Genomic DNA, 115,343 nt, shown 5'->3' with positions numbered 1-115,343 from the left:
TGATTGTCCTCCTGGACTAGTTGCTCTACTGGGCGGATCCCAGCAGGGGTTTTCTGTTTACGTTGATGCGCCCGCGTGTGGTGCCAGCGCGTTCGCTTGTGCCGGCCGGCGAATTACTCGCCGGTCGCCTTCGCGATGATTTCCTTCGCCACGTTCGCGGGAACCTCCGCGTACGAGTCGAACACCATGGAGTAGTTAGCCCGGCCCTGGGTCTTCGACCGAAGGTCTCCGATGTAGCCGAACATCTCCGACAGCGGAACCAGTGCCTTCACGACACGAGCGCCGCTGCGCTCCTCCATGGCCTGGATCTGGCCACGGCGGGAGTTCAGGTCGCCGATGACATCGCCCATGTAATCCTCGGGAGTCGTGACCTCGACGGCCATGATCGGCTCCAGGATGACCGGGTTGGCCATGCGCGCAGCCTCCTTGAGGGCCTGCGCACCGGCGATCTTGAAGGCCATTTCCGACGAGTCGACGTCGTGGTACTGACCGTCGAGCAGGGTGACCTTCAGGTTGACCAGCGGGTAACCGGCGAGGACACCGTACTGCATGGCATCCTGGGCGCCCGCATCGACCGACGGGATGTACTCGCGCGGCACGCGGCCACCGGTCACCTCGTTGGCGAACTCGTAGGTCGCACCGTCCTCGGCGTCCACGAGGGGCTCGAGCTTGATGACGACCTTCGCGAACTGGCCGGAGCCACCGGTCTGCTTCTTGTGGGTGTACTCGTGCTTCTCGACCGTCTTGCGGATGGTCTCGCGGTAGGCCACCTGCGGCTTGCCGACGTTGGCCTCGACCTTGAACTCGCGACGCATGCGGTCGACGAGGATGTCGAGGTGGAGCTCGCCCATGCCGCCGATGACGGTCTGGCCGGTCTCCTCGTCGAGCTGCACCGAGAAGGTCGGGTCCTCTTCGGCGAGCTTCTGGATCGCGGTGCTCAGCTTCTCCTGGTCCGACTTGGTCTTCGGCTCGATGGAGACGTTGATGACCGGGTCCGGGAAGGTCATGGACTCGAGCACGATCGGCGCGTTCGGATCGCACAGGGTGTCACCGGTGGTGGTGTCCTTCAGGCCGATCATCGCGTAGATGTGGCCCGCGACCGCCTCGTCGACCGGGTTCTCCTTGTTGGCATGCATCTGGAAGAGCTTGCCGACACGTTCCTTCTTGCCCTTGGTCGCGTTGAGCACCTGGGTGCCGGCGTCGATGCGCCCCGAGTACACGCGCACGAAGGTCAGCTTGCCGAAGTACGGGTGAGCCGCGATCTTGAACGCCAGGGCCGCGAACGGCTCGTCCGCGGACGGCTTGCGCGACATCTCCTGCTCTTCGTCGCCGACGGCGTGACCCTGAACCGAGGGCACGTCCAGCGGGGACGGCAGGTAGTCGATGACCGCGTCCAGCATCGGCTGGACACCCTTGTTCTTGAAGGCCGAGCCACACAGCACCGGGTAGACCTCGCGGTTCACGGTGAGCTTGCGGATGGCCGCCTTGATCTCGTCGATCGTCAGCTCTTCGCCGCCGAAGTACTTCTCCATGAGTTCTTCGGACGACTCGGCAACGGTCTCGAGGAGCTGCTCGCGGTACTCCGCGGCCTTGTCGACCAGGTCGGCCGGGATCTCCTCGATGGTCGGCTCGGCGCCGATCTCGACGGTGCCGCGCCAGGTGATGGCCTTCTGCTCGATCAGGTCGACGACGCCGTCGAAGTTGTCCTCGGCACCGATCGGGAGCTGCAGGACCAGCGGCTTGGCGCCGAGACGGTCCTTGATGGTCTGGACGGTGAAGTAGAAGTCCGCGCCCAGCTTGTCCATCTTGTTGATGAAGCAGATACGGGGGACCTCGTACTTCTCGGCCTGACGCCACACCTGCTCGGACTGCGGCTCGACGCCCTCCTTGCCGTCGAACACGGCGACCGCCCCGTCGAGGACGCGGAGGCTGCGCTCCACCTCGACGGTGAAGTCGACGTGGCCCGGGGTGTCGATGATGTTGATCTGGTTCTTGTTCCAGAAGCAGGTCACGGCCGCGGAGGTGATGGTGATACCACGCTCCTTCTCCTGCTCCATCCAGTCGGTGGTCGAGGCACCGTCGTGGGTTTCACCGATCTTGTAGTTGACACCGGTGTAGAAGAGGATTCGCTCGGTCGTGGTGGTCTTGCCGGCATCGATGTGCGCCATGATGCCGATGTTGCGCACCTTGTTCAGGTCGCTGAGCACTTCCTGTGCCACTTAATCGCCTCGCAATTTCGCTAGAGCTGTTGGGTCTGGGATTGTTCCGGCCGCGGAGACCGGGATTCTGGTCTGAACTCGACGGCCTCCGCGGCCGGCAAGTGTCACCAGCGGTAGTGCGCGAACGCCCGGTTGGCCTCGGCCATCTTGTGGGTGTCCTCGCGGCGCTTCACCGAAGCACCGAGGCCGTTCGAGGCGTCGAGGAGCTCGTTGGCCAGACGCTCGACCATGGTCTTCTCACGACGCTGACGGCTGAAGGTGACGAGCCAGCGGAGCGCGAGCGTGTTGGCGCGGCCCGGCTTGACCTCGATCGGCACCTGGTAGGTCGCGCCACCGACGCGACGGCTCTTGACCTCGAGGGTGGGCTTGACGTTGTCGAGCGCACGCTTGAGGGTCACGACCGGATCGGTGCCGGTCTTCTCGCGGGCCTGCTCGAGCGCGCCGTAGACGATGCGCTCGGCGGTCGACTTCTTACCGTCCAGCAGAACCTTGTTCACGAGCTGGGTGACCAGCGGCGAACCGTAGACGGGGTCGTTGATCAGGGGGCGCTTGGGCGCGGGTCCTTTACGTGGCATTTCTGTCAGCTCCCCTTCTTCGCGCCGTAACGGCTGCGGGCCTGCTTGCGGTCCTTGACACCCTGGGTGTCGAGCGAGCCGCGGATGATCTTGTAGCGAACACCCGGGAGGTCCTTCACACGACCACCGCGGACGAGCACCATCGAGTGCTCCTGCAGGTTGTGACCCTCACCGGGGATGTAGGCGGTGACCTCCACCGAGCTGGTCAGGCGCACGCGGGCGACCTTGCGCAGCGCGGAGTTCGGCTTCTTCGGGGTGGTGGTGTACACGCGGGTGCACACGCCGCGACGCTGCGGGCTTCCCTTGAGGGCCGCGGTCTTGGTCTTCGCGGCCTTGTCGTGACGGCCCTTGCGGACCAGCTGATTGATGGTTGGCACTAGGTTGTCATTCCCTCTTCTTGTCGGTTGTGGTTGGTGCTCCGGGCAAGTCCGTTCCGGTCCCGGCTCGTGGCCGGGTCCCTCACGGGCTTCCACAACTCGCCCCACCAGCGAGTTCACGCTGGTCAGTACAATTTCGCTACCCCGAGGTCGGGCGTGTCATACACTCGACAGCGGATTCGCTCTGTCAGCCCGCGTCGCCGCCCTGCCGTGAGACCCCGGGGGATCTCGCGGACCGGCGCGTGAACCGTCGGCCGGGCATGCGGACTGGCCCGGCATGGGCCGGGCACCGACGATCCACTCTACCGATCGGGTTTACACAGGTCAAAAAACGGATCCCGTGCGCGACCTGCAGGTGAGCAGGTCGTGTGCGCTGAGGTCCGACGACGCTGTGAACTGGCATTACCCCAACCATGCTCGCACTCCGGGGGCCGCCGCGTCGAGACTTCGGCCAAGCCGTTACCCGGACCCACCCGCGTCGGCGGTGCCACCCGCCCGGACCTGCGCGGTCAGTGCCGCATAAGGACTGTCGGGATCACACGGCAGCCCGGCCGGCGAGTACTGGCCGCCGAACCACCGGTCGACGATCGTCGCCTGCCGCTCCATGTCGAGGTCCGCCCACGGGTGGTGAGCATCACCCGTCTCCCGGAGCCGGTAGACGTCCTCGCCGAGTTCGCCGCGGACCTGCACGGCCATCGCGTCGCCGAGATAGGACGCCGCCGAGCGCGCGTGGGCCACCTGCCACGCATGGACGAGCTCGTGGACGAGGAGCTGGCCCGGAGCAGGATAGGCCGACCCTCCGGGCTCGAGCGTCGCGTCGATTCGGGCGCCGAGGTTGACATAGGTCCGGCCGTCGGCGCCGGGGACCACGAACGCCCTCCCACCGCGACCGGGCAGGTCGGTGAGGACGACGTCGTCGAACCAGTCGGCCGGGCCGAAGACCCGCTCGGCCAGGCGCCGCTCGGCGCCGGAGAGCGGCCGATGCCGTAGCCGCGACCTCGCGAGCGCCGCGGCACCGATTCCCGCCGCCGCGACGACCGCCGGACCCACGGGCCCGAGCCAGATCCCCACGAGCGCGACATGGGAGGCGACCAGCACGCCGAGGGTCGGGGCCGGCCCGGCGGGCAGGCGGGAGGCACCGAGACGGCGGGCGGCCGTCAGCACCACACCGAGGAAGAGTCCGTAGGTCTTCCCCAGACCGATCAGCACTCGCCGGCGGATCACACCGACGAGTATCCGCGACCCGAGTGGCAGCACGCCCCCTGGACCGGGCGAATCCGGCAGGGGGCGTGGTGCGACGTGAGCCGATCCGTAGAGGTCTACGGGGTGTTGAACCAGGCGACCACCGAGGGCCATGCCTTCGGGTTGGTCTCGCCGTAGCCGATGTACGCGCCGATGAACGCACCGACGCCCGCGCCGATCCAGCCGAACACGATGAACCCGACGAGGCCGCCGATCAACGTGTAGAGCGGGGTGTTGCCGCGCCAGCCCTTGTTCAGCTCCTGCCACATGATGTCGTAGCGCTGCGCCTTGGTCAGCGGCTTGGCGGCGTCCTTCTTCGCCGCGGCATCGAGCAGGGCCCGGTAGTCCGCGGGAACGGTCGGGGTCAGCGCGACCCGTGTGCGGTCGGCGCCGACGGCGGCGCGCAGCGGGATCGTGAACCCGTCCATCTGCCCCGACAGCGGCATCGAGGTGACCGTCCGACCGCGGCCGTCGAGGATCTGCAGCGCAGTGGGCGTCACCGCGACGGTCCCCCCGCGCACGTCCACGATGACGCTGGTGTTGTCGTCGGCGAGTGCCGCCGACACGGTCGGCAATGCAGTCACCGCCGGTGCTGCGTGCGCGGTCGCGACCGGCACTGCCACGAGTACTGCACCCATCATGGCCAGCGCCATGATCCCTGCCCTGAGGTGCTTCATGTTCTCTTCTCTTTCCCTGGAGGATCATTCGCCCGCCGCGCGGGCCCGGTGATCCTATCCGGGAAGAGACACCCCACCACAATCGTCCCAACAGGCGAATCGGCCCGACAGCTCGGCGAAAGAGCTTGCACCGCAGCGCATTTGACATCGAATGACGTAGATCACTCCGGGGTCTGCGGCAGCTTCACCTTCGTCGCGCCGGGTTTCGCCGGGTTCGACGGCGGCGGCACGACCGGGCCGATGTCGCCGTCGGGCGCCTCGTCGAGGTCGACGACGACCGGCGCGTGGTCGCTGGGCTTGGTGCCCTTGCGCGCCTTGCGATCGACCCACGCCGCCTGGACGCGGCCGGCCACCTGGTCGCCGGCGAGGATCAGGTCGATCCGCATGCCGAGATCCTTGTGGAACATCCCGGCGCGGTAGTCCCAGTAGGTGTAGACCCGCTCGGAGGGCCACCGCTCGCGCACGACGTCGCGCATGCCCAGGGACTCGAAGCGGGCAAGCGCGGCCCGCTCGGGCGGGGTGACGTGGGTGTGCCCGACGAAGGCCTCCGGATCGAAGACGTCGGTGTCGGCGGGGGCGATGTTCATGTCGCCGCAGAGCAGCGTCGTCGACGGATCGGCGACCGCCCGGGCGAGCGACTCGAGCCACTCGAGCTTGTAGTGGTAGTGGTCGTCGTCGGGGGTCCGGCCGTTGGGCACGTACAGCGAGTAGATGCGCAACCCGCCGCAGACCGCGGAGACCGCGCGCGCCTCCAGGGTGTCGGGGTCGGGGTAGCCGGGCATCCCGTCGAAGCCGACCTGCACGTCGTCGAGCCCGACGCGCGACAGCAGTGCCACGCCGTTCCACTGCCCCTGCCCCACATGCGCGACCTCGTAGCCGCGCTCGGCCAGGTCGGCGCCGAGCACCTCGTCGAACGCGGCGTCGGAGAGCTTGGTCTCCTGCAGACAGACCACGTCCGGACGCCGCTCGTCGAGCCAGGGCAGCAGACGCGGAATCCGCTGCTTGACCGAGTTCACATTCCAGGTCGCCACGCGCATGCGCCCACGGTAGTACGACACACCGACCGACCCGGACACCGACCGACGGCCCTTTTCTTCGCCGGTGATGTGTGCCACGTTTGTCTCATCGACACCGTCTCACTGCGCCCCGATCGGACGCCACGACGCCAGGTCATCGAGCACTCGTGGCGGCGCTCGGCCATGTCCGGCGTGCGACCAGACGACGCGGTGCCCGAGCGCGTCCACGACATCGACTCCGCCGACCCGCTGCTCGACGCGGCGCGCCCGATCCTCGACGACGCGGCCGCCCGGCTCTCCGACACCGACGTCTCGTTGTTGCTCGTCGACCACGAGTGCCGGATGGTCTCGCGCGTCGCCTTCGGGACCTCGGTCGAGCGCCGCCTCGACGCGATCGGGGTCGCGCCCGGGGTGCCGCTCGGCGAGGACGTCGTCGGCACCACTGCGCTGGGCACCCCCGCCGAGATCCGCGGCGGGGTCGTCGTCAACAGCAGCGAGCACTACTTGGAGCAGCTGCGCTCGATCAGCTGCTACGGGCGGCCGATCATCCATCCGGCGACGCGGCGGCTCGCCGGGATCATCTGCATGTCGGAGATCGCGGAGCGCATCAACCCGCTGGCGGTTCCGCTCGTCGACGGCATCGTCGCCGACATCGCCGACCGCCTCCTCGACCGGTCGAGGGCGCATCAGCGCCGGGTCCTCGACGCCTTCCAACGCGCGGCCGGCCGCCGTGACCTCGCGGTCGCCGCGATCGGCGACGACCTGCAGCTCACCAATGCCCTCGCCGCCGAACTCCTCTCCCCGACCGACATCGGGGCGTTTCGCGTCCTCGCCACCGACCCCGCGCTGCGCGCGACGACGCTCCCACTGACCCTGGTGTCGGGAGCCGAGATCGAGGTCGCGGTCGAGCCGGTGGCCGGAACCCGCGGCGCGGCCCTCTTCCGCTTCCGCCCCGTCGTCTCCCCGCCGAGCCCGCCCACGCCCGGAGTCCGGGTGCCGTCGCCGACGAGCATCGCGGTGTCGGGCGAACCCGGCACCGGACGCACCACCACGGCACGTGCTCTCGCCGCCGACGCGGCCCCCGGCGTCGGTCCGGCCCTCCTCGACGTGGCCGACGAGCTGATCGCCGGCCGCACCCCCGACGTCGCGGCCGCCGTCGCCGGCGCGCGGTCGGCCGGGGTCCCGCTGATCGTCGACGGGGTGGACCTGCTCGACGACCGGTCCCTGGCGTTGCTGACCCGGGCCACGGTCTCGGCGCCGACCTCGTCGCCGCTCATCGTCGTCAGCGGCCCACGCGCGCAGGCCACCCCCGCGGTCGCCGCGCTGCTCGGCCGGTGCGCCACCCGCGTCGACCCCTTGCCGCTGCGCCACCGGACCTCCGAGCTGGCGGCGATCGCCAGCGGCATCCTCGCCGACATCGATCCCGACCTCACGTTGTCGGGATCGGCGACCGACGCGCTCCTCAGCCAGGACTGGCCGGGCAACTTCAGCGAGCTCGTGGCGGTCCTCCGCGAGGCCGCCACCGCCTGCCGGACGCGCATGGCGCGCGTCGTCGAGACCACCGACCTCCCCGCGGACCACCGCACCACCAGCCGGGCCGCCCACCTGTCCGGGCGCGAGCAGGCCGAGCGCGCCGCGATCGTCGACGCCCTCGAGCGAGTCGGCGGCAACAAGGTCCGCGCCGCACGCGACCTCGGGATCAGCCGCACCACGCTGTATGCGCGCATCCGCGCACTGGGGATCCAGGCACCCGGGCTCTAGGTACGGGCGCGGGCCGGGCCGGACGTCAATCGACCAGCGGATCGGCGAAGGTCTGCCGCGCGAGTGCGGCGATCAGATCGGTCTGGGTGACGATGCCGACCAGTACGTCCCCGTCGAGCACCGGCACCGCGTTGCAGCCACTCTCGGCGAGCATCGGCAGAAGCGCCGCGACCGGGGCGTCGGGCGCCGCGATGGGCAGCGTGGTGTCCATGACATCCGCCGCGGTCAGGGAACTGCCGTCGCGACGGAACAGCCGTCCGAACACGCGGTCCGGCCCACGTCCGGGACCGCCTCCCCGGAGACGGGAGACCAGATGGATCTGGAACACCACGCCGAGGAAACGACCGTTTCGCGTCACCACCGGCAGCGCGGTGAAGCGGTGTGTGTCGAACATCTGCGCCAGCTCGCCGACCGTGGAGCCCGGCGCGACCGTCACGAGATCCACGGACATGAAGTCGCTTGCGACCAGCGGGCCGGCACGATGTCCGGCCGCCTGGAGTTCGGCCGCGCTGACCAGGCGAGCGAGGTCGGCGACCCCGAGGTTCAGGGACTGCTTGTACCGGTTGAGGATCTCGGTGAGTTCGCCCTCGTCGAGGCCGATCCGGGCGCCGACCGAGGGCGCGTCGTCGAACCGCCGATAAGGGTAGCGGCGTCCGGTGACGCGGGCGTACACCGCGGCGAGCGCGACGAGACCGATCGTCCCCACCGCGACGGGAGCCAGGGCGAATCGGAACCCGAGCGCGTGCACCAGCTCCGGGCTCAGGGCCGCGGTCATGGCGACGGCGCCACCGGGCGGGTGCACGGCCCGGCAGACGATCATCGCGATCACCGCAACGCCCACGGCCAACGGGACACGCACCGGCGCCGGCGACACGAGCAGGGTGACGGCGACTGCGGCCGACGCCGAGACCGTGTTCCCGACGACGGCCGGCCACGGCTGCGCGAGCGGGCTGTTGGGCGCGGCGAACAGCAGGACCGCCGTCGCCCCGAACGGCGCGATGAGAAAGAGGCAGGTTCGCGAGTCGATGCCCGACGACGCCAACACCAGTCCGATCAGACCGAGACCGACGGCGGAGCCCAGGCCGGCGCGCAGTGCCTCGCGCGCGGTGACCGCCGCGGACGACGGCCCCAGCGAGCGCAGGGCGCCTGACAGCCTGGCGGAGGACGTGGACGCGGGCCGTGCCATCGGTCACCTTTCCGCGTCCTCGGTCGGGCGGCGGACGCCGCCCGACCGAGGAGAGAGGCTAGCCCCCGCTCGGGGCGTGCCCTCCCGCACCCCGCGCTGTCCAGGTCCGGTGTTCAGTTTCTGGACATGGCGGCGCTCTCGATCGGTGAGAGAAATGGTTCAGGTCACATATGACCCAGATCACCTATGGCCCCGAGCAGGACTCCGGCGGGCCGGTGATCTCGCCACGTTCGAGATGGAGGTTCCCATGACCGCAGTCGCCACCGAGCTGCTCCCGAGAGTTCGTGACTTCATCGCCCGCGACCGTCCCATGCTGATCGACGGCGACTGGGTGCAGTCGGCGTCGGGCCGCACCTTCGAGACCATCGACCCGGCCACCGCGCGGCCGATCACCTCGGTCGCCCACGGCGACGCCACCGACGTCGACCGCGCCGTCCGGGCCGCGCGCGAGGCCTTCGACAACGGCCCGTGGACCCGGATGAAGCCGAACGAGCGCGAGCGGCTGCTGTGGCGGGTGGGCGACCTGCTCACCGAACGCGCCGCCGAGTTCGGCCAGCTCGAGGCCCTCGACAACGGCAAGGCGGCGACCATCGCGACCGCCGTCGACGTCGCCTGGTCCGCCGACATCTTCCGCTACAACGCGGGTCTGGCCACCAAGATCACCGGCACCACCGTCGACGTGTCGATGCCGTTCGTCCCGGGCGGCGAGTTCCACGCGTACACCCTGCGTGAGCCGGTCGGCGTCTGCGGACTGATCGTGCCGTGGAATTTCCCGCTGCTCATGGCGGCCTTCAAGCTCGCCCCCGCGCTGGCCGCCGGTAACACGGTGATCCTCAAGCCCGCCGAGCAGACGCCGCTCACCGCGCTGCTGCTCGGCGAGATCTTCCAAGAGGCAGGCTTCCCGCCGGGCGTGGTCAACATCGTCACCGGCTTCGGCGACGCGGGCGCGGCGCTCGCCGCCCACGACGACGTCGACAAGATCGCCTTCACCGGCTCCACCGAGGTCGGCAAGAAGATCGTCGAGGCCGCCAAGGGCAATCTCAAGAAGGTGTCGCTCGAGTTGGGCGGCAAGAGCCCGAACATCGTCTTCGCCGACGCCGACTTCGAGAAGGCGGTCGCCGGATCGGTCGCGGCGTGGATGTTCAACCACGGCCAGTGCTGCGTCGCCGGGACGCGACTGTTCGTCGAGCGCCCCATCTTCGACGAGTTCACCGCGGCCGTCGCCGAGGCCGCCTCGCAGGCGAAGATCGGGCCGGGACTCGATCCCGCCACCGAACTCGGACCGCTGGTCAGCCAGGAACAGTTCGACCGGGTGTCGGGCTATCTGGCCGCCGGTCTCGCCGACGGCGCGCGCGCCCTCACCGGCGGAAAGCGCTGGGGCGACGAGGGCTTCTTCATCGAGCCGACGGTCTTCGTCGACGTCGAGCCCGACTTCTCCATCGTCCGCGAGGAGATCTTCGGTCCGGTCGTCGCGGCCATGCCCTTCGACGCCGACGCCGGGGTCGCGGCCGCCGCCAACGACTCGATCTATGGCCTCGCCGCCGGGATCTGGACCAGCGACCTGTCCAAGGCGCACCGCACGGCCCGTCAGATCAAGGCCGGCTCGGTCTGGGTGAACCAGTACAACGGCTTCGACACCGCCATGCCCTTCGGCGGATTCAAGCAGTCCGGGTGGGGCCGCGAGCTCGGCGCCGCCGCGATCGACCTCTACACCGAGACCAAGGCCGTCAACATCGCCCTCTGACCTCCCTCCCCCGAAGCCCCCTCAAGTGCAAAGGAGCACAGCATGACACTCACCACCAAGGCCGCCGTCCTCACCGGCCCCGGCAAGCCGTTCGAGATCGTCGAACTGGATCTCGACGAGCCCCGCGAGGGTGAGGTCCTGATCAAGTACACCGCCGCCGGCCTGTGCCACTCCGACCTCCACCTCACCGACGGGGACCTCCCGCCGCGCTATCCGATCGTCGGCGGTCACGAGGGATCCGGCATCATCGAGGCCGTCGGCCCCGGTGTGACCAAGGTGAAGCCGGGCGACCACGTCGTGTGCAGCTTCATCCCCAACTGCGGCACCTGCCGCTACTGTTCGACGGGCCGCCAGAACCTGTGCGACATGGGCGCCACCATCCTCGAGGGCTCGATGCCCGACGGCACCTTCCGATTCCATTCCGGCAAGGACGATTTCGGCGCGATGTGCATGCTCGGCACGTTCGCCGAGCGCGCCACCATCTCCCAACACTCGGTGGTGAAGGTCGACGACTGGCTTCCGCTGGACAAAGCCGTCCTGGTGGGTTGCGGCGTCCCGTCGGGCTGGGGCACCTCGGTGTACGCCGGCGGCGTGCGAGCCGGTGACACCGTGGTCATCTACGGCATCGGCGGTCTCGGCATCAACGCCGTGCAGGGCGCGGTGTCGGCCGGCGCCAAGTTCATCGTGGTCGTCGACCCGGTGCAGATGAAGCGCGAGGCCGCGCTGAAATTCGGTGCGACACACGCGTTCGCGGACCCGGCCGAGGCCGCCGCGAAGGTCAACGAGCTCACCTGGGGACAGGGCGCCGACCAGGCGCTCATCCTGGTCGGCACCGTCGACGAGGAGGTCGTCTCGAACGCGACCGCCGTCATCGGCAAGGGCGGCACGGTCGTCATCACCGGCCTCGCCGACCCCGCCAAGCTCACCGTCCACGTGTCCGGCTGCGACCTGACCCTGAACCAGAAGACGATCAAGGGCAGCCTGTTCGGCTCGGCCAACCCGCAGTACGACATCGTCAAGCTGCTGCGCCTCTACGACCAGGGCCAGTTGAAGCTCGACGAGCTCGTCACCACCACCTACACCCTCGATCAGGTGAACGAGGGCTACCAGGACCTGCGCGACGGCAAGAACCTGCGCGGCGTCATCATCCACGACAGCTGACCCACCCGCTGTCTCGCAGCTGTCGCACGCCCGCCGGGAGGTCTCACCTCGCGGCGGGCGTTCTGCGTTCCCGGGCCCGCCGTCGGGGTTCGGGGACCGCCGCCGCCATCCGACGCACCGATTCGGTGACACGCTGCGCCTGGCGGACCGGATCCGGATCGGCCGGTGCGATCCCCAGCTCGGCGGGCGCTCCGCCGGTGGCGACCTCGCGGTCCGTGGCAGCCTCGCGGAGGCGGGACTCGTCGACTTCGCCGTGCTCGAGGGCCGACACGGTCGCATCGACCGCGGCCCGCAGTTCCTCCACCGGGTCGGGAGCTCCGGCTCGGCGGTGTTCCGGCACGGCGGTCCCGGCACCGGCGGCCTCCACCGCCGACCAGGCGAGGCCGCGCGCCGCCCGGGTCGTCTCGCGCAGGTGCGGCCGCACCCGGCGCAGGGTCGCGCGATGGCTTCGGCTGAGCGCGAAGACAGCCGCGGTCGCAGCACCGAGGATCGCCGACTCGGCGGCGTCGAGCGCCCGCACCGCGCCGAGCACCGCATCGGAATCGGGGACCGCCTCGGAATCGGGGACCGCCCCGCCACCGGCGCCCGGTGAGGGTCGCCCGGTCCGGCGCAAGGCCACCGACGCCAGATCCACGAGCGCGTCGAAGTAGTCGTGCAACTTGGCGGCCAGGACCGGCGAGGTTGGTGTGCTCAGCACGAAGAACGCCGCGGCCGATCCCACCAGCGCACCGCACAGGGTCTCCTCGACGCGCCACTCGAGGACGTGGCGGTTGAGGACCCCGAGCAGGTCGTAGGTGTTGGTGAGGACGATGGTGATGAACAGGATCGTCCACGTGTAGGAGACGGAACCGAGGTAGAAGGCGAAGAACACCGCGCAGACGACGATCACGTACTGCACGTTCGGGTGTTCGCCGATGAGGAGGACCAGGGCGACGCCGACCAGCAGCCCGACGACGGTGCCCTGCACTCGCTTGACGGCCTTGGTGAGAATCGCCCCGCGCGTTGCCATCCCGTTGAACACCATGAAGGCGCTGAGCACCGCCCAGTACCACCGGCTCGCGGAGATCAGATCCCCGACGATCAGTGCCGCCGAGCAGGCGACCACCACCTGCAGCGCGAAGCGCGTGGTGTCGGGCCGGGCGGGCTTCGCGGCGGGTTTCGACTCGGCCCCGGGGTTCGAGCGTGCCGTGGACTCTCCCGCGGCGGGCGGACCGGTGGGCGGCCGCGACGCCGGTGTGGGCCCGGGTGCCGGCGGAGTCTCGGGTTTCTTCCGCCGATGGATCTCGATCGCCCGGAGTTCGGCGGTCGCGGAGGCGACGACGCCGAGCGTCGCGATGGTCGGATCACCGTCGGTGAACGCCTCGTCCTGTTCGAGGACGGGCGGTCGCGTCTCGGACCGCAGGAACTCCCGGACCAGCGACACGGCCGCGGCGACGTGTCGGTCGCCGCCGCGTTCGGCGACCAGGAAGGCCGCCTGCTCGCAGGACAGATGCAGCATCGCGACGCGCCGCGACAGCGCCTCCGCGTCGGCATCGGCGTACAACGCGGTGTCGTAGTCCTTCTGCCAGTCCGCGATCTCGCTCGCGGCCGCCGACAGCCGGGTGACGGCCCCCGCCAGGCGGTCCCGGTCTTCCGCCGCGTCGGCGTGCCCTGCCTCGACCGCGACCCGGAGCAGGTCGTCGGCGCAGACACGCATGCCCCGTATCAGACTCTCGAGTTCCCGACCCGGACGGTCCGGGATGAGGACCAGCCGGACGAAGAGCGCGGTCGCCACCGCGATCACCACCAGCCCGCACAACACCGGCAGGGCGTGCAGGTCCGCCTTCATCACCACCGCGAAGAAGAAGACGAAGAACCCGAAGAAGGAGAGGGCGCTGCCGCGCGGCCCGAATCGCGTCGACCACGCGGCGAGCCCGGCGATGGCCACGAAGGCCACCGCGCGCGCCACCGTCAGGTCGCGCAGCAGGCACGCGATCAGCGCCGCCGCGAAACCGGGGATCAGCAGTGCGACGGTCGTGATGATCCGGGCACGGGAGGTGGCGTCCTTGACCGCCCCGACCGTCGCCCACAGCGACAGGAACCCCGCCGACAGTTCCGCCGCGGCCGGGACGTCGACCACCGTGCGGATCGCGACGACGAGAAGCGCGCCGATCGCCATGGCCGATGCGCCGCGGGCGGCCTTTCGCAGGCGTGCCGCCCCCGGATCGTGGGTCGTGAGCAGTGCGGTCAGCGCGAAGGGCGGGGCCATTCCGGAATTTTCGCATCAACCCCGCCGTCCGCACATGTGCGCAGGGGCGTGTTCGTGCCAGTCCGGCGAGGCGGCGTCTGCGGCGGATCACCGGGTGCTTGAATCTCGGTGTGACAGCGACCTGGTGGATCCGCATTCTCCGCATCGCCTTCGCCGCCCTCGGCACCGCGGCCCTGGTCTACCAGGTGATGGTCCGGTGGGGCGACGCCGATTTCTCGCTCGGCAACTTCTTCGGCTACTTCACGGTGCTCAGCAACATCGCGGCCGCGATCGTGCTGCTCGTCGGCGGGCTGTTCGCACCGACCTCGCCGGGCTGGGAGTGGTTCCGCGGCGCGGTCACCACCTGCATGGTGATCACCGGGATCGTGTACGCGCTGTTGCTCAGCGACGTCGACGTGGACGTCACCTACAGCTGGGTCAACGACGTCCTGCACCGCATCATCCCGCTGGTGATACTGGTGGACTGGGTCGTGGTGCGGGCACGCCGGCTGCCCCCGCGCAGCTGGCTGACGTGGCTGGCGATCCCACTCGTCTACGGCGTCTACACCCTCATCCGGGGCCCGTTCGTCGACTGGTACCCGTACCCCTTCATCGACCCGCGGGAGCAGGGCTACGTCTCGATGACGATCTCGCTGATCGTCGTCTTCGTCGGCATGGCCTTCATGTCCTTCGGCGTGTACTGGGCCGGGACGTTCGGCCGGACGCGGGAACCGGCGGGCGACTGACGGCTCGTCGGCACCGATTCACGTCGCCCGCGACACCATTCCGGATCGGCGACCCCGATTGGTGTCGCCGATCCGAAGCGGTGTCGCGGCGAACGCGGGCACCCGGACGAGTGGACGAGCGCGGGCGATCCTGTTGCCGGTCGTGGCGGTGCTCAACGGACTCGCTCGACCGTCGTGACCCTCGGGAAAGGTCACGCGGCCTCGTCCACCCCCAGGGCGACCGCGAGCTGTTCGCACCAGGTGTCGACGACCAGTGCGCGACGCGCCGAGTCGTCGGTCAGGGTGTCGGCCAGACCGAGGCCGCGCGCGAAGTCGAGGGTGGCCTGCACGAGCCGGAAGCCCTTCTCGTCGTCGGGCGACACCCCCATCGCCGCCATGGTCCGCTGGTGCGCCGCGCGGGCGAACTTCGCCTCGAGCGGCAGGATCAGCTTGCGCAGGGCGGGATCGGACGCGGCCGCCGCCCAGACCTGGAGGGCGGCCTTGAATTCCGTCCCGGTGTAGACATCCACGATCCGCCGGACCGCCGCCAGCACCCGGGCCGAGCTCATCGGCTCGTCCGGGCCGGCGATCTCGCTGTCCGACGCCGCGGTCAGGTCGTCGAAGACCTGCTCCAGGGCTGCGGTGATCAGCGCCTCCCGTGTCGGGAAATGATGCTGGGCAGCACCTCTCGAGACCCCGGCACGCTCGGCGACCGCGGCGACGGTGGCCGCGGACCAGCCGTCCGCGGCGAGCGCGTCGATCGTGGACCGCAGCAGGCGTTCGCGCGTCCGGCGTGAACGTTCCTGCTGCGGCTCACGGGAGTTCGAGGCGACTGTCACCGATGCTCCTCGATCCTGCCTCAGTACGACTTGGGCAGCCCGAGGCTGGTCTGCGCGACGAAGTTGAGGATCATCTCGCGGCTGACCGGGGCCACGCGCGCGATGCGCACGAGGCTCAGCAGCGGCGCCATGCCGTACTCGGTCGTCAGGCCGTTGCCGCCCATCGAGTGCACGGCGTGGTCGACGATGTTCTTCGCGGCCTCGGCGGCGGCGTACTTCGCCATGTTTGCCGGCTCGGCGGCGCCCCAGTCGTCGCCCGCGTCGTAGAGCGTCGCGGCCTTCTGCATCATCAGCTTGGCCATCTCGAGCTCGATCTTGCCCTGCGCCAGCGGATGTGCGATGGCCTGGTGCGCGCCGATCGGGGACTTCCACACCTGGCGGCTGTTGACGTACTCGACGGCCTTGCCCAGCGCGAAGCGCCCCATGCCGATGGCCGATGCCGCGGCCATGATCCGCTCCGGGTTCAGGCCGGCGAACAGCTGGCTCAGCGCGGCGCCCTCGTCGCCGACGAGTGCGTCGGCGGGCAGCCGGACGTCGTCGAGGAAGAGCTGGAACTGCTTCTCCGGGTTCACCAGCTCCATGTCGATCATGGTGTAGGTGAAGTTCTCCGCGTCGGTCGGCACGATGAACAGCGCCGGCTTGAGCTTGCCGGTCTTGGCGTCCTCGGTGCGGGAGACGATCAGCACGGCGTCGGCCTGGTCGACGCCGGAGATGAAGACCTTCTGGCCCGACAGCAGCCAGTCCGAGCCGTCGCGGCGGGCGGTGGTGGTGATGTTGTGCGAGTTGGAGCCGGCGTCGGGCTCGGTGATGCCGAAGGCCATCGTGATCGAGCCGTCGGCGAGACCCGGCAGCCACCGCTGCTTCTGCTCGTCGGTGCCGAAGCGCGCGATGATGTTGCCGCAGATGGCCGGCGACACGACCAGCATGAGCAGGCCGGTTCCGGTGGCGGCGAGTTCCTCCATGACGATGGAGAGCTCGTACATGCCGGCACCGCCGCCGCCGTACTCCTCGGGGAGGTTGACGCCGATGAAGCCGAGCTTGCCCGCCTCCTGCCAGAGCTCGTCGGTCTTGCGTCCCTCACGGGCACACGTCTGGAAGTAGTCCGTGCCGTACTTGGCGGCCAGGCCGGCGACCGCGGCGCGCAGTTCGGCGCGTTCCTGGGTCTCGACGAAGGGGTTGGGAGCAGTCATGAGCTGTGATGTCCTCTCGTTCGTTCTGGGGTGCGCCGGGTCAGGCCTGGTAGCCGAGTCGCTTGGCGGCGAGACCGGTGAGGATCTCGGTGGTGCCGCCGCCGATGCCGATGATCCGCATGTCGCGGTACTGGCGCTCGACCTCGGTGCCGGTCATGTAGCCGAGGCCGCCGTGCAGCTGGACGGCCTTGTTCGCGACCCACTCACCGGTCTCCACGGCGGTGTTCTTGGCGAAGCAGACCTCCGCGATGAGGTCGTCGTTCGAGGTGACCTTCCGCTCGACGACAGCACGCGTGTAGGTGCGGGCGATGTCGATGCGACGGGCCATCTCGGTGAGCGTGTCCTGCACCGACTGGCGCGCGATGATCGGCTTGCCGAAGGTGTGGCGGTCACGCGCCCACTGCAGGGTCAGGTCGAGGCAGCGCTGGGCGCTGGCGTAGGCCTGCACCGCGAGGCCGGAGCGCTCGGTGACGAAGGCCATGGCGATCTGGGCGAAGCCGGAGTTCTCCGCGCCGACGAGGTTCTTGACCGGCACGCGCGCGTCGACGAAGGACAGTTCGGCGGTGTCCGAGCAGCGCCAGCCCATCTTGTCGAGCTTGCGGGTGACGGTGAAGCCGGGGGTGTCCTTCTCGATGACGAGCAGCGAGACGCCGCCGGCGCCCGGGCCGCCGGTGCGGACGGCGGCGACGACGAAGTCGGCCCGGACACCGGAGGTGATGTAGGTCTTGGAGCCGTTGACGACGTAGTGGTCGCCGTCGCGGACGGCCTTGGTGGTCAGGTTGCCGACGTCGCTGCCGCCGCCGGGCTCGGTGATGGCGAGGGAGCCGATCTTCTCACCGGCCAGGGTCGGGCGGACCCACCGGTCGATCTGCTCGGGATCGCCCGCCGCGATCAGGTGCGGCAGGGAGATGCCATGGGTGAACAGGCCGGAGAAGATGCCGCCCGCGGCACCCGCGTAGTGCAGTTCCTCGGCGAGGATGGTGGTGTCGATCAGGTCGCCGCCGGAGCCGCCGACCTCTTCCGGGATGCCGAGGCCGAACAGGCCGAGCTTGGCGGCCTCGCGGTGGAGTTCACGCGGGATCAGACCGTCGCGCTCCCACTCGTCCTGGTACGGCAGGATGTGCTTCTCGACGAACTTCCGCACCATGGAACGCAGTTCGAGGCGTTCCGGCGTGTCCCAGACGTTCGGGCTGGCAATGGGCACCCGTGGCTCCTTTTTCTAGATCTATGTGGGTTGTGGCTGAGGGTGTGTCGCCGTGGTTCGCGGCGGTTCAGGCCCCGCGGGGTTCGCGTCCGCTGCCGGGAGGGCCGGCGAAACACTGTGCGATCCCGGACCATTCGACGGCGTCGTCGCCGATGAACTCCAGGTCGAGATCGGCCCGCGCACGACGCTGGGTGACCAGCGAGCAGAAGTCGAGCGCCGACCCGCGGACGATGTTCGACGCATCCTCGGGACCCCAGGTCCAGGTCTCTCCGGACGGCGCGGCGAGTTCGTAACGGAAGGGCTCGGCGGGCGCGGTCTTGCCGTTGACCATGTACGCGAAGTCGCGGGTGCGCACGCCGATGTGCGCGATGTGCCGCAGCCGCTCGGTCGGCAGGATCGTCACCCCGAGCGCGTCGGCGACGTCGAGTCCGTGGGCCCAGGTCTCCATGAGGCGCGCGGTGGCCATCGACGCGGCCGACATGGGCGGGCCGAACCACGGGATCTTCACCCCGTCGGCGACGTTGCGCAGGGCGCCGGCGAGCTCGCCGCGGGCCTTGCGCCAACGCGCCAGGAGCTCCTCAGCAGGCGCCCCCGCACCCGCCTCGGCGGCGTCGTCGACATAGGTCTCCGGGCTGGCGCCCTGCAGCGCCTCGGTCAGGAGCGCGGTGAACTTCTCGGCGTCGGTGGCCGCGATCGTGGCGACCTCGTCGGTCCAGGCCAGGTGCGAGATCTGGTGGGCGACGGTCCACCCCTCGGCGGGCGTGGGCGTCGCCCATCCCGCGTCGTCGAGGTCGGCTACCAGCGCGTCGAGCTGTGCGGACTCGGCTTCGAGATCGTCGACCACCTGATGGACGGCTGAGCGTGCATCGGACATGCCAGCAGAGTCACACACGCAACCAGAAAAATCAAGCACGCTTGATTGTTTTTTCCGTAGACGATCACCGCGAACGGCGATCCGCGCAGGTCAGTGGTAGTGGACGTCGAGGGTCGCGCGGCTGAGCAGCACGTCGTCGTAGGAGGTCATGGTCGCCTCGAAGGACGAGATGCGACGACCGGTCTTGATCGGCGCCACCTCGACGGTGACCTCTCCCCCGTCGACGGCCGGCGAACGATAGAAGCCGATCGCCATGTCGCCGATCGAGTGGTCCCGCCCCGGCCCCGCGTGGAGGTGCCCGGCGAACGAGCCGGCCTGGCCGACGATCGTCGCGATCACGCCGCCGTGCATGGTGCCGAACATGTTGCCCATCCACGGTTCGGTCTGGACGCGGAAGCGGACGCCCGCGTCGCGGTCGGAGGCGCCGTCGAGGATCTCGACCGTGCCGTTGAGCATCTCGGCGAGCGGGCCGGGCTCGCGCACCTTGGTGGCGATCTCCTCGACGACCTCACGACCCGTGAGATCTGCCGGGATCGGCTCGGGCAGGGCCACGGTCGCATCGCAGGTCGCCGGCGGCATGCCGATCTCGCCGGACGGGGTCTCGCCGACCGGGGCGCGGCCGACGCGGACGTTGCGGGCGGTTCCCACGCAACGCAGCTCCCCCGCACCGGTCCGGATCTCCACGGTGGTCGATCCCCATGCATCGTCGTGCATCACGACGTCGGCGCGGGCGGCGAGGGTGTCTCCGACCTGCGCGCGCCCATGGGCGGAGAGCGACAGTCGCGCCTGCAGGGTCGCGGCGGCGGGGTCGCCGTGGACCTGATGGAACGGGATGCCGCCGGCGTGATCGAAGAGCACCGCGAGCGCGGGCAGCTCGATCAGCCCTCGATGGTCGGCGAAGCGGGAGCACAGCACCTGCTCGGCCCGGACGCTCCGCTCCGAGACCTCGATACCACCCACATGGAAGGCGGAGAGCGGGTCACGGGGCTCGGCATGCTGCGTCGTCGTCATGGCTCCCCTTGTATCAGCAGGAGGCGGGAGCACTCACATTGAGGAGTTCAACATCACTACCGTAAGCTGGCTTAGACGTTTCCAGAGTGACGGGAGATACACATGGGACGCAAGACAACTGCAGTACTCGGAGCTTTCGCGGCATTCGGCGCACTGACCCTCGGCGCGGCGACCGCTTCTGCCGCGCCGGGTGAGCATCCGCTCAGCGTCGACCAGATCCCGAACGCCGGCATCACCGTGGGCTCCAACGGCATCAGCGGCGGCTTCGTCGCCTCCGTCCTGGCCTCGGGCACCGAGCCCGGGGTCACGCAGTTCTCGTTGGACACCACCCCCACCGAGGCCTGCGCGACCAACCTCAAGGGCGCCAGGGTCGGTCTCTCGTGGACCAACAAGACCACGGGCGCGTCCGGCAGCAAGGTCTTCGACGCCTGCACCGACGGCCGCCCGGCCGACGGCGCGGCGGTCGAGACCGGCGCCGGCCAGATCCAGTTCACGACCACGATCATCGGCCAGAACGACCAGTCGTTCACGGTGGTCCCCGGCAGCGGTTCGTTCACCCGCTGACCCGACTCCCGGGCCTGCCGGGGATCGTCCGACATCCTCGGCAGGCCTTGGCAGTAGACAATTTCCCAGATCTGTCCACACATCGGGTGAACGCGTTCTAGATTCGGCTCATGGCCGAGACAGTCACCCAGCTCCTGCAGGCACGCGCAGACGACGACAACCTGGCGATCACCTACAACGGCAGCACGTGGACGTGGCGTGAGTACATCCGGGAATCGGAGAAGACCGCCGCGGCGATCCTCGGTCTCGCCGACACCTCTCGTCCCATGCATGTCGGCACGCTGCTCGGCAACACCCCCGACATGCTCATCGCCCTCGCGGCCGGCGCCCTCGGCGGATACGTGACCGCCGGCATCAACAACACCCGACGCGGCGAGGGTCTCGCCGGCGACATCCTGCGCGCCGACTGCCAGATCCTCGTCACCGACGCCGAGCACCGCCCGCTCCTTCAGGGACTCGACCTCCCCGGGGTGACGATCCTCGACACCTCCACGCCGGAGTGGGCCGAGCTCATCGCGAACGCGGGTGACCTGACGCCGCATTCGGTCCCCGGCGCGATGGACACCTACATGCTGATCTTCACCTCGGGGACCAGCGGCGACCCCAAGCCGGTGCAGTTCGCGCACATGATGATCCCGTTCGCCGGACCCGTCCTCGCCGACAAGTACGACATCGGCCCGGGCGACGTCTGCTACCTGTCGATGCCGCTGTTCCACAGCGCCGCGCTCATGGGCGGATACTGCGTGGCGCTGTGCAGCGGCGCCGCGATCGCACCGGCCAAGTTCTCCGCGTCGACGTTCCTCGACGACATCCGCCGCTACAACGCCACATACATGAACTACGTCGGCAAGCCCCTCGCCTACATCCTCGCCACCGAGGAGAAGCCCGACGACGCCGACAACCCGCTGCGCGTCGCGTTCGGCAACGAGGCCACCGACCGCGACATCGAGGAGTTCTCACGACGATTCGGCTGCACCGTCTGGGACGGCTTCGGGTCCACCGAGCTCGCGATCATCATCACCCGTGAACCCGGCACGCCGCACGGCTCGATCGGCAAGGGCTTCCCGAACGTCGCGATCTACCACGAGGATCCGCTGAAGGAGTGCCCGCCGGCGCAGTTCGACGAGAACGGCGCGCTGCTCAACCCCGACGAGGCGATCGGCGAGCTGGTCAACGTCGAGGGCGGCGGGATGTTCATGGGCTACTACAACAACGAGCAGGCGACGAGAGAACGTCTGCGTCACGGGATGTACTGGTCCGGCGACCTCGCCTACAAGGACGCCGACGGGTGGATCTACCTCGCCGGGCGCACCGGCGACTGGATGCGCGTCGACGGCGAGAACCTCGCCGCCGGCCCCATCGAACGCATCCTGCAGCGCATCCCCGAGATCAACCGGGTCGCGGTCTACGCGGTGCCCGACGAACACGTCGGCGACGCCGTGATGGCGGCCGTCGTCCTGCAGGACGGGGCCGAGCTGACGCCGGAGTCGTTCGCCGAACAGCTTGCCGCACAACCGGACCTGTCGCCCAAGGCGTGGCCCAGCTACGTCCGGATCGCCGACGACCTGCCGACCACGGCGACGAACAAGATCCTCAAGCGCACGCTCAAGGAGGAGGGCCCCACCCCCGGCGGCGGCACCCTGTGGGTCCGGGAGCCGCGCTCACGCGTCTACCGCGAGGCGGTCGGCGCGAACGCCTGATCCCCACCGGTCCGACGACGTGCACCCCATGGAACGGCTCACCGAGCTCGGTTACTACGCACTCTCCCGGCACCCGGTCACCCCGCGTGAGCTCGCGGCCGAGGCGCGCTTCGCCGACGAGATCGGACTCGGTACCGCGTTCGTGTCCGAACGGTTCAACGTCAAGGACGCCGCCGCGCTGTGCGGGGCACTCGCCGGTGCCACCGAGGATCTCGGGATCGCCACCGCGGCAACCAATCACAACACCCGACACCCGATCATCACCGCGACGATGGGGGCCACGCTCCACGAACTGTCGGGCGGGCGCTTCGCCCTCGGACTCGGACGCGGGATCGCACCGCAGTGGCAGATCCTCGGGCTCGACCTCGTCACCGGGGCCGGCCTGCGCGACGTCACCGGGCTCCTCCGCAGGCTCTGGGCGGGCGAGATGGTGATCGGGCACGACGGACCGGCCGGGTCGTATCCCCTGCTGAACCTCGGTGTGTCTCTCGATCCACCGCCGCCGGTCATGCTCGTCACGATGAGCCCCCGGACGCTGGAGCTGGCGGGCGAGATCGCCGACGGCGTCGTGCTGCACACGTACTTCGGCACCGAGGCCACGCGCCGGGCCGTCGACTGCGTCCGGCGTGGAGCCGAGCGCGCGGATCGCGATCCCGCGTCGGTCCGGATCTGGTCGGTGGTCGCGACCGTCCCCGACGACCTCGACCCCGCCGACCGGCTGCGCCGACTGTACGGCCGCCTGGCCACCTACCTGCAGGGTTACCCGGATCAGCTCATGCGCGCCAACGACTGGGACCCCGCCGATCTCGAACGCATCCGCGCCACCGCGGCATTCGGCGGCGCGCGCGGGCCGATCGACGCCACCGCCACCGCCGACGAACTGGCCGAACTCGCCGAGGCCATTCCCGACGCCTGGGTCGCCGACTCCGCGACCGGTTCGCCCGCCGAGTGCGCGGCGACCGTCGCCGGACAGTTCGACCTCGGCGTGGACTCGGTGATCCTGCACGGGGCCACCCCCACCGAACTCGCCCCGGTCGTCGAGGCGTACCGGGACATCCGTCCCGCCGCGGCCGCCGGGCTGCCGGTCAACCCCGGAAGGATGGCGTAAGTGACCGAGACCGTCGAGATCCCCACCAGCGTCGACCAACTCACGCCGCAGTGGCTGTCGGGGTTCCTCGCCGACAACGGCCGCGAGGCGAAGGTCACCTCCGTCACGGCCGAGCCCGTGGGCACCGGGCAGATGGCGGGGTCCTATCGGCTGCGCCTGGAGTACGACGACGCGGCGGGGCTGCCGCCGACGATGGTCGCCAAGCTCGCGACGGGCGCACCCGAACAGCGCGAATTCGGGTCGGGGGTCTTCCGCAACGAGGTCCGCTTCTACCGCGACCTGGCCGACCGGTTCACCGTGCCCAAACCCGACTGCTACGCGGCCACGATCTCCGACGCGGCCACCGAGTTCGTCCTGCTCCTCGAGGACATGGGCGATGCGGTCCAAGGCGACCAGATCACCGGATGCACGCCGGCGCAGGCGGAAGCGGTCGCCGTCGCGGCGGCCGGTCTGCATGCCCCGGGATGGAACGACCCCGGCCTGCTCGCCGACATGCCGCTGCCCGGGGAACCCGAGCGCGAGATGATGGAGTCGATCCTGGCCCCGATGGCCGACGTCTACCGAGATCGGTTCTCCCCCGACTCCCGGGGATCGGCGGCGATCGACTGGCTCGTCCGCAATGCCGGTGACTGGCTCGTCGCGCCCCTGGACAACGCCGCGCTCATCCACGGCGACCTCCGCGTCGACAACGTGCTGTTCGGTCCCCGCGGCGAGGTGACGGTGATCGACTGGCAGACCATCACCACCGGGAATCCGCTGCGCGACATCGCCTTCCTGCTGAGCACCAGCCTCACCGTCGAGGACCGGCGCAAGCACGAGCGCGGCATCGTCGCGTCGTATCACCGGGCGCTGGTGACCGCGGGGGTCACCGGCTACACCCTCGACCAGTGCTGGGAGGACTACGTCGGCAACCTGATCCAGGCTCCGCTGATCATCGTCTTCGGTTCGGCGGCGGCGCAGCCCACCGAACGCGGCGATGCGATGTTCGACGCCATGCTGTCCCGCAGCGCCGCCGCGATCGACGACCTGGCGCCCGGCGGTCTCGGGTCGTGAAACTCGTCATCGGCGGCAACGGCTTCCTCGGGTCGAGGGTGGTCCGGCAGCTCGTCGACGCCGGTGAACGGGTCCGCGTCCTGACCCGTCCCACCAGCAACCTGCGGACGCTCGACGGCCTCGACCACGAGCACGTCACCGGCGACCTCTTCGACGCCGGGTCCGTGCGGGCCGCCATGGACGGGTGCGACGTGGTCTTCCACTGCGCCGTCGACACCCGTGCGTGGCTGCGTGATCCCGCGCCCCTGTACCGCACGAACGTCGACGGTCTGCGGGCGGTGCTCGACGTCGCCGCCGGGATGCGGTTGCGCAGGTTCGTGTTCACCAGCACCGCCGCCACCATCGGGCGGCCGACAGGGCGCCGGGCCACCGAGGACGATGCGTTCGACTGGGACGGCGCCCCGGCATATGTCAGGAGTCGCGTCGCCGCGGAGGACCTGTTGCTGGCCCGGGCCCGTGCGGGTTCGGTCCCCGGTGTCGCGATGTGTGTGGCCAACACCTACGGTCCCGGCGACCTGCAACCGACGCCGCACGGGTCGTTCGTCGCCGGTGCGGCGCTCGGGAAGTTGCCGTTCACGGTCCGCGGCTGGTGCGCCGAGTCGGTGGGGATCGACGACGCCGCACGGGCCCTGATCCTCGCCGCCGACCGCGGCACGGTGGGCGAACGGTACATCGTGTCCGACCGGTCGATCGACATGTCCGAGATCACCGCGATCGCCGCGCGCGAGGCCGGGCGACGGCCCCCGCGTCTCGCACTGAATTCGCCCGTCCTCCACGCCGTCGGCGCCATCGGATCGGCGCGCGCCGTCGTCACCCGCAAGCCGGTTCAGCTGGCCCTGCCGTCGGTGAGGCTCATGTTCTTCATGCCCGAGATGGATCATTCCAAGGCCGAACGAGACCTGGGCTGGATGCCGCGTCCCGTCGAGGAGGCCGTCGCCGAGGGTGCCCGGTTCTGGTTGCGGCGCGCGGCGGCGCGTCGCGCGCAGCACGCCGGCTGAACGGGTTCGAGCGGTCCGACGACGGGTGCTCCGCGAGCGCTGTCGTCCCATCGTCGCCCGACCGCGGTCGCCCGCGACATCACGCCCCAGCGGCGACCTCGGACGAGGTCGCCGATCCTGATCGAGGTCACGCGACATCACTCCGGCCCAGCAAAGGCTGACGCCCACAGGACGATCCACCAGTGAGGGTGGAGTCTCACCCCAACAACTCCGCCAGCTCCTCGAGGCTGTACGGCTCGGCGTCGGTGTGGTCGCGATAGGCGACGAGGCCCGGCTGCTGGGCGTCGAACCTGCCGATGAAGCCGCCGGCCGCGCTGAAGATCTGTCCGTTGATGTGCTTCGCGGCATCGCTTGCGAGGTAGACGTACAGCGGTGCGACGTACTCCGGGGGCGCCGGATCGAGCGCGGCGTCGCGGGTGAGGTCGTCGAGGATGCCCCGGCGGTGCAGTCGGTCGATGTGGGCGACGTAGTCGTCGCCGGTCGACAGCCTCGACCTCGCCCCGGGCATGACCACGTTGACGCGGACGCCGTGTTCGGCGAGGTCCGCGGCGGTCGCGAGCGCCAGCGCGTTGACCCCGCCCTTGGCCGCCGGATAGCCGCTGCCGCCGAACATGCCGAGCGAGGCCGCCGAGCCGGTCAGAACGATCGATCCCGCCCGCTGGCCGACGAACACCCGCCCGGCCGCCTGCACGAGGTGGAACGCGCTCATCAGGTGGGCGTCGATCTGCTCGCGGAACTCATCGGGCGTGATGGTCAGGACCGACGACCCGGGCGGCTCGGCGATGCCGGCGCAGTTGATCGCGACGTCGAGTGCGCCGAACTCGCGCAGAGCGGCATCGACCATCTGCTCGGCCACTCCCGCGTCACCGGCCGATCCGCACACTCCGACCGCGCGGCCACCGCGGCCGCGGATCTGCTCGACCGTGTCGTCGACGGCGCTCCCGTCACGGCCGTTGACGACCACGCCGGCACCGTGCTGTGCCAGCGCCTCCGCGACCGCGCGGCCGATGCCCCGCGTCCCGCCGGCGACGACCGCGACCGGGCCGTCGGGAACAACGACACCGGGTGACCGGTCGCCGCCCGCCGTCACGCCGAGCTACCCACCGGGGTGATCGGAATCGAGCGACCGCGGTCGGTGAACTCCCAGCTCGCTCCGCCGCTGAAGCGGGCGATCGCGACCTCGCCGCTCTCCTTCCGCGCGGTGTCGGTGGTGACGATCCTGATCTCGAGCGCGCCGTCTGTCTCGTGCGCTCCCTCGACACCCAGGTACGGGCTCACCGCGGTGGCGATCGCCTGCAGCGGTTCGAGGTGGTCCGGCGTGATGATCGACATCCACCCGTCGTCGGTCATGGCCGCCGACTCGCGCGGCAGCCGCACCACGACGGTGTCGTCGTCCGCGGTCGCGGTGAGGCCGGTGTACTGGGCGGGCCCGAAGCACGGATGGACGGCCAGCACCCGGGCGAGGCCGCTCGCGTCGGCGGGGAGGTCGAGCGCGGCTCGGATCCGGTCCGCCGCCAGACCGGCGACGCCGGTCAGCTGCTTGCGGCAGATCTCGACGACCTGCAGCTCGTTCTCCGCGTGCCGACGCAGGCTCAGCTGGAAACCCAGGGCCAGCAACTGGTGTTGCAGCGCAACCTCTTCGGCGACACGCACCAGTGCCGACCTCGACCACTCGGCGAACTGCAGGTCCGCCACCAGCGGACCGCGGTAGTCCACCCAGCCATCGGTCGCGGAGGCGTCGATGGGTGACAGCTCGAGCCGGCCGGCCTCCGTGCCGAACATCGTCTCGGCGTCCGGCGGGAGCGGGAGCTCCTCGCGGTCGGGTTCGATGGTGACCGTCCACTCGCAGTGCGGCGTCCGGTCGGCCGGGCGACGCGGTGGACGGTGCACCGGCCGGATACGCGCCCGCCGGTTGGTGGCGATGGCCGTCGCGTCGAACGTCGGATCCTCGATGTCGTGGCACATCGTCGTGACGTACTCGTCGCCGAGCGGCTCGACGTCGAGCAGGGCTCCGCAGTGGTCGAGGACGAACGAGCCGTGGTGGGCGTCGTCGACGCGGAAGCGGAAGTCCATGAACTGCGGCGGCGCGCCGATGTCGAGCTGGAGACACTTGAACATGTCCTCGACGCCGTCGCCGTCGATGCCGAGCGCACTTCGCATCCTGCTGGTGTAGACGGGGCTGGCCGCCATCCACTCCTCGATGGCGATCGCGCCCATCACCTCGCGTCCGAACTCCGAGATGAGATGGGCCATCCCGCTGCGGTCGATCATCTGACCGGAGAGCAGGAGCTCGGGCACCAGGGTCGCCAGCTGCTCCTGGCTCAGGCCTGAGTAGGGCGGGGCGGTGTGGGTCATCGGCTCACCAGAACTCGACGGGTGCCTTGCCGAGGTCGTACCACCCCGGCAGGTTTCCGGGCGCGGCCTTCTCCACGCGCTTGAGCATGCCCTCGCTCATCGCGTTGTCCTGCATCATCTCGATGAAGAGCGCGGACACGTTGCCGTAGTCGAAGAAGTCGCGCTGCCAACGGAATCGGAAGTTGCCACCGTATTTGAACCAGCTGCCCTGGATGCCCTCGAGGGCGTAGTGGCTGCCGTCGGCGCGGGTCCCCTCATAGACCTGCTTCCAGAAGCCGATCATGTCGCCGGTGGTGTCGTCGATGACCCAGGCCTGGTAAGGGTAGGTCCAGCCCTCGAGGCCCTCCATCTCCTGGCCGAGCGCGAGCTCGCGGATCTCGTCGCGGCCGACGGCCATGAAATCCTTCTTGGGACCGTAATTCCAGCCGTAGGTGGCGTCCTCGGTGTAGAATTCGGCCAGTGGCTTCCAGTCACCCGCCTTCTCCGCCTCGATGTTGGCGGCGAGCCACCGCTGCTTCATCTCTTCCAGTTCGGCACGGTCAAAAGACATGTGTCCCACTCTCTCCGGTCGTCAGGGTTGGTCGTCTTCGATGATCCGCAGGGCCTGCGTCGGGCAGTACTGCACGGCTGCCTCCACCTCGGCGCGGCGCGACTCGTCGGGTTCGGGTTCGAGGATCTCCACGTGGTCCCTGCGCGCCTCGAAGATCCCGGGGGCCTCCATCTCGCACATTCCGTGGCCCTGGCACAGGTCCAGGTCGACCTCGATGCGCATCAGCGGTCCTTCCGCCGACGGTAGGCGACGCGGCACGGCTGCTGCAGCTGGACGACCATCTTGGAGTGGTCGTTCCGGTAGCTCTCCGACGGCTGCAGCATCTCGAACTCGTAGTTCTGGAACAGCACCGAGAAGATCGCCTTGAGCTGCATGATGGCGAACTGCGCCCCGACGCAGCGATGCCGGCCCGCCCCGAACGGAATCCACGTCCAGCGGTTGACCAGATCCTCCTGCCGCGGTTTGTCGTAGCGGTCGGGATCGAAGGCATCCGGGTTCGGGAAGTCCTCGGGCAGGCGGTTGGACACCGCCGGCGAGACCGCGATCGACTGCCCCGCGGAGATCTCGTAGCCCTCGACGTGGAAATCCTTCTGCACCACGCGCATCAGGATGATCAGCGGCGGATGGAGGCGCAGCGCCTCCTTGAGCGCGTTCTCCAGCTGCGGCATCTGCCGGGTGTGGGCGAAGGTGTACTCCGGACGCTGCCCGGGCGGGGTGTCGCCGTAGATCTCGTCGAGCTCGTCGTAGACCCGCGCCATGTAGTCCGGGTTGCGCAGCAGCTCGATGAGGGTCCACGCGGCCGTGCCCGAGGTGGTGTGGTGACCGGCGAACATCATCGAGATGAACATGCCGGTGATCGTGTTGGCGTCGAAGCCGACCTGGACGAGGACGTCCATGAGGTCGCGATCCTCTTTGTCCTCGGTGGGATTCGCGATCCGCTCGTTCATCACGCCCTGGATGAACTCCACGAGTTCGGCACGGGCCTCGTCGCGCTTGCGGAAGCTCTCGATGTCGGCGTGGTAGTCGACGTAGGCGATCGGGTCGGTGCCCTTCTCCAGGTCGTGGAAGAGGTGTGCGATGCGCCCGCTGAGCTGCTCGCGGAACTTGCGTCCGATGAGGCACGACGACGAGGTGTAGAGGGTCAGCTCGGAGAAGAAGTCGAGCAGGTCGATCTCACCGGAGTCGCCCCACTCGGCGATGATGCGCTCCACCTCGTTGGGGATCGTCACGGCGTGCTGCTTCATGTGCGTGGCCTTGAGCGCGGAGTTGTGGATCGCCTTGGAGCGTTCCTCCGGGCTCGCGTCGAACACCACGCCCTCGCCGAACACCGGGGTCATGAACGGGTAGGCCGCCGCCTGGTCGAGATCCTCCTCGGGAGCCCGGAAGAACTCCTCGTTGGCCGCGGCCCCCGACACCAGCACCACCTCGCGGTCGGCGAGCTGGAACATGCCGACGTCGCCGCATTCCTCGCGCACCCTCCAGAACAACGAGATCGGGTCGGTGGCGAGCTCGTCGAGGTGTCCGTGCTCGGCCTCCCCGCCGGAGACGCGGTGCGGCTTCTTCAGGCCTGATTCGGTGGTGGCGGTCATCAGTCCGTCTCCTCGTTGGTGTCCGACTGTCGCTGGTCTGTCATGTCCTGCTTCGCGATCCGGTCCCGTGAGATCGCCCCCTCGGCCTCGACCTCCACCGCGCGCATGTGTGCGCCGCGGGGCATCGTGACCATGGCGTGGACGGCCTGGGCGATGTGTTCGGGCGACAGGAAGTTCCCGTGCCGCGCCAGACCGTGCTTGATCCAGTCGTTGAGCATGTTCTCGGTCGTCTTCTGATCGAGGTTCATGCCCATGCCGGTGAGTGTCTGGCCCGGGCGCACGACTCCGGCGCGCACTCCGGTGCCCTCGAGTTCGAGCTGGATCGTGGCGACCAGCCCGTCGATGCCCGACTTGGCGGCGACGTAGGCCGACGACCAGGGACGCGGATGGAGCGCCACGTCGGAACCGATGAACACGAAATCGCCTCGGCCGCGGTCGATCATGCCGTTGATGACGGCACGATAGATCCGGTAGGCGCCGGTGAGGTGGATGTTTATCTGGTCGGCGAACAGCTCGGTGCCGGTCTCGTAGGAGAGTCCGACGGCGAGATCGCCCGCACCGGCCACGACGATCTCGAGGTCGCCGAGGGCGGCCTGCGCCTTCGCGACGCAGTCGATCACGGACTGTTCGTCGGTCACGTCGAGCGGGACCGCGACGGCCTCGCCGCCCCCGGCGACGATCTTGTCGGCCAGTTCTTGCAGCCTGGCGACCCGGCGCGCCGCGAGGGCGACCGGATGCCCTGCCGCGGCGAGGTATTCGGCGGTCGCGGCACCGATGCCCGACGAGGCACCGGCCACCAGGACCGGCCGGCGTTCGGGATGAGGGAGGAAGGCCATCAGCGCACCGTCACTTTCACGGGGAGTTCGGCGAAGCCGCGGACGTTGACCGAGTGCACGCGCACGGCGTTGTCGGCGTCGATGTCGACCGAGCGGATCGAGCGGATCACCTCGCCGAGGCCGATGTTCGCCTCCAGCCGGGCCAGGTGCGCGCCGAGGCAGAAGTGTGCGCCGAGGCCGAAGCTCATCAGCGCCTGCCCGTTGTCGCGGCCGATCAGGTACCGGTCGGCGTCGGGCCCGAAGACCTCTTCGTCGCGGTTGGCCGATCCGACGAGGAGCAGGACGCGATCCCCGGCGGGGATCACCTTGTCGCCGTATGGCGCATCCTCGACGACTCGTCGCACGACGATCTGCGTGGAGTTGTCGTAGCGGAGCGTCTCCTCGGTCCACTGCGGCACGGCGAGCTCGGGGTCGGCGAACACCTTGGCCAGCTCGTCGGGGTTGCGCCAGCCCCAGTACAGGGCGTTGGCGAGCAGCTTGGTGGTGGTCTCGTTGCCGGCGACCACCATCAGCACCATGAAGCCGACGATCTCGTCCTCGGTGAGCTTGGTCTTCTCCCCGGTCACGTCGTCGTCGATCTCGGCCTCGATGAGCGCCGAGACCAGGTCCTCACCGGGGTTCTTGCGACGGTCGGCGATCAGCTCCGAGTAGTACTTGTGCAGGTCGAGATAGGCGTAGATGGCCGCCTCGGGGATGTCGAGGACGCCGTCCTCGCGGTGCAGCAGCAGATCCGACAGGCGACGCAGCTCGGCGCGGTCGGCCTGCGGGACGTCGAGCAGTTCGGAGACGACGTCCATCGGCAGCAGCGCGGCGAACTCGGCGACGTAGTCGAACTCGCCCAGGTCGAGGCAGCGGCTCCAGTGCTGGTGCGTCAGCGCGGTGATCCGGCCGGCGAGGTCGTTGACGCGACGCGGCGTGAACCCCTTGCTCACCAGCTTGCGGATCCGCATGTGCTTGGGATCGTCCATCGCGAGGAACGACATCGACTTGTGCGCGTCGGGCCCGTAGGCCGACGGGTCCATCGACACGCCCCAGCTGTTCGAGAACCGCTGCACGTCACGGAATCCGGCGCGGACGTCGGCGTGCGAGGCGAGCGCCCAGAAGTCCATCGCGGAGTTGTAGTACACCGGCGCCTCGGCACGCAGGCGCGCGTAGGTCGGATACGGGTCCTCGTGGAAGTCATAGGCATAGGGATCGAAGGGAATCCGATCCTCCATGCCGCGAACCGATGTGGTTTCGGTCATCACTTCTCCATCAGTAGATGTGCTGCGGCGACGAGCCGTTCGGAGGTCTCCTCGTAGGTCATGTGCCCCATCCCGGCGTGAACGAGCCCGCCGGCGTAGATCATCTCCAGCGCGTCGAGCAGCGGGCTCGGGTTCTCCGGGTCGTCCTCCAGCGCCTCGGCGAGACGGCGGCGGATGAAGACGCCGATCCGGATACGCAGGTGCTCGACGTCAGGGTAGGTGCCGAGCAGCGCCACGGTCACGGCCCCGCCGAGCTGCCCCTCGCCCGCGACGACCAGCGCGACCTCGCGCAGGACCTGCGCGACCCGTTCGGCCTTCGAGGCGGTCGGGTCCGGCTGGGACACCCCGGCGGAGAGCCGGCGCCAGAACACCTCGGCGACCAGATGCGACTTGGACGAGAAGTAGGTGTAGGCCGTCGCCGGCGCGACGCCCGCGAGCTTGGCGACCGACCGCACGGTGAGCCCTTCGAACCCCTCGGCGTTCAGGACCTCGACGGCCGCGTCGGTGAGCCTGGCCACCGTCTCCGCCTGCTGCCGGGTCAACCGGCGGCGAGTGGATTCCTGCGATACCGGGCTGGACATGTGAGGCACGTTACACTAGCTTTGAACTCGAGTCCAGACACCTGTCCAGATGGAGTTCCAGCTCATGCCCCTTCGCCCCGAATCCGCGTCGGACCTGTTGATCGACGGCAAACTCACCCCCGGCAGCGGCGGTGTCTTCGACGTCGTGAACCCGGCGACAGAGGAGGTCATCGGACAGGCGGCCGAGGCCACCGCCGCGGACATGGACGCCGCGATCGCCGCCGCCCGCACGGCATTCGACACCACCGACTGGTCTCGCGACCACGCATTCCGCGCGAAATGCCTACGCCAACTACGCGATGCGCTGCTCGCCCACGCCGACGAGTTCCGCGAGCTCACCATCGCCGAGGTCGGCTGCCCGTCGTTCCTGACCCACGGCCCGCAGTTCGAGGGCCCGGTCACCGATCTCGGCTACTTCGCCGACCTCGCCGAGAGCTACGAATGGACCCGCGATCTCGGCGAGGCGAAGCCCATGGGCATCAAGAACCATCGCGAGATCCGCTCGGAGGCCGTGGGCGTGGTCGGCGCGATCACGCCGTGGAACTTCCCCCACCAGATCAACTTCGCCAAGATCGGCCCGGCGCTGGCGGCCGGATGCACCGTCGTCCTCAAGCCCGCGCCGGACACCCCGTGGTGTGCGGCGCTGGTCGGCAAGGTCGTCGCCGAGGAGACCGACCTCCCGGCGGGCGTGCTGAACATCGTCACCTCCACCGACCACCAGCTCGGCGCCCAGCTGGCCACCGACCCGCGCGTCGACCTCGTCTCCTTCACCGGGTCCACCGCGACCGGCAAGAAGGTGATGGCCGCGGCGTCGGAGTCGCTGAAGAAGGTGTTCCTCGAGCTCGGCGGCAAGTCCGCGTTCATCGTCCTCGACGACGCCGACGTCGCCTCCGCCTGCTCGATGGCCGCGTTCAACGTCGTCACCCATGCCGGCCAGGGCTGTGCGATCACCACGCGCCTGCTCGTCCCGCGCACCAGGCTCGACGAGGCGATCACCGCCACCCGCGACGCCCTGGCGGGCCTGCCCGCCGGCGACCCGACCGACCCCGGGACGATCTGCGGCCCGCTGATCTCCGAGCGCCAGCGACAGCGCGTCGAGTCCTACATCGAGCTGGCCAGGCAGGAGGGCGGCACCATCGAGATCGGCGGCGGCCGCCCCGCCGACAAGGAGCGCGGCTACTTCGTCGAGCCGACGCTCATCTCCGGGCTGGACAACTCCGCGCGCGTCGCGCAGGAGGAGATCTTCGGCCCGGTCCTCGTGATCATCCCGCACGACGGCGACGACGACGCGGTGCGCATCGCCAACGACTCCCCCTACGGCCTGTCGGGAATGGTGTACGGCTCCGACGAGAAGCGGATCGACAAGGTGGTCAACGGGGTTCGCACCGGCACCATGGGGATCAACGGCGGCATCTGGTACTCCGCAGACGTCCCGTTCGGCGGATACAAGCAGTCCGGCATCGGCCGCGAGATGGGCGTCGCCGGCTTCGAGGAGTACCTGGAGACCAAGGCCGTCGCCCGACCCGCCTGACCCGCCCACGACCCGCGAGATCGCACCCGGCGGGCGCGTCGCACCAGCCCGACCGGGAACCCACACAGAAAGCAGGACGATGAGTTCCAAGCGTTTCGAGAACAAGACCGTGATCGTGACCGGCGCGGCCGGCGGCATCGGCGAGGCCTACGCCCGGGCGCTGGCCGGCGAGGGCGCCAACGTCGTGGTCGCCGACGTCAACGACGAGCAGGGCAAGCAGGTCGCCGCCGACATCGGCGGCCTCTACGTCCACGCCGACGTCGCCGACGTGGACTCCGCACAAGCGCTGGCCACCGCGGCCGTCGACGCCCACGGCTCGATCGACGGCCTGGTCAACAACGCCGCCATCTACGGCGGGATGAGGCTCGACTTCCTCATCACGGTGCCGTGGGACTACTACAAGAAGTTCATGAGCGTCAATCTCGACGGCGCCCTCAACGTGACCCGGGCGGTCTACCCGCACATGACGAACGGCGGGTCCATCGTCAACCAGTCCTCCACCGCCGCATGGCTCTACAGCGGCTTCTACGGTCTGGCCAAGGTCGGGGTCAACGGACTCACCCAGCAGCTCGCGACCGAGCTCGGCGGCCAGAACATCCGGGTCAACGCCATCGCCCCCGGCCCGATCGACACCGAGGCGACCCGCACCACCACGCCCGGCGAGATGGTCCAGGACATCGTGAACCGGTTGCCGCTCAAGCGGTTCGGCAAGCCCGAGGACCTCATCGGGATGTGCCTGTTCCTGCTCTCCGACGAGGCGAGCTGGATCACCGGGCAGATCTTCAACGTCGACGGCGGACAGGTCATCCGCTCATGACCGACGCCCCACCGACCGCACGGCCCCGCCTCGGCTTCGTCGGCCTCGGCAACATCGGCGGACCGATGGCCGGGAGCCTGGCGGTCTGGCCGGGCGGGCTCTCGGTGTTCGACCTGTCCGGCGACGCGGTCGCGAAGGTCGTGGAGAAGGGCGCCGACGCGGCCGACTCCCTCGCGGGCCTGGCCGAGAAGTCCGACATCATCGGCATCTGCGTGCTCGACGACGACCAGGTCCGGTCGGTGGTGACCGGAGCCGACGGCCTGCTGTCCACGGCCCGGCCGGGAACGATCATCACCGTCCACTCGACGATCGGCCCGGACACCGCGGTCGATCTGGCCGAACAGTGCGCCGCGCGGGAGGTGACCCTGCTCGACGCCCCGATCTCCGGTGGCTCGATGGGTGCGGCGTCCGGCCGGCTTGCCATCATGGTCGGAGGGCCCCGCGAGGCCTACCAGAAGCTCAAGGAACCGTTCGCGCTGACGGCCGACATGATCGTCCACGCCGGCGATGTGGGAGCGGGCACCAAGATGAAACTCGCTCGCAATCTCCTGCACTTCATCTCGTTCACCGCCACCACCGAGGCGGCCCGGCTCGCCGAGGCGGCAGGTCTCGACATCGGCAAATTGGGCAAGGTGGTCCGCCACTCCGACGCCGTCACCGGCGGCCCGGGCGCGATCATGTTGCGGGACACCACCGCACCCGTCGACACCGACGACCCCTGGTACGGCATCCTCACCGGCGTCCGCACCCTGGGCGAGAAGGACCTGTCGCTGGCGCTCGCCCTCGCCGACGAACTCGACGTCGACCTGCCACTCGGCCGTATCGCTCTGCGCGACCTGGCCGCGGGACTCGGCGTCCCCCATGCCGAAGGAGACAACACATGACCCGATCCCACATGTCCGACGAGGCACCGGAGGAGATCCGCAAGCGCGGCCTGCGGCGCATGTCCGAGGTCTACGGCTGGGAGGTCAGCGACGGCCCCGGCGACTACTTCGCGCACACCGCCGACCAGGTCTTCGGCAACGTGTGGGCCCGCGAGGGACTCACCGACCGCGACCGGCGCCTTCTCCTCCTCGGCGCCCTCGCCGCGAGCAACAACATCGACGTCGCCGAGATCCAGGCCGGCGCCGCACTGGCCAACGGCGAGCTGACCCCCGAACAGCTCGAGGAGATCGGGCTGTTCCTCTGCTATTACGTCGGCTGGCCGCAGGGCACCAAGATGCACTTCATGTTCGGCGAGGCCATCAAGAAGCACAGGAAGAACACGTGAACGCCTCCATCACCTTCCGGCCGCTCGACGGCGGCAAGGGCTCCTCGCTCCTCAGCGCCTCGCCGGTGCCGGACCTGAGCGCAGCCGGATTCACCGACACCGAGTACGCCGCCTCCGGCGTCGCCGAACGCCTCGTCGGCGACACCCCGACCCCGCCTGCGGAGTTCACCACGCGCGTCGTGGTCCGCCGGCCCGCCCAGCCGGGCAACTTCAGCGGACGCCTCGTGGTCGAGTGGCTCAACGTCAGCAGCGGCAGCGACGCGGCGCCCGAATATTCCTATCTCGCCGCCGAACTCGTGCGCAGCGGCCACGCCTACGTCGGCGTCTCGGCGCAGTACGTCGGTATCGAGGGAGGCACCGGCTCGGTCGGCGTGAGCACGGGCGCGCCGCAGGGTCTCGCCGACAAGGACCCGGAACGCTATGCCGGCCTGCATCATCCGGGCGACGCGTACTGCTACGACATCTTCGCCTCCATCGGCCGCGCGCTCCGGGACACCGACGCCGACGGGCATCCGCTGTCGGGGCTCGAGGTGTCCACGGTCCTCGCCGTCGGCGAATCCCAGTCGGCGATGGCGTTGACGACCTTCGTCAACGAGGTCCCCGCCGATGACGTCTTCGACGGGTACCTCATCCACAGCCGGGCCGCCGCCGGACTCCCGGCCGGCGAGGTGGGCACCGGCGTCGACGTGACGACGGTGTTCTCCGGTGAGCCGACCCGACTGCGCACCGATCGTGATTCCCCGATCTTCGTCCTGCAGACCGAGACCGACATCCTCACCAATTTCCGCTACTTCTCGGTGCGGCAGCCCGACGACGACCGCCTGCGGGTGTGGGAGATGGCCGGGACGTCCCACGCGGATCTGCACCAGGTGGGCGCGTTCGAGGAGTACCTGGGCTGCCCCGACCCGGTGAACCGGGGACAGCAGCGCTTCGTCCTGCGCGCCGCGCTGCGGCACCTGACGAGGTGGACCGAGGGCGGCGCTCCCCCGCCGTCCGCCGAGCCCCTGCGGTTGCGCGGAATCCACACGCCCGAGCCCGAGTTCGAGGTCGACGACCTCGGCAACGTCCTCGGCGGGGTGCGCACGCCGAGCGTCGACGCCCCGACACAGGTGCTCAGCGGCATCGTCCCGGACCCGGTGTCGCGGATCTGCCTCCTGTTCGGCACGACCCACCCGATCCCGGAACACCTGCTCGCCGATCGCTACGGCACGCGCGAGGAGTACGAGATGTGTTACGCGAACGCCACCGACGCCGCGATCGAGGCGGGATTCGTCCTCGCCGACGACCGCGAGGAACTGCTCGCCGACGCCAATCCGGAGTTGGTGCCCGAGTAGGTCAGGGCCTCGGACCGAGACATATCGCCCGCGACACCAGACTGGTGTCGCGGGCGATATGGGTTCGGGAAGGACGCACCTGGCCGGCCCGTTCGTTCGGTGCAGGTCGTCGCCGGAGGCGCCCGCACCGAATGGTCAGTTCACCGCCCGCCTGTTCTCGCCTGCCGGCCCCGCGGGCCTGACGGGCTCGCTCAGGAACCCGTCGGTGGCGTGCCGGATGCCGGGCGACATCGCATGCCCCACGTGACTGCCGTTGTACCAGTGGATACGTCCGCCCCAGTGCTGGTGCAGTCTTTGCGCGGCGGACACCCAGGTGACCCGGTCGTTCAACGCCGCGACGACCATCCGCCGGTCCGGCGCGGGCAGCGGCTCGACCGACAGCGGACTGATCACCTTGGACACCTCGCGGACCTCGTCGCTGCGCATCAGTTCGGCCAGGCGACGCCCCTTCGAGCCACCGCGGGCCATGTGGTGGGCCAACGTCGCGTGCATGTCGAGCATCGGCACCACCGCGAGGACCGAGGAGATCCGCGGGTCCATCGACGCGACCATCGCGGCGATCGGACCGCCGAGAGACGTTCCGGCGATGGTGATGTCGGCCGGATCCTGGGCGGCGATCCAGGACACGAGGGAGCGGATCTCGGCGATCGCACGGATCGTGATGAGGGTGTTCACGAGCGGGTCGAAGCCCGGATAGGCGACCTTGCTGATACGCCGTGGCCCGTGCGCGGGCAGCACCGGGAAGACGACGTCGTACCCCAGTTTCTTGTGCAGGTGCGCGGCCCGGAAGGCGTACAGGTCGTCGGCGCGGCCCTGGGCGGCGCCGTGCACCCAGATCAGCCAGCGTGCGCCCGGACGCCGCCTCGTCATCACCCGCACCGAGGCCAGGCCGTCGGCGTGCGGGTCGAGGTTCGCGACCGAGTCGGGCAGCCGGGTCTCGGTCGAGTAGTCGATGTGCTCGAAGGCCGTGGTCCCGAAGATCTTGCGATCGCGGGACAGGATGCGCGGCGCCCCGGGGTCGCGGTAGACCTCGGAGGGGTCGAGTCGGGCGAACTCGTCGGCGACGTCGCCGCAGCGCGCCACCCACGCCTCGACCTGCTCCATCGGCGGGATCTCGCGGATCACCGAGCTGACCGCGATGAACAATTCGTCGATCGCGGTCTCTCCCACCAGTCGGGGTCCGAATCCTGCTGCGGGGATACCGGTCTCGGGGTTGCCGCGGCGAGCTTCTGCCGAACTCCCGATGGCCCGCGGCAACACGCCCGCGAAGAGCCCCACGCGGGCGAGCTCGGTTTCCCAGTCGATCAACTGGCCTCCTGCGCCATGGACCTGATGCCCAGTGCATCGGCCGCCTCGTCCACCGCGGCGGACACGCGCCGCAGGAATCCCGCGGGGTCGGGCATCGACTCGGGCGTCGCGATGAGGCCCATGCTGAGGCGTCCCGCGTAGCTGTAGGTCGTGAGGTTGACGTCGGCGGGCGCGATGGCCAGCGCGAACGATATCCAGTCGACCACCTCGACGTCGCCTGCCCACCGCGTCGTGCGCGGGCCCGGGAGGTTCGCGGTGGTGATGTTGTTCATCACCACCGGCATCAGGTCGGCGGCGACGCTGCGGAAGAACGGCCCCAGCCGGCCCGTGTAGGTCGACAGCTTCTCGGTGAGCTCGAAGCCCACCTCGCGGCGGCACGCCACGGCCGCCGCGCAGCTCTCGCCGGTCGCGACGATGCGCTCCACCGGATCGGCCAGATCGGAGCGCAGGTAGGCCGACGAGGTGGCGATCTCGTTGCCGTACGTGCGCGACGAGGTGAGGTCCTTGCACACCCCGAAGATCGTGACCGAGGCGCCGGGCTCCTCGCCGCGGGCGATCAGCTCCTCCCGGATGGCGCCGGCGATGATGCCGTGCAGGGCGCCGTTGACGGTGGTGTTCGCGGCCAGGGCGATCTGCTGCACCGCATACAGGGGGATGTCGGCGGACGCGCACACCCGCGTGGCGCCGCTGCGGGAGTTGAAGCTGGTCCGGCGGGCGGTGAGCGGCTTGGGAATCCGGTCCGCGTTCTCGACCTTGCGCCGCTGGGCGACCGATCGGCGCACGGCCTTGACGAGGGCGGGCAGTTCCCGGGCCAGCCGTCGCGACTCCGCGCGTGCAGACCTGCTCAGCGCCCGGGTGTCGACGTCGTCGGCCGGTACTGCGACCGGCGCGGGCTCGACGGCGTGGCCGGGCTCGGCCGTGGCGGCCATGAAGGTGTTCAGCACGGCGAGCCCGTCGGCCACCGCATGATGGACGCGCACGACGATCGCCTGGCGGCCGCCTTCGAGACCGTGGACGAGGGTGAGCGCCCACAGCGGGTGGTCGCGATCGAGTTGTTCGACGGCCAGGTCGGAGAGCACGGCGTCGAGGTCGGCGCGACGGCCGGGCGCGGACACCCGGCGCTCGTCGAGGTGGCGTGTGACGTCGAAGTCGGTGTCGGGCACCCAGTACGGGCGCGCCGAACATCCGCGCACCCACTGGATGCGCTGGGTCGCGCGGGGGAACTTCCCGAGGTACTGCGGCAGCAGGGCGGCGAGCTCGGCGAGTTCGACGGGCCTGCCGCGCCGGGAGGTGTCGAGCACCGCCACCTTCAGCGTGTGCATGGGGTTCGACGCCGACTCCATGTTCAGCATCAGCGCGTCGGGGCCGGTCATCCGTTCGGCCGCCTCGGGCAGCGCTTCCCAGGACACCGCCCGGAGCCGGGCGTCGCGGGTCATGTTCTGCGAGTTCATCGTTCAGCTGACCTTCCGCTCGGGAACCGCGGCCTGCAGCTCGCGCTTGAGGATCTTGCCGGTCGCGTTGCGCGGCAGCTCGTCGAGGAAGTGGACGTCGCGGGGCACCTTGAAGCCGGCCAGCTGCTCGCGGACGTGCTGCTGGATCTGTTCGGCGCCGATCAGGGTCTGCGGCGCCCGCACGACGTAGGCGGCGAGGCGCTGGCCGAACTTCTCGTCGTCGACCCCGATGACGGCGACCTCGTGGACGGCGTCGAGGGCCGCGATGACCTGCTCGACCTCGAGCGGGTAGACGTTCTCGCCGCCCGAGACGATCATCTCGTCGTCCCGGCCGACCACGAACAGGCGACCGTTCTCGTCGATCCGCCCGACGTCGCCGGACACCATGTGCCCGTCGGCGAACGCCTTGCTGTCGGAGCTGGTGTAGCCGTCGAAGCCGGAGTTGTTGGCGACGACGATGCGGCCGATCTCCCCGACCGGCAGGACCCGGTCCTCGTCGTCGAGGATGCGGACGCTGGTGCCGACCAGCGGCCGGCCGGCGGTCTCGGGGGCCGCGCGCAGGTCCTCGGGCGTCGCGGTGCTGATCAGCCCGGCCTCGGTCGCGTTGTAGCTGTTGTAGACGATGTCGCCGAAGCGGTCCATGAACGCGATGAGTGCGTCGGTGCGCATCCGCGAGCCGCTGGCTGTGACGAAGCGCAGGCTCGGCATCGGGCGCGCGTCGAGCACGTCGTCGGGCAGGTCGATGATGCGTTCGAGCATCACCGGCACGACGGCCAGGCCGGTGGCCTCGTGCTCGCGGACGAGATCGAGCGTGGCCACCGGGTCGAACCGGCGCCGCATGATCATCGTGCAGGTCATGGTCGCGGAGATGGCGACCTGGCCGAAGCCCCAGGCGTGGAAGATCGGTGCGGCGATGACCGTCGATTCCCCTGCCCGCCAGGGAATCCGGTCGAGCATCGCGGCCAGCGAGGCGACGTCGGTGCTGCCGCCGCGCCGGGCGCCCTTGGGAGTGCCGGTGGTGCCCGACGTCAGCAGCACGATGCGCCCGGCCCGCGCCGGCCGCTCGGGACGGCGGCCGAGGTTCGCGGCGATGAGCGCGTCGACGGTGTGCCCGCCGACCGGTCCGGAATCGGTCCAGGCGTGGACCCGACGCAGGCGCGGAAGGCGTTCGGCGGCAGGGGCGATGACGGCATCGAACTCATCGTCGGCGATGAGGATGTCGGCGCCTTCGCGCTCGAGGACGTCGGCGAGCTGCGGCCCGGCGAAGCCGGTGTTGAGGAGCACCGCGTCGGCGCCGAGGCGCGACGTGGCGGCCAGTGCCTCGATGAGCCCGCGGTGATTGCGGCACAGGATGGCGACGGTGGCGGGACGGCCGCCGGGCAGGTCTCGAAGTCCCACGGCGAGGGCGTCGCACCGGGCGTCGAGTTCGCCCCAGGTGAGTTGTCCGGCCTCGTCGATGAGGGCCAGTCCCTTCGGGGACCTCGCCGCGGCCAGGCCGATGCCGCTGACCGGGGACGCCCCGCCGTGACGTCGCAGGTTGAGTCCCATCCGGATGTAGCGGTCGAGGCGCAGCGAGCCGAGGAATCCGCTGCGGACGAGGGTCCGCACGAGCCAGGTGTAGGTGGCGAGTCGTTCTCGAAGTGTGGTGAGCATGGGGGTTCTCCTTCCGGTCAGCCGAGAACCGGGAACCGGCGTTCGCGGGCGAGACCGTCGAGGGCGTGCTGCATCCGCTTGCGGATCATCTGGTCCACCTCGTCGTGGTCCGGGTCGGTGCCGAACTCGGCGGTGATGTCGATCGGGTCGAGCACCTCCGTGACGAGCTTCGACGGCAGCGGGATGTTGGGCGGGAAGTGCGCGTTGAAACCGAACGGGAACCCGAAGGCGAACGGGGCGCTGTCGATGCGCAGCAGCTTGTCCAGCCGCAGCAGCTTGGCGAGGGTGTCTCCGCGGTTGAGGAAGAGCTGTGTCTCCTGGCCGCCGATGGTCACGATCGGGACGATCGGCACCCCGGCCTCGAGGGCCGTCCGGACGTATCCGGTCCGGCCGTGGAAGTCGATGACTGCCGATTGGCTGGTGGGCCGCAGCACCTCCCACTCGCCGCCGGGGAACACGATGGTGGCCGCACCGGCCTTCAGCGCCGCGACGGCGTTCTTGGGATGCGCGGGGAGGAATCCGAACTTGCCGAAGACGTCCTTGCCGGCGCCGGTGAAGATGAGGTCGTGGGCCAGGGTGTAGAGCGGCCGGTCGGCGCCGAACTCGTCGGCGAAGGCGACGCTGATCACCGGGACGTCGAACGCCATGAGTCCGCCCGAGTGGTTCGACACGAGCAGGACGCCCCCGTCGGGCACCTTGTCCATGCCGCGTACCTCGGAACGGAAGTAGGTCTTCACCACGAGTTTCAGCACAGGCAGGACACGCTTGACCCAGGTCTCGTCGCGCGCGGTGAGGTCGAAGGTCGGGGCGGTCATCGTCCACCTCTCACTGATCGGGAAAACACCAGAAACTAGAACACGTTCTAGTGTTGAATTAGAACACGTTCTATTTCGGGTCGCCACCTGGAGTAACCCATCCCACAGTCCAAGTGATCGGAGTCACATGGAGTTCATCCTCGAGGACATCTCCGAGGCCGAGGTCGCACGTCGGCGCGGCGTCTACACGCCGCTCACCGACACCGTCCGCGACCTCGTCGACGCCGTCATCCGCACCGAGGTCTCCGAGGACGCCCTCGACGACGCCCGCCGCCGGATCGCCGAGGTCGTCGCGGACCTGCGCAGCAAGCAGATGGACGGCCCGTACGGGGTCCGGCACACCCGCCAGAACACCGGCATGGCCTGGGGCAACGCCGTCATCGGGGTGCGCAATGCCTTGGCTCCGCCGCTGGACGTCGTCCACGTCGACGACGGGGTGCGCTCCGACTTCACCCTCGGCGCCGCCTACGAGGGCCCGCCCGGCTGCGTGCACGGAGGCGTCTGCGCGATGCTCCTCGACCATCTGCTCGGCAACGCCGCGAGCACCGAGGGCCCCTGCTACACCGGCACCATCACCATCCGCTACCTGCGTCCCACGCGCCTCGGCGCACTCAGTGCACGCGCCTGGGTGACCGAGCGGACCGGTCGCAAGCTGTACGCGAAGGGCACCATCTCCGACGCCGAGGGCGTGACCTGCGAGGCCGAGGGCGTCTTCATCGTGCCGAGGTCGGCGGTCGACACCCCGGCCGTGCGCTGGTCGCAGGGCTGAGCCCGATGCGTGCCGCCGTCACCACCGGCCGGGCCGGTGCCGATGCCTTCGAGGTCACCGAACTGCCCGACCCCACACCCGGCCCCGGTGACCTCGTATTGCGAGTGGCCGCGAACGGGATCTGCGGGTCCGACCTGTCCACGGCGCCGTTCCTGCCGCCCGGCGTGGTGATGGGGCACGAGTTCGCCGGCGAGGTGGTGGCGATCGGTCCGCGCTCGGGCCCCGGCGGCGACACCGACTTCCGGGTGGGCGATCTGGTCGCATCGATGCCGGTGCGCGGCTGCCATCGGTGCCGGGCCTGCCTGGCCGGCGACATCGCCCGCTGCCCTTCGGCGCAGACGCTCGGCCTCGGCGTGCTCCCGGGAGCCTTGGCGGAGTTCGTCGTGGTGGGTGCCGCCGAGAGCGTCCGGGTCGAGGGCGTCGATCCCGTCGAGGGCGCGCTGGTCGAGCCGCTCGCGGTCGGCCTCCATGCGGTCACGCGCGCGGCGATCGCCCCCGACGACCGGGTCCTGGTCCTCGGCGCCGGGCCCGTGGGGACGGCGGCCCTCCATTGGCTGTCGCGCGGCGTCGCGGGCGAGGTGATCTGCTCCGACCCCTCCCCGGGCAGGCGCGCCGCGGCACTCGATGCCGGCGCGTCGGCGGTCTGCGTGCCCGAGGAGGTGCCCGGCCACGTCCGGGACGGGTTCGACGTGGTGATCGAATGCGTCGGCAAGCCCGGCATGGTCGCGAGCGCGCTCGACGCCGTCGCGACACACGGCCGGATCGTCGTGGCGGGCGTGTGCCTGTCCGAGGACCGTTTCATGCCGGTCGCGGGAGTGGTGAAAGAGGTGTCGATCCACTTCGTCTCGTACTACACGCGCGCCGAGTTCGCGACCGCCGCAGCGGAGTTGAGCAGCGGCGCGGTCGGGTCGTCGACGCTGGTGAGCGCGATCGTCGGGCTCGACGCGGTCGGCCGGGTGTTCACCGAGCTGTCGGAGCCCAACGACCACCGGAAGGTTCTCGTGGCACCCGCCGTCGGGTGAGGAAGTCTTCGCCCGAGACCCGTCCCGGCGTAACGTCGGACGGGTGAGCAACGGCGTTCCCGATTCCCCGACCACCGGACATCCCGCACCCTTCAGCCCGGACGAGGCCGAGCGCGTCCGGGCGATCTGGACCGGACTGCGACTGCCCGGTCTCATCGACGTGCACACGCACTTCATGCCGCGGTCGGTGATGGACAAGGTGTGGGCCTACTTCGATTCCGCCGGCCCCCTGGTCGGCCGCGAGTGGCCGATCGCCTACCGCGCCGACGAGGACGTCCGCGTGGAGACGCTGCGCGCCTTCGGCATCCGCGCCTACTCGTCGCTGGTCTATCCACACAAACCCGACATGGCGGAGTGGCTCAACGGATGGGCGCAGGACTTCGCCACGAACCATCCCGACTGCCTGCACACGGCGACCTTCTATCCGGAGGAGTCGGCCGCCGTGTACGTCTCCCGCGCGATCCAGTCCGGCACACAGGTCTTCAAGTCGCACATCCAGGTCGGCGACTACTCGCCGACGGACCCGTTGCTCGACGGGGTCTGGTCGCAGATCGCCGATTCGCAGGTGCCGGTCATCATCCACTGCGGGTCGGGTCCGGCACCGGGCGCGCACACCGGCCCGGAGCCCGTCCACGCTCTGCTGCAGCGATTTCCGTCGCTGCCGCTGATCATCGCGCACATGGGCATGCCGGAGTACGAGGCCTTCCTCGACCTAGCCCTCGAGTATCCGAACGTCCACCTCGACACGACGATGGCCTTCACCGACTTCGCCGAGGAGGACGCCCCGTTCCCCGACGACCTGCGGGCACGACTGGCGGAGGCCGGCGACAAGGTGCTCTTCGGCAGCGACTTCCCCAACATCCCCTACGGCTACACCCACGCGCTCGAGGCGGTCACCGCGCTGGGCATGGGCGACGAGTGGGTGGCAAAAGTGCTCTACCACAATGCTTCCCGACTGTTCGGGGTGAGTGGGTCCTGATGCCGACGCCCGGCTGTCGTCGCGTTCCGGTCCCCCGGCCGCGCGACACCCGATCGTCCGGGGAGGTTTACGGGCTGCTTCCTCGGCACCATCTGCCGTGGAAACCGAGTGCCGGGGTACGCCTCACGATCTGACAGGAATCCCCGGACGTGCGACCCTTGGTGGTGCCCGTTCGATCACGGCATGGCGCCCTCGATGCCGGCGGCTTGGTCGAGACATCGCGAGCAGGCACACCGAGGTTCATTCGTCCGTACGAATATCCGGCAGAACCACTCGACTCCCCACTACAGTGCAACCGACCCGTGGCTTTCGTCATGACGCCCCAGACGGAAGACGAGCGAGCGAGAAAGGGCCGAGGATGACACGCGAACTGGCCCGCACCGGCATCCCGATCATCTACGACCCCGACGCGATGAGGTCGCCGGCGCGGTCGGGAGAGTCCGCGCGTGCGCCGAAGGCGTCCGAGACCACCGCGGCGATGATCGTCTCCGACATCGTCTCTCTCGGCCTGAGTCGCGGCGATCGCCTCCCGGCGGAGAACGCCATGCTCGCTGACTATTCGGTGAGCCGAGAGACCCTGCGCGAGGCACTGCGCATCCTCGAGGTCCAGGGACTGATCACCCTCAAACGCGGTCCGGGTGGCGGGCCGTTCGTGGGAGCGCTGAACGCGTCGTACCTGGCACGCACCGCTTCGCTGTATTTCCATCTCGCCGGCGCAACCTACGACGAGGTCTTCGACACGTGGATGGTCCTCGAGCCGCCGCTGTCGGCGAAGGTGGCGCGTATCGAGGACCGTGCGATGAAGGAAGCGGCGTTCTCCCGGTTCCTCGACTACGACGCCGCCGACCACCAATCGAACGAGATCGTCGGCGATTTCACCAATTTCCACACCGTCATCGCCGAGTTGAGCGGCAACCGCGTGCTCACGCTCCTGACCCAGGCGATCGACCACATCGTCGTCGAGCATGTACTCGACGCCGCACGAGGCACCCTCGGCGAGGACGACTCGATGAGCCACGATCACACCGAGATCGCCCGGGCGATCATCGCCGGACGTCCGCGCAAGGCCGAGACGCTGATGCACGAACACATCAACGACGTGGTCGAGCGCTTCCGGGCACGTCACCCCGACCGCGCGAGCGAACTCGTGCAGTGGATGTGATCCGGCCGCGCGGGTGACCCCGCGTGGCGTCAGAGCACCTGGGACAAGAAGGTGCGCAGCCGATCCGATTTCGCGTCGTCGAAGATCTCGTCGGGCGCACCGGTTTCCACCACCACGCCGTGGTCCATGAAGAGCACGTTGTCGCTGACATTGCGCGCAAAGCCCATCTCGTGGGTGACCACCACCATGGTCATCCCCTCTGTCGCGAGATCGGCCATGAGGGCGAGCACACCCTTGACCAGTTCGGGGTCGAGCGCCGAGGTCGCCTCGTCGAAGAACATGACCTCCGGCGCCATCGCGAGTGCCCGCGCGATCGCCACGCGCTGCTGTTGACCGCCCGACAGGCGGGCGGGCCGGACGTCGGCCTTGTTCGTCAGCCCGACGATCTCGAGCTGGCGCAACGCGACCTCGCGGGCCTCGTCCTTGCTCAGGCCCTTGAGCTTTCGGGGTCCGAGGGCGACGTTCTCGACGACTGTCTTGTGCGGGAACAGGTTGAAGTGCTGGAACACCATTCCGATCCGGCGCCGCAACTCGTCGGGGTTGTCCTTCAGGACCGACCGGCCGTCGAGCAGGATGTCGCCGGAATCGGGTTCGTACAGGCGGTTGAGCACGCGCAGCAGTGTCGACTTGCCCGAGCCCGACGGCCCGATGACGGTGGTCGTCGTGCCGGCGTCGACCTGGATGTCGACACCCTGCAGGACGTGGTGCTTGCCGAAGGACAGGTGCAGTCCGGTGCCGGTCAGCGACACCGCTTTTCGTGTGGTGGTGGCGGACATGTGCCTATCCCTTCTCGACGGCGGTGACGGGCAGCGGATCGTCCTGGACGTCGGCGGGTCGTCCGGTCCGCAGGCGACGGTCGATGTGGTTGACCAGATGGGTCAGCGGGATCGTCAGGATGAGGTACATGATGCCCGCGGCCACCAGCGGTGACAGGTTCCCGGTCTGCGCATTGAGGTCACGGCCCACGGCGAACAGCTCGCGCTGGCTCGCGAGGAGCCCGAGGAAGTAGACGAGCGAGCTGTCCTTGATGAGGCTGATGAACTGGTTCATGAGCGCGGGCAGGACCCGTCGCACACCCTGGGGCACGACGACCAGTCGCATCGACTGGCGGTAGCTGAAACCGATGGCGCGGGAGGCCTCGAGCTGCCCCTCGTCGACGCTCTGGATGCCCGACCGGAAGATCTCGCCGATGTAGGCCGCGGCGAGGAGCGCCAGCGCGACCGCGCCGAGCCAGTACGGGTTGTTACCGGTGATCCCCTTGACGACGGGACCGATGCCCAGACCGACGATGAGGATGACGACCACGGCGGGGAGCCCCCGGAAGATGTCGGTGTAAACGCGTGCGGGCCAGCGCAACCAGCGGGATCGCGAGATGCCGCAGACCGCGAGGATCATGCCGAGGATGGTGCCCAGGACGCCGGAGACCACCGACAGGATGAGGGTGTTGACCAGACCGGTCTTGATCAGCTCGGGGAAGGACTTCTGGTAGAGCTCCCAGTTGAAGAAGGTGTCGCCGAGCTGCTGAAGCGTGCTCTTGGGCTTGGTGGCCTCGCTGGGGACGTTCTTCTCCGCGTTCGCGGCGGCGACCGCGGCGATGTCCTGCAGGTCGGGTTCCGGTGCGGCCTTGCTGCCCGGCTTCCAGCCCTCGGGCAGTTCCCGGGGCACCCAGTCCTCGTAGAGCTTGGCGTACGTGCCGTCGGCGATGACGGCGTCGAGTCCGGAGTTCAGCGCCGCGACGAGATTCGGCTTGTTCTTGCCGACCGCCCAGGCGATGAAGTTGTTGACGCTGAAGGTGTTCTCGACGATCGAGGTGCCGTCGCCATCCCGGACGGCACCCTCCGCCTGCTGCGACGGCGCGACCCAGGCGTCGACCTGCCCGCTCTTGAGGTTGGCGTACGCGGTCGCGTAGTCGGGGAACTTCACCGGGTCGAGGCCCAGCGTGTTGACGACGTAGTCGTCCTGGACGGTGCCCTGCACGACGGCGACGCGGGTGGCGGCCGAGAGGTCGCCGAACGACTTGACGGGGCCGCCGTTCGGGGCGACGAGCGCGAAGTACCCGAAGTCGTAGCCGTTGGTGAAGTCGACGGTCTTGCGGCGGTCGTCGGTGGTGGTGATCGACGACGACCCGACGTCGAAACGGTTGTTGGCGACCTGCGAGAGCAGCCCTGCGAACTCGGTGCCGTTGAACTCGATCTGCAGGCCGAGCTTCTCGGCGACCGCCTTGAGGAGCTCGTTGTCGAAGCCGGTGAACACGCCCTTGCTGTTCACGCAGATGCTGGGGCCCGCGTCGGACAGGGTGCCGACGGAGAGCTTGCCGGGCACCAGCAGTTCGAGCGCGCCGACGTCGATCGAGTCCACCGGCGCCGTGGTGGGCGTGGTGTACCTGTCCTCCCCGCCCTGTTCCGCGGCGGCGAGGTTGACCGGTGCCGCCGACGCGGACTCCAGACCCGCCGGCGCACAGCTGTCTTGTGGTGCCGCCTGGGCACTCGGCGCCGGCAGTCCGAGGACTGCGAGGACACCGACGAGTGCTGCCGTCAGCGCGAGTGCGAACAGACGGACCGCGCGCGGAACGGCTCGATGAGCACGGTGGGAACTGTGGTTGGACACCACTCCGAGGCTATCCGCGGCGAGTCCCCAGGTCACAATTTTTTGCTCGCCGGTGAGCCTAACCCCGGTGAACTGGGGTTTGTCCGGATTGCCGGGCTGGGTTCGGCACGGATTTCGAGGACGGGTTCCGCAGCAGGTATCGCTGAGCGTCACCTACTGCGGAACGCGAGACACTACCCCCGCGCCGCGATCCGCGCCTGCACCTCGGGGCGTCGCAACGGCGGGACGGTCTTGGGCGGTTGCCGACGCTCGGGCAGGGCGTCGAGCAGGGTGCGGGTCGCGGCGGTGACGGCGACGACCGCGGCCTCGAAGGCCTCGGCGTTGGCCGGCGACGGCTGCCGGATGCCGCTCACCTTGCGAACGTACTGCCGGGCGGCCGCCTCGATCTCCTCTCCGGTGGCCGGCGGTTCCAGACCGCGGAGTTCGGTGATGTTGCGGCACATGGCGATTCCCTTCGCAGGCGGCGTCCTCGGGCGGTCGTCGCCGGCCGACGGGACCCGAGAGGGTCTCAGTCGCCGATCTTCACGACCGCCTTACCCAGAATCCGCCCTTCGGCCAGGTCGGTCAACGCCTCGGGCAGCTGCTCCAGTGTGTAGGTCTTGTTGACCTGGGGCGTCATGCCGTCGGCGATCATCTGCGTCAGCTCCTCGTGCAGAACCGCCGGGAGATCGGGATGGGTGCGGATGTACTCGCCCCAGGCCGCGCCGACGACGGCGATGTTGCGGAAGAGGACGCGGTTGAGCTTCACGGTCGGGATGCCGCCGGCGGCGAAGCCGACGACCACGTAACGACCGTCGGGCGCGACCTGCCGCAGCGCCTCGTCGAACACCTCGCCGCCGGACGGGTCGATCATGACGTCGACGCCCTTCGGGGCGATCTTCTTGAGTTCGGCGCCCCAGCCCTCTTCGAGCTGGACGATCTCGTCGGCGCCCGCACCGCGGAGCAACTCCTCGGCGCCCTTGCGGTGCACGATGGCGATGACCTTCGCGCCCAGGGCCTTGGCGACCATGATGGACGCGGTACCCACGCCGCCGGCGGCGCCCAGCACGCCGACGACCTCACCCGGCTGCGTGTGCGCTCGGGTCTTCAGCGCGAAGAGCGCGGTCTGGTAGTTGATGCCCATCGCCGAGCCCTGCTCGAAGGACAGCCCCTCCGGCAGCGGCAACAGTTGTTCGGGTGCCGCGGCGACCTGCTCGGCGAAGCCACCGACGATCGAGGCGACGAGGACCTTGTCCCCCACCTTCACCGACGAGCCCTCCGGGGCCGACCGCACCACGCCCGCGACCTCGGTGCCGGGGGTGAACGGCACCGGGACGCGGAGCTGGTACTTGCCCTGGCTCATCAGGAGGTCGGGGAAGCAGATGCCGCAGGACTTGACGTCGACGACCACCTGGCCGTCGGCCGGAGTGGGATCGGGGACGTCCTTCAACTCGAGTCCGGACGGGCCTGTCTCTGCAGTGAGTACCTGAGCTTTCATAGGCCTCACCCTACGCGGCGCCCCTCACACACCCGTTAGGATCTGCCCTATGTCACAGTCCGCGGCGACCCCGCCGAATGTCGTGCCGAACGCTCCGTCCGCCGAACGTCTCCGAGTCGCCGACGAGGCGCCCGGCTTCATGCCGCTCGACGAGGCGCAGACGCTGTACGAGATCGCGGCGGAGTATCTCTCCCAACCGGATTCGACGAAGGTCGGCGTGGAGATCGGTACCTACTGCGGAAAGTCGACGGTCTTCCTCGGTTCCGCCGCCGAGGCCCTCGGCGCCGTCATCGTCACCGTCGACCATCACCGGGGCTCCGAAGAGCACCAGCCGGGCTGGGAGTACCACGACGAATCGCTCGTCGACCCCCACTCGGGCAAGCTCGACACCTCGGCCCGCTTCCGCCGCACCATGTTCGACGCCGGGCTCGAGCGCACCGTCGTCGGGCTCCTGGCCCCGTCGACCGTCGCCGCCCGGATCTGGGGCAAGCCCGCCGACTTCGTCTTCATCGACGGCGGCCACAGCATGGAGGCCGCACAGAACGACCTCGACGGTTGGGCGCCGTGGGTGCGGGTGGGCGGCGCGCTGCTGATCCACGACGTCTTCCCCGACCCGGCCGACGGCGGACGCCCGCCCTACGAGATCTACTGCCAGGCACTGGCGACCGGACAGTTCACCGAGGTCCGCGCCGAGGGATCGCTGCGGGTTCTCCGACGCGACTCCGGCGAGGTGGGGCTCCGCTGACGAAGGCGTGACGCCCGACGGGAACAGGCCGGAACCCTGACCGGTACGCGCGTACCGGTCAGGCCTGTCCCATGAGCGCCCGGACCTTTCCGAGCACGTCCGGATAACGCTTGAGGTGTGCGCCGCCGTTGACGTCGAAGGCCGAGCCGGTGATCCACCGCGCCTTGTCCGAGGCGAGGAACACCACGGTGTCGGCGATCTCGGACGGCTCCCCGCTGCGGCCGAGCGGAGTGTTCTCGATGTACTCGTCGGTGAGCCCGGGGATCATCCCGATGCCCTCGGTGAGCGGCGTCGACACCAGGCCGGGAGAGACCGCGTTGACGCGCACGCCGCGTCCCGCCAGTTCGAGCGCCGCGACCTCGACGAGCATCAGGACTCCCGCCTTCGACGCGCAGTAGGCGCCCATCCCGCTACCGGGTTGCCGGCCGTTGAGCGAGGCGATGCAGGTGATCGAGCCGCCGTCGGCGATCCGTTGCCCGGCATGCTTGATGACCAGGAACGTCCCGGTGAGACATACGTCGACGGTGTGCCGCCACGCGCTGAGTTCGAGTTCGGTGAGCGCGCCCGGATCGGAGAGCCCGGCGCAGTTGACCATCGTGTCGAACTCGCCGACGGCGTCGAAACCCGCGGCGACCGAGTCCTCGTCGGTGACGTCGAGGCGCAGCGCGCTCACGGTGTCGCCGCGTTCGGCGGCGACCTGCTCGGCGGCGTCGCCGTTCACGTCGGCCACGACGACTTCGACGCCCTCCGCGATGAGCGCGTCGACGGTGGCCAGCCCGATGCCCGACGCCCCGCCGATGACGACCGCCCGCCTCATCGAACGCCCGCGGTCTGTGCGGTCAGATGACGCGACAGGAACGAGACCTCGTGGTCGACGCAGGGTTCGAAGAAGTCGTTGCCCTCGAAGACCCCGAAGTGATCGCACGGGTAGTGCCGAACCTCGGCGCGCGCCTTGAACGCCGCCTTGGCCGCGGCGTGCGGCGGTGCGGCCGAGTCGAAGTCGGCGATCTGAACCAGGACCGGGGCGTTGATCCGGTCGACGTGCTTGTCGGCGCGGAACCCGCCGATCTCGAGTCCGACCGAGGCATCGACCTCGTTGCGCCACGACGGCCCGGCGATCGCGAGGTAGCTCTCCAGGAATCCGGGGGCGGTCAGCGCTGCGCCCTGGTCGCCGGGTTTGCCGACGACCCGCATCATCTTCGGCCGTCCGCCGAGCTTCTGCGCCACCGAGCTGGCCACCGCGGTGGCCGTCGACCGCGCCATCGCCGCCCCGCCGGCCTGGCTGTACGCGACACGGCCGGCCGCGAGGCCGTTGACCAACGGCACCACCGCGACGACCGCCGCGATGTCGGCGCGGTCGGCGGCGACGGTCAGCGCGTGCCCGCCCGACTGCGACACGCCCCAGAGGATGATCCGATTGGGATCGACGCCCGGTTGCCGTTTGGCCGCGACGATCGCGGCCCGGTAGTCGTCGGCCTGACGTTCCAGCGAGATCTGCTGGCGCGGTTCGCCTCCCGATAACCCGAAGCCCCGGTAGTCGAAGGCGAGCACCGCGAGTCCGGCGTCGGCGAGACGCAGGGCGAACGGCGCCAGGCCCGAGTCCTTGGTGCCGGCGAACCCGTGTGCCATGACCACCACGGGCCGCTTGCCGTCGACCTCGAACGGCGAGGACGCCGTGCCGGGGAAGAACCAGGCGTCGCACTCGACTCCCGCCGACGGGAAGCGGACGGTTTCTGCTCCGGTGGGGACGCTCATGCCGAGGCCTCCGATCCCGCGGTCACGCCGGCCGAGACGGTGTCGGCGACCCCGGCCCAGCGCACCGGTCCGAGTTCCTGCGCGCGCCTGCGACCTTCGGGCAATTCCTTGGTCCGGATGTTGTGCTCGTACAGGTAGTGGTCGAGCTGCTGGGTGTGTCGCGCGCTCTTCACCATGTGGCCGGTGAAGAACTCGGTGTCGGCCTTGATGGTCTCCCTCATCTCCGGGACCGACGGCGGCCGGTAGTTGCCGGTCGCATATGCCCCGATCACCCGCGCCTGGCACTCGACGAACGGGAACAGCGTCGGGACCGCCTGCGCGAAGCCCGCGAAGACGAGGTCGTCGATGCCCGGGTAGAACATGCGCTTGTAGAGGTCGATGTGGTTGTCCGGCGCACTGATGAACTCGGGATCGAAGAACGGGAAGGTGATGTTGTATCCCGTTGCGTAGATGATGATGTCGAAGTCGTCGGACGTGCCGTCCTCGAAGTGTACGGTCGAGCCGTCGAGCCGGCTGACGTTGGGCTTGGCGACGACGTCGCCGGAGCCGAGTCGGAGCGGCAGCTCCACCGACTGGGTCGGATGCGCCTCGAAGAACTTGTGATTCGGCGTCGGCAGCCCGTAGTCCTCGGGGTGGCCGGCGGTCAGCGGCTGCATGACCTGCATGAACTTCCGCTGCCACGACATCGGGATGTAGGGCGAGGTGCGGTAGTACTTGTCGGCGGGCTTGCCGCCGAAGTACTTCGGCACGATCCACGCGCCGGACCGGGTGGACAGCGTCAGCTTGTTGTCCAGCGCCTTCGACGACAGCTCGACGGCGATGTCGGCGGCGCTGTTGCCGAGGCCGACGACGAGAATCCGCTTGCCGCTGAAGTCATGCGGGGTCCGGGGGTCGATGTAGTGATGCGCGTGCATCTCGATGCCGTCGAACTCGCCGGGGAAGCCCGGGTAGCGCGGGTCCCAGTGGTGGCCGTTGGCGACGATGAGCAGGTCGAACCGGCGGCGTTCACCGCGCTGCGTCTCCAGCTCCCAGCCGCCGCCGTCGAGCCTGCGCGCGTGCTCGACGCCGTTGGTGAACTCGATGCTCGGCAGCAGGTCGAACGCCTCGGCGTAGGCGTCGAGGTAGGCCTTGATCTGGGTGTGGTGGGGGAAGTCCGGGTACTCCTCGGGCATCGGGAAGTCCCGGAACGACAGCTGGTGCTTCGAGGTGTCGATGTGCAGAGACCGGTACGCGCTGCTGTGGCCGTTCGGGTTGCCGAAGGCCCAGTTGCCGCCGATTCGGTCGGAACTCTCGAAACACGTGTACGGGACGCCGTAGTCGGTGAGCATTTTGCCCGCCGTCAGGCCGCTGATCCCGGCACCGATGATCGCGGTGGTTGGTAAAGGCACGCTGCCCCCTCGAGACGAGTCGGGTGTAGACACAATCTGATTTGTGTCTACACGATGACCGGGCGCGCGGTGTACGGATTCCACGATCTGTCCACCCCTTGTTAGTCTTCGGCCAGTGAGTCGCCCGTCCCACCGGGCGACCGCACCCGAGCACCGCCGGAGAACCAGGGAGGGCCGTGACCGAGGCAACCACGTCGGTGACCGAACGCCTCCTCGATGCCACCGAGAAACTGCTGGCGGAGAAGGGCATCCGCGCGACGACGATGCAGCAGGTCGCCGAGTCGGCCGGGGTCTCCCGCGCGTGGCTCTACCGGCACTACCCCGACAAGCCGTCGATGATCGGGGCGACGATCGTCCGGCTCACCGAGTCGTTCTGGCGCGAGGCCCGTGCCGAACTCGACACCATCGACGGCTTCGCGGGTCAGCTCACCGCGGGCGTCCGGATCGGACGCGGGGCATACGACGACCCGGGCACCCTGCTGATGCGGCTGCGCACCGAGGAACCGCACGAGTTCGCCGAGTGCGCCGGGATCGGCGTGGTGAGGCTCGTCCCCGACCTCGCGGCGTTCTGGCTCCCCTACGTCGAGGCGGCAGCACGCCGCGGGGAGATCCATCCCGGCCACGACCTGCGCGAGGTCTCCGAATGGGTTGCGCGCGTGCTGATCAGCCTCGGCACATCGCCGGGCGAGACCATCGACATCGACGACGCCGCACAGGTCCGCCGCCACGTCGAGCGGTACGTGATGCCGGGCCTGCGAGCACACCCCGACGCCTGAGTCGGCCCCGACATCACCCCGGCCCGGCGACTTCGACGGGAGTCGCCGACACCGAACGACGTCGCAGGCGGCGTCGACCGAGGATGCGGCACGCTCGTTAGGACGACTGCCGGCAGAACGTGCACGCAACCCCTGCACCAGGGCCCGACGGCGGCGGGCACGCCGACTACACGGCCGCGGGCGCGAGGTCGAGCTTTCCGGCCAGTTTGGCGAGGTAGCCGCTCGCCCGCTCGACCGAGTCGTCGGGCAGGCCGTAGAGCACGGTGGTCACCCCGATCTCGCGCCACTTCTCCAGCTTCTCGGGAACCGGCTTGAAGTCGAGCACCACGACCTGCGGATCACCTTCACGACCGGCGTCGGTCCAGATCCGCTTGAGCAGGGCGACCGATCCCTCGATGTCCTCTTCGCCCGGCGTGGTGATCCACCCGTCGGCGCTTCGTGCGATCCACTTGAAGTTCTTCTCGTTGCCCGCCGCGCCGACCTGCACCGGGATGTGGGACTGAGGCGGCTTCGGCCATGCCCAACTGGGACCGAATCGCACGAATTCCCCGTCGAATTCGGCCTCCTCCTGCGTCCACAACACGTTCATCGCCTCGAGGTACTCGCGGAGCATGGTCCGACGACGCTTCGGCGGAACGTTGTGGTCGGCCAATTCGTCCAGGTTCCAACCGAATCCGACGCCGAGCGTGACCCGGCCGTCGGAGATGTGGTCGAGGGTGGCGATCGTCTTGGCGAGCGTGATCGGGTCGGACTGGACGGGCAGGGCCACGGCGGTGGCCAGGCGGATGCGCTCGGTGACCGCCGCCGCCGAGGCCAGCGACGTCCACGGGTCGAGCGTCCGCATGTAGCGCTCGTCGGGCAGCGTCTCGTCACCGGTCCGCGGGTGCGCGGCCTCCCGCTTCGTCGGGATGTGACCGTGCTCGGGCACGTAGTACGACGCGAACCCCGCCTTCTCGATCAGCGGCGCCAGCACATGCGGCTTGAGCCCCCGATCGCTGGTGAACTGGACGATCCCGAAATCCATGGCGCCTCCCCTGGCGGCGTTGCTCTGCCGTCCGTCGACTAACCGGACGCATGACTGGACACCAGTCTAGGTGATGGGCGCCACAGAGAACAGGGAGTTGGTCACTTCGATCCCGAGGCCTCCGGGTCGGTTCTCCGGACCTGGTCGCCCTCAGAGAACCGTCGCGGGTTCCTCGTCGCGAGGGGTCACGACGAGGCTCTGGCGCACGTCCCGGAAGATCCCGTTGGCGACGCTGGTGCGGCTGACCGCGTCGGCGGCCAGCACCACGGCCGCCGAGGTCCAGCAGCTCTTCTCCACCGGCCAGCGCTTGCCGTCGGCGAAGACCAGCCCGGTCCAGTACGACCCGTCCGGGTCACGCAGGTGCTGGATCGAGGCGATCAGCTCGATCGCGTCCGCGGTGTCCCCCAGGGAGTCGAGGGCCAGGGCGAGCTCGCAGGTCTCGGCCCCGGTCACCCACGGCCGGTGATCGACGCAGCGCACACCCTTGCCCGGGACGACGAACTCGTCCCATCGGCGCGCGATCAGCTCCTGGCCGACCTTCCCGCGCACCGCACCGCCGAGGATCGGGTAATACCAGTCCATCGAGTGCTCCGACGGGGGTGTGAAGATCTCCCACTCCTCACGCTCGATGTCGGCGCGGATCGCGGCACCGAGCTTCGCGTGCGCGGCGATCCAGTCCTCGTCGGGCTGATCGACCTCGGCGGCGATGCGGATCGCACAGTCGAGGGCCTGGAAGATGCTGGAGTTGCCGGTGATGAGGGCCTCGCCGAACATCGCCCCGGTGCGGTGATCGCCACCCCAGCGGAAGGCGCCGTCAGGCCGCTGGAACCGCAGCACGCAGTCGATCGCCGACCAGACGACCGGCCACATCCGTTGCAGGAACGCGTCATCGGCGGTGATCAGATAGTGATGCCAGACGCCGACCGCGATGTAGGCGCAGAAGTTCGAGTCGGTGCCCGCGTCCTCGACCGTGCCGCACACGGTTCGGATCGGCCACGACCCGTCGTGACGCTGCTTGCGTCTCGACCACTCGTACGCGGCCTCCGCCTCCGCGTGGAAACCGGTGACCGACAAGGCCATCGCGGACTCGATGTGGTCCCAGGGATCGGTTTGCCCGCCGGGGAACCAGGGCAGGGCCCCGGATTCCTCCTGCATACCGGCGATCGCCGCGCCCGTCGCGCGGATCTGATCGGCGGTGACAACTCCCGGGATCTCCGGGATCGCCGTCATGAAGAGGCGGCGGTCTCGGGCTTGCGCAGGTACAGGGCGACGGACTTGCCGATGATCGGGTTGAGGGCCTGCTCGCCCACCCGGGTCAGCCACGGCTTGCTCATCATGTCCCAGACCAGCAGCTTGTGGTACGCCTTCACCAGCGGGTTGTCGTTGTTCTCCACGCCGACAGCGCATTTCAGCCACCAGTAGGGCGCATGCAGCGCGTGCTGATGGTCGGTTCCGGTCACCTCGAGGCCGGCACGGCGCAGCTTGTCGGCCAACTCGGAGGCCTTGTAGATGCGGACGTGTCCGCCCTCGACCTCGTGGTACTCGTCCGACAGCGCCCAGCAGACCTTCTCCGGCCAGTACCGGGGCACGGTCACCGCGGCGACACCGCCCGGCTTGAGGACGCGGACCATCTCGCTGATCGCACCCTCGTCGGCCGGGATGTGCTCGAGGATCTCGGACATGAGCACGACGTCGAAGCTGTTGTCCGCGTACGGTAGGCGCAACGCGTCGCCGACCTCGGCGCGCGCCTTGGCCGATGCCGGCACCTGCCCCTCGGCGGTCATCGCGTCGAACATCTCGGCCACGTCGGCCATGTCCTTCTCGGACATGTCGAAGGCGATCACGTCGGCACCCCGGCGGAACATCTCGAAGGAGTGGCGCCCCTGCCCCGCCCCGATGTCGATCGCCTTGGTGCCGGGCCCCACGCCCAGCCGGTCGAAATCAACTGTCAGCACTCGATGTCCCTTCTGTGGCTTACCGGTGACCGGCCAGCACGGTTTCGTAGTGAGCCGCCGTCTTGGCGGCCACCGCTGCCCAGCTGTAGTTCTCCTCGGCGCGGCGGCGTCCGCCCGAGCCGAGTTCGACGCGCAACCCCGCGTCGTCGAGGAGTCGTCCGATCGCCTGGGCGAGTCGGCCCGAATCGCGCGGCGGCACCAGGAGCGCGGCCTGCTCGTCGGTGCCGACCACCTCGGGGATGGCGCCTGCACGGGTCGCCACGAGGGGCGTCCCGCAGCTCATCGCCTCGACCGCCGGCAGCGAGAAACCCTCGTACAGCGACGGGACGCAGGCGACCTCCGCGGAGGCGAGCAGCTCCGCCATCTCCTCGTCCTCGAGGCCCGAGACGACGCTCACCCGATCGGAGATCGCGAGATCCTCGATCATCTTGGCAGAAGGGCCATTCGGGTCCAACTTGGACACCAGTACCAGTTTTACGTCGTCGCGCTCGGCAGCGAGCTTCGCGACCGCCTCGAGCAGGTACGACACCCCCTTGAGCGGGGCGTCGGCACTCGCGACGCACACGATCCGCCCGGGCACACGCTCCGGCCCCGGCCGGAATACCTCGGTGTCGACGCCGAGCGGGATCGTGGTGATCCGGCCCGCCGGGATGTCGAAGGCCTTGCGGATGTCGACCTCGCTGCTGCGCGACACGGTCAGCAACTCCGGGATGCGCCGGGAGACCCGGCCCTGCATCCGCAGGAACGAGTGCCAGCGCCATGCGGTGATCTTCCGCCAACCCTTGGCCGCGCGCACGGCGAGCGTGCGGTCGCGGGTGATCGGGTGATGGATCGTCGCGATGAGCGGGAACCCGGCCTTCTGGATCCGCAGCAGGCCGTATCCGAGGCACTGGTTGTCGTGGACGATGTCGAAATCGTCTCGACGCTCCTCGAGCAGCCGGGCGACGCGGAGGCTGAAGGTCAGCGGCTCGCCGAAGCTCGCCGTCCACATCGAGCCGACCTCGAGGAAATCGATCCAGTCGCGGTACTCGCCGAGTTTGGGCGTGCGGAACGGGTCCGGCTCGTCGTAGAGCCCGAGGCTGGGCACCTTGGTGACGGTGACCCCCGCGTCGATCGCGACCTGGTCGAGCTCCGGGTACGGCTGCCCGGAGAAGATCTCGACCTGGTGGCCGAGCAGCGCCAGCTCGCGGGACAGATGACGGACGTAGACCCCTTGCCCACCGCAGTGTGGCTTGCTGCGGTAGGACAGCAATGCGATGCGCACGGTTACTGCGCTCCGGCGGCTGCGGCCGCCTCGAACTCGGGGATGCTGACGAACTTCGTCCGCGGACGGTGTGCCGCCTTGCCCGCCGCCTTCTCGGCCGCGTCGATGGCCTTCCAACCCGCGAGGTCGATCCGGTGGGCGCCGCGATCGGCGACGATCGCCGCGACGTCGTCCCGCGGGGTCGACGGGTCGGCCAGCGTCTCGGCGATGAAGTCGTCGATCACCGCGCGGGCGGTCTCCTGCCCGCACACGCGGTTCATGCCGATCCCGCCGCTCGCGCCGCGCTTGATCCAGCCGGCGACATACAGGCCGGGCATGACATCACCCCCTGCTGTTGCCTGCACACGTCCGCTTTCGTTGGGGACCACGCCGCGACTCTCGTCGAAGGGCAGGTCGGTGACTGGGACACCGCGATAGCCGATGGCCCGCAGGACCAGTCCGGCGTCGATGTCGAAACGTTCTTCCGTGGGTGCCACGGCCACCCGGCCGGAGGCATCGTCGACGTACGCGTTGCGCGCGCAGGTGACGCCGGCGACCTCGCCGTCGCCGGTGATCTCCACCGGCGAGACCAGGAAGCGGAACACGATGCGCTTGTTGCCCGGGGTCTGCGGCCGCTCGGAGAACTCGCGGGCCAGCCGGATCTTGGTGGCGATCGTCGAGTCGAGCGTGTCGTCGGCGAGCGCGGCCTCCGACGCCGGGTCGAGGACGAGTTCGGCCGGATCGATGACCACGTCCACGCCCTCGACGTCGCCGAGGGCCAGGAACTCGCTGTTGGTGTAGGCCGCCTGCGCGATGCCGCGGCGGCCGAGCAGCACCACTTCCTTGATGTTCGACTCGCGCAGCTTGGCCAGCGCATGGTCGGCGATGTCGGTCTTGGCGAGCTCGTCGGGATCGGTCACGAGGATGCGCGCCACGTCGAGGGCGACGTTGCCGTTGCCGACGACCACCGCGCGCTCGGCCGAGAGGTCGACGTCGAGGTCGACGTAGTCGGGGTGGCCGTTGTACCAGGCGACGAACTGGGTGGCGGCCACCGAGTTGCGCAGGTCCTCGCCCTCGATGCCCAGGCGCTTGTCCGTGGCGGCGCCCACGGCGTAGATCACCGCGTGGTAGCGGGCGACGAGCTCGTCGTGGCTGATGTGCTTGCCGACCTCGACGTTGAGGAAGTAGTCGAAGTTCTTCTTCGCCGCGACCGAGGCGAAGGTCCGCTCCACGCCCTTCGTGGCGGCGTGGTCCGGGGCGACGCCCGCGCGGACCAGACCATAGGGGGTGGGCAGGCGGTCGAACATGTCGACCTTGATGGTGGGCTTGCGCACCAGCTCCTCGGCGGCGTAGAAGGCCGCGGGGCCGGCGCCGACGATCGCGACGTGCAACTCCTTGTCGGCGGGCAGCTGCGGCGCCTTGCGCGGCGGGACCAGGCCGCCCTCGACGTCGTGGTCCTTGTAGTAGTCGGCGTTGATCTGCAGGTAGGGCTCGTCCTTCTCGGTGAGCTGATCGTCGGGGACGATCGCCTCCACCGGGCATTCATCGATACAGGCGCCGCAGTCGATACACGTCTCCGGGTCGATGTAGAGGGCCTCCGCCGTGAGGAACTCCGGCTCGTCGGGCGTGGGGTGGATGCAGTTCACCGGACACACGCTCACGCAACTGGCATCGTTGCAACATGGGCGGGTAATCACATGCGCCATCTGCTGTTTCCTCGTCATCCAACACGTAGAACGTGTTCTAGTTTCGGCGTTGACTGTATCTTATCCGCAAAGATACCTGCGACCCAGCGAAGGGACTCGAGTGAGCCAGGTTACTGCAGGACAGAGACGCACCTCACTACCCGACCGCAAGGAGGGCGCACGCTTCTTCCAGGCCGACTACCGGGTGCGCACCGGTGACGTGGACCAGGAGATGCGGGTCCGTCTCGACGCGGTGGCCCGCTACCTGCAGGACGTCGCCAACGACAACATCGAGGCGACGGAGTTGCACGCGACCGACCCCTTCTGGATCGTGCGGCGGACCGTCATCGACGTCGTCCGCCCGATCACCTGGCCGGCGACGGTGACGGCGCAGCGGTGGTGCGGCGCGCTGTCGACCCGCTGGACCAACATGCGGGTGCGCCTGACCGCGAAGCACGACACCAATCGGTTCAACCCGAACCCGCGCCCCGACGGCCTCATCGAGACCGAGGCGTTCTGGATCAACGTCAACGAGCAGGGCATGCCGTCGCGCTTGTCCGACGAGGCGTTCGAGATGTTGTCGTCGATGACCGACGAGCACCGTCTGCGCTGGAAGCCGATGAACCCGGAGAAGGCGCCCGAACAGACTCCCCTGCCCGACCGCGAGCACGTGCTGCGGATCACCGACTTCGACCCCTTCAAGCACCTCAACAACGCGGCGTATCTGGAAGCCGTGGAGGACGAGCTCGTCGACCACCCCGATCTCGTCGACGTCCCGCATCGGGTCGTCATCGAGTACCTGCGCCCGATCGTCCCGGGCACGCGGATCACCCTGCGTCGCATCCGTGAGGGCGACCGACTGAGCGTGTGGCTCCTCGTCCCCGGCGGCGCTAAGGGCGACGAGCAGGTGGTGGCGGCCACCGTCGTGGTGAGCCCGCTGCCGGTCGCCGAGGCCTAGGACCCGGCGGTGCGGCCTACTGGCCGCCTCGCAGCAACAGTTCCATCAGCTTGATCGGGGCCGCGCAGGGATCACCGGGCGGAGCGGAGCGCGGCTCGACGAACCAGGTGAAGACCCCCCGGCTCGGGGCGCGTGCGGTCACGCCGCACAGTCCCGGCCGGTCGGGACTGCGCTGGGTGAACGCGGATTGACTGGCGATCTTGATGTTCTCGGTGGTGAACCCGAGCTTCTTGGCCGTCTCCTTCTCGACGTTGATGCTGCCCCACTCGAACCAGTTGAACGTCACGCTGACGGTGTCGTTGCCGGAGACCAGCCACCGGCAGATCGCACCGCTGAAGGACTGCTCGGCGAAACCGCCGCCGGCCACGACATCGGCGATCGTCTCGTCGGGCAGCACCTCGCACTCGAGAAGGAGCCGGTCGAACTGGTCGGTGTCGACGTCGCTGGTGCCGGATTGCCCCGCCGCACCCACCGGCAGCGGCTCACCGTCGACGGTGCGCGCGCACCCGGCGAAGACGGCGAGTCCGAGCACGACGGCGGCCAGGAGTGCGAGGGTGCGCCTCATGACGCGCGCTCGATCGACATCGTCGCCAATTCGCGCGCGGCGTTGCAGATCTCGTCGATGGGCCTCGGGTTGCGGGCGTCGCCGCGGATCGACCACTCGAAGAAGTCGGCGCCGAAGTCGATGCCGACCTCGCAGATCTGACCGGACTGGCTCCAGCCGATGAACCCCGTGTGGCCCTTGATCTCGAGCTTGTTGGTCTCGTCGCGCGAGAGTTTCACGTTGGCCTCTTCCCGGCCGATCGGCGAGCCGCGGTACCAGTTGAACGACGCCACCGCACCGGTCCGCGAACCGGTGGTGTCCCACTCGCAGACCGAGGTGTTGTCGACCGTCGCACTGAGCCCGGTGAATCCGGTGACGCGGACGACCTCCTCGAGGGTCACCCCTCCGCAGCGTCCGAAGAACGGCCCGGACCCGGCCTGGGCCGGTGCCTCCGGAGTGTTGGGACGGTTCGGGTCCGAGGGGGTGTCATCCGACGAGCACGCGCCCAGCGCGAGCGCGAGGACGGCGACCAACGAGATCAGGAATCCGCTGCTGCGAAGACGATCGAGTTGCCGCCGTTCCCGTTTCGTGGGGCGGCCGGCACCGCGGTCGCGACGCGGCTGGCCGGCGATGATCTCCTTCGGCGGCGGTGGCGGCGACTTGTCGATGTAGCACTCGGCGGCGGCGGGGGCCGACACGCGCTTGCTGATCGTCTTGGTGACCTCGACGATGCGCTCGCGGCCGTTCACCCAGACCCGGATCTCGTCGCCCGGCACGATCGGCTGGGCGGGCTTGGCGGTGGCGCCGTTGACGCGGACGTGACCGCCCCGGCAGGCGGCGCCCGCCGCCGACCGGGTCTTGGTCAACCGGATCGCCCAGATGTAGGCGTCGACGCGCGTGGACATGCTCTACCGACCCGCCCTGCAGGCCTCCGGACCGCGATCACGATCCGAATCGACGATCATGCGCACGCACTCCCTTCGCCCCGCGTTGCCGCCACGCCCGGCGTGGCTGTCGTGTTGGCCCCACTGTAGCCGCGCCGACGAGGTCATCGGCTCGGCCACGCGGCAGGACCCTCAGCGTTTGCGGGTGAGCAGGTACAGCCCGCCACCCACGGCCAGGATCGCGAACAGGATCGCCAGGAAGGTCTGGTCCAGCAGCAGCAGGACGACGAAGACGGCGATGCCGGGCGACACCGCGATCAGGCTCATCACCGGGTGCTGGCGGACGACCTCCGCCACGGCCTTGCTTCTGTTCGGATCGATCGCCATCGCGGCCCTCCTGGTCGAATCCGTCGTGTCCGTCCAGCGTAGTCACCGCTCCCGGGTCCGGCGTGGGTTGTCTCGACGAGGTCGTCTCGCCGACGTCGGGTTCGGTGGCGGGAGAAATGGTTCGGCGCCCCGGCACGGATCTGGTCCAGGTGCCGGGGCGCCGGTCTGTGGGCGGTCGGGTCCTAGTCGCCGGAGTCCGACCCGCCGCCGGAGTTCGAGCCGCCACCCGAACCCGAGCCGCTGCCCGACCCGGAACCGCTGTCGGAGCCGCTGTCGGAGCCGCCGTCCGACTTCGACCCGCCGCCGGAGCCGCTACCGGAGTCCGAGCCGCTGCCCGAACCCGAACCGCCGCCGGAGTCCGAACCGCTGCCCGAACCCGAGTCACCACCGGAACCCGAACCCAAGCCGCTACCGGAGTCCGAACCGCTGCCCGAACCCGATCCACTACCCGAACCCGAGTCGGACGTCGATCCGCTGTCGGAGCCGGCACCGCCATCGGACGAGGTGTCTCCCGATCGGTCCTCGAGGCGATGCTTGCCGTGGTACTGCTCGCGGTGCTTGCCGACGTACTCCTCGCCACCGTCGGACGTGTCGGCAGCGCTCAGCGAGGCATCGCCGGCGGCCGGCGCCCATTCCTGCGGCGCGTCGGTGGCGAGCGGAGCCGGCGGGGCCTCGGTGACGTCGTCGGCGACGAAGGCCGACCGGGCCGCGACGGGAGTCGCACCGGAAGTCGCGGACGCGTTCGTCGGGGTGCCGCCGAGGGTGGTGCCGTCCAGGGTCGGCAGCAGGAACGGCAGCTCGTAGTCGGGGATGTGGATGACCGGGACGATCTGCCCGGTGTCGAGCTGACCGAAGGAGATGACCGGCACGCCGAGGTAGTTGGGGCGCTCCTTGCCGTTGACCTCCACCATCGGGTACAGCGTGACCTTCTGACCCATCCACTCGATCTCGATCGGCTTCGTGAAGCCGTATTCACTGGTCAAGCGAACGAAATTGCCGCTGAACAGGCCGTGATCACCGGCCAGCGACAGGCGTGAGAAGTCCTTGGACAGCGACATCCAGTCGCCGTCGAAGTCGATCCCTTCCTTGCTGAGGATCCCCTTGAGCAATCCCTCCAGCACTTCCTGCCCGGCGCCACCGAGGACGCCGAGCGGGTCCGTGAGCAGCGCGGTCGGATCCGTGAGTGCGAACTGCACCTCGCCGTTGGTGGCCTGATACCGGAAGTCGAAGGTTGCACCGACGTTGGCACAGGCACCCACCCCGTCGGCATAGGCGGCAGTGATGCCTCCGTAGCACCCGACGCCCTTGATGCCGGGCACCTGGACGAGCGGGAGATCTTGGCCGAGGACGCTGATCTTGGTCGGGTCGGCATTCCATGCGTGCGCGATGCCGATCAGCGCGAACGACTTCGCGGTGCGACCGTCGGTGGCTCCCGCGGTCGCGATGCTGATCGGGAGGAAGGAAATGGCCGTCGCGTCGCCGTCGCGGGAGGCGACGGCCAGCTGGAAGCCGTTTCCGATGACAGTCGCCGAGCCACGCGTTCGCGGGCCTTCGGTCATCGTCTTCGGCACGTCGAGTCCGATCCACCGGGCGATGTCACCCAGGATCGATGACGACAGGGTGTCGTAGGTCTTCTTCACCGGGTCGTAGATCGCAACCGGCACGACCTCGATCTTGTCGGGCAGGACGACGGCGACCCCCAGACCGCCGAACTCGGTGCTCGACTGCGTGCAATCGGCCCCGCCATTGGGTGCCGACGCGCCGGACACGCACGACTGGATGCGCCACTCGCCCGCGATGTCCGCCAGGGCACCGTTACCGATGCCGGAGATCAGGCCGCCGAGCGGGTTGCCCGAGTTGAAGCTTTTCGACCACGTTTCCAGCTTCTCGATCGGCTCCGGAAGCGGAACGATCGCCGCCTCGGCCGCCGCCGGCTCCATGGCCTGGCCGGCCCCCACCGCCGCGACCGTTGCGAGTGCCGCCGCGCCTGCCGCCACGCGGTGCTTGCGCTTCTTGCGCTCCGCACGCCGCGCGACCTTCTCCGAACGTTGAATCCCGTTCCGCCCCATACTGGTCAACCGTCCAATTTCCTTCTCCCCGACCCTTATGCGCGAGTAATTGAAACATCAAGGATCGAAAATCGGTAACGCAGGGGTGTGAAAGACGGACACAGCGACGACCTGGACGTTTGTCCAGATCGTCGCTTATGCCGCTTGGCTGCCGGGCTACCAGCGGTCGCGGTCGAGTTCCGTTCCTGCCGCGCCCGCGTCCGCGGCACATCCGAAGCCGACGATCCACCGCGACGATCCGGTGTCGTCGGCGATCTCGACCCGGCCGAGCATCATCGGCTCGGGAAGCGCCGCGAGGAACTCGCCGAGCGCCGCGGGCGACACCCGCCAGACCTCGCCCCGGATCGCCCGGCCGGCCTCCGGGTCCCGGATCAGACCGGGCTTGGGCGGTGTGGTGTCGAGCGCGACCAGCCGGTAGGCCGGCACGGTCACGACCTCGCCCGCCCACCGAGCGCCGCGTTCGGTGAGTTCGTGCGTCAACGGGCCGCCGCGCATGTGGGCGCCGAAGACCGCGAGCTCGACCGAATTCTCACCCTCCACCCACGACGCGCCCACCCCGGCGTCGCCGAGGAACCGTGCCGCGAGGTCGACGAGCACCGCGTCCTCGTGCGCCCGTCCGAGGAACGTGACACCGAATTGCGCTTCGGTGCCGTCGTTTTCGGCGACCGTCCCACCCGGGACGGCAAGGCCGCACAGGTCGAAGAGGTTGCAGAAGTTCGTGTAGGTCCCCATCCGCGAGTTGACGCCGACCGGGTCCGCGTCGACGTCGGCGATCGTCGGGTGTCCCGGCGCGGTCGGGACCATGAGCGCGGTGGCCTCACCCCACTGCCGCATCGCCTCGGCGCGCAGGTCTGCGAGCCTCGCCTGCGCGCGCAGCAGGTCGACTGCGGAGAAGCGCGACGCCGCACCGATGATCCCGGCCACGGTGGGGTCCAGGCCCGCATCGGCCCCGGATGCCGTTGCCGTGTCGATGAATTCCCCGACGGCGGCATGGCGCTCGGCGACGAGGGCGTCCTCGTAGAGCAGCCTCGCGGCATCGAGGAAGGGCGTCGGGTCGATCGTCTTGATCACCATCCCCGCGGCCTCGGCCCGCAGGACCGCTTCGGCGAATGCGGCCTGCCAGGCGTCGTCGAGCTCCGGCAGGTCGGCCGGAACGGCGATCACGGGTCGTTCCGGGGCGGCGAGCGGCGCCGCCGGACCGAACGGCCTGGACCCCAAGGCCTTCGACATCGCCGCCGTCGCCGTGTTCGCGAGCGCGAGGGCGGGGGCGAAGATCGTGACCACGTCGTAGCTCCTGCACGCGGGCACGACGCCCTCGGTGGAGATCACCCCGAGGGTCGGCTTGATCCCGATGATGCCCTGCAGGCCGGCCGGCACCCGACCCGAACCCGCGGTGTCGGTGCCGATCGCGATGTCGGCGAACCCGAGTGCCACGGCCACCGCCGAACCCGAGCTGGACCCGCCGGAGATGCGGTCGGGGCGGCGGGAGTCCCGCACCGCGCCGTAGGGACTGCGTGTTCCGACGAGTCCGGTGGCGAACTGGTCGAGATTGGTCTTGCCGATGACGACCGCACCGGCGGCCCGCAACGCCGCGACGGCGGGCGCGTCGGTCTTCGGCGTGTACGCATACCCGGGGCACGCGGCGGTGGTGGGCAGTCCGGCGACGTCGACGTTGTCCTTGACGGCGAGGAGCCTTCCGGCGAGCGGACCGCCTGCCGCCCGGGATACCTCGACCTCGGCGGCGACCTCCGCCATCGGCCGCAGGGTGATGAAGACCTCGGGGCGGTCGGCGATGCGCGCGTAGATGTCGTCGATGTCCGTCATGCCACCCGCTCCTCGCTGTCGATTCCCAGGCCATGATCCGCCGCCGCCGCCGTCGTCGCCGAGTCAGCGGCGAACTCGCCTCGTGCGGACCACCGCCGGCGCTCCTCCGCGCGGGCGGCCTCCATGGCAGCGCGCCTGGCGGCGATGTCCTCGGCGTTGGCGTCGAGGAATCGCTGATGCTCGGCCAGCGAGAAGACCCCGTCGACGATCCTCGTGCTGTCGCCGCGGCCGGCGGCCACGTCGGCGCGCATGTCCAGCAACTCCTCCGCGCTCACCGGGTACCACTGGATCCGGTCGAAGAAGCGCAGCAGCCACGGGTGTTCGGGATCGAAACCGGGTGTCGGCTGCGGGTGACGGTGGTTCCACACCTGGGTGGTGCGGCCGACGAACTGGTAGCCGCCGGGCCCTTCCATCCCGTAGATGCACAGGTAGGCGCCGCCGATGCCGACGGCGTTCTCCGGGGTCCAGGTCCGGGCCGGGTTGTACTTGGTGGTGACGAGGCGGTGCCGCGGGTCGAGCGGAACAGCCACCGGCGCACCGAGATACACGTCGCCCAGGCCGAGCACGAGGTAGCTGGCGTCGAAGACGGTGCGGTACACGTCGTCGACGGAGTCCAGTCCGTTCATGCGGCGGATGAACTCGATGTTCCACGGGCACCAGGGCGCGTCGGACCGCACGCCGAGCATGTAGCGCTCGATGGCCTCGCGCGTCGACGGGTCGTCCCACGACAGCGGCAGGTGCACTGTCCGGCTGGGAACCACGAGTTCCTCCGCGGCCGGCAGCTGACTCTCGCATTCGACGAGCCACTCGAGCATCTGCTTCTGCGACCACACGTCCGGATCGGCCTTGACCTGCAGGGAGCGGATGCCCGGCGTGAGATCGACGAGCCCGCGCGGCTTCTCGGCCGCGATCCGCTCGCTCAGCGCGTGGACCCGCGCCCGCAGCGCGAGATCGAGTCGCATGTCGCCGTATTCGACGAGGATGTTGTCGTCGCCGGACCGGCGGTAGGTCACCGCGGTGGTGCCGTCTGCGGTGGTGGTCGTCCCGAGGATGCCGTTGTCGGCGTCGCCGCCGGCCGACAGCACCTCGACGAGGCCGGCGCGCCGTGCCGGGCCGATCTCCTTGGGAGATGCGGTCTCCTCGCTGCGCACCGGGACGAACCGGATCGTGTCGCCGGGCTTGAGCTGCCCGAGCTTCCACCGCTGCGCGGTCACCACGGTCACCGGGCACACGAACCCGCCGAGGCTGGGCCCGTCCGGGCCGAGCAGGATCGGGGTGTCGCCGGTGAAGTCGAGCGCGCCGACCGAGTACGCGGTGTCGTGGATGTTGGACGGGTGCAGGCCCGCCTCCCCGCCGTCGTTTCGCGCCCACCGCGGTTTGGGACCGATGAGCCGGATGCCGGTGCGGTCGGAGTTGAAGTGGACCTCGTAGGCGGTGCCGAGGAGGTCGGCGATGTCCGTCTCGGTGAAGAACTCGGGCGCCCCGTGCGGACCGACCGTGACCGCCAACTGCCAGGTGTTGGTGAACGCCGGCTGTTCCTCGTTGAGGATTCGGCGCGGCGCGGTGGTCTCCCCGCCGAGCAGCGCGAGACGGTCCCCGGTGGCCAGCGGACGCCCGTCGAGCCCGCCGAACCGGCCCATGGTGAACGTCGAGCGACTGCCGAGGTACTCCTCGGCGTCGAGGCCGCCGCCGATCGCCATGTAGACGCGCATGCCCAGCGTCCCGACCGCGCCGACGTCGAGAACGTCGCCCGCCGACAGGTGCACCGGAACCCACTGGGGCACAGTGCTTCCGTTCACCGTCACGGTGACCGGCGCGCCGGTGACGGCCACCACGGCGGGCTCGTCGAACCGCAGTGCCGGTCCCATGAGCGTCACCTCCAGGCCGGCCGCGGTCTCCGGGTTGCCGACGGCGAGGTTGGCCAGACGGAAGGACAGATCGTCCATGGGCCCCGACGGCGGGACGCCGACCTTCCAGTAGCCGACACGACCCGGCCAGTCCTGGATCGTGGTGAGCGGGCCGGACCGCAGGACGGTGACGGGGGCCGGCTTTCCGGTGGGAGCGGTCATGATGAGTTCCTCGGGAGTTCGGGTCGACCAGGGATTCGGATCTCAGACGCCGGGCCGGGTCACGATGACGCGGACCGCGGTCGGGTCGAATCCGTTGCAGGGGTTGTTGATCTGCGGACAGTTGGAGATCAGGACCAGGGTGTCGACCTCGGCCCGCAGGGCCAGGCGCTTGCCCGGCGCGGACAGGCCGTCGACGATGCCGAGCGAGCCGTCGGGGTCGACCGGCACGTTCATGAAGAAGTTGACGTTGCCGACGAGGTCGGCCTTGCCCAGCCCGTGCCGACTGCCCTCGATGAGGAAGTTCTCCACGCAGGCGTGCTGATGCCTGGTGTGGTGGCCGTAGCGCAGGGTGTTCGACTCCTGCGAGCAGGCGCCGCCGACGGTGTCGTGGTTGCCGACCTCGTCGGCGACGATCGTCATCAGCGGGTCGCCCTCCTGATCCCGGATGACGGTGCCCGTGGTGAGGAAGATGTTGCCCTGTGCGGCGATCGTGGCCTGGGCGGAGTAGCGCTTGGCGTGGTCGCCGGCGCCGTAGAACAGCGTGTCGACGGCCTGGTTGCCGTACAGGTCGACGATGGTGAGCACGTCGCCGGCCGCGACGACACCCGACCAGGGGCCGCGCTCGCCGATCACCTCGTCGAGGACTACGGTGCCGGGGACGAGTGCCAGATCGGTTGCGGGAGCGGCGGCGAAGTCGATGGCGGTGGTCATGATGATGCGTTCCTCTCGGATCGGGTGCGCTCAGGAGAGAGCGGCCCAGACGTCTTCGGAGTTGGCAACGGCGCGTTGGTATTCGGGTTCGGTGTCGGCGACGCCGGCCAGCAGGGCATCCAGATCGGCGGTCGCCCGCCAGGCGAGCACCTCGACCGAGGTGGTGTCGAAGGTGGGCGACGGGTCGACCGGGTGGGCGGTGTTCGCGATCGCGACGACGCAGGGCAGGTGCAGGATCAGATCGACCGACTTGCCCGGACCGGCCGAACCGGTCGAGCGCAGCGAACCGTCCTCTTCGACCCGGACACCGTGGAAGAACGACACCGACGGCGGGACGTCGGCGGGGGTCAGTCCGTGCTTGGCCGCGGCCAGGACGAACATCTCACGCCCGGCGGGACTGGACGAATGCACGTGCCCGTCACCGTATTTCGCGGTGTTGCCGGCGAGTGTGGTGGTTCCGCACAGCGCGTCGTGACGGCCGGAGTCGTCGGCGACGACGGTGGCCAGGACGCGACCCTGATCGCTCAGCAGCGGATGGCCGGCACCGAGGTACGCCTGCCACGGCACCTTGACGGTGTCGGCGACGTTGAGGCGCTCCCAGGGCGCGTCGGCGCGCCACAGCAGGACGTGCGCGCAGGCGGCGCCGTCGACGTCGTGCAGGCGCAGGCGGGTGCCGCGTGCGAGCACCTTGCTGGTGTACCGGCCGCCGGGCACGGTCTCGGCCCAGGTCAGTGCGGCCGGATCGACGTCGGCAGGCGGGTTCGGCCAGTTCGACGCCGGGACGACGGGCATCGAGTCGGTGATCTGCCCGGCCTGCGCACGGGCGTGCTCCCGGGCGCCGGCGGTGGTTCCGGTGTCGGCGATGGTGGTGGTCATGACGGTTGATCTCCTCGAAGTGGGTCGTGGTGGACGGGCGATGATCGAGCCGGTCGGTCAGGCGGCGGGGTCGACCGGGTTCGGGTGCTGCTTGCCGCGGGGGAAGCAGGCGATGCCGACCAGGACGGTGACGGCGATGACGATCGGTCCGGCCCAGCGCAGGACCGGCAGGTCGCCGGCGGGGTCGAAGACCTCGGCCCGGGGCCAGGCCAGGTTGACCACCATCAGGGCGCCGTAGACGACGGCCAGGATGTTCACCGGGATGCCGAACCGGCCGAGGCCGAACAGCTTTCGCCCTCCCGCGCCGACGCCGCCGGTGCCCGGCCAGCCCTTCAGTCGGCGGTAGAGCATGGGCGCGGTGACCGCGAGGTAGGCGAGGTAGATCAGGATGATGCACACGCTGGCGAGCGTCGCGAAGATCGCCGAGTTCCCCACGTTGACCACGAGCACGCCGATGCAGAGGACGCCGATCAGGATCGACGGCGCGATCGGGGTCCCGGTCCGCGAGTTGACGCGGGAGAGCGTGGCCGAGAACGGGAGCCGGCCGTCGCGCGCCATCGAGAACATCAGCCGCGAGCAGGCGGTCTGGATGGCGAGGGTGCAGATGAAGATGGCGACCGCGACGTCGCAGAGCAAGACCTTGCCCCAGAAGCTGCCGAGCACCGAGTCCAGGACGTAGGGCAGACCGCCGATCGCGAGCTCCTCGCCGAGCGTAGGGGCGGCCATGAGCGCGCCGATCAGCATCAGGCCGCCACCGATGGCAGAGACCGTCAGTGCCATGCGGATGGTGCGCGGGGCGACGCGGCGGGGGTCGCGGGTCTCCTCGGCCAGCTCGCCGGCCGAGCCGAAGCCGACCATCACGTAGGCCGCCATGAGTCCGGAGACGATGAACGCCCAGATGTAGCCGGGCTGCGTGCCGGGGACGCCGGTGTCGAAGACGACGTCCGGGCCGCGCCGGGCATGGGTGAACAGCGCCAGGATCACGGCGGTGACGCCGACGAGTTCGCAGATCACGCCGATGTTGTTGACACGGCTCATCCAGGAGACGCCGACGCAGTTGATGGCGGTGACGATCACCAGCAGGATCGAGCCGAGCAGGACCGCATTCGACGCACCACTGGTGCTGGTGAGCGTCGGATCGTCGCCGATGATCTGGAAGCCCGACCACACGCTCGGGAGAACGACCTGGAGGGCGATGGCCGCCGCGGAGGCGGTGACGACCTGGGCGATCATCATGAACCAGCCGCCGAACCAGCCGATGACCTCACCGCCCATGCGCCGCGACCACTGGTAGATCGCACCCGATATCGGGTAACGCGCGGCGATCTCGGCGAAGCAGAGCGCCACCAGGAACTGGCCGGCGTAGACGATCGGCCACGTCCAGAAGAAGGCCGGGCCGCCGAAGCCGAATCCGAGGCCGAAGAACTGGAAGACCGTGGTCAGGATCGAGACGAAGGAGAAGCCCGCCGCGAAGGAGGCGAACTTGCCGAGTGAGCGGTGGAGTTGCTGGTCGTACCCGAACTCGGAGAGGTCGTCGGCGTCGAGATCGCCGGCCGGGCCTGCGGGACGGGTGTGAGCGGAACCGAGGGCGGTGGGCGCGGCCACCGTCTTGTCCGGGGTGAGAGTCATGGTGAGCAACGTCTTTCCGTGTCGAGGTGCTCCCCGTTGAGCGCGAAATCTGTCGAGTGACAGATAATCGAACGGACATTTCTGTCGATTGACAGGAATGTTCCGGGCGCGCAAACCGCCGTAAAGACTGCGTTAACCGGCGCAGGTCACGTGATCGCACTGCTGACCGGGACGTCCGAGACGTGGTCGACTGTGTCCGAAGCGGTCAGCTCTACGTAGGAGGAATCATGGCCACCGGCACGAGTCCGGCCCCCGCGACCGGCGGACCCGGCCGCCCTCGTCTGGTACCGGCGCGACGCCGGGGCGAGACGGCACGCGAGGAGATCCTCGACGCCGCAGCCGAGCTGTTCACCAGGCACGGCTACACCGGGACGTCCACCCGGATGATCGCCGAGGCTGTCGGCATCCGCCAGGCCTCGATGTACCACTACTTCGCGACCAAGGACGACATCCTGGCCAACCTGCTCGAGACCACCGTCGTCGGATCACTCGAGCGGGCGCGCGAACTCCTCGACGCCGACGGTCCGCCCCTCGACCGGCTCCTCGAACTGGCCCGCTTCGACGTCGGCCAGCTCGCCGGATCGCGCTGGAACCTCGGCGCGCTGTATCTCCTGCCCGAGGTGGGCGAACCCCGGTTCGCCGACTTCCGCACGCATCGGCAGGAATTGGCGAGGGCCTACGCGACACTTGCCGCGCAGGCCCTCGACGACCCCGACGACCGGCGCAGTCTCCTGCCGTTCCGGCTCGCGGAGTCGGTGATCATGATGCGCGCCGACGAACAGCGCGGCGAGCTCGGCGGCCACACGGCCGAGGGACTCGTCGACACCGTCGTCGGCGCCATCGCGATGCTCATCGAGCATCGGCCCGGGTGAGACCCCGGGGGTCAGCAACTGCCGATCGGGCCTCCCTTCAGGACCACCTCGACCATCCGGCCCGGTGAGCAACTGCCCGGAGCCTGAGCCGGATTCGCCTGGGCGACGGCCGGCGTCGGTGCCGGCGGTGCCGGGAGCGGCGGCAGCTCCGGCAGCTTGATCTGCGGCAGCGGGAGCTCCGGCAGGCCGACGGCCTCCTTGACCGCCTGCACCGGCGCGAACCCGGCCGGCGGGTTGACCGGCGCGGGCTCCGCGGCGGGCGGCGCCGTCCGTGCCACCGGCTGCGGGGCGATGCCGTGGTCGACCGGAGCCGAGGCGGCCTGCGGATGATGGTGCCCGTCGCCCTCGTGATGCCGATCCTCCAGGCGATGCTTGGCCTTCGGCGCGTCGAGCGGGACCGTCCATCCCTTCTGGTATCCGTGTACCGCTCCGGCGACGACGCCGGCGGTCACCGCCGGCAGGGCGACGAGACCGGCGACGAGTGCGGTGCCGACGACCGGGCCGACCACCAGACCCGTGGGCAGGAACGGGATTCCGAAGAGGAACCCGATCACGCCGCCGGTGGGTGCGCCGATCGCGAGCCCCAGGGGCAGGGCGACCGCGCCCCCGATCACCCCGCCGACCGCGGCATCGCCGACCATCTGTTCGGCGACCTTGTCGGCCCTGGCATCGGGCACGCCGTTGCCGCGCAACACATCCGAGATGCCGCGGACGATGTCCTCGGCTCCGGCGGTGATCTGCCGGGCGGCCTGCGGCGAGATCGACCCCGGACGGCGGAAGTCGATGTTGCCTATTTTGATGTGCTCGCCGGCGGCGTGTTCGGCAACCGGGCGCGGGGCGGGGAGCACCCTCTCGACCCCGCCACCTGCCCGGTGGACCGGTGCGGCATGCCGCGGCCCGTCGGTCGGGTTCAGCTGCTGCGCAACCGGTTGCGGCACCACCACCTGGTATGCGGTGCGCTGCGACCGCAGGGCGACCGGTATCGGCACCGGCGGCGCCGCGTCGGCGGTCACGGCCGGCAGCATGCCGTCCGGATGTGTCGGCGGCGAGTACGCCGGCGACGACGCTCCGGCGTACGCCGGTGCCGTCACCGCGAACGACGCGGCCATCGCGCACCCCAGCAGCGCGGCGGCGGGGCGGCGAACGCGGTCACCCTGGATGTGCGATCGGTTGGTTCGGGACGTCCTTGACCTGCTCATGGACAACCTCATCTTTCGGGTGGTGAATCTCCCAATTGTTGGAATCGTTCGACCCGGAGGCGTTCTCGCGAACCCCTGTCCCGGGTCATCACTCGGTCGAGAACCTCTGCGACCGTGCCGATCGCTTCGTCCTCGGTCATACCCAGGTGGTGTACGTCGACATCGACGTTCGTGATGTCGCCCTGGAGGAACGACGACCACCCGTGGTGCCCCACCGCGTCCTCGCGTCGGTCGCGAACCGCGGTGAAGTATGTGAGATCGGCGTCGACGACCGGCGGATGCCAGTCCCCGATCGCACGGATCAGCATGTTGTAGGTCTCGGTGAGGCGTTCGATGGCCTCCGCATCGATCCCCGTCCCGTCGGACCCGAACATCGCGCCGGCGAAGTCCGCCCCGAGGTGCTCGACGATCTGCTCCGCCGCCTCCTCGGCACTGGCCTCGGGACTCACGAAGTCGATCCCGAGGACCGGCCCCAGGTTGCTGATCAGCTCGCCGGGGGTGATGTCGCGGATCTCGGTGGTCTCGACCGCGTCGACCTCGGTGTCGAGCATCGCCAGCAACGCGACCTCCTCGCCGGCGTCCCTCATCTGCGCGGCCACCGCGTGTGCGATGACGCCGCCGAGCGACCAGCCGAGCAGGTGGTACGGCCCGTGCGGTTGCACGGTCCGGATCTCCTCGAAGTACCGCCGCGCGAGGCCCGCGACCGTTGTGGGACCGGGTGTCTCGCCTCCCAGCTGAGGAGCCTGCAGGCCGTACACCGGCCGTCCGGGCGCGAGGTTGCGGCCGAGTGTGTGATAGCACCATGACAGGCCGGACGCCGGATGGATGCAGAACAGCGGCGGCTCGTCGCCCATCGGGCGGATGGGCAGCAGCACGTCGGATCCGAGCGGCGCCAGGGCGTCGAACTCCATCGACTCGTCGAGGTCCTCGCCCATCTCCAGCCGGTCGGAGATGCGCCGCGCGAGGTCGGCCGGACTCGAGGCGGACAGCATCAGACGGACCGGGATGTCCACGTGCAGTTCGTGCTTCAGCTCGTTGACCACCTGCACCGAGCGCAGCGAGTTGCCGCCGAGTCGGAAGAAGTCGTCGTCGACGCCGACCCTCGACACCCCGAGCACGTGCTCGAAGGTGTGGACGATCTCGCTCTCCAGCCAGTTCGACGGCGCCCGGTAGTCCGTGGTCGCGAGCGTGGGCCGGGGCAGTCGCTTGCGGTCGAGCTTGCCCGAGGAGGTGAACGGGATCTCCTCGAGCACCGTCACCGCGGTCGGCATCATGTAGCCGGGCAGCGACTCCGAGGCGAAGGACAGCACGTCGTCGGTGTCGATGCTGTCGACGGACTCCCCGGTGGCCGGGACGAGGTGGACGACGAGGAACTCCGCGGCGCCCCTCGACCCGCCCGGATCGGCGTCTGCCGTCTCCTCGGGGGTGGTGACCACGGCAACCGCGCGGGCGACGGCGGGATGGGCCGCGAACACCGCCTCGATCTCGCCGAGCTCGATCCGCAGGCCGCGCAGCTTCACCTGGAAGTCGCTGCGGCCCAGGTATTCCAGCTCGCCGGTCCGTCGGCGCCGCACCAGATCGCCGGTGCGGTACATCCGCTCCCCCGGCACGAACGGATCGGCCACGAAGCGCTCGGCCGTCAGGCCGGGCCGGCCGTGATAACCGCGGGCGACCTGCGCACCCGCCAGGTACAGGTCGCCGGTCACCCCCATCGGCACCGGCTGCAGCCGCGAATCCAGGACGTAGGCGCGGGCGTTCCACACGGGGTGGCCCATCGGGACCGGTCCGGTGTCCTCCGGCCGGGCCTCGTACGCCGTCGCGTGGACCGTGAACTCGGTCGGGCCGTACAGGTTGTGCAGTTCGACGCCGGGCAACATCCGGCGGGCCGCGGCCAGGACCTCGGGACCGAACGCCTCGCCGGCGACGAGCAGCGCGCGCAGGGAGTCGAGCGATCCCGCGGGTGCGGCGTCGGCGAACACCGCCAGCATGGACGGCACGAACGAGGTGATCGTGACGCGCTCGGCCGCGATGACCTCGGCCAGGCGGTCCGGGTCGGTGTGCGCGTACGGCTCGGCGATCACCAGCCGTGCGCCCACCGCGAGCGTGCCGAACAGCTCCCAGACCGAGACGTCGAAGGTGGCCGGGGTCTTCTGGAGCACGACGTCGTCGGGGCCCAGCGAGTACTCGTCGCAGATCCACCGGACCTGGTTGACCACCGACCGGTGGGTGATGGAGACACCCTTGGGACGTCCCGTCGACCCGGAGGTGAACAGCACGTAGGCGAGGTTGTCCGGGCGCAGCGGCGCGATGCGCTCGGCGTCGGTCAGCGGCGAGTCGTCGAACGCCGACAGGTCGATGCCGTCCAGCGAGGTCAGTTCGACGACCGGCCCGGCGGTCTCCATCATGTGGGCGATGCGCTCGGCCGGGTGGTCGGGGTCGAGCGGGACGTAGGCCCCGCCGGCCGCGTGCACCGCGTACATCGCGGTGACCTGGTCGAGCGAGCGCCGCATCCGCAGCGCCACCCGCGCATCCGGTCCGACGCCGTGGGCGACGAGCCAGCGCGCCAGTCGGTTGACCCGCCGCGCGAACCCCGCGTAGGTGAGAGTGCCCTCGGCGACCGTGATCGCCGGGCGTTCGGCGAACCGCTCCGCCGACGCGGTGAAGAGCGAGGCATGGGTCTCGTCCGGTTCGAGGTCGCGTGCGGTGGCGTTGCACCGCAGCAACACCTCGTCGCGTTCGGCCTCGTCGAGCAGGTCGACGCCGTGCACCGGTTGCCGCGGGTCGGCGGCGAGCGCCCGCAACATGGTCACCAGGCGGTCGGCGAAGCCGATGACCGTCGAGGCGTCGAAGAGGTCGGTGGCGAAGGTGATCCCGCCGCTGATCCCCGCCGGCCGCCCGTGCTCGTCGTACGAGTCGGCGACGGTGACCTGCAGGTCGAACATCGACATCCCGGTGTCGGGTTCGACCGCCGTCACCGAGAGGTCGGGCAGTTGGATGTCGGCGGCCGCCATGTTCTGGAAGGCCAGCATGACCTGGAACAACGGGTTGTAGGCGTCGGAGCGGACCGGGTTGAGCTCCTGCACGAGCCGCTCGAACGGCACGTCGGCGTGTCCGAACGCCGCGAGATCGGTGTCGCGGACGTCGTCGAGCAGTTCGCGGAACGACATCCCCGGACGCAGCCTCGTGCGCAGCACCAGGGTGTTGACGAACATGCCGATCAGATCGTCGAGTTCGCGTTCCCCGCGGCCGGAGTACGGCGTGCCGATGGTGACGTCGTCGGTGGCCGCCAACCGCGCGAGCAGGGCGGCGAGTGCCGCGTGGAACACCATGAAGAGGGTGGTGTTGTGGGCACGGGCGACCTGCTGGAGCGCGGCGTGCAGGTCGGCGTCGATCCGCAGCCCGACGGTGTCGCCGGCGTAGGACTGCTCCGGTGGCCGCGGCCGGTCGGTGGGCAGTTCGAGCAGTGCCGGGGCGTCTGCGAGTTGCCTTGTCCAGAAGTCGATCTGGGCACGCAGCAGCGAGTGCTCGTCGTCGGGGGAACCGAGGACCTCCCGCTGCCAGATCGCGTAGTCCGCATACTGCACCGGCAGCGGCTCCCACTGCGGCGCCTGCCCGTTGGCACGGGCCTCGTAGGCCGTCATCAGATCCCGTGCCAGGGGCGGCAACGAGGACCCGTCGGCGGCGATGTGGTGGAGCACCACCGCGAGGACCCGGTCGTCGCCGCCGAGATCGAACAACCGGACCCGCATGGGGATCTCGGCGGTGACGTCGAAGGGTTGGGCCACCAGCCGGGAGATCGCCTCGTCGAGGGCGTCGGCCGGGATCTTCTCGGCGACCACCGCGACCTGCCCGGGCTCCGGCGGCAGGACCACCTGCACCGGTTCGGAATCCAGGTACGGGTACACCGTGCGCAGGATCTCGTGCCGGGCGACGACGTCGTCGACCGCCGCATGGAGTGCCTCGACGTCGAGGCGGCCCGACAGGCGCACCACGATCGGGATCGAGTACGCGGCCGAGTCCGGCTCGATCCGGCTGAGGAACCACATCCGCTGCTGGGCGTAGGACAGCGGAACCCGGTCGGGCCGCTCACCGGCGGTCAACGGGGTCCGCCCGGTGGCCGTGTGGGATTCGGCGCGGGCCGCGAGCTTCGCGACCGTGGGCGCCTCGAAGATCATCGACACCGGCACCTCGGTGTCGAGTGCCGCCCCGATGCGCGACACCACCCGGGTGGCGGCGAGGCTGTTGCCGCCGAGGTCGAAGAAGTCGTCGTCGGCCCCGACGCCGCCCGCGACGCCGAGGACGTCGGCGAAGACGCCGGCGACGATCTCCTCCACGGGTGTGGACGGCGCGCGGTACCCGCGCGAGGTGATCACCGGGGCGGGCAGCGCCTTGCGGTCGAGCTTGCCGCTCGGCGTCAGCGGGATCTCGTCGAGGACGACGACCGCGGCCGGCACCATGTACGGCGGCAGCACGTCGGCCAGCAGGCCGCGCAGCTTCTCCCCCGAGATCACCGCCCCGGGCGCCGGCACCACATAGGAGACCAACCGGGTGCCGACGGCGTTGTCGCGACGCGGCACGGTTGCCGCGAACGCCACCTCGGCGCGCTCGCCGAGCGCGGCGTCGATCTCCCCGAGTTCGACGCGGAACCCGTGGATCTTGACCTGGAAGTCGTTGCGTCCCAGGAATTCGAGGTTCCCGGACCGGTTCCACCGGACGACGTCGCCGGTCCGGTACATCCGTTCGCCGGGGCGTCCGTGCGGGTTGGCCACGTACCTCGACGCCGTGACGCCGGGCCGGTTCAAGTAGCCGCGGGCGAGCGCCGGACCGGCCAGGTAGAGCTCGCCGGCGACGCCGACCGGCACCGGTTGCATCCGCGGATCGAGGACCAGCGCCTGCATCCCGGCCACCGGGGTGCCGATGGTGGATCGCTCCCCCGCCGGGATCGGTTCGGTGGCCGTGGCCACGATCGTCGCCTCGGTCGGGCCGTACAGCACCCGGAACCGGCGCGCCCGTGCGGGATCGTCACCCACCCACCGGCTGATCAGGTCGGTCGGCACCTCGTCGCCGCCGGACATCACCACCCGCAGGTCGTCGAGGTGTTCCGGCTCCACCGAGGCGAGTGCGGCCGGGGTGACGAAGGCGTGTGTGATGCGCTGCTCGCGAAGGAAATCGGCGAGTTCCGCACCGCCGCGGACCGCCGTCGGCGCGACCACGAGCGCCGCTGCCGAGCTGATCGCGTAGAGGATCTCGAGCAGGGACGCGTCGAACGACGGGGATGCGAAGTGCAGGACCCGCGCCCCCTCGCGGTCGGCGTCGTCGACGTGCAGCGTGGCGAGGTAGTCGGCGATGCCGGTGTGGGTGACCGCGACCCCCTTGGGCACACCCGTGGACCCCGAGGTGAACACCACCCAGGCGGTGTTCTCCGGGCGCACCGGCCGCAGGAGCTCGTCGGAGGCGATCTCGGCATCGTCGGTCGACGCCATCCGCGCGGCCTCGTCGGGATCGTCGAGGACCACCCAGGTCACGTGGCCGGGCAGCGCCGAGTGCGCCGACCGCGTCGTGACGCCCAGCGCCGCACCGGAATCGGTGACCATCTGGGTGATGCGGGCGATCGGGTAGTTCGGGTCCACCGGCACGTAGGCGGCGCCCGTCTTGACGATGGACCACCACGCGACGACGGACTCCGCGGACCGTTCCACGGCCATCACGACCCGCGCCTCCGGCCCCGCCCCCGCCGCGATGAGACGACGTGCGAGACGGTTCGAACGACGGTCGAGTTCGGCATAGGACAGCTCGACGCCGTGGGCGATCACCGCCGGGGCGTCGGGGTCGCGACGCACCGCCGCGGCGAACACCTCCGGCAGCAGGACCGGCGCCGGGAGCGGGTCGAGGCCCGGTCGCGGCACGCCGACCCGGGACAGCAGGTCCGCGCGCTCGTCCGCCGACAGCAACTCGACGTCGCCGATCGGCGTCGCCGGGTCCTCGACGACGGCCTCGAGCACCCGGTTCAGGCGGGCCACGAAGCCGGCGACCGTCTCCTCGTCGAAGAGGTCGCGGGCGAACATCATCGCGCCCGAGACGCCCTGCGGCGTCCCGTCGGTGCCGTAGGAGTCGGAGACGACCAGCTGCAGGTCGAACTGGCAGACCCCGGTGTCGGCCTGCTCGCGCGACACCGTCACGTCGGGCAGCTCCACCCGGGCCCTGGACAGGTTCTGGAAGGCCAGCGCCAACTGGAAGATCGGGTGGTGGGCGGTGGAGCGCTGCGGATTGAGTTCCTCGACGATGCGCTCGAACGGCACGTCGCCGTGCTCGAAGGCACGCAGATCGACCTCGCGGACCCGGTTCAACAGCGCCGCGAAGGAATCCCGTCCGTCGACCTCGGTGCGCAGGGCGAGCGTGTTGACGAACATGCCGACGAGGTTCTCGAGTCCGGGCTCGCCCCGGCCGGCGACCGGGGTGCCGATCACGATGTCGTCCCCGCCGCTCAGGCGGCTCAGCACCGCGGCCAGTGCCGCGTGGACGACCATGAACAGCGAGGTGTGGTGTGCGCGCGCGAGTTCCGTCAGGCGGCCGTGCAGTTCGGGTTCGATGTGCACCGGCACATGACCGCCGGACAGGCTCGCCACCGGCGGGCGGGGCCGGTCGGTCGGCAGATCGAGCACGTCGGGGATCTCCGCGAGTTCCGACCGCCAGAACTCGAGCTGCGCGTTCATGAGCGACTGCGGGTCGTCCCCCTCGCCGAGGACCTGGCGCTGCCAGAGCGCGTAGTCGGCGTACTGCACCTCGAGCGGTTCCCAGTCCGGGGCGGTCCCGCTGCGGCGTGCGGCGTAGGCCGTCATCACGTCCCGCGCGAGCGGAGCCATCGACTGCCCGTCGCCGGCGATGTGGTGGACGACGACGACCAGGAGGTATTCCCCGCTGCCGTCGACGTTCTCGGCCGCCACCGCGTCGGCGAGGCGGAGGAGCGCCACGCGCATCGGGGCGCGCGTGGTGACGTCGAAGCCGCGCCGGACGAACTCGGCGATCACCTCGCCGGCCGCGGACTCGGCCACCTCGCGCAGCTCGACGGTCGCGGCCACGCGGTCGAGCACGAGCTGGTACGGCTCGCCGTCGACCTCCGGGTAGATCGTCCGCAGCACCTCGTGGCGGCAGATCACATCGGCGAGCGCAGCCTCGAGGGCCTCGATGTCGAGGCGGCCGGACAGCCGCAGGATCACCGGGATGTTGTAGGCGGGCGAGTCCGGCTCCATCCGGTTGAGGAACCACATCCGTTGCTGCGCCAGCGACAACGGGATGCGCTCGGGACGCTGCATCCGCGCGAGCGGGACGCGCACGCCCTTCTGCAGCGAGCCGACCAGCTCCGCCAGGGACGCGACGGTCGGCGCCTCGAACAGCGCCCGGACCGGGATGCGCACCCCCAGTGCGGAACCCGCGCGCGCGGCCACCACCGATGCGCTCAACGAATCGCCGCCGAGGGCGAAGAAGTCGTCGTCGGCGCCGACCCGGTCGACCTCGAGCACCTGAGCGAAGACATCGGCCAGCAACGCTTCCACCGGCGTCGACGGGGCCCGGTACTCCTTGGCCGCGAAGACCGGCTCGGGCAGCGCACGGCGATCGAGCTTGCCGGTCGGGGTGCGCGGGATCTCGTCGAGCACGACGACCGCCGCGGGCACCATGTAGGCGGGCAGCTTCTCCGCCAGCGCCTCCCGCAGCTCGTCGCCGGACACCTCGGCCCCCGGAGCGGCGACCACGTAGGACACCAGCATCTGCGGCGAGCCGTCGAGGCTGCGCGCGATGGTCACCGCATAGGCGATGTCGTCGCGCGAACCCAGCACCGCGTCGATCTCGCCGACCTCGATGCGGGTGCCGCGGATCTTCACCTGGAAGTCGTTGCGTCCCAGATACTCCAGCTCTCCGTCGGCGGTGCGGCGCACGAGGTCGCCGGTGCGGTACATCCGCTCGCCCGCGCCACCGAACGGGGACGCGACGAAGCGGGCCGCCGTCGTGTCCGGCCGGCCGACATAACCGGCGGCCAGTCCCGGGCCGAACAGGTACAGCTCACCGACCACCCCGTCGGGCACCGGACGCATCCAGGTGTCGAGGACGACCGCGCCCACGGAGGCCACCGCGTGACCGATCGTCACCGGACGTCCGGGGGCGAGTTCGGCCGCGGTCGCCCAGATGGTGCCCTCGGTGGGTCCGTACAGGTTCACCATGCGACGGCCCGGCGCCCACCGTGCGATCAGTTCCGGCCCGACCGCCTCGCCCGCCGTGCCGAGGACACGCAGGCAGTCGAGTCCGTCGTCGGGAACGGTGGCGATCGCCGACGGGGTGAGCACCGCGTGCGTGACCCCTTCGCGGCGGATCAGTTCCGCCAGTTCGGGACCGCCGTAGACGTCCGGCGGCGAGACCACCAGCCGACCACCCCCGCCGTGTCCGATGAGCAGTTCGAACACCGACGCGTCGAAGCTCGGCGACGAGACCTGCAGCACGCTCGCACCCGGGTGGACGTCGAGCACCTCGTGCTCGGCCTCGACGATCGCCGAGAGCCCACGGTGAGTGATCTGCACGCCCTTCGGGGTGCCGGTGGAGCCGGAGGTGTAGATGACATAGGCGATCTGGTCGCACAGGATCGACGCACCGCGCTCGGCGTCGGTGACGGGCTCGGTGGACCGGGCATCGAGGCGACCGAGGGTCTCCTCGTCGTCGAGTACCAGCCATTCGATGTCGGTGGGCACGCCGGGACCGTCCAGGGTAGCGATCCCGGCGTGCGTGAGACCCAGCCTGACCTGACCGTCGGAGAGCAGGTATCCGATTCGGTCGGCAGGCAGGGTCGGGTCCACCGGCAGGAACGCCGCGCCGGTCTTGGCTATCGACCACACGGCGACGACTGCGTCGAGCGACCGCGGCAGCACACAGGCGACGACGTCGCCGCGGCCGATCCCGCGGCTGAGGAGGAGGCGGGCCAACTGGTTCGACCGTTCGTCGAGTCGGCCGTAGGACACCGACACCCCGCCGCTGGTCACCGCGATCGCCTCGGGATCGCGACGGACGTTGGCGGCCAGGATGTCCGGGAGGGTCATCGGGTGCGGGTCGCGAACCGGCGAGGGGACGTCGAGTTCCCCGCCGCCCTGGGTGAGCATGCCGACCCGGGTCTCCGGGTCGTCGGCGATGCGCGCCAGGCACTCGACGAACAGGTCGATGATCTCGCGCGCCCGTGCGGGATCGAACTCGTCCCGCCGGTACCTCATCGTGATCGACAGCCCGCCGTCGTCGTCGACGACGTTCTTCGGCGCGACGACGACGCTCAGCGGGTACGGGGTGGCGTCGACGCCGGAGATCCCCTCGACGCCCACACCCGCGGACGCGACCAGTTCGGCGAGCATCGACTCCCGCAGCGGGAAGGACTGATATGCCAGCGCGGTGTCGAACAGGTCCGTGTGACCGACCGCCCGCTGGATCGCCGGCAGCCCCACGAAGTGGTGGTCGAGCAGTCGCGCGTTGTCGTCCTGGGCGCGGATCAGCGTCTGGCGCAACGACAACCCCGGGTCGAGCCGGACGCGCACCGGGACGGTGCTCAGGAACATGCCCAGCGTCCGGTCGACCTCGGGCAGCTCCGGCGGGCGTCCGGCGACCGCGGCCCCGTGGATGACGTCGGTCTCGCCGGTGAGGACCCGCAGGACCAGCGCCCATGCCGTGGACAGTGCCGTCGAGACGGTGACCGCGGAATCCGCGACGACGGTTCGCAACCGCGAGAACTCCTCCGCCGGGAGTTCGGCGGTCAGCTCGGCGGCGAGGTCGCCGGTCATCGCGGAGTCGCTGCGGCTGACCTTCGTCCCCGCCTCTACGTCTGCGTAGGCCTGCGCCCACGTGGCGACGGAGGCCTCGTGGTCCTGCCCGGCGAGCCAGGCGAGGTAGTCGCGGTAGCACGGCGCCGGCCCGGCCACGGCGATCCCCGCCGGGTCCCCGTAGAACTCGAGGAGCTCGGCGATGAGCAGCGGCATCGACCAGCCGTCCAGGATGACGTGGTGGTTGGTGATGTGCAGCTCGTGCGCATCGGGACCGAGGTGGACGAGGGTGAACCGGATGAGCGACGGGACCGCGAGGTCGAATCCGGCCGCGTCGTCGGCGGCCGCGATCCGGGCGGCCTCGGCCGCTGCCGCCCCGGCCTCCGCGCCGCTCAGGTCGATCTCGCGGAACGCCACCTCGGCGTGGCGCACCACGACCTGACGGGGGCCGCGCGAGGTCTCGGCGAAGGCGGCACGCAGGATGTCGTGCCGGTCGACGAGCGCCTGCGCCGCGCGACGCAGCCGCTCGGCGTCCACCTCTCCGGACAGCCTGATGGTCGACCGGACCGTGTAGGTGTCCACCGCATCGGGGTCGAGTGTGGAGTGGAAGTGGATGCCCGCCTGGGTCGGCGACAGCGGCCACACGTCGACGAGGTCCGGGTGGCGGTGGCCGAGGTTCTCCAGATCGGTCTCCCCCAGGCCGGCGAGATCGACCGTGGACTCCGGCGCTTCGCCGTCACGGGTGGCGGCCGTCGCCGCGCCGGGCACGGCGAGAGCTGCCAGCGCGGCGACCGTCTTGGCCTCGAAGACCTGGCGGCCGGTGATCGTCAGCCCGGCGTCGCGGGCCGCGGCGACGAGCCGCATCGACACGATGCTGTCGCCGCCGAGGGCGAAGAAGTTGTCGTCGGCGCCGACCTCGTCGACCCCGAGCACCTCGGCGAACAGCTGTGCGATCAGTCGCTCCACGGGTGTCGACGGCGCGCGCCCGCCGGCGGACTCGGCACGGAAATCCCAGACCGGCAACGCCTTCCGGTCGACCTTGCCGGTGCGGGTCACCGGCATCGACTCGAGTTCGACGATCGCCGACGGGACCATGTAGTGCGGCAGCGACCGCGCGAGATCCGCACGCAGCGCGTCGACGTCGAGCCGCTGCCCCGGGGTCCCGACCACGAACGACACGATGCGCGGCTGATCTGCGCGACCCGTCTGGATCACGGTGGCGGCCTGGGAGACCGCGGGGTTGCGTGCGAGACGCGCGTCGATGTCGCCGGTCTCGATCCGCAGGCCGTGGATCTTCACCTGCTGGTCGTTGCGGCCGAGGTAGTCCAGTTCCAGTCCGTCGTCCCCGCGGACCCACCGGACCTGGTCGCCGGTGCGGTACAGCCGCTCCCCCGTCGTCGACCGCGGATCGGCGACGAACCGGGCGGCGGTGAGCCCCGGCCGGTCGTGGTAGGCCCGCGCCAGACCCGGCCCGCCCAGGTACAACTCGCCCGCCACCCCGACCGGCACGGGCCGCAGCCACGGGTCGAGCACCAGGGCCGAAACCCCTTGGATCGGTTGCCCGATGGTGACCGGCCGGCCGGGCCGCAGATCGTCGGCGCCGGTGGCCCAGATGGTGCACTCGGTCGGCCCGTAGTGATTCATCAGCCGACGGCCGGGCGCCCACCGGTTGACGATGTCGGCGCCGGTCGCCTCGCCGACGACCGCGATCGTCGTCAGCGACGGAACCTGTGCCGGGTCCATGGTGTTGAGCGCCGTCGGGGTGATGATCGCGTGGGACACCTGCTCGGCGTCGATGAGCTCGGCGAGCTCGGCGCCGCCGTAGACGTCCTGGGGCGCGATGACCAGGCAGGCGCCGCTGCCGTGGGCGAGCAATGCCTCGGACACGCAGGCGTCGAACCCCGGCGACGCCACCTGCAGGACCCGCGCACCGGGTCCGGTGCGGAACCACTCCGCCTCGGCCTGCACGCGATCGGCGATCCCGCGGTTGCCCACCTCGACCGCCTTCGGGCGGCCCGTCGACCCGGAGGTGAAGATCAGGTAGGCGGCGGTGTCGGGGTGCACGACCCGCGGACGCACCGGCGCCACCGGCTTCTCCGGGCGGTCGAGGAGGCGGTCGAGTGCCAGCCAGGAGACCGTCTCCGGGAGCTTCGACAGAACCGGCCCGACCGTCACGCCGAGGGTGCAGCGCGCGTCGCCGATCAGTTCGGCGAGCCGGTACACCGGGTTCCCGGGATCGAGGGCGACGAAGGCCGCGCCGGTCTTGGCGATCCCCCACATCGCGACGACGAGTTCGACCGACCGCGGCACGGCCAGCGCGACGAACAGTTCCGGGCCGGCACCCTGGGCCACGAGCTCCGTGGCGATCTGGTCGGCGAGACGGTCGAGCTCGCGGTAGGTGAGCGCCCGCCCCTCGTGCCGGACGGCGACCTCGTCGGGATACCTCCGGGCGGTGTCCGACCAGATGTCGCCCAGGGCACGGGGATTCGTCGACGCCGGACCGTCGACGCGGAGGAGCTCCGCGAGTTCGGCGTCCCGGCACGACGACACCTCCGCGACCCGGCGGCCGGGGTCGCCGGCGATCTGGCGCAGCAGCATCGCGAACCGCTCGAGCAGCAGTTGCGCCGACTCGGCATCCAGACGGCCGGTCGCGTACTTGAGGATCACCTCGTACCGGCCCGGATCGTGTTCCCCCCGAGAGGTACTCGGCCGGGGCGGGGTGACCTGCAGGCTGACCGGGTACGGCGTCGCATCGCGGGCGACGCGACCCTTCCACCGCAGGCCCGCCTGGGACAGGACCCGGTTGACGCCGTCGATGTCGAGCGGATAGGACTCCAGCACCGTCGCGGTGTCGAAGATGTCGGCCATCCCCGCGGCTCGCTGGATCTCGGCGAGCCCGATGTTGCGGTGGTCGAGCATCGTGGCCTGCTCGGCCTGGACTCGCATGAGCAGGTCGGTGACCGTCTCGTGCGGGTTCAGGCGCACCCGCACCGGCAGGGTGTTGATGAACAGGCCGATCATCCTGTCCACGCCCGCGATGTGCGCGGGACGATCGGTGACCGTGTTGCCGAAGACGACGTCGGTGCGGCCCGTCATCGCCGACAGCAGGAGCGCCCACGCGACCTGGATCGCCGTGTTCGGGGTGACGCCGTGGGCTCGTCCGAGGCCGGCGATGGCATCGGTGACGGCCGGATCGAGGTCGACCTCGACCTGGGCGACGCCGCCGGCGGTGCCGCGGTCGCCGCCACCGGTCAGATGGGTCGGGCTCTCGATGTCGGCGAGCATCTCCTGCCAGGCCTCGACCGTTGCGTCGTGGTCCTGGGACACCAGCCACTGCAGGTAATCCCGGAACGACCGCGGTTGCGGCAGCCCCGCGGTGTCGCCGTCGGCGATGTAGAGCATCAGCAGGTCGTGGATGAGCAGCGGTGTCGACCAGCCGTCGAGGACGATGTGGTGGTTGGTGAGCACCAGCGTGTAGTCGTCGTCGTCGACCCGGACGAGATGGAACCGGATCAGCGGCGGGCGGGCGAGGTCGAACGGCGCGTTCGCCGCGTCGACGAGCCGCCGCAGTTCCCGCCGCCGCTCGTCGGGGTCGGCGATGCCGGTGAGATCGGTATCCGTCCAGTCGAGGGCGACCTCGTCGAGCAGCAGTTGCCCCGGCCCTGCCGGGGTCTCGACGAAGGCGACGCGCAGACTGTCGTGGCGATCGATGAGTTGTTGTGCGGCCCTGCGCATCCGCTCGGCCTGCAACGACCCGCCGAAGTTCAGCTCGGCCTGGACCACGTAGCCGTCGGTCGAGTCGCGATCGGCCCCGTCGGCGTCGGCCCCACCGCCCAGGCCCCGCTCGAAGGTCGCGTGGAACAGCAGGCCGGACTGCAGTGCGGTCAGCGGCCACACGTCGGCCAGCGACGGGTATTCCCGGCTCCAGCGGTCGATCTCGTCCTGGGTGGTCTCCACGAGTGGGAAGTCCGACGGGGTGAAGCCGCCGGCGCCCTCGTCCCGTACATGGCGCGCGATGGCCCCGAGCGCGGCGATCCAGAGGCGCGCGAGTTCCTCGACGTCGGCGCGCTCGAGGATCTTCGAGGCGAACTCCCAAGTGGCGTCGAGTTCGATGCCGTTCGGTCCGGGCTCGGCGATCGCGTTGATGTCGAGCACCGCGGGCAACGCCATCAGGGGATCTGCGGTGCCGGCCAGCGCGTCGAACTCGCGCGACGGCGCCCACGGACCCGAGTGGCCGCGGGTGCCTGCGCGCCCGAGGTAGTTGAAGCTGATCTGCGGCTCGGGCCGATGCCCGAGCACGCCGCGGCCAACGGGGTCGAGGTGGCGCACCATGCCGTAGCCGATGCCGTTGTCGGGCACGGCGCGCAGCGACTCCTTCACCGCCTTGATCGCCGCGCCCACGGCTTCACCCCCGGCGAAGGCGTCGTCGAGGTCGACACCGCCGACATCGAGTCGGACCGGGTAGCGCGAGGTGAACCAGCCGACCGTGGAGGTGAGGTCGGCACCGGGGACCGCCGCATCCTCGCGGCCGTGGCCCTCGAGCGCGATCAGCTCGGTGTCGGGGTCCGCCCCGCGACGGGATCGCCAGCGCGCGAGTGCGAGGACGAGCGCTGCCAGCAGCGAGTCGTTCGGGCTGCCGTGGAAGCGGCCTGGGGCAGTGGTGATCACGGCCTCGGTGACCTCGGCGGGGATGCGCAGCCGAATGCGCCCGGCGGTGCGGCCGACGTCGACCCGGGGGTCCAGCGGACGGCGGCCCAGGGGCCTCTCACCGGGGTCGAGCGTGCGTGTCCAGTGCTCGAGCTCGGTGGCGGTGCGGCCCGAGGCCCGCTCGACCAGACCGTGGACCCAGCGCCGCACCGATGTGGTCGGCGTGCTCAGCTGCGGCGCCATGCCCGAGGTGACCTGGTGCCAGGCGAGCGCGAGATCGGCGAGCAGGATCCGCCAGGACACCCCGTCGACGGCGATGTGGTGGACGACCAACCACAGCAGGTCCGGCCGGCCGGCGTGCGGCGTGGACATCCACACGAAGCGGGTCAGAACGCCGGCCCGGGGATCGAGTTCGTCGGCCGCCGCCTGCAGGTGCTGGTCCACCTCGTCGGCGTCACGGCGGTCGAGGGCCACCTCGACGAGCGAGTCGGAGGCGTCGACCGTCCCGCGGTCGCGGACCTCGACGAAGCCCTCCCCCGGGTGCTCCTCGCGGAGCACCGCGCGCAGGATGTCGTGCCGGTCGACGAGGGCCTGCAGCGCGCGCACGAGATCCGCACGACCCACCCCGTCGGGCAGTTCGACCAGCGCGGCCTGCCCGAAGCGGTCGAAGTGCCCGCGTTCGAGCATGTCGTGCATGATCGGCGCGAGCGGGAAGGAGCCGACGCCGCCGCCGGGCAACTCGTGCAGCGCGGCGTCGGCGACGGCCTTCGCGCGCATCGCGAGCTCCGCCACCGTCTTGCACTCGAAGACGTCCTGGGTGGTGAACGCCAGACCCGCGGCCTTGGCCCTGGCGACGAGCTCGATCGAGGAGATGCTGTCGCCGCCGAGAACGAAGAAGCTGTCCTCTGCTCCCACCGACCTGACGCCCAGCACCTCGGAGAACAACTGCGCGAGCTGATATTCCGTCGGCGTCGACGGCGGCCGCCCGGTCCGGGCGGAGGCGAAGACCGGGGCCGGCAGGGCCTTGCGGTCGACCTTGCCGAACGCGTTGAGCGGCAACGACTCCAGCGGCGTGATCACCGCCGGGACCAGGTGCGGCGGCAGCGTTTCCCGGGCATGCCGGATGATCTCGCCGACCTCGATCCGGCGTCCCTCCGCGGGGACCACGTACGACGCCAGCACGGTCGCGCCGGCGTTGTTGCGGACCGGGACGGTGACCGACGCCTCCACGTCGTCGTGCCCGACGAGCGCCGCGTCGATCTCGCCCGGCTCGATCCGGTAGCCGCGGATCTTGACCTGGAAGTCGGTGCGGCCCAGCAGTTCCAGCGACAGGCCGTCGTCGCGGGAGACCCAGCGGGCGAGGTCGCCGGTGCGGTACATCCGCTCGCCGGGCGCGCCGTGCGGGTCCGCCACGAACCGGGCGGCGGTCTGCGCGAACAGGTGGCAGTAGCCGCGCGCCAGGCCCGGCCCGGCGATGTAGAGCTCGCCGGCCGTGCCGACCGGCACCGGCTGCAGCGCGGGATCGAGGATCATCATCGACGCCCCGCGAACGGGCAGGCCGACGGTGAGGTCGCCGCCGGGCTCGATGACGCCGCTCGCCGCGGTGATCGTCGCCTCCGTGGGGCCGTACTCGTTGAGCATCCGGGCCCGCCGCGTCCAGCGCTCGACGATGTTCGGCGCGGTCTTGTCGCCGCCGACGACAACCACGCGGAGCTCGGTCAGCGGTTCCGGGTCGATCCCGGCGAGCATCGACGGGGTCAGGGTGAGATGTGTGACGCGCTCGTCGGCGAGCAGCGTCGTGAGCCGGTCTCCGCCGATCACCGACGGTGGCACGACGACCAGCGCCGCGCCGTTCGCGAAGCAGGTCAGGAACTGCTCCATCGAGGCGTCGAAGCTCGGAGACAGCGCGTACGACACCCGCGACGCCTCGTCGAGGCCGTAGACGGCGGTGCGATCGGCGATCAGGTTCGCCAGGCCACGGTGGGTGACCTGCACGCCCTTCGGGACACCGGTCGAGCCGGAGGTGTAGGTCATGTACGCCACGTTGTCGGGACGCAACGGACGAATCCGGTCGGCGTCACCGATCGGTTCGGCCTCCCCGGGCGCGACGGACCCGTCGTCGAGCGGGTCGGCGCCGTCGTCGAGGAGGATCGTGGTGACCGATTCCGGCAGACGGTCGGCGAACTCGCCGGTCGTCACGGCGACATCGGCGCCGCTGTCGGCGACGATGTGCTCGATACGCTTGCGTGGGTAGTCCGGGCCCACCTGGACGATGGCGGCCCCGGACTTCGCAACCGCCCACGCGACGGCGACGGTCCACCCGGACCGTCTGAGGAGTATCGCCACCGAGGTGTCCGGCCCGCAGCCCGCGGCGATCAGGCGGCGCGCCAGGCGCGAGGAGATGGCGTAGAGTTCGGCGTAGGTCCACCGGTGGTCCTCCGCGACGACCGCTGGCCGATCGGCGTGACGCCGGGCCGAAGCGGCGAGGATGTCCGGAAGCAGTTGCGGTGGAACACCTTCTGCGCCGCGCACCGGCAGCAGCTCGGCGCGCTCCTCTTCGGTGAGCAGGGCGAGGAGGCCGACCTGGGAGTCGGGGGACCCGTCGAGGAACTCGTGGAGGAACCGCAGGAACCGACGGTGGTGCCCGGCCAGCTCGTCGCGGGTGTAGATGTTCGGATTGCCCTGGAAGTCGATATGGGTGCTGTCCGGACCGGCGCCCGGGTAGATGTTGACGAACAGGTCCGAGGTGGGACCGGACGTGAGGACGTGCAGCCGCCCGGCGACGTCGCCGAAGACGACCTCGCTGTCGACCAGCATGAGGTTCACCGCGGGCCCGAACGACGACGCCTCGTCGCGGGAGATCCCCATGTCGCGGAAGATGTCCTCCTGGCGGTACCGCTGCCGGCGGAGCGCGCTGAGCAGTTCGCCCTTGGTCGCGGTGACCACCTCGTCGAGGGTGCGGCCGGCCACCGGGATGCGCAGCGGGACGACGTTGGCGACCATGCCGCCCGAGCGCCGCAGCACCGCCGAGTGCCGGCCGGAGACCGGCAGGCTCAGCAGCACCTCGCCGCTGCCGGTCATCCGCGCCAGGTATGCCGCGAACGCGGCGACGATGACCGGGGTGACCCCGCCGTCGTGCGACGCCTCCTCCAGCAGCCGGGCGGTCTCCTCGGGGAGCGGGGTGCCGACCAGGATCGGGTGCAGTGTCGGCTTCCCCATGCGACCCGCGAGGCTCACGACCGGGGGCGCGTCCTCGAGGTGTTCGCTCCAGTACCTGCGGTCGTTCTCGTAGCGAGCCGACCCCGGGTACGAGGTGTCCTGCGCGATGATGTCGGCGAGATCGCTTGCGCGGCAAGGAGGTGCCTCCTCCCCGCGGACGCCGGCGTTGTACAGCTCGGTGATCCGCCGCACCATCGTCACCGCGCCGAAGCCGTCGAGTGCGATGTGGTGGGCGCGCAGATACCAGAACCAGCGTTCGTCTCCGACCCGGTAGACGATGCTCACCATCAGGTCGTCGTCGAGGAGATCCAGCGGCCGGGTGTAGTCCTCGGTCATCAGACGGTGTGCGGTGGCGACCGGATCGTCGTGGTGGCGTAGGTCCACGGTGGCCACCGGCGCGCTCAGCGTGGGGTCGACGTACTGCCGCGGCTCACCGTCCACGACGACGAGCCGTAGGTAACCGGAGCCGAATTCGAGACCTGTCGTGCGCGCCGCCTCCTCGAGCATCTCGGTGTCGAGGGGACCGTCGATCTCGACGTACTGCGCCACCGAGATCGGCAGGTCGCCGGCGACGTGCTGGGCGAACCAGATGCCGCGCTGCGCGGCAGAGAGGGGGAGGGTGTCTTCTCGAGTTCGGACACCCTGCGACCCCTGGTCGAAAGACGTCACGAAATTCTTCTCGGAAATGGTCACGTGGCCTCCCATGCGTCCTGAGTGACGGCATCCCGCCGGAACTGGGGGCTGGCCCCGACGGATCCTCTCCACAACCACAGAGATGCCACTTCCTCGTCGACGGAAGAATGGGCTCGTGCCCCCCTGGATACTTCTGATGCCGTCGACAAGAACGGACCCTACTCCCGCGAATATTTCCGCCACAAGGATTTTGAACAGCACACCGCCGCAATTCGAACCGCCACCGTCGATCTCACCGGAAGTCGACCGTGAATGAATTAAATCGTTCGGACCACATGGCGATTAGTAGTCATTTCTGACCATGTTTCACCATACGCAACGACCTCCCCCGACAGAGTCGCCGCCACACCCGCCGACCGAACGATGGAACGGCCGATTACCGCTGCGCTGCTTGCTGTTCCAGACACGTCGCACCATCCGCAACAACTCGGACATACCCTCCATTCGGCGCGGATCAACCAAACCGCCGGCCGTCGCCGCTAATCGTCGTTTCAGATCGCCGAAATCGATCGTGATCATTCCTATACAGGAGCTATACAGAACGGTGAGGCGCCCCAGAATCACACAGGACTGCGAATGTCGTTCCACCGGAGGACACCGAAGAATCGTTCACGAAGCGACGTAGATCGCTCACAATTCGAGCACTTTCAACACCAGTCACATCCGTTTCTCTTGTGTCCTTCCGGCCGACGACGCGCACCGGTCACAGACCGCCGATCGGTAAGCGGCCGATGCCAGAGGAGAGCGGGCCGGCGCAGTCGCAGAGTGGTCGACCCGCCCACTGCGAATCGCGCCCGTCCGCACCAGCACCGCCCCTGGCGCGTCGCCGGTCGACCACGGCGCACTCACACTAGGGTTGTCTGCATGGCAGGGCGCAGCATGGACTTCGACCCCATCGCCGAGGCCCGGGAGAACTGGATCGCGGCCGGCTGGGAGGACGTCGCCGACGGCATGGTGGCGGTCACCTCGGTGATGCGGGCGCATCAGATCCTGCTGGCCCGTGTGGAGGCCGCACTGCGTCCGTTCGACCTCACCTTCTCGCGCTTCGAGTTGCTACGACTCCTCGCGTTCTCGCGGCAGGGAGCGCTGCCGATCACCAAGGCGAGCGCCCGACTGCAGGTCCACGTCACGAGCGTCACGCACGCGATCCGCCGTCTCGAGGAGAGCGGGCTGGTGCGCCGGGTCCCCCACCCCACCGACGGTCGCACCACCCTCGTGCAGATCACCGACCTCGGCCGATCCACCGTCGAGGAGGCCACCACGGTGCTCAACGAGAAGGTCTTCGCCGACGTCGGCATGTCCGCCGAGGAGATGGCCGGGCTCGTGAAGGCCATCCAGTCGCTGCGAAAGCACAACGGGGATTTCTGAGCGTATGACGTTGTGCCCGCTTTCCGGGCACGACGTCATACGGAAGAGGTCGAGCCCGGAGCCGGAACCGCCTCGAGGACGGGGCACGATCGGAGCCGAGCGCCTGGCCGTCGGACTACTTCGTGACGCCGGCATCAGCGGCTGGGCCGCCGACGTCGAGGTGTGCGGGCATCTCCTCGACGTCGTGTCCGACGCCCCACGGCCGGCCGTGGAGACCGTCGGATTCGCCTGTCACCGGGACGTGGCGATTTTCCGACGCGACCGCACCAAGCGAGACGCACCCATCGGCCGGGGGACGGTCCTCGACTTCACCTGGGCCGACCTGACCGAGCATCGGCCGAGTTCGTCGAACAGGTCAAGGGCGCTCTACGACGGCTGGCCGGCCGAAAAGAGTATGACGTTGTGCCCGGAAACCGGGCACAACGTCATACAGATCCAGCGAGTGGCCGCTAGTGCAGCGTCTTGATGATCGCGCTGAAATCGAGGTCGCCGTGCTGCTCGGCGAACGCGCGGTAGAGCTGCGCGGCATGGGTGCCGAGCGGCGCCCGCGAACCGGTGCTGGCGATGGCATCCATCGCCAGGCCCAGGTCCTTGTTCATCAGCGCGGTGGCGAAGCCCGGCTTGTAGTCGTTGTTCGCCGGCGAGGTCGGGACCGGGCCCGGGACCGGGCAGTTGGTCTCGATGGCCCAGCAGTTGCCGGTCGCGCCGGTGACCACGTCGTAGAGCGCCTGGTCGGACAGGCCGAGCTTCTCGGCGAGGACGAACGCCTCGCCGACCGCGATCTGCTGGACGGCGAGCAGCATGTTGTTGCACACCTTCGCCGCCTGGCCCGCCCCGGGGCCGCCGCAGTGGATGATCTTGCCCGCCATCGGGTCGAGCGGGCCGCGAGCGGCCGAGAAGGCCTCCTCCTCACCGCCGACCATGAAGGCCAGCGTGCCCGCGGTGGCGCCCTTGACACCGCCCGAGACCGGGGCGTCGACCTGCGCGAAGCCGTGCTCGACGGCCTTGCGGTGGATCTCCCGCGCATCGTCGACCGAGATGGTCGACGAGTCGATGAAGAGCGCACCGGTCTGCGCCGCCGGCAGGACCTCGTCGTAGACCTTCTTCACGATGCCGCCGTTGGGCAGCATGGTGATCACGACCTCGGCGCCGGAGACGGCCTCGAGCGCCGCCGGGAAGGTCTCGACCCCGTTGGCCTTGGCGGCCTCGATCGCCTGGGGGACCAGGTCGAAGCCGCGCACGGTGTGTCCGGCCTTGACCAGGTTGGCCGCCATCGGGCCGCCCATGTTGCCCAGGCCGATGAAAGCAATCGTCGTCATTGTCTTTGCTCCCTAAGTGTTTGCCTGCGAAAGCCGTTGCGCCAGAGATCTGGTCGCGTCAGCTCTCCCGGTACCGCGCTGCGATCGAGCGACCGAGAACGACCCGCATGATCTCGTTGGTCCCCTCCAGGATGCGGTGCACGCGGAGGTCGCGGACGATTTTCTCGATTCCGTACTCGTTCAGGTAGCCGTAGCCGCCGTGCAGCTGCAGCGCCTTGTCGGCGACGTCGAAGCAGCTGTCGGTGACGAACCGCTTGGCCATCGCGCACTGGTCGACCTTGTCCGGGGCGTCCTCGTCGAGGGCGGTCGCGGCGTGCCACAGCATCAGTCGCGAGGTCTGCAGCGCGGTCGCCATGTCGGCGAGGGTGAAGCGGATCGTCGACTCGTCGATGAGCGCGTTGCCGAAGGCCCGACGGCTGGCGACATAGGCGGCCGCCTTGTCGAAGGCCGCCTGGGCGCCGCCGAGCGACGACGCCGCGATGTTGAGACGGCCGCCGTTGAGGCCGTTCATCGCGATGCCGAAGCCGATCCCCTCCTTCTGTGCCAGCAGGTTCTCCGCCGGCACCCGCACCTCGTCGAGGATGACCTGCGCGGTGGGCTGTGCGTTCCAGCCCATCTTGCGTTCCTGCGCACCGAAACTCAGGCCCGGCGAGTCCTTCTCCACCAGGAAGGTCGAGATGCCCTTGGGGCCGGCGTCGCCGGTGCGGGCCATGATCACGTAGAGGTCCGACGACCCCGCACCGGAGATGAACTGCTTGACGCCGGTGAGCACGTACTCGTCGCCCTGGCGCTCGGCGCGGGTCGCGAGCGCCGCCGCATCCGACCCGGCGCCAGGCTCGGTGAGGCAGTAGCTCGCGATGGTCTCCATGGTGGCCAGTCGCGGCACCCACTTGTTGCGCTGCTCGTCGGTGCCGTAGGCGTCGACCATCCAGGCGCACATGTTGTGGATGGACAGGAACGACGCCACGGCCGGATCGGCGTAGGCCAGCTGCTCGAAGATGCGGACGCCGTCGAGGCGACGCAGCCCGCTGCCGCCGACCTCGTCGGAGCAGTAGATCGCACCCATCCCCAGCTCGGCCGCCTCACGCAGCTCGTCGACCGGGAAGTGTTTGGCCGCATCCCATTCCAGCGCGTAAGGCGCCAGCTTCTTGGCCGCGAAGGCCGCCGCGGTCTCGACGATGACGCGCTCGTCACCGTCGAGCCGGGCGACCGCGGCCTCGGCAAGTGTGGTCATATCCGGCGCACTCAGTCCATGGTCGGGATGACGAACTCGGCGCCGTCCTTGATGCCGGACGGCCAGCGCGTCGTCACCGTCTTGGTCTTGGTGTAGAACTGGATCGACGCCGGGCCGTGCTGGTTGAGGTCACCGAAGCCCGAGCGCTTCCAGCCGCCGAAGGTGTAGTACGCCACCGGAACCGGGATCGGCACGTTCACGCCGACCATGCCGACGTCGACGCGCGAGGTGAAGTCGCGGGCCGCGTCGCCGTCCTGGGTGAAGATCGCGACGCCGTTGCCGTACTGGTGATCCGACGCCAGGGCGAGGGCCTCTTCGTAGTCGCCGGCGCGCACGATCGACAGGACCGGGCCGAAGATCTCGTCGGTGTAGATCGACATGTCCTTGGTGACGTGGTCGAACAGGGTCGGGCCGATGAAGAAGCCCTTCGAGATGTCCTCGTCGCCGAAGGTCTGCTCGTCGCTGGTGCGCTCGCGGCCGTCGATGACCAGCTCGGCGCCTTCCTCGACGCCCTTGCCGATGTAGCCGCGGACGCGCTCGAGGGCGGCGGCCGTGACCAGCGGGCCGTAGTCCGCCTTCGGGTCCAGGCTGTGACCGACGCGCAGGGCGTTGACACGGTCGATCAGCTTGGCGCGCAGGCGATCCGCGGTCTGCTCACCGACCGGCACCGCCACCGAGATCGCCATGCAGCGCTCACCCGCCGAGCCGTAACCTGCGCCGATGAGCGCATCGACGACCTGGTCGAGGTTGGCGTCCGGCATGATGATCATGTGGTTCTTCGCGCCGCCGAAGCACTGCGAACGCTTGCCGTGGGCGGCCGCGGTCGAGTAGATGTACTGCGCGATGTCGGAGCTGCCGACGAACCCGAGGGCCTTGACGTCCGGGTGGGTCAGCAGCGCGTCGACGGCCTCCTTGTCGCCGTGGACGACCTGGAAGACGCCATCGGGAAGCCCTGCCTCGGAGAACAATTCGGCCAGGCGGACCGGGACCGAGGGGTCGCGCTCGCTGGGCTTGAGGATGAAGGCGTTGCCGCAGGCGAGGGCCGGGCCGGCCTTCCACAGCGGGATCATGGCCGGGAAGTTGAACGGCGTGATGCCGGCGACCACACCGAGCGGCTGGCGGATCGAGTGCACGTCGATGCCGCTGCCGGCGCCCTCGGTGAACTCGCCCTTGATCAGGTGCGGGATGCCGACGGCGAACTCGATGACCTCGATGCCGCGCTGGATATCGCCGAGGGCGTCGGCGTGGGTCTTGCCGTGCTCGAGCGACAGGGTGGTGGCCAGCTCATCGGCGTTCTTGTTGACCAGGTCGATGAACCGCATCAGGACACGGGCACGACGCTGCGGGTTCCATGCGGCCCACTCCTGCTGCGCCTTCTTGGCGGTCTCGACGGCGGCGGCGACCTCGTCGGTCGAGGCCAGCGGGACCTGCGCCTGCACGGCGCCGGTGCTCGGGTTGAAGACGTCGGCGAAGCGGCCGCCCTCGGCGGGGACGCGCTTGCCGTTCAGGTAGTGCGGGATGGACGGGACAGCAGGAGCGGACACTTCAGATCACCTTTGATTCATATCGGGGGTTGTGCAGGTCTTCACAGGTCATGAGTCGAGGTCGTCGACGTCTGTAGGGGCGGCCGGGCCACCTCTCGCCGGATGCCGCGGGCGAAAGAGAGCTCCCCCTGCTCACGCCGTGACGCGGTATGGCCTCTGTCACCACATAGTAGGACATCCAAGTATTTCTTCCAACCCCTGCCCACCTGCGATTTCACGGCGGTGCGGCGGTTAGGCTAGCCTTTCGGGCGAAAAGCCGACGTCGAGAGGAGTTCTGCACATGTCGGTCGTCATCCTCTACGGAACCGAGACCGGAACGGGCGAGCTCGTCGCCGACTCGATCGCAGACGCGCTGAACCAGCACGACCCGTCGATCTACGACATGAGCGAGTTCGCCGTCGAGGACCTCGACCCGGCCGACTTCCTCGTGGTGGTCTGCTCGACCTACGGCGAGGGCGAACTGCCGACCGGCGCCGTCCCGTTCGCCGAGGAGCTCGACGCGGTCGATCCGGACCTGGCCGGCCTGCGCTTCGCCGTCTTCGGGCTCGGCGACACCGTCTACGGAGAGACCTACAACCGCGGCGGCGAGATCATCGCCGAGATGCTGACCAAGCGCGGTGCGACCCAGGTCGGCGAGCACGGCCGCCACGACGGCTCGTCGGCGGTCAAGCCGACCGCCCAGGCCGAGGAGTGGGCCGAGGGCCTCGCGGAGCTGCTCGAGAGCTAGTCTCACCAGCGACACCGCCCTGCATGCAGGGCCAAGCGTTTCAGGCCGCCGGACGTCCGGCGGCCTGATCCGTCTGTGCGGCCTCCGCGGCCACCGCCTTTTCCTCCCCGCGCACCGCGGACAGTTTCGCCAGTTCGCTGACCGCCCGGATCATGACCGCGAGCACGACCCCGAGGAACAGTGCCGTCGGGACCGAGACCTTCAGGTTCTCCCCCAGCAGCAGGACGCCCAGCACCATCGCGACCGCCGGTTCGGCAACCGTCATCGAGGGGAACGAGGTCTGCAGGTCCCCGGCCGCGAAACCCAGCTGCTGGGCCACGACGGCACCGACGACGACCAGCACGAACAGATAGATCGCGGGCTGGACGAAAGTGTGCAGGAACTCGTGGGTGACCTGATAGACGATCGCCTTCACCAGCAGCGCCGACACCCCGAAGAGGATGCCCGCCACCAGGCCGTAGAACAGGGCCTTGTAATGCGGGCTGGAGCGTTGGGCGAGCAGGACCAGCGCGATCACGAGCGCGGCGACCGAGCCGACGGTCGACCACATGAGCAGGGCGTCGGGCCGCCGCATGGACGGCTCGGGGCGCGCGACGGTCAGGAACGTCGCGACGCAGACCACCAGCACCCCGCCCCACGCCCATTCGATCCGCGCCGGATGCCGGTTATCGGCCCAGGCCTCCAACGGCAGGGCGAACAGCACCGCCAGCACGATGAGCGGCTGGACCAGCAGGATCGAGCCCAGTCCGAGCGCCGCGGCCTGCAGGGCGAAGCCGCAGAGCGCGATCGCCGCGCCGAGCCACCAGCCCCGGGTGATCGCGCCGTTGACCCTGCTCGCGCGCTGGCGGAGCACGGTCCCGGCCGCGATCAACAGCGCGGCCAGCACCGCCAGCAACGCGGGAACCCAGGTGTGCACGTCCACAAGAGTAGGGGTGTGCGGGCGGCCCCGCCGAGATGAGTGCCGGGGCGAGCGAAACGCCCGGGGGGTCTCCCGGCACTGCCGGCGGACGCACTCGTCGTACATTCGGGGTATGCGTTATCGGTCGGATCTGGAACGTCTGGCGACACTCGACGCCGCGGCGATCGAGGCGGTCTGCACCGACTGCACGACCATCGACGAGTACATCGCCTGCGCCGTCGACAAGTCGATCGAGCACGATGCCCTCGCCGACGAGTTCGAGGCGTTCGACGAGCCCGAGGAGGCCGCCTTCCTGCGGCAGGAGGCCGCGGCCTGGCGCGCGACCGCGCGGCTGCTGCGGACCGTCGCCGCCGACCCCGAGGCGCACACCGGCGAATCGGGGCGGGACCGCACGCACGGGGTCGCATGACCGGCGCCCGGACGCTCGTCCTCATGCGTCACGGCAAGTCGGGCTATCCGCCGGCCACCCGCGACCACGATCGCCCGCTCGCCGAGCGCGGCCGGCGCCAGGCCGCGCTCGCCGGCCGGTGGATGACCGACGAGGGGCTCGCCGTCGACGCGGTGCTCTGCTCGACGGCCACCCGCACCAGGCAGACCCTCGAACGCACGGGCATCGACGCGCCGGTCACCTACGTCGAGGACATCTACGGCGGTGACGCCGACGACGTCCTCGAGGCGATCCGCATCCACGCCCCGGCCGATGCGCGGACCCTGCTCGTCGTCGGCCACGAGCCCGGCATGCCGCTGACCGCGCTGGCGCTCGACCCCGACGGGACCGTCGAACGCTTCCCGACGTCGGCCTATGCGGTGGTCACCGTGTCGCAGCCCTGGGACGAGCTCGGGCTCGCCCCTGACCCGGATGCATGTCTCGTCGGCGTCCGGGTACCCCGCGAGGACTGACCACATCGGCGCCGGCGTCCCGGTGCAGAACGGAGCGCCATGCGCGAGCAGCAGCGGATCATCATCGACGCCCTCGGGGTCGTGCCGGCGATCGACCCGGAAGCCGAGATCGAGCGACGGGCGGGCTTCCTCGCCGACTACCTTCACCACACCGGAACGCGCGGATACGTCCTCGGACTGTCGGGCGGGGTGGACTCGACGCTCGCCGGGCGCCTGGCCCAGCTCGCCGTCGAGCGGGTCCGCGCCGACGGCGGCGACGCCGTGTTCGTCGGGATGCGACTCCCCTACCGCGTGCAACACGACGAGCACGACGCGCAGGCGGCCGCCGACTTCGTGTCCGCCGACGAGCTGCTGACCGTGAACATCGCCCCCGGGGTCGATGCGCTCGACGACGAGATCGCCCGGGCGACCGGCACGACCCTGACCGACTTCACCAAGGGCAACGCGAAGGCACGCCACCGGATGGTCGCGCAGTACGCGGTGGCCGGCGACCGCGGGCTGCTCGTCGTCGGCGCCGACCACGCCGCGGAGAACGTGACCGGCTTCTTCACCAAGTACGGCGACGGCGCCGCCGACGTCCTGCCGCTGGCCGGACTCACCAAACGGCAGGGCCGGGCGCTGCTGCGACATCTCGGAGCCCCCCGACAGCTGTGGGAGAAGGTGCCCACCGCCGACCTGCTCGACGAGAAGCAGGGTCAGACCGACGAGGAGGAACTCGGACTGGGCTACGACCACATCGACGACTACCTCGAGGGCCGCGAGGTGCCCGACGAGGTGGCCGAACGGATCGAGGCGGCGTGGCACCGCAACCGGCACAAGCGGACCACTCCCGTCGAGGTCGACGACACCTGGTGGCGCCCCTGAGGGCATCCCGCCACATGGCGCGGGCACTAATGTGGTCGGCGTGTCTGTCTACGCCAACGGCTTCGCCCGGGTTGCCGGTGCGGTACCGGTGCTGTCCCTCGCCGATCCGGCCGCCAATGCCGAACGCACGATCTCGATGATGCGTCGAGCCGCCGACGAGGGCGCCTGCCTGGTCGTCTTCCCCGAGATGGGGTTGTGCGGTTACAGCGCCGACGACCTCTTCCACCAGGACGCCCTGCTCGACGGCTGCCGCACCGCGCTCGCCGAGATCACCGCGGCGAGTAGAGGTCTCACGCCGCTGGTCGTCGTCGGGCTGCCGCTGCTGGTCGGGGACGGACTGTTCAACTGCGCCGCGGTGATCCGGGACGGGTCGGTCCTCGGCGTCGTCCCGAAGTCGTACCTGCCGAACTACCGCGAGTTCTACGAGCAGCGGTTCTTCTCCGCCGCTCGGGACGCGGTGCCCGACACGGTCACCATCGACGGTGAGACCGTCCCGTTCGGCAACGACCTGGTCTTCGAGGCCGACGACCTGCCGGGCTTCGCCCTGCACGTGGAGATCTGCGAGGACGGCTGGGTGGCCATCCCGCCGAGCACGTGGGCCGCGCTCGGCGGGGCCACCGTGCTGGCCAACCTGTCGGGCAGCCCGGTCACGATCGGCAAGGAGGCCTACCGCAAGAGCCTGTGCACCTCGCATTCCGCCCGCACCATCTCGGCCCACGTCTACGTCGCCGCGGGTTACGGCGAGTCGACCACCGATCTCGCCTGGGACGGCGACGCGCTCATCACCGAGAACGGGTCGCTGCTGGCGCGCAGCGAGCAGTTCGCCACCGACGACCAGATGATCTCCGCCGACATCGATCTCGACCGCCTGCGTCAGGAACGCATGCGGATGATCAGCCTGCGCGACCAGGCCGGCGACCACGCCGAGCGTCTGAAGTCGTTGCGGCGCATCAGGTTCGCGTTCGGCGACCTCCGCGTCGACGACGACGTGCTGCGCAGGGTCGTGCCCCGGTTCCCGTTCGTCCCGGCCGATTCCGCCGATCTCGACGAGCGTTGCGCCGAGGTCCGGCACATCCAGGTGCAGGGCCTGGCCCAGCGCCTTCGCTCCACCGGCATCGAGAAGATCGTCATCGGCGTGTCCGGCGGTCTCGACTCGACGCTGGCGCTGCTCGTCGCGGTCGACACCTTCGACCGGCTCGGGCTGCCGCGCGCCAACATCCTGGCCTACACCATGCCCGGTTTCGCGACCGGCGGCGCGACGCTGCGCCGGGCGCACGTGCTGATGGACTCGCTCGGGGTGAGCGGCAAGGAGATCGACATCCGTCCGTCGTGCGAGCAGATGCTCGCCGACCTGGACCACCCGTACGCGCGCGGGGAGAAGGTCTACGACGTCACCTTCGAGAACGTGCAGGCCGGGGAACGCACGTCGCACCTGTTCCGGCTCGCCAACCACCACGGCGCGCTCGTGCTGGGCACCGGTGACCTCTCCGAACTCGCGCTCGGCTGGTGCACCTACGGGGTCGGCGACCAGATGTCGCACTACAACGTCAACGGCTCGGTGCCGAAGACCCTCATCCAGCACCTCATCCGGTGGATGATCCGCAACTCCCACCACTCGCAGGAGACCACCGACGTGCTCGCCGAGATCCTCGACGACGTGATCTCCCCGGAGCTCGTCCCCGCCGGGGAGGACGGCAAGATCCAGTCCACCGAGGACACGGTCGGCCCGTACGAGTTGCACGACTTCTTCCTGTACCACGTGACCCGGTTCGGCTACCGGCCGTCGAAGGTCGCCTATCTCGCCCGGCAGGCGTGGGGCGACCGTTCCCGCGGCCCATGGTCGGAGCTGCTCGCCGAGGACAAGCGCAACGAGTACGACGCCGAGACGATCGAACATTGGCTCGGAGTCTTCCTCCGGCGCTTCATGAACAACCAGTTCAAGCGCACCGCGATGCCCAACGGCCCCAAGATCGGTTCCGGCGGCTCGCTGTCGCCGCGCGGCGACTGGCGTGCGCCGTCGGACGCGTCGGCACGGGTGTGGCTCGACGAGCTGGCCGGCGGGAGCGCCTGAGCGACACCCGCCCGCCCGGCGCCGCGGTCAGTCGCAGGCGGCGAGCAGCTGCTTGAGCTGGTCGTCGAAGGCGTTGGCGATCTTCCACGGGTCGGGTGTCTGGTCGGTGCACGCCAGGATGCCGACGTTGAGGTGCCCGTCGGCGGAGAACACGGTGATGTTCAGTCCGAGGCCCTGGAAGATCGGTCCCAGCGGGTAGACCGCGGTCACCCGAGAACCCAGGAAATACAGCGGGAAGTTCGGTCCCGCGACGTTGGAGACGAGCACGTTGAAGATCGGCGGGTGCGCCGACGCCAGCTTGCGGTCGCCGTAGAACTTCATCACCGTCGACAGCGTCGTGCCCGGCGCGAATTGCGCCCAGGACCGCAGGATGTTCGCGTCGATCTCGGCGTGGTGTTCCTTCGACGTCCGGCTGAACTCGGCCTGCTTCTCCAGGCGGATCACCGGGTCGTCGACGTCGGTGGACAGCAGCGTGAACATGCCGGTCACCTTGTTGGTCCCCTCGACGACGAGGTCGGACTCGTCGGCGCCGTGCACCGACACCGGCACCATCCCGACGATCGGGCGGTCGGGAAGTTCGTCGTGCTCGATCAGGTAGGTGCGCAACGCGCCGCCGACCAGGGAGAGGACGACGTCGTTGATCTTCACGCCGAAGTGGTTCTTCACCCGCTTCACGTCGTCGAGCGACAACTGCGCCAGGGCGATGCTGCGGTGCGGGGTGATCGGCCCGTTGAAGCGGGTCCGCGGTGCCATGAACGGCGCCGGCATCGCCGACTGCTGCTGGGCGCGACGCAACCAGCCCACCGGCACGCTGAGGGTGCGCGGGAGCAGCTTCGCCATCGCGATCGGGCGCGCGACGAAGTAGTTGAGCGCGCCGGTGGCGGCGATCGTCGCCCGCGACGGCGGGCCGGCCGACTCGCGGATCTTCTTCGGGTCCAGTTCCGGCGGATCCGGTGTGAGCGTGCACATCTGGGCCAGCATCTCCGCGCTGGTGACGCCGTCGGTGCCGGCGTGGTGCATGCGCAGCATCGCGCAGATACGGCCGGTGGACAGGCCCTCGATGATCCACAGCTCCCACAGCGGCTTGCCGCGGTCGAGCGTCTGGCCGGCGAGGTGGCCGCACAACTCGGCGACCTCGCGCTCGCCGCCGGGTGCGGGCACCGCGACGCGGTGCACGTGACGCTGGATGTCGAAGTCCTCGTCCTCGACCCACACCGGATGGTCGATGTTGAGCACCGAGTCGGCGAGCTTGCGGCGGAAGGCCGGGATCGCGGCGACGCGACGCTCCATCTCGTCTCGCAGCTTGGTGAACTCGTAGCCGCCCGGCATCGTGCTCGGATCGATCTCGACGAGGCCGATCACGTGCATCAGTTGGCTTCGCGTCTCCAGGTAGAGAAACGACGCATCGAGACCACTCAACCGCTGCATTGCACCAACCTCTCTTCCCCCGGCCGGAACCGCGGAAACCCCACGGCCATCATGCCGCACGCGGGTGGGTCCGGCGGTGCGATCGTCCCAGTCACACGTCCGGGTCGTCCCCGGATCTGCGGAAACGGCTCAGATCGGCATCGAATCGACCGTTCGGAGGACGTCCTGGGCCGGCGTCCGGAGCACGACGATCATCGCCAGCTCCCGCGCCGGGTCGTCGGTGATCTTGAATACCCCGCGACCGTTCTCGTCGATGAGACCGGTGCCGTGTCGCCACCGGACGGGGCGCGAGGTCGCCGAGGACCGCGAGTACTCGGCGTTGAGGGCATCCTTGGAGGCGAACCAGAAGACGCCGAACGGGCGGTCGACCGCACCGGCCGTGCATCGGACGACGAACACGGTGCGCACCCGACCGTTGCCCGTCTCCGACGGCCCGACCTCGTCGCGGCCGCCGGAGTACCGGCGCACGCAGCGGGCGTCGTTCCACGCGGCCACGGCGTCGGGGGCCTGTGGAAGCAGTTCGGGGAACTGCGCCACCAAGGGCGCGTACACGCCCCAACCGTTGCCGGTCCGGACCGACTTCGGTTCGCTCGGCGGCGAACTCGCGTCGCCGCGCAGGGCCACCACCCGATAGGTGTGCTCGCCGGCGGGGACGGCGACGTCCACGGCCTCGGTCTCGTCGCCGCGGTAGACGACCAGGCCGTCGTCGCGCACGAGCTGGTAACCCGACGCCCCGGACACCGGTTCCCACGACGCCACGAGCCGTCCCGACCGCTCGTCGAGCCGCAGGCCGCGTGGAGCATCCGGCACGTCCACACCGGTGAGGGCGCGCACCGAGAGGAAGGCACCGGCACCCACCAGCAGGGCTGCCACCACGACCAGCGCGACCGCCCATACCGGGACGACACGGCGCCGCGGGGCGGAGATGCCCGGGACCCTGGTCGCCATCAGATCGGCAGCCTCTTCATGAGATCGGCGGCCGCGGCCGCCGGCCGGCCGGGTACCGCGACCCAGACGACCGACCGCGCGCGGTCACCGGTGTCCTGCGCGAGGATCGCCCTCCCCTGGCCACCGGTCTCGGACAGGTACAGGGTGCCGGTATGCCCCTGAGCCGTGGTGTGCGCGGCGCCCCGGGGGTTGCGGGCCGTCAGCTCGGCGGTGGCCCGGGCCTCTTCCGGGGTGTCGTACACGTCGACGACGACCTGGTAGGCCGTCTCCCGGTCCTCCTCGTCTGCATACCGGGTGCACCAGATGGTGCGCTTGGAGGAACCGAGGGCCAGGTCGCCGTCCTCGCCCCAGCACCGCATGCCGTCGAACCCGTTGGTGGACAACGGCGTCGCGGGGATGAGGTCGTGGTAGGCGTCGGCGATCGGCTGCAGCTCGCCCCAGGTCATGAAGACGTCGACGGCCCCGGAGTTCCCGGAGAAGTCGGAGGTGCGTCCGTCCGGGGCCTGCGCCGCCACCTGATACGTGTACGTGCCCGGGATGGGCCGGGGCGCGGAGAACCTCGTGTCCGGGCCGGAGTAGATCACCTGGTCGTTCTGGGTGACGACGTAATTGGTGGCCTCGTCGACACGCCCCCACGACAGCTCGACCGCGGAGGTGGTGACCTCGGCGTCCGGCGGGTTCGGCGTCTCCAGCCCCTCCGTCGAGGTGCGCAGGACCCCCGCGCCGGCCCCGATGACCGCGGCGAGCACCACCGCGGCGACCCCGGCGGCCATCATCTTCCCCGCGCGCCGTCGCACCGGCACCGTGGTCTCCGCGGCGTCGACCGGTGTCCATCCGTGCAGGGTCTCGGGGGAGGTGCCCACGGCTCCGGGTGCGGGCGACGGCCAGGCCACCGGATCGGAGGGAGTCGCGGTGTCCCGGGCCCCGAACCCATCCTGGTCCGGCACGGACCCGGCGAGCGTCTGCCGGTTGTCGAAGGCGTCCTCGAGCGCGCGGGCGAACTCCCCGGCGCTCGGGTACCGGTCGTCGGGGTCCTTGGCCAGCGCCCTGGCCAGCACCGCGTCGACCCCCGGCGGCAGGGCCCCGTTGCGGCTCGTGGCCGCCGGCGGGTCCTCGCGGAGGTGCGCGGTCATCAGCCCGTGCAACGAGGTTGCCTCGAACGGCGGTGCGCCGGTGAGCAGTTCGAAGGCCGTCGCACCCAACGAGTAGATGTCGCTGCGGGCGTCCACCCGGCGTCCCTCGATCTGCTCGGGCGACGCGTAGTGCATCGTGCCGATCGTGATGCCGTCGCCGGTCAGGTTGGTCACCTCGTCGATCACCTGCGCGATGCCGAAGTCGGTGACCTTCACCGCGTCGGGGACGAAGAACCCGCTCGGCGCCGCGGCATCGGCGGCGCCCGGGGTGACGAGGATGTTCGCCGGTTTGATGTCGCGATGCATGATGCCGCGGCGGTGCGCGGCGTCGAGACCGGCGGCCGCGCCCGAGACGATCAGGCAGGCCAGATGCGGCTCGAGCGGGGCGTCGGCGGCCAGCATCCGGGCGGCGTCGGTGCCGGGGACGTACTCCATCGCGATCCACAGCTGGTCGTCGAACACACCGCGGTCGTACACCGCGACGACATTGGGGTGGTTCAACGGCGCGACGACGTCGGCCTCCCGCTCGAAACGGGCCCGGAACACCGGGTCGGTCGCATGGGCCGACCGCAGGACCTTGAGCGCGTCGGCGCGCGGCAGCCGCGGATGGGCCGCCTTGTACACGTCCCCCATGCCCCCGCGCCCGAGCACGTCGAGAACCCGGTAGCCCGCGATCAGGTCTCCTACCTGGTACATGACGTCCTCACCGATATCCCCGGGTGTTATTTGCCGGTGCGGCAGTTGCGTAGGCCGCAAATGCTACCGAGTCCGCCGAAAACCGGACGAGGACACCGGTCCGGTCCATAGGATCGGCCCCGATGGAATCCACCGAGAATCAGCAGACGTTCACCGCCGCCGAGCTCGACGAGGCGTTCGCCCGGTTCCAGCGCACGGTGGCCGAGGTCGCCGAGACCGGCGACTGGGACCGCTACGCCGACCTGTTCACGGTCGATGCCGACTTCGTCGAGCATGCGCTGGGAACCCTCAAGGGTCGCGAGGAGATCCGCGCCTGGGCGTGGAAGACGATGACCGCGTTCCCCGGCAGCCACATGACGGGTTTCCCGTCGTTGTGGCACGTGGTCGACGCCCCGACCGGCCGCGTGATCTGCGAGGTCGACAACCCCATGCGCGACCCCGGGGACGGCAGCGTGATCACCGCCACCAACATCACGATCCTCACCTATGCCGGGGACGGGCTGTGGAGCCGCGAGGAGGACGTCTACAACCCGCTGGAGTTCGGGCGGGCGGCGATGCGGTGGTGTGAGAAGGCCCGCGAACACGGTCGGCTCGACGAGGCCGCCGCCGCGTGGATGGAGACCACCGGCGCGATGTTCGCCCGTCGCCGCTGACCTGCACGCGCCCCGGTCCCCCGACGCCGCGGCCGCCAGGACCTCCCTGGTCGGACCGCCCGCAGGACGTGACGCAGGCCACTGAGAGCGGCAGTAACATCGGGACTGCGCGGGCGCGACAGCCATGCCGACGGACTTGGGACAGAACCTTCGGTGCCGTAGGCTAGAGCTTTGACCAGTGGCGTCAGATTCGGCCTGGCAAGGTCCGGCGCCCCACGGTTCGCCGAGTCGGGACCGCACGTCCCGACGACGTCGGGGCTCTCTCCGCACGTCGGCGACGCCGCGACCGTGGAGACACATTGACGAGACACGTACGACATACGCGGACACCGTTCGGAGGACATCTATGGCACGGCTGCTGACGCAACTCGAGCTTCTCAAGGAGCTCGAGCCCGTCGCGGAGGAGAACGTCAACCGTCACCTCAAGATCGCGAAGGACTGGAACCCGCACGACTACGTCCCGTGGGACGAGGGCCGCAACTTCGCCGCCCTCGGCGGCGTCGACTACGACCCCGAGCAGTCGGAGCTCTCCGACGTGGCCAAGGCCGCGATGATCACGAACCTGCTGACCGAGGACAACCTGCCCTCGTACCACCGGGTCATCGCCGACAACTTCTCGATGGACTCCGCCTGGGGCCACTGGGTGGGTCGCTGGACGGCCGAGGAGAACCGCCACGGCATCGTCATGCGCGACTACCTCGTCGTCACCCGCGGCGTCGATCCGGTCGCCCTCGAAGAGGCGCGGATGATCCACATGACCAACGGCTACGACCCGATGCTCGCCGCCGCCGGACGCGTCGACGAACTCGAGGAGCACGCCGACGACCTCGGTCTGCTGCACTCGGTCGCGTACGTGACCTTCCAGGAGCTCGCCACCCGCGTCAGCCACCGCAACACGGGCAAGGCCTGCAACGATCCGGTCGCCGACAAGATGCTGCAGCGCATCGCCGCCGACGAGAACCTGCACATGATCTTCTACCGCAACATCTGCGGTGCGGGCTTCGACATCGCGCCCGACCAGACGCTGCGCGCGGTCACCGACATCGTCACCAACTTCCAGATGCCCGGCGCCGGCATGCCGAACTTCCGCCGCCACGGCGTCCTCATGGCCAAGCACGGGATCTACGACCTGCGCCAGCACCTCGAAGAGGTCGTCATGCCGGTCCTGCGCAAGTGGAAGGTCTTCGAGCGCGACGACTTCACCTCCGAGGGCGAGAAGACCCGAGAGGAGCTCGCCGCCTTCCTCGAGCAGCTCGAGAAGGACACGATCCGCTTCGAGGAGATGCGCGACCGTTCGCTCGCCCGCGAGGCCAAGAAGCGGGAGCAGCAGGCATCCTGAGCACGACCGTCTCCAGCCGACCGGCGCCTTCGGACTCCGAGGGCGCCGGTTCGCTGCATCCCACCGAAACCCCGGCCACCGGCGCCATCACCACCGAGAAGCTGCGCATCGGGTCGATCGAACTGGCCAGTCCCGTGGTGCTCGCGCCGATGGCCGGCGTCACCAACGTCGCGTTCCGCACCCTGTGCCGTGAACTCGAACTCGCGCGCACCGGCACCGTGTCGGGCCTGTACGTCTGCGAGATGGTGACCGCGCGGGCCCTGGTGGAGCGCCACCCGGTGACGATGCACATGACCACCTTCGGCCCGGACGAGAACCCGCGGTCGATGCAGCTGTACACGGTCGATCCCAAGTGGACCTACGAGGCGGCCAAGATGATCGTCGAGGAGAACCTCGCCGATCACATCGACATGAACTTCGGCTGCCCGGTCCCGAAGGTCACCCGCAAGGGCGGCGGCTCGGCCATCCCCTACAAGCGGACCCTCTTCCGCAAGATCGTCGCCGCCGCGGTGCGGGCGACGGAGGGCACCGACATCCCGGTGACGGTCAAGTTCCGCATCGGCATCGACGACGAACACCGCACCCATCTCGACGCGGGCCGGATCGCCGCCGAGGAGGGCGCAGCCGCGGTCGCGCTGCATGCGCGCACCGCCTCGCAGCGGTACTCGGGGCAGGCCGACTGGGACGAGATCGCCAGGCTGAAGGAGCACGTGACCTCGGTGCCGGTGCTCGGCAACGGCGACATCTTCGAACCCGCCGACGCGGTGGCGATGATGAGGCAGACCGGATGCGACGGCGTCGTCGTCGGCCGCGGCTGCCTCGGCCGGCCGTGGCTGTTCGCCGAGCTGGCCGCCGAGCTGAACGGCCTCGCCGCCCCTGAGCCCCCGAATCTCGGCGAGGTCGCCGAGATCATGGTCCGGCACTGCGAGCTCCTCGTCGAGCACCACGGCGAGGACAAGGGCTGCCGCGAGATCCGCAAGCACGTCGCGTGGTACCTGCGCGGCTTCCCCGCCGGCTCGGAGGTCCGCCGCCGGATGGCGCTGGTCAAGAGCGTCGACGAACTGCGCGAACTGCTCGCCGAACTCCCCGCCGACGCCCCGTTCCCCCGGGACGGGCACGGCCCGCGCGGCCGCCAGGGTTCCCCGGCCAAGGTCGCGCTGCCCGAGGGCTGGCTCGACGACCCGTACGAGGACGTCGTTCCCGCCGGCGCCGAGGTCATGCACTCCGGCGGCTGAAACGATCTGCGAAAACCGTCACAACGCGCATCTGGCTGAGGCCTCTTCTCAGGTGTGATCAGTAGTATGGCGCGGAGGTCCCGGCCACCGGGTCCACGCAGTCCTGCGCCCGCCGCCACGCACAGCCCCGACGTGCGGTGACGCGCCATCGAGCCTCGGGGCATGAGGAACGTGCATTGAGTCGTTGGACATCGGGACCGGACGAACCGGACGCGGCCGACGGGACCAACAGGTCTCGGCGAGGCCGTCGTGCCGCACGTCCGAGTGATGGCAACGACCGCCGTCCCCGGATCGACCCGAACGCCCAGGGCACCGGCACCCAGACGCCCGGCGCAAGTGCGCATGCGAGCCTGCGCGAGCCCCGGTCCACCGACCGCTTCGTCCGCGGCCGCACCCGTCTGACCGTCCGCGAGCTGATGGAGCAGATGGAGGCCGAGGGAGCCGCCCAGGCCGGCGACGCAGGCGCCCCGCGCGCAACCGAGCGCCCACGCCGTCCCAATGTCCCGAACCCCCCGGTCACGCGCGGGCGCTCGCGGCGCTTCACCCCGTCGGCGTCCGGCCCCGGCGACCGTCCGACCCCGCGTCGCGACCCCCGCCAGCCCGCCGCCGACGACCGGCCCACCGAGGTCCACCGCTTCGACAACGAGGTCACCCAGAAGATCCCGACGATCTCCTCGTCCGGTGAGACCCCGCCCGATCTGTCCGACCGCGCGACCGCGCAGCGCGCCATCGAGGAGTCCCGCGCGCAGGACGCGCCGATCCCGGCCGAACCGGTCCCGTCCGGAACCACCCCCACGCCGCCCGCACCGAAGGTCCCGCGCGAACCGCTGGAGCCCACCCCGGACCTGACGGGCCCGCTGAACCTGCGGTCAGGGCCGCGGCGCCTCGACCCCCCGCGCGAGGACCGCAAGCGTTCGCTCCTCCGCAAGACCACCGCCACCGGCCGGGTCCTGGTGGCGCTCGCCTGCGTCACCGCGCTGGTCGGCACCGGTTTCGTCTGGGGCTACCTGAAGTCGTGGAACGGCAACTGGCGCAACGTCACCGCCGTCGACCCCGAGGACAAGAACATCCGCAACAAGGATGCGCAGACCGGCGACGAGACCTATCTGATCGTCGGCACCGACACACGCGGCGGCCAGAACTCGAAGGTCGGCGCGGGCACCACCGCCGACGCCGAGGGCGCCCGGTCGGACACCGTCATCCTGGTGAACGTGCCGGCCAACCGCGAGCGCGTCGTGGCGGTCTCGTTCCCGCGCGACCTGCAGGTGGATCGTCCCGAGTGCAACTCGTGGGACAACGAGACCGGCAAGTACGGCGAGGAGATGCCGGCCGAGGACAACGTCAAGCTCAACAGCGTCTACTTCTACGGCGGGCCGCAGTGCCTGGTCCGCGTGATCACGCAGATGAGCGGCCTGAACATCAACCACTTCATCGGGATGGACTTCTACGGGTTCGAGAAGGTGGTCCGTGCCATCGGCGGCGTGGAGGTCTGCTCGCCCGTTCCGCTGTACGACTACGAGATCGGGCACATCCTGCGCAAGCCCGGCAAGCAGAAGCTGACCGGACGCCGCGCGCTCAACTACGTCCGCGCCCGCAACATCGCCACCGAGGGCAACGGCGACTACGGCCGCATCAAGCGCCAGCAGCTGTTCATGTCGTCGCTGCTGCGGTCGACGCTGTCGGGCGACGTGCTCAAGAACCCGAACAAGCTCAACAGCATCGTCAACACCTTCATCGAGTACAGCTACGTCGACGGCGTGGACACGCAGTCGCTGATCGATCTCGCCGAGTCGATGCAGGGCATCGACGCCGGGCGGGTCACCTTCCTGACCATCCCGACCTCCGGCACCTCGGAGGACGGGCAGAACAACGAGATCCCGCGCACCGACGACATCGACGCCATCTTCAACGCGATCATCGACGACCTGCCGCTGCCGGGTGAGAAGAAGGCCGAGAAGACCCCGCCGTCCAAGGCACCGTCGTCGAAGGCCACCACGTCGAAGGCCCCGGCCGGCCCGTCGCGCAAGAGCTCGACCGACACCGTCGGCCAGATCACCGCGACCGCGCAGAACCCTGCGAATGTGGGCGTCCGGGTGCTCAACGGCACCTCGACCGCCGGCCTCGCCTCCGAGGTCTCCGACCGTCTGACGCCCTACGGCTTCGACGTGCGCGGCGTCGCCGATGCGTCGGAGAACCGCGACGACACCGTCGTCCGTTACGGCGTCGGCCAGCAGGCGGCGGCCGCGACGCTGGCCAAGATGTTCCCGGGCGCCGAGATCCAGTTCGACCGGACGGTGAAGTCTGGTGTCGAGGTGATCCTCGGCTCGGACTTCGGCGGCGATCTGGGCGCGGTTCCCGACACCGGCGCGACGATCAACGTCGAACAGCTCGCACCGGCGGAGAACACCGGCGACCTGCCCAACGACCTCGCGGTCACCAACGCCGGCGACACGACCTGCACCTAGCGGCAGGCGCCGTCTCGACTCCGGCCGCGTGATGTCGATCCGCGGGCACCGGACGTTCATCCCGCGTTCATCGAGGTCACGTATCCTGAGCGTCATGCGTACCGCCTACCAAGAGCAACTCGAAGCGCTGACCGCCGTCCTAGGCGAGATGTGCGAGCTCGCAGGGGTCGCGATGGCGCGTGCCACGCAGGCGCTGCTCCAGGCCGATCTCACCATCGCCGAGGAGGTGATCAGCGACAGCGAGCGTATGACGCAGCTGTCGGCGCGCGCCGAGGAACAGTCCTTCGCCCTGCTCGCCCTGCAGGCGCCGGTCGCGGGCGATCTGCGCGGGGTGGTCAGCGGTTTCCAGATCGTCGCCGACGCCGACCGCATGGGTGCGCTGGCGCTGCACGTCGCGAAGGTCGCACGACGCCGGCACCCGGCGAAGGCACTTCCCGAAGAGGTCAACGGCTACTTCGCCGAGATGGGTCGACTGGCCGTCGCACTCGCCAAGAGCGCCCACGAGGTGTTGGTCACCCGCGACCCGCAGGCGGCGCTGCGGCTGCAGGAGGACGATGATGCGATGGACGACCTGCATCGCCACCTGTTCACCGTCCTGATGGACCGCGAGTGGCAGCACGGGGTCGCGGCCGCGGTCGACGTGACCCTGCTCGGCCGCTACTACGAGCGTTTCGCCGACCACGCCGTCCTCATCGGGCGGCGCGTGGTCTTCACGGCGACGGGCAAGACCCCCGAGCAGTGCCGCGGCATCGGCTAGAC

89 protein-coding genes are annotated in these 115,343 nt (G+C 69.8%); 33 read left to right on the top strand and 56 right to left on the bottom strand.

Annotated features, from left to right (window positions below):
- Positions 1 to 113: 113 nt before the first annotated feature.
- The 6 genes from fusA to GP2_RS04680 form a co-directional block, all read right to left on the bottom strand.
- A complete protein-coding gene (fusA, locus tag GP2_RS04705; RefSeq protein WP_006899327.1) occupies positions 114 to 2,219 on the bottom strand; it encodes an elongation factor G in 2,106 nt (701 codons plus the stop codon).
- A gap of 104 nt (positions 2,220 to 2,323) precedes the next feature.
- Entirely contained in the window at positions 2,324 to 2,794 is a 471-nt protein-coding gene (rpsG, locus tag GP2_RS04700; protein ID WP_006899326.1) for a 30S ribosomal protein S7, read from the bottom strand.
- 5 nt (positions 2,795 to 2,799) lie between these two features.
- Positions 2,800 to 3,171 (bottom strand): 30S ribosomal protein S12, encoded by a 372-nt coding sequence (rpsL, locus tag GP2_RS04695; protein ID WP_006899325.1) that lies wholly within the window; start codon positions 3,169 to 3,171, stop codon positions 2,800 to 2,802.
- Between the two features lie 459 nt (positions 3,172 to 3,630).
- Positions 3,631 to 4,395 (bottom strand): hypothetical protein, encoded by a 765-nt coding sequence (locus GP2_RS04690; protein ID WP_230824839.1) that lies wholly within the window; start codon positions 4,393 to 4,395, stop codon positions 3,631 to 3,633.
- 95 nt (positions 4,396 to 4,490) lie between these two features.
- Positions 4,491 to 5,090 carry a DUF8020 domain-containing protein gene (locus GP2_RS04685; RefSeq protein ID WP_006899323.1) on the bottom strand — a complete coding sequence of 200 codons (600 nt, stop codon included), beginning with the start codon at positions 5,088 to 5,090 and terminating at the stop codon, positions 4,491 to 4,493.
- 161 nt (positions 5,091 to 5,251) lie between these two features.
- The gene (locus GP2_RS04680; protein WP_040526400.1) at positions 5,252 to 6,127 is read right to left on the bottom strand and encodes an exodeoxyribonuclease III; all 876 of its coding nucleotides are present in this window, start codon (positions 6,125 to 6,127) and stop codon (positions 5,252 to 5,254) included.
- Positions 6,128 to 6,196: 69 nt separating this feature from the next.
- Between GP2_RS04680 and GP2_RS04675 the strand changes: the two genes are divergently transcribed.
- Positions 6,197 to 7,867 carry a sigma-54-dependent Fis family transcriptional regulator gene (locus GP2_RS04675; RefSeq protein WP_006899321.1) on the top strand — a complete coding sequence of 557 codons (1,671 nt, stop codon included), beginning with the start codon at positions 6,197 to 6,199 and terminating at the stop codon, positions 7,865 to 7,867.
- A gap of 25 nt (positions 7,868 to 7,892) precedes the next feature.
- On the opposite strand, the gene GP2_RS04670 is transcribed toward GP2_RS04675, so the two are convergent.
- On the bottom strand, positions 7,893 to 9,053 hold the full coding sequence (locus GP2_RS04670; protein ID WP_006899320.1) for an HPP family protein: 1,161 nt from the start codon (positions 9,051 to 9,053) through the stop codon (positions 7,893 to 7,895).
- Between the two features lie 247 nt (positions 9,054 to 9,300).
- Between GP2_RS04670 and GP2_RS04665 the strand changes: the two genes are divergently transcribed.
- Entirely contained in the window at positions 9,301 to 10,797 is a 1,497-nt protein-coding gene (locus GP2_RS04665; protein WP_006899319.1) for an aldehyde dehydrogenase family protein, read from the top strand.
- A 42-nt stretch (positions 10,798 to 10,839) separates the two neighbouring features.
- Entirely contained in the window at positions 10,840 to 11,958 is a 1,119-nt protein-coding gene (locus tag GP2_RS04660; RefSeq protein WP_006899318.1) for an NDMA-dependent alcohol dehydrogenase, read from the top strand.
- Positions 11,959 to 12,001: 43 nt separating this feature from the next.
- On the opposite strand, the gene GP2_RS04655 is transcribed toward GP2_RS04660, so the two are convergent.
- The gene (locus GP2_RS04655) at positions 12,002 to 14,206 is read right to left on the bottom strand and encodes an FUSC family protein (protein ID WP_006899317.1); all 2,205 of its coding nucleotides are present in this window, start codon (positions 14,204 to 14,206) and stop codon (positions 12,002 to 12,004) included.
- Between the two features lie 110 nt (positions 14,207 to 14,316).
- Between GP2_RS04655 and GP2_RS04650 the strand changes: the two genes are divergently transcribed.
- Complete coding sequence (locus tag GP2_RS04650; protein WP_040526398.1) at positions 14,317 to 14,931, top strand: Pr6Pr family membrane protein; 615 nt, start codon at positions 14,317 to 14,319, stop codon at positions 14,929 to 14,931.
- Positions 14,932 to 15,122: 191 nt separating this feature from the next.
- On the opposite strand, the gene GP2_RS04645 is transcribed toward GP2_RS04650, so the two are convergent.
- From GP2_RS04645 to GP2_RS04625, 5 genes are all read right to left on the bottom strand, one after another.
- Entirely contained in the window at positions 15,123 to 15,749 is a 627-nt protein-coding gene (locus tag GP2_RS04645; RefSeq protein WP_006899315.1) for a TetR/AcrR family transcriptional regulator, read from the bottom strand.
- Between the two features lie 20 nt (positions 15,750 to 15,769).
- Positions 15,770 to 16,939 (bottom strand): acyl-CoA dehydrogenase family protein, encoded by a 1,170-nt coding sequence (locus GP2_RS04640; RefSeq protein WP_006899314.1) that lies wholly within the window; start codon positions 16,937 to 16,939, stop codon positions 15,770 to 15,772.
- A 40-nt stretch (positions 16,940 to 16,979) separates the two neighbouring features.
- Positions 16,980 to 18,143: an acyl-CoA dehydrogenase family protein gene (locus tag GP2_RS04635; protein ID WP_006899313.1), complete on the bottom strand. Its 1,164-nt coding sequence runs from the start codon at positions 18,141 to 18,143 to the stop codon at positions 16,980 to 16,982.
- A gap of 67 nt (positions 18,144 to 18,210) precedes the next feature.
- Positions 18,211 to 19,017, bottom strand: coding sequence for a TIGR03084 family metal-binding protein (locus GP2_RS04630; RefSeq protein WP_006899312.1), 807 nt, complete (start codon positions 19,015 to 19,017; stop codon positions 18,211 to 18,213).
- A 90-nt stretch (positions 19,018 to 19,107) separates the two neighbouring features.
- Positions 19,108 to 20,028 (bottom strand): PaaI family thioesterase, encoded by a 921-nt coding sequence (locus tag GP2_RS04625; RefSeq protein ID WP_006899311.1) that lies wholly within the window; start codon positions 20,026 to 20,028, stop codon positions 19,108 to 19,110.
- 102 nt (positions 20,029 to 20,130) lie between these two features.
- Between GP2_RS04625 and GP2_RS04620 the strand changes: the two genes are divergently transcribed.
- The 5 genes from GP2_RS04620 (at position 20,131) to GP2_RS04600 (ending at position 25,451) form a co-directional block, all read left to right on the top strand.
- Positions 20,131 to 20,592 carry a hypothetical protein gene (locus GP2_RS04620; RefSeq protein WP_006899310.1) on the top strand — a complete coding sequence of 154 codons (462 nt, stop codon included), beginning with the start codon at positions 20,131 to 20,133 and terminating at the stop codon, positions 20,590 to 20,592.
- 110 nt (positions 20,593 to 20,702) lie between these two features.
- On the top strand, positions 20,703 to 22,292 hold the full coding sequence (fadD1, locus tag GP2_RS04615) for a fatty-acid--CoA ligase FadD1 (protein ID WP_006899309.1): 1,590 nt from the start codon (positions 20,703 to 20,705) through the stop codon (positions 22,290 to 22,292).
- 28 nt (positions 22,293 to 22,320) lie between these two features.
- Positions 22,321 to 23,400: a TIGR03857 family LLM class F420-dependent oxidoreductase gene (locus GP2_RS04610; RefSeq protein WP_006899308.1), complete on the top strand. Its 1,080-nt coding sequence runs from the start codon at positions 22,321 to 22,323 to the stop codon at positions 23,398 to 23,400.
- Positions 23,401 to 24,453, top strand: coding sequence for a phosphotransferase (locus tag GP2_RS04605; protein WP_006899307.1), 1,053 nt, complete (start codon positions 23,401 to 23,403; stop codon positions 24,451 to 24,453). It abuts the gene before it with no gap.
- Positions 24,450 to 25,451 carry an NAD-dependent epimerase/dehydratase family protein gene (locus GP2_RS04600; protein ID WP_006899306.1) on the top strand — a complete coding sequence of 334 codons (1,002 nt, stop codon included), beginning with the start codon at positions 24,450 to 24,452 and terminating at the stop codon, positions 25,449 to 25,451. Before GP2_RS04605 ends, GP2_RS04600 begins: the two co-directional genes overlap by 4 nt.
- A 196-nt stretch (positions 25,452 to 25,647) precedes the next feature.
- Here the strand turns inward: GP2_RS04600 and GP2_RS04595 are convergent, their stop codons facing one another.
- The 8 genes from GP2_RS04595 to GP2_RS04560 are packed head-to-tail and all read right to left on the bottom strand — an operon-like array spanning position 25,648 to position 32,606.
- A complete protein-coding gene (locus GP2_RS04595) occupies positions 25,648 to 26,541 on the bottom strand; it encodes an SDR family NAD(P)-dependent oxidoreductase (protein WP_006899305.1) in 894 nt (297 codons plus the stop codon).
- Positions 26,538 to 27,806 (bottom strand): hypothetical protein, encoded by a 1,269-nt coding sequence (locus GP2_RS04590; protein WP_006899304.1) that lies wholly within the window; start codon positions 27,804 to 27,806, stop codon positions 26,538 to 26,540. Before GP2_RS04590 ends, GP2_RS04595 begins: the two co-directional genes overlap by 4 nt.
- Before the next feature lie 4 nt (positions 27,807 to 27,810).
- Positions 27,811 to 28,356 (bottom strand): nuclear transport factor 2 family protein, encoded by a 546-nt coding sequence (locus tag GP2_RS04585; RefSeq protein WP_040526397.1) that lies wholly within the window; start codon positions 28,354 to 28,356, stop codon positions 27,811 to 27,813.
- A gap of 21 nt (positions 28,357 to 28,377) precedes the next feature.
- Positions 28,378 to 28,578, bottom strand: coding sequence for a ferredoxin (locus GP2_RS04580; protein ID WP_006899302.1), 201 nt, complete (start codon positions 28,576 to 28,578; stop codon positions 28,378 to 28,380).
- Positions 28,578 to 29,945: a cytochrome P450 gene (locus GP2_RS04575; protein WP_006899301.1), complete on the bottom strand. Its 1,368-nt coding sequence runs from the start codon at positions 29,943 to 29,945 to the stop codon at positions 28,578 to 28,580. Before GP2_RS04575 ends, GP2_RS04580 begins: the two co-directional genes overlap by 1 nt.
- A complete protein-coding gene (locus GP2_RS04570) occupies positions 29,945 to 30,781 on the bottom strand; it encodes an SDR family oxidoreductase (RefSeq protein ID WP_006899300.1) in 837 nt (278 codons plus the stop codon). The genes GP2_RS04575 and GP2_RS04570 overlap by 1 nt, the downstream gene beginning before the upstream one ends.
- Positions 30,781 to 32,025 (bottom strand): cytochrome P450, encoded by a 1,245-nt coding sequence (locus GP2_RS04565; protein ID WP_006899299.1) that lies wholly within the window; start codon positions 32,023 to 32,025, stop codon positions 30,781 to 30,783. The genes GP2_RS04570 and GP2_RS04565 overlap by 1 nt, the downstream gene beginning before the upstream one ends.
- Complete coding sequence (locus tag GP2_RS04560; RefSeq protein ID WP_006899298.1) at positions 32,025 to 32,606, bottom strand: TetR/AcrR family transcriptional regulator; 582 nt, start codon at positions 32,604 to 32,606, stop codon at positions 32,025 to 32,027. The genes GP2_RS04565 and GP2_RS04560 overlap by 1 nt, the downstream gene beginning before the upstream one ends.
- 64 nt (positions 32,607 to 32,670) lie before the next feature.
- Here GP2_RS04560 and GP2_RS04555 point away from each other — a divergent pair, with 64 nt between their 5' ends.
- The 5 genes from GP2_RS04555 (at position 32,671) to GP2_RS04535 (ending at position 37,558) form a co-directional block, all read left to right on the top strand.
- Positions 32,671 to 34,137 (top strand): aldehyde dehydrogenase, encoded by a 1,467-nt coding sequence (locus GP2_RS04555; RefSeq protein ID WP_006899297.1) that lies wholly within the window; start codon positions 32,671 to 32,673, stop codon positions 34,135 to 34,137.
- Between the two features lie 79 nt (positions 34,138 to 34,216).
- A complete protein-coding gene (locus tag GP2_RS04550; RefSeq protein WP_006899296.1) occupies positions 34,217 to 34,954 on the top strand; it encodes an SDR family oxidoreductase in 738 nt (245 codons plus the stop codon).
- A complete protein-coding gene (locus tag GP2_RS04545; RefSeq protein WP_006899295.1) occupies positions 34,951 to 35,838 on the top strand; it encodes an NAD(P)-dependent oxidoreductase in 888 nt (295 codons plus the stop codon). Before GP2_RS04550 ends, GP2_RS04545 begins: the two co-directional genes overlap by 4 nt.
- Entirely contained in the window at positions 35,835 to 36,224 is a 390-nt protein-coding gene (locus GP2_RS04540; RefSeq protein WP_006899294.1) for a carboxymuconolactone decarboxylase family protein, read from the top strand. The genes GP2_RS04545 and GP2_RS04540 overlap by 4 nt, the downstream gene beginning before the upstream one ends.
- Complete coding sequence (locus GP2_RS04535) at positions 36,221 to 37,558, top strand: alpha/beta hydrolase domain-containing protein (protein ID WP_006899293.1); 1,338 nt, start codon at positions 36,221 to 36,223, stop codon at positions 37,556 to 37,558. Before GP2_RS04540 ends, GP2_RS04535 begins: the two co-directional genes overlap by 4 nt.
- Positions 37,559 to 37,693: 135 nt before the next feature.
- Here GP2_RS04535 and GP2_RS04530 read toward each other — a convergent pair whose 3' ends face one another.
- The 4 genes from GP2_RS04530 to GP2_RS04515 form a co-directional block, all read right to left on the bottom strand.
- A complete protein-coding gene (locus GP2_RS04530) occupies positions 37,694 to 38,866 on the bottom strand; it encodes an alpha/beta fold hydrolase (RefSeq protein ID WP_006899292.1) in 1,173 nt (390 codons plus the stop codon).
- Positions 38,863 to 40,239 (bottom strand): wax ester/triacylglycerol synthase domain-containing protein, encoded by a 1,377-nt coding sequence (locus tag GP2_RS04525; protein WP_373278927.1) that lies wholly within the window; start codon positions 40,237 to 40,239, stop codon positions 38,863 to 38,865. The genes GP2_RS04530 and GP2_RS04525 overlap by 4 nt, the downstream gene beginning before the upstream one ends.
- Before the next feature lie 81 nt (positions 40,240 to 40,320).
- Positions 40,321 to 41,970, bottom strand: a complete 1,650-nt coding sequence (locus tag GP2_RS04520; RefSeq protein WP_006899290.1) for an AMP-binding protein — start codon at positions 41,968 to 41,970, stop codon at positions 40,321 to 40,323.
- Between the two features lie 17 nt (positions 41,971 to 41,987).
- Positions 41,988 to 42,785 (bottom strand): 1-acyl-sn-glycerol-3-phosphate acyltransferase, encoded by a 798-nt coding sequence (locus GP2_RS04515; RefSeq protein WP_006899289.1) that lies wholly within the window; start codon positions 42,783 to 42,785, stop codon positions 41,988 to 41,990.
- Between the two features lie 127 nt (positions 42,786 to 42,912).
- On the opposite strand from GP2_RS04515, the gene GP2_RS04510 reads away from it, so the two are divergent.
- The 4 genes from GP2_RS04510 (at position 42,913) to GP2_RS04495 (ending at position 46,717) form a co-directional block, all read left to right on the top strand.
- Positions 42,913 to 43,554: a PaaI family thioesterase gene (locus tag GP2_RS04510; RefSeq protein ID WP_006899288.1), complete on the top strand. Its 642-nt coding sequence runs from the start codon at positions 42,913 to 42,915 to the stop codon at positions 43,552 to 43,554.
- A 5-nt stretch (positions 43,555 to 43,559) separates the two neighbouring features.
- Positions 43,560 to 44,576: an alcohol dehydrogenase catalytic domain-containing protein gene (locus GP2_RS04505; RefSeq protein ID WP_006899287.1), complete on the top strand. Its 1,017-nt coding sequence runs from the start codon at positions 43,560 to 43,562 to the stop codon at positions 44,574 to 44,576.
- Between the two features lie 43 nt (positions 44,577 to 44,619).
- Positions 44,620 to 45,555: an amidohydrolase family protein gene (locus GP2_RS04500; protein ID WP_006899286.1), complete on the top strand. Its 936-nt coding sequence runs from the start codon at positions 44,620 to 44,622 to the stop codon at positions 45,553 to 45,555.
- Between the two features lie 358 nt (positions 45,556 to 45,913).
- Complete coding sequence (locus GP2_RS04495) at positions 45,914 to 46,717, top strand: FadR/GntR family transcriptional regulator (protein WP_006899285.1); 804 nt, start codon at positions 45,914 to 45,916, stop codon at positions 46,715 to 46,717.
- Positions 46,718 to 46,746: 29 nt separating this feature from the next.
- On the opposite strand, the gene GP2_RS04490 is transcribed toward GP2_RS04495, so the two are convergent.
- The 4 genes from GP2_RS04490 to GP2_RS04475 form a co-directional block, all read right to left on the bottom strand.
- The gene (locus GP2_RS04490) at positions 46,747 to 47,493 is read right to left on the bottom strand and encodes an amino acid ABC transporter ATP-binding protein (protein ID WP_006899284.1); all 747 of its coding nucleotides are present in this window, start codon (positions 47,491 to 47,493) and stop codon (positions 46,747 to 46,749) included.
- 4 nt (positions 47,494 to 47,497) lie between these two features.
- Entirely contained in the window at positions 47,498 to 49,324 is a 1,827-nt protein-coding gene (locus GP2_RS04485; protein WP_040526420.1) for an ABC transporter substrate-binding protein/permease, read from the bottom strand.
- Positions 49,325 to 49,497: 173 nt separating this feature from the next.
- Positions 49,498 to 49,767 (bottom strand): DUF2277 domain-containing protein, encoded by a 270-nt coding sequence (locus tag GP2_RS04480; RefSeq protein ID WP_006899282.1) that lies wholly within the window; start codon positions 49,765 to 49,767, stop codon positions 49,498 to 49,500.
- 65 nt (positions 49,768 to 49,832) lie between these two features.
- Positions 49,833 to 50,801, bottom strand: a complete 969-nt coding sequence (locus GP2_RS04475; protein ID WP_006899281.1) for an NADPH:quinone oxidoreductase family protein — start codon at positions 50,799 to 50,801, stop codon at positions 49,833 to 49,835.
- Positions 50,802 to 50,850: 49 nt separating this feature from the next.
- Here GP2_RS04475 and GP2_RS04470 point away from each other — a divergent pair, with 49 nt between their 5' ends.
- The gene (locus tag GP2_RS04470) at positions 50,851 to 51,546 is read left to right on the top strand and encodes a class I SAM-dependent methyltransferase (RefSeq protein WP_006899280.1); all 696 of its coding nucleotides are present in this window, start codon (positions 50,851 to 50,853) and stop codon (positions 51,544 to 51,546) included.
- A 58-nt stretch (positions 51,547 to 51,604) separates the two neighbouring features.
- On the opposite strand, the gene GP2_RS04465 is transcribed toward GP2_RS04470, so the two are convergent.
- The 3 genes from GP2_RS04465 to GP2_RS04455 are packed head-to-tail and all read right to left on the bottom strand — an operon-like array spanning position 51,605 to position 54,689.
- Positions 51,605 to 52,363 (bottom strand): SDR family NAD(P)-dependent oxidoreductase, encoded by a 759-nt coding sequence (locus tag GP2_RS04465; RefSeq protein WP_006899279.1) that lies wholly within the window; start codon positions 52,361 to 52,363, stop codon positions 51,605 to 51,607.
- Complete coding sequence (locus GP2_RS04460) at positions 52,360 to 53,301, bottom strand: alpha/beta hydrolase (RefSeq protein WP_006899278.1); 942 nt, start codon at positions 53,299 to 53,301, stop codon at positions 52,360 to 52,362. The genes GP2_RS04465 and GP2_RS04460 overlap by 4 nt, the downstream gene beginning before the upstream one ends.
- Complete coding sequence (locus tag GP2_RS04455) at positions 53,298 to 54,689, bottom strand: flavin-containing monooxygenase (protein ID WP_006899277.1); 1,392 nt, start codon at positions 54,687 to 54,689, stop codon at positions 53,298 to 53,300. Before GP2_RS04455 ends, GP2_RS04460 begins: the two co-directional genes overlap by 4 nt.
- 176 nt (positions 54,690 to 54,865) lie before the next feature.
- Between GP2_RS04455 and GP2_RS04450 the strand changes: the two genes are divergently transcribed.
- Positions 54,866 to 55,465, top strand: coding sequence for a TetR/AcrR family transcriptional regulator (locus GP2_RS04450; RefSeq protein ID WP_006899276.1), 600 nt, complete (start codon positions 54,866 to 54,868; stop codon positions 55,463 to 55,465).
- A gap of 166 nt (positions 55,466 to 55,631) precedes the next feature.
- On the opposite strand, the gene GP2_RS04445 is transcribed toward GP2_RS04450, so the two are convergent.
- The 5 genes from GP2_RS04445 to GP2_RS04425 all read right to left on the bottom strand — a co-directional run bounded on the left by GP2_RS04445 (position 55,632) and on the right by GP2_RS04425 (position 61,393).
- Complete coding sequence (locus GP2_RS04445) at positions 55,632 to 56,489, bottom strand: LLM class F420-dependent oxidoreductase (RefSeq protein ID WP_006899275.1); 858 nt, start codon at positions 56,487 to 56,489, stop codon at positions 55,632 to 55,634.
- Between the two features lie 150 nt (positions 56,490 to 56,639).
- Positions 56,640 to 57,719 carry a prenyltransferase/squalene oxidase repeat-containing protein gene (locus tag GP2_RS04440; protein WP_006899274.1) on the bottom strand — a complete coding sequence of 360 codons (1,080 nt, stop codon included), beginning with the start codon at positions 57,717 to 57,719 and terminating at the stop codon, positions 56,640 to 56,642.
- Positions 57,716 to 58,444, bottom strand: coding sequence for a class I SAM-dependent methyltransferase (locus GP2_RS04435; RefSeq protein WP_006899273.1), 729 nt, complete (start codon positions 58,442 to 58,444; stop codon positions 57,716 to 57,718). Before GP2_RS04435 ends, GP2_RS04440 begins: the two co-directional genes overlap by 4 nt.
- 19 nt (positions 58,445 to 58,463) lie before the next feature.
- Positions 58,464 to 59,708, bottom strand: a complete 1,245-nt coding sequence (locus tag GP2_RS04430) for a glycosyltransferase family 4 protein (RefSeq protein WP_006899272.1) — start codon at positions 59,706 to 59,708, stop codon at positions 58,464 to 58,466.
- A gap of 2 nt (positions 59,709 to 59,710) precedes the next feature.
- Complete coding sequence (locus GP2_RS04425) at positions 59,711 to 61,393, bottom strand: FAD-dependent oxidoreductase (protein WP_083900190.1); 1,683 nt, start codon at positions 61,391 to 61,393, stop codon at positions 59,711 to 59,713.
- Between the two features lie 100 nt (positions 61,394 to 61,493).
- Here GP2_RS04425 and GP2_RS04420 point away from each other — a divergent pair, with 100 nt between their 5' ends.
- Positions 61,494 to 62,330: an acyl-[acyl-carrier-protein] thioesterase gene (locus GP2_RS04420; protein ID WP_006899270.1), complete on the top strand. Its 837-nt coding sequence runs from the start codon at positions 61,494 to 61,496 to the stop codon at positions 62,328 to 62,330.
- A gap of 16 nt (positions 62,331 to 62,346) precedes the next feature.
- On the opposite strand, the gene GP2_RS04415 is transcribed toward GP2_RS04420, so the two are convergent.
- The 9 genes from GP2_RS04415 to GP2_RS04375 form a co-directional block, all read right to left on the bottom strand.
- Entirely contained in the window at positions 62,347 to 62,895 is a 549-nt protein-coding gene (locus tag GP2_RS04415; RefSeq protein WP_006899269.1) for a DUF3558 domain-containing protein, read from the bottom strand.
- Positions 62,892 to 63,779: a DUF3558 family protein gene (locus GP2_RS04410; RefSeq protein WP_006899268.1), complete on the bottom strand. Its 888-nt coding sequence runs from the start codon at positions 63,777 to 63,779 to the stop codon at positions 62,892 to 62,894. The genes GP2_RS04415 and GP2_RS04410 overlap by 4 nt, the downstream gene beginning before the upstream one ends.
- Positions 63,780 to 63,950: 171 nt before the next feature.
- The gene (locus tag GP2_RS04405) at positions 63,951 to 64,145 is read right to left on the bottom strand and encodes a hypothetical protein (RefSeq protein WP_006899267.1); all 195 of its coding nucleotides are present in this window, start codon (positions 64,143 to 64,145) and stop codon (positions 63,951 to 63,953) included.
- A gap of 182 nt (positions 64,146 to 64,327) precedes the next feature.
- Entirely contained in the window at positions 64,328 to 66,214 is a 1,887-nt protein-coding gene (locus GP2_RS04400) for a hypothetical protein (protein WP_006899266.1), read from the bottom strand.
- A 156-nt stretch (positions 66,215 to 66,370) separates the two neighbouring features.
- Entirely contained in the window at positions 66,371 to 68,038 is a 1,668-nt protein-coding gene (gene atzF, locus GP2_RS04395) for an allophanate hydrolase (RefSeq protein WP_006899265.1), read from the bottom strand.
- Complete coding sequence (locus GP2_RS04390; protein ID WP_006899263.1) at positions 68,035 to 70,107, bottom strand: 5-oxoprolinase/urea amidolyase family protein; 2,073 nt, start codon at positions 70,105 to 70,107, stop codon at positions 68,035 to 68,037. Before GP2_RS04390 ends, atzF begins: the two co-directional genes overlap by 4 nt.
- 42 nt (positions 70,108 to 70,149) lie before the next feature.
- Positions 70,150 to 70,818, bottom strand: a complete 669-nt coding sequence (locus GP2_RS04385; RefSeq protein WP_006899262.1) for an urea amidolyase associated protein UAAP2 — start codon at positions 70,816 to 70,818, stop codon at positions 70,150 to 70,152.
- 30 nt (positions 70,819 to 70,848) lie between these two features.
- Entirely contained in the window at positions 70,849 to 71,694 is an 846-nt protein-coding gene (locus tag GP2_RS04380) for an urea amidolyase associated protein UAAP1 (protein WP_006899261.1), read from the bottom strand.
- A 57-nt stretch (positions 71,695 to 71,751) separates the two neighbouring features.
- Entirely contained in the window at positions 71,752 to 73,323 is a 1,572-nt protein-coding gene (locus GP2_RS04375) for an amino acid permease (protein ID WP_006899260.1), read from the bottom strand.
- Between the two features lie 227 nt (positions 73,324 to 73,550).
- Here GP2_RS04375 and GP2_RS04370 point away from each other — a divergent pair, with 227 nt between their 5' ends.
- A complete protein-coding gene (locus tag GP2_RS04370; protein WP_006899259.1) occupies positions 73,551 to 74,195 on the top strand; it encodes a TetR/AcrR family transcriptional regulator in 645 nt (214 codons plus the stop codon).
- An 11-nt stretch (positions 74,196 to 74,206) separates the two neighbouring features.
- Here the strand turns inward: GP2_RS04370 and GP2_RS21535 are convergent, their stop codons facing one another.
- From GP2_RS21535 to GP2_RS21600, 3 genes are all read right to left on the bottom strand, one after another.
- A complete protein-coding gene (locus tag GP2_RS21535; protein WP_085950497.1) occupies positions 74,207 to 75,394 on the bottom strand; it encodes an ABC transporter permease family protein in 1,188 nt (395 codons plus the stop codon).
- An 8-nt stretch (positions 75,395 to 75,402) separates the two neighbouring features.
- Positions 75,403 to 93,753, bottom strand: a complete 18,351-nt coding sequence (locus GP2_RS04360) for a non-ribosomal peptide synthetase (protein WP_006899257.1) — start codon at positions 93,751 to 93,753, stop codon at positions 75,403 to 75,405.
- Between the two features lie 294 nt (positions 93,754 to 94,047).
- Positions 94,048 to 94,260: a hypothetical protein gene (locus GP2_RS21600; RefSeq protein WP_131734019.1), complete on the bottom strand. Its 213-nt coding sequence runs from the start codon at positions 94,258 to 94,260 to the stop codon at positions 94,048 to 94,050.
- Positions 94,261 to 94,605: 345 nt separating this feature from the next.
- Between GP2_RS21600 and GP2_RS04355 the strand changes: the two genes are divergently transcribed.
- The gene (locus tag GP2_RS04355; RefSeq protein WP_006899256.1) at positions 94,606 to 95,109 is read left to right on the top strand and encodes a MarR family transcriptional regulator; all 504 of its coding nucleotides are present in this window, start codon (positions 94,606 to 94,608) and stop codon (positions 95,107 to 95,109) included.
- A gap of 449 nt (positions 95,110 to 95,558) precedes the next feature.
- Here the strand turns inward: GP2_RS04355 and mmsB are convergent, their stop codons facing one another.
- From mmsB to GP2_RS04335, 3 genes are read right to left on the bottom strand one after another with little or no spacing between them, the layout of a single operon-like run.
- On the bottom strand, positions 95,559 to 96,428 hold the full coding sequence (mmsB, locus tag GP2_RS04345; protein WP_006899254.1) for a 3-hydroxyisobutyrate dehydrogenase: 870 nt from the start codon (positions 96,426 to 96,428) through the stop codon (positions 95,559 to 95,561).
- A gap of 58 nt (positions 96,429 to 96,486) precedes the next feature.
- Complete coding sequence (locus GP2_RS04340) at positions 96,487 to 97,662, bottom strand: acyl-CoA dehydrogenase family protein (protein WP_006899253.1); 1,176 nt, start codon at positions 97,660 to 97,662, stop codon at positions 96,487 to 96,489.
- An 11-nt stretch (positions 97,663 to 97,673) separates the two neighbouring features.
- Positions 97,674 to 99,206 carry a CoA-acylating methylmalonate-semialdehyde dehydrogenase gene (locus tag GP2_RS04335; RefSeq protein WP_006899252.1) on the bottom strand — a complete coding sequence of 511 codons (1,533 nt, stop codon included), beginning with the start codon at positions 99,204 to 99,206 and terminating at the stop codon, positions 97,674 to 97,676.
- Between the two features lie 280 nt (positions 99,207 to 99,486).
- Here GP2_RS04335 and GP2_RS04330 point away from each other — a divergent pair, with 280 nt between their 5' ends.
- Complete coding sequence (locus tag GP2_RS04330; RefSeq protein WP_006899251.1) at positions 99,487 to 99,933, top strand: flavodoxin domain-containing protein; 447 nt, start codon at positions 99,487 to 99,489, stop codon at positions 99,931 to 99,933.
- A gap of 40 nt (positions 99,934 to 99,973) precedes the next feature.
- Here the strand turns inward: GP2_RS04330 and GP2_RS04325 are convergent, their stop codons facing one another.
- Positions 99,974 to 100,849 carry a DMT family transporter gene (locus GP2_RS04325; protein ID WP_040526417.1) on the bottom strand — a complete coding sequence of 292 codons (876 nt, stop codon included), beginning with the start codon at positions 100,847 to 100,849 and terminating at the stop codon, positions 99,974 to 99,976.
- Positions 100,850 to 100,964: 115 nt separating this feature from the next.
- Between GP2_RS04325 and GP2_RS04320 the strand changes: the two genes are divergently transcribed.
- The 4 genes from GP2_RS04320 to GP2_RS04305 are packed head-to-tail and all read left to right on the top strand — an operon-like array spanning position 100,965 to position 104,687.
- Entirely contained in the window at positions 100,965 to 101,261 is a 297-nt protein-coding gene (locus GP2_RS04320) for a hypothetical protein (RefSeq protein ID WP_006899249.1), read from the top strand.
- Complete coding sequence (locus GP2_RS04315) at positions 101,258 to 101,752, top strand: SixA phosphatase family protein (protein ID WP_006899248.1); 495 nt, start codon at positions 101,258 to 101,260, stop codon at positions 101,750 to 101,752. The genes GP2_RS04320 and GP2_RS04315 overlap by 4 nt, the downstream gene beginning before the upstream one ends.
- Positions 101,753 to 101,791: 39 nt before the next feature.
- Positions 101,792 to 102,616: an NAD(+) synthase gene (nadE, locus tag GP2_RS04310; protein WP_006899247.1), complete on the top strand. Its 825-nt coding sequence runs from the start codon at positions 101,792 to 101,794 to the stop codon at positions 102,614 to 102,616.
- A gap of 40 nt (positions 102,617 to 102,656) precedes the next feature.
- The gene (locus GP2_RS04305; protein WP_040526416.1) at positions 102,657 to 104,687 is read left to right on the top strand and encodes an NAD(+) synthase; all 2,031 of its coding nucleotides are present in this window, start codon (positions 102,657 to 102,659) and stop codon (positions 104,685 to 104,687) included.
- Positions 104,688 to 104,714: 27 nt separating this feature from the next.
- On the opposite strand, the gene GP2_RS04300 is transcribed toward GP2_RS04305, so the two are convergent.
- The 3 genes from GP2_RS04300 to GP2_RS04290 form a co-directional block, all read right to left on the bottom strand.
- Positions 104,715 to 106,115, bottom strand: a complete 1,401-nt coding sequence (locus tag GP2_RS04300; RefSeq protein ID WP_006899245.1) for a WS/DGAT/MGAT family O-acyltransferase — start codon at positions 106,113 to 106,115, stop codon at positions 104,715 to 104,717.
- 129 nt (positions 106,116 to 106,244) lie between these two features.
- Positions 106,245 to 107,063, bottom strand: a complete 819-nt coding sequence (locus GP2_RS04295; protein WP_006899244.1) for a fibronectin type III domain-containing protein — start codon at positions 107,061 to 107,063, stop codon at positions 106,245 to 106,247.
- On the bottom strand, positions 107,063 to 108,892 hold the full coding sequence (locus GP2_RS04290) for a serine/threonine-protein kinase (RefSeq protein WP_006899243.1): 1,830 nt from the start codon (positions 108,890 to 108,892) through the stop codon (positions 107,063 to 107,065). Before GP2_RS04290 ends, GP2_RS04295 begins: the two co-directional genes overlap by 1 nt.
- 122 nt (positions 108,893 to 109,014) lie before the next feature.
- Here GP2_RS04290 and GP2_RS04285 point away from each other — a divergent pair, with 122 nt between their 5' ends.
- The 5 genes from GP2_RS04285 to phoU all read left to right on the top strand — a co-directional run bounded on the left by GP2_RS04285 (position 109,015) and on the right by phoU (position 115,341).
- Positions 109,015 to 109,545 carry a nuclear transport factor 2 family protein gene (locus tag GP2_RS04285; protein ID WP_006899242.1) on the top strand — a complete coding sequence of 177 codons (531 nt, stop codon included), beginning with the start codon at positions 109,015 to 109,017 and terminating at the stop codon, positions 109,543 to 109,545.
- Between the two features lie 346 nt (positions 109,546 to 109,891).
- Entirely contained in the window at positions 109,892 to 110,884 is a 993-nt protein-coding gene (locus GP2_RS04280) for an acyl-ACP desaturase (protein ID WP_006899241.1), read from the top strand.
- A 53-nt stretch (positions 110,885 to 110,937) separates the two neighbouring features.
- Positions 110,938 to 112,119 carry a tRNA dihydrouridine synthase DusB gene (gene dusB, locus GP2_RS04275; protein WP_174320695.1) on the top strand — a complete coding sequence of 394 codons (1,182 nt, stop codon included), beginning with the start codon at positions 110,938 to 110,940 and terminating at the stop codon, positions 112,117 to 112,119.
- A 176-nt stretch (positions 112,120 to 112,295) separates the two neighbouring features.
- A complete protein-coding gene (locus GP2_RS04270) occupies positions 112,296 to 114,584 on the top strand; it encodes an LCP family protein (RefSeq protein WP_006899239.1) in 2,289 nt (762 codons plus the stop codon).
- 94 nt (positions 114,585 to 114,678) lie between these two features.
- The gene (gene phoU / locus GP2_RS04265; protein ID WP_006899238.1) at positions 114,679 to 115,341 is read left to right on the top strand and encodes a phosphate signaling complex protein PhoU; all 663 of its coding nucleotides are present in this window, start codon (positions 114,679 to 114,681) and stop codon (positions 115,339 to 115,341) included.
- Positions 115,342 to 115,343 lie beyond the last annotated feature (2 nt).

The organism is Gordonia paraffinivorans NBRC 108238 (assembly GCF_000344155.1).
Classification (GTDB): Bacteria; Actinomycetota; Actinomycetes; order Mycobacteriales; family Mycobacteriaceae; genus Gordonia; species Gordonia paraffinivorans.
The sequence above is the reverse complement of the archived record's forward strand: the minus strand, read 5'-3'. Positions and strand labels throughout refer to the sequence as shown.

Excerpts from the sequence above, each read along its gene's own strand:
- rpsG (WP_006899326.1), bottom strand. The coding sequence starts at position 2,794 with ATGCCACGTAAAGGACCCGCGCCCAAGCGCCCCCTGATCAACGACCCC.
- GP2_RS04685 (WP_006899323.1), bottom strand. The coding sequence starts at position 5,090 with ATGAAGCACCTCAGGGCAGGGATCATGGCGCTGGCCATGATGGGTGCA.
- GP2_RS04680 (WP_040526400.1), bottom strand. The coding sequence starts at position 6,127 with ATGCGCGTGGCGACCTGGAATGTGAACTCGGTCAAGCAGCGGATTCCG.
- GP2_RS04670 (WP_006899320.1), bottom strand. The coding sequence starts at position 9,053 with ATGGCACGGCCCGCGTCCACGTCCTCCGCCAGGCTGTCAGGCGCCCTG.
- GP2_RS04665 (WP_006899319.1), top strand. The coding sequence starts at position 9,301 with ATGACCGCAGTCGCCACCGAGCTGCTCCCGAGAGTTCGTGACTTCATC.
- GP2_RS04660 (WP_006899318.1), top strand. The coding sequence starts at position 10,840 with ATGACACTCACCACCAAGGCCGCCGTCCTCACCGGCCCCGGCAAGCCG.
- GP2_RS04655 (WP_006899317.1), bottom strand. The coding sequence starts at position 14,206 with ATGGCCCCGCCCTTCGCGCTGACCGCACTGCTCACGACCCACGATCCG.
- GP2_RS04640 (WP_006899314.1), bottom strand. The coding sequence starts at position 16,939 with ATGACTGCTCCCAACCCCTTCGTCGAGACCCAGGAACGCGCCGAACTG.
- GP2_RS04630 (WP_006899312.1), bottom strand. The coding sequence starts at position 19,017 with ATGTCCGATGCACGCTCAGCCGTCCATCAGGTGGTCGACGATCTCGAA.
- GP2_RS04625 (WP_006899311.1), bottom strand. The coding sequence starts at position 20,028 with ATGACGACGACGCAGCATGCCGAGCCCCGTGACCCGCTCTCCGCCTTC.
- GP2_RS04620 (WP_006899310.1), top strand. The coding sequence starts at position 20,131 with ATGGGACGCAAGACAACTGCAGTACTCGGAGCTTTCGCGGCATTCGGC.
- fadD1 (WP_006899309.1), top strand. The coding sequence starts at position 20,703 with ATGGCCGAGACAGTCACCCAGCTCCTGCAGGCACGCGCAGACGACGAC.
- GP2_RS04610 (WP_006899308.1), top strand. The coding sequence starts at position 22,321 with ATGGAACGGCTCACCGAGCTCGGTTACTACGCACTCTCCCGGCACCCG.
- GP2_RS04590 (WP_006899304.1), bottom strand. The coding sequence starts at position 27,806 with ATGACCCACACCGCCCCGCCCTACTCAGGCCTGAGCCAGGAGCAGCTG.
- GP2_RS04585 (WP_040526397.1), bottom strand. The coding sequence starts at position 28,356 with ATGTCTTTTGACCGTGCCGAACTGGAAGAGATGAAGCAGCGGTGGCTC.
- GP2_RS04580 (WP_006899302.1), bottom strand. The coding sequence starts at position 28,578 with ATGCGCATCGAGGTCGACCTGGACCTGTGCCAGGGCCACGGAATGTGC.
- GP2_RS04575 (WP_006899301.1), bottom strand. The coding sequence starts at position 29,945 with ATGACCGCCACCACCGAATCAGGCCTGAAGAAGCCGCACCGCGTCTCC.
- GP2_RS04570 (WP_006899300.1), bottom strand. The coding sequence starts at position 30,781 with ATGGCCTTCCTCCCTCATCCCGAACGCCGGCCGGTCCTGGTGGCCGGT.
- GP2_RS04565 (WP_006899299.1), bottom strand. The coding sequence starts at position 32,025 with ATGACCGAAACCACATCGGTTCGCGGCATGGAGGATCGGATTCCCTTC.
- GP2_RS04560 (WP_006899298.1), bottom strand. The coding sequence starts at position 32,606 with ATGTCCAGCCCGGTATCGCAGGAATCCACTCGCCGCCGGTTGACCCGG.
- GP2_RS04555 (WP_006899297.1), top strand. The coding sequence starts at position 32,671 with ATGCCCCTTCGCCCCGAATCCGCGTCGGACCTGTTGATCGACGGCAAA.
- GP2_RS04550 (WP_006899296.1), top strand. The coding sequence starts at position 34,217 with ATGAGTTCCAAGCGTTTCGAGAACAAGACCGTGATCGTGACCGGCGCG.
- GP2_RS04545 (WP_006899295.1), top strand. The coding sequence starts at position 34,951 with ATGACCGACGCCCCACCGACCGCACGGCCCCGCCTCGGCTTCGTCGGC.
- GP2_RS04540 (WP_006899294.1), top strand. The coding sequence starts at position 35,835 with ATGACCCGATCCCACATGTCCGACGAGGCACCGGAGGAGATCCGCAAG.
- GP2_RS04525 (WP_373278927.1), bottom strand. The coding sequence starts at position 40,239 with ATGACCGGCCCCGACGCGCTGATGCTGAACATGGAGTCGGCGTCGAAC.
- GP2_RS04520 (WP_006899290.1), bottom strand. The coding sequence starts at position 41,970 with ATGCTCACCACACTTCGAGAACGACTCGCCACCTACACCTGGCTCGTG.
- GP2_RS04515 (WP_006899289.1), bottom strand. The coding sequence starts at position 42,785 with ATGACCGCCCCGACCTTCGACCTCACCGCGCGCGACGAGACCTGGGTC.
- GP2_RS04510 (WP_006899288.1), top strand. The coding sequence starts at position 42,913 with ATGGAGTTCATCCTCGAGGACATCTCCGAGGCCGAGGTCGCACGTCGG.
- GP2_RS04505 (WP_006899287.1), top strand. The coding sequence starts at position 43,560 with ATGCGTGCCGCCGTCACCACCGGCCGGGCCGGTGCCGATGCCTTCGAG.
- GP2_RS04495 (WP_006899285.1), top strand. The coding sequence starts at position 45,914 with ATGACACGCGAACTGGCCCGCACCGGCATCCCGATCATCTACGACCCC.
- GP2_RS04490 (WP_006899284.1), bottom strand. The coding sequence starts at position 47,493 with ATGTCCGCCACCACCACACGAAAAGCGGTGTCGCTGACCGGCACCGGA.
- GP2_RS04480 (WP_006899282.1), bottom strand. The coding sequence starts at position 49,767 with ATGTGCCGCAACATCACCGAACTCCGCGGTCTGGAACCGCCGGCCACC.
- GP2_RS04475 (WP_006899281.1), bottom strand. The coding sequence starts at position 50,801 with ATGAAAGCTCAGGTACTCACTGCAGAGACAGGCCCGTCCGGACTCGAG.
- GP2_RS04470 (WP_006899280.1), top strand. The coding sequence starts at position 50,851 with ATGTCACAGTCCGCGGCGACCCCGCCGAATGTCGTGCCGAACGCTCCG.
- GP2_RS04465 (WP_006899279.1), bottom strand. The coding sequence starts at position 52,363 with ATGAGGCGGGCGGTCGTCATCGGCGGGGCGTCGGGCATCGGGCTGGCC.
- GP2_RS04460 (WP_006899278.1), bottom strand. The coding sequence starts at position 53,301 with ATGAGCGTCCCCACCGGAGCAGAAACCGTCCGCTTCCCGTCGGCGGGA.
- GP2_RS04445 (WP_006899275.1), bottom strand. The coding sequence starts at position 56,489 with ATGGATTTCGGGATCGTCCAGTTCACCAGCGATCGGGGGCTCAAGCCG.
- GP2_RS04440 (WP_006899274.1), bottom strand. The coding sequence starts at position 57,719 with ATGACGGCGATCCCGGAGATCCCGGGAGTTGTCACCGCCGATCAGATC.
- GP2_RS04425 (WP_083900190.1), bottom strand. The coding sequence starts at position 61,393 with ATGGCGCATGTGATTACCCGCCCATGTTGCAACGATGCCAGTTGCGTG.
- GP2_RS04415 (WP_006899269.1), bottom strand. The coding sequence starts at position 62,895 with ATGAGGCGCACCCTCGCACTCCTGGCCGCCGTCGTGCTCGGACTCGCC.
- GP2_RS04410 (WP_006899268.1), bottom strand. The coding sequence starts at position 63,779 with ATGTCCACGCGCGTCGACGCCTACATCTGGGCGATCCGGTTGACCAAG.
- GP2_RS04405 (WP_006899267.1), bottom strand. The coding sequence starts at position 64,145 with ATGGCGATCGATCCGAACAGAAGCAAGGCCGTGGCGGAGGTCGTCCGC.
- GP2_RS04400 (WP_006899266.1), bottom strand. The coding sequence starts at position 66,214 with ATGGGGCGGAACGGGATTCAACGTTCGGAGAAGGTCGCGCGGCGTGCG.
- atzF (WP_006899265.1), bottom strand. The coding sequence starts at position 68,038 with ATGACGGACATCGACGACATCTACGCGCGCATCGCCGACCGCCCCGAG.
- GP2_RS04390 (WP_006899263.1), bottom strand. The coding sequence starts at position 70,107 with ATGACCGCTCCCACCGGAAAGCCGGCCCCCGTCACCGTCCTGCGGTCC.
- GP2_RS04385 (WP_006899262.1), bottom strand. The coding sequence starts at position 70,818 with ATGACCACCGCCATCGACTTCGCCGCCGCTCCCGCAACCGATCTGGCA.
- GP2_RS04380 (WP_006899261.1), bottom strand. The coding sequence starts at position 71,694 with ATGACCACCACCATCGCCGACACCGGAACCACCGCCGGCGCCCGGGAG.
- GP2_RS04375 (WP_006899260.1), bottom strand. The coding sequence starts at position 73,323 with ATGACTCTCACCCCGGACAAGACGGTGGCCGCGCCCACCGCCCTCGGT.
- GP2_RS04370 (WP_006899259.1), top strand. The coding sequence starts at position 73,551 with ATGGCCACCGGCACGAGTCCGGCCCCCGCGACCGGCGGACCCGGCCGC.
- GP2_RS21535 (WP_085950497.1), bottom strand. The coding sequence starts at position 75,394 with ATGAGCAGGTCAAGGACGTCCCGAACCAACCGATCGCACATCCAGGGT.
- GP2_RS04360 (WP_006899257.1), bottom strand. The coding sequence starts at position 93,753 with ATGGGAGGCCACGTGACCATTTCCGAGAAGAATTTCGTGACGTCTTTC.
- GP2_RS21600 (WP_131734019.1), bottom strand. The coding sequence starts at position 94,260 with ATGATCACGATCGATTTCGGCGATCTGAAACGACGATTAGCGGCGACG.
- GP2_RS04355 (WP_006899256.1), top strand. The coding sequence starts at position 94,606 with ATGGCAGGGCGCAGCATGGACTTCGACCCCATCGCCGAGGCCCGGGAG.
- mmsB (WP_006899254.1), bottom strand. The coding sequence starts at position 96,428 with ATGACGACGATTGCTTTCATCGGCCTGGGCAACATGGGCGGCCCGATG.
- GP2_RS04340 (WP_006899253.1), bottom strand. The coding sequence starts at position 97,662 with ATGACCACACTTGCCGAGGCCGCGGTCGCCCGGCTCGACGGTGACGAG.
- GP2_RS04330 (WP_006899251.1), top strand. The coding sequence starts at position 99,487 with ATGTCGGTCGTCATCCTCTACGGAACCGAGACCGGAACGGGCGAGCTC.
- GP2_RS04320 (WP_006899249.1), top strand. The coding sequence starts at position 100,965 with ATGCGTTATCGGTCGGATCTGGAACGTCTGGCGACACTCGACGCCGCG.
- GP2_RS04315 (WP_006899248.1), top strand. The coding sequence starts at position 101,258 with ATGACCGGCGCCCGGACGCTCGTCCTCATGCGTCACGGCAAGTCGGGC.
- nadE (WP_006899247.1), top strand. The coding sequence starts at position 101,792 with ATGCGCGAGCAGCAGCGGATCATCATCGACGCCCTCGGGGTCGTGCCG.
- GP2_RS04300 (WP_006899245.1), bottom strand. The coding sequence starts at position 106,115 with ATGCAGCGGTTGAGTGGTCTCGATGCGTCGTTTCTCTACCTGGAGACG.
- GP2_RS04295 (WP_006899244.1), bottom strand. The coding sequence starts at position 107,063 with ATGGCGACCAGGGTCCCGGGCATCTCCGCCCCGCGGCGCCGTGTCGTC.
- GP2_RS04290 (WP_006899243.1), bottom strand. The coding sequence starts at position 108,892 with ATGTACCAGGTAGGAGACCTGATCGCGGGCTACCGGGTTCTCGACGTG.
- GP2_RS04285 (WP_006899242.1), top strand. The coding sequence starts at position 109,015 with ATGGAATCCACCGAGAATCAGCAGACGTTCACCGCCGCCGAGCTCGAC.
- GP2_RS04280 (WP_006899241.1), top strand. The coding sequence starts at position 109,892 with ATGGCACGGCTGCTGACGCAACTCGAGCTTCTCAAGGAGCTCGAGCCC.
- phoU (WP_006899238.1), top strand. The coding sequence starts at position 114,679 with ATGCGTACCGCCTACCAAGAGCAACTCGAAGCGCTGACCGCCGTCCTA.